General features: G+C 39.0%; 94 protein-coding genes and 3 tRNA genes (2 of these 97 cut by a window edge). 47 read left to right on the top strand and 50 right to left on the bottom strand.

Going from position 1 to position 115343, the window contains the following annotated elements:
- Positions 1 to 438, bottom strand: partial view of a 6-phosphofructokinase gene (gene pfkA / locus HJC33_RS09500; RefSeq protein ID WP_171658582.1) — the 5' end (the start) only. Its footprint begins 549 nt before the window's first position; only the first 438 of its 987 coding nucleotides appear in the window; the start codon lies at positions 436 to 438; its stop codon lies beyond the left edge, outside the window.
- 132 nt (positions 439 to 570) lie between these two features.
- A complete protein-coding gene (locus HJC33_RS09495; protein ID WP_171658633.1) occupies positions 571 to 4992 on the bottom strand; it encodes a translocation/assembly module TamB domain-containing protein in 4422 nt (1473 codons plus the stop codon).
- A gap of 101 nt (positions 4993 to 5093) precedes the next feature.
- Between HJC33_RS09495 and tsaD the strand changes: the two genes are divergently transcribed.
- The 3 genes from tsaD to HJC33_RS09480 are packed head-to-tail and all read left to right on the top strand — an operon-like array spanning position 5094 to position 7211.
- Entirely contained in the window at positions 5094 to 6122 is a 1029-nt protein-coding gene (gene tsaD / locus HJC33_RS09490) for a tRNA (adenosine(37)-N6)-threonylcarbamoyltransferase complex transferase subunit TsaD (RefSeq protein WP_171658581.1), read from the top strand.
- Positions 6123 to 6176: 54 nt separating this feature from the next.
- Positions 6177 to 6503, top strand: a complete 327-nt coding sequence (locus HJC33_RS09485; protein WP_171658580.1) for a TfoX/Sxy family protein — start codon at positions 6177 to 6179, stop codon at positions 6501 to 6503.
- A 3-nt stretch (positions 6504 to 6506) separates the two neighbouring features.
- The gene (locus HJC33_RS09480; protein WP_171658579.1) at positions 6507 to 7211 is read left to right on the top strand and encodes a 16S rRNA (uracil(1498)-N(3))-methyltransferase; all 705 of its coding nucleotides are present in this window, start codon (positions 6507 to 6509) and stop codon (positions 7209 to 7211) included.
- Here the strand turns inward: HJC33_RS09480 and HJC33_RS09475 are convergent.
- Positions 7208 to 8014: a DUF1223 domain-containing protein gene (locus HJC33_RS09475; RefSeq protein WP_171658578.1), complete on the bottom strand. Its 807-nt coding sequence runs from the start codon at positions 8012 to 8014 to the stop codon at positions 7208 to 7210. The two genes, HJC33_RS09480 and HJC33_RS09475, sit on opposite strands and share 4 nt — an antisense overlap.
- A gap of 81 nt (positions 8015 to 8095) precedes the next feature.
- Here HJC33_RS09475 and HJC33_RS09470 point away from each other — a divergent pair, with 81 nt between their 5' ends.
- The 3 genes from HJC33_RS09470 (at position 8096) to HJC33_RS09460 (ending at position 10994) form a co-directional block, all read left to right on the top strand.
- Positions 8096 to 8704 (top strand): DUF4159 domain-containing protein, encoded by a 609-nt coding sequence (locus tag HJC33_RS09470; protein WP_246245519.1) that lies wholly within the window; start codon positions 8096 to 8098, stop codon positions 8702 to 8704.
- A gap of 3 nt (positions 8705 to 8707) precedes the next feature.
- Entirely contained in the window at positions 8708 to 9808 is a 1101-nt protein-coding gene (locus HJC33_RS09465; RefSeq protein WP_171658576.1) for an AI-2E family transporter, read from the top strand.
- Positions 9809 to 9881: 73 nt separating this feature from the next.
- Positions 9882 to 10994: a THUMP-like domain-containing protein gene (locus HJC33_RS09460; RefSeq protein WP_313777732.1), complete on the top strand. Its 1113-nt coding sequence runs from the start codon at positions 9882 to 9884 to the stop codon at positions 10992 to 10994.
- Between the two features lie 3 nt (positions 10995 to 10997).
- On the opposite strand, the gene HJC33_RS09455 is transcribed toward HJC33_RS09460, so the two are convergent.
- The 4 genes from HJC33_RS09455 to HJC33_RS09440 are packed head-to-tail and all read right to left on the bottom strand — an operon-like array spanning position 10998 to position 13914.
- Positions 10998 to 11915: an alpha/beta hydrolase gene (locus HJC33_RS09455; RefSeq protein ID WP_171658574.1), complete on the bottom strand. Its 918-nt coding sequence runs from the start codon at positions 11913 to 11915 to the stop codon at positions 10998 to 11000.
- 26 nt (positions 11916 to 11941) lie between these two features.
- Positions 11942 to 12652, bottom strand: coding sequence for a M15 family metallopeptidase (locus HJC33_RS09450; protein ID WP_171658573.1), 711 nt, complete (start codon positions 12650 to 12652; stop codon positions 11942 to 11944).
- A 9-nt stretch (positions 12653 to 12661) separates the two neighbouring features.
- Positions 12662 to 13384, bottom strand: coding sequence for a carboxylesterase family protein (locus tag HJC33_RS09445; protein WP_171658572.1), 723 nt, complete (start codon positions 13382 to 13384; stop codon positions 12662 to 12664).
- An 8-nt stretch (positions 13385 to 13392) separates the two neighbouring features.
- Positions 13393 to 13914 carry a 5' nucleotidase, NT5C type gene (locus tag HJC33_RS09440; RefSeq protein ID WP_171658571.1) on the bottom strand — a complete coding sequence of 174 codons (522 nt, stop codon included), beginning with the start codon at positions 13912 to 13914 and terminating at the stop codon, positions 13393 to 13395.
- Between the two features lie 287 nt (positions 13915 to 14201).
- Between HJC33_RS09440 and HJC33_RS09435 the strand changes: the two genes are divergently transcribed.
- From HJC33_RS09435 to HJC33_RS09380, 12 genes are all read left to right on the top strand, one after another.
- Positions 14202 to 18326 (top strand): FG-GAP-like repeat-containing protein, encoded by a 4125-nt coding sequence (locus HJC33_RS09435; RefSeq protein WP_171658570.1) that lies wholly within the window; start codon positions 14202 to 14204, stop codon positions 18324 to 18326.
- Between the two features lie 111 nt (positions 18327 to 18437).
- A complete protein-coding gene (locus tag HJC33_RS09430) occupies positions 18438 to 19316 on the top strand; it encodes an AraC family transcriptional regulator (RefSeq protein ID WP_171658569.1) in 879 nt (292 codons plus the stop codon).
- A 92-nt stretch (positions 19317 to 19408) separates the two neighbouring features.
- Positions 19409 to 20710, top strand: coding sequence for an L-fuconate dehydratase (locus HJC33_RS09425; protein ID WP_171658568.1), 1302 nt, complete (start codon positions 19409 to 19411; stop codon positions 20708 to 20710).
- 63 nt (positions 20711 to 20773) lie between these two features.
- Entirely contained in the window at positions 20774 to 22102 is a 1329-nt protein-coding gene (locus HJC33_RS09420) for an alpha-L-fucosidase (protein WP_171658567.1), read from the top strand.
- Between the two features lie 4 nt (positions 22103 to 22106).
- A complete protein-coding gene (locus HJC33_RS09415) occupies positions 22107 to 22886 on the top strand; it encodes an SDR family NAD(P)-dependent oxidoreductase (protein WP_171658566.1) in 780 nt (259 codons plus the stop codon).
- 32 nt (positions 22887 to 22918) lie between these two features.
- Positions 22919 to 23773, top strand: a complete 855-nt coding sequence (locus HJC33_RS09410; RefSeq protein WP_171658565.1) for a fumarylacetoacetate hydrolase family protein — start codon at positions 22919 to 22921, stop codon at positions 23771 to 23773.
- On the top strand, positions 23754 to 24608 hold the full coding sequence (locus HJC33_RS09405; RefSeq protein ID WP_246245518.1) for an amidohydrolase family protein: 855 nt from the start codon (positions 23754 to 23756) through the stop codon (positions 24606 to 24608). Before HJC33_RS09410 ends, HJC33_RS09405 begins: the two co-directional genes overlap by 20 nt.
- A 1-nt stretch (position 24609) precedes the next feature.
- On the top strand, positions 24610 to 26715 hold the full coding sequence (locus HJC33_RS09400; RefSeq protein ID WP_171658564.1) for an alpha-L-fucosidase: 2106 nt from the start codon (positions 24610 to 24612) through the stop codon (positions 26713 to 26715).
- A gap of 2 nt (positions 26716 to 26717) precedes the next feature.
- The gene (locus HJC33_RS09395; RefSeq protein ID WP_171658563.1) at positions 26718 to 27497 is read left to right on the top strand and encodes an L-fucose dehydrogenase; all 780 of its coding nucleotides are present in this window, start codon (positions 26718 to 26720) and stop codon (positions 27495 to 27497) included.
- A 9-nt stretch (positions 27498 to 27506) separates the two neighbouring features.
- Entirely contained in the window at positions 27507 to 28823 is a 1317-nt protein-coding gene (fucP, locus tag HJC33_RS09390; protein ID WP_171658562.1) for an L-fucose:H+ symporter permease, read from the top strand.
- Complete coding sequence (locus HJC33_RS09385; protein ID WP_171658561.1) at positions 28811 to 29149, top strand: L-rhamnose mutarotase; 339 nt, start codon at positions 28811 to 28813, stop codon at positions 29147 to 29149. Before fucP ends, HJC33_RS09385 begins: the two co-directional genes overlap by 13 nt.
- 5 nt (positions 29150 to 29154) lie before the next feature.
- On the top strand, positions 29155 to 30315 hold the full coding sequence (locus HJC33_RS09380) for an alpha-hydroxy acid oxidase (protein ID WP_171658560.1): 1161 nt from the start codon (positions 29155 to 29157) through the stop codon (positions 30313 to 30315).
- Positions 30316 to 30331: 16 nt separating this feature from the next.
- On the opposite strand, the gene HJC33_RS09375 is transcribed toward HJC33_RS09380, so the two are convergent.
- Genes HJC33_RS09375 through HJC33_RS09365 form a run of 3 tightly spaced genes read right to left on the bottom strand, consistent with a single transcriptional unit; the run spans position 30332 to position 33994 of the window.
- Positions 30332 to 31192, bottom strand: coding sequence for an MORN repeat-containing protein (locus tag HJC33_RS09375; RefSeq protein WP_171658559.1), 861 nt, complete (start codon positions 31190 to 31192; stop codon positions 30332 to 30334).
- A gap of 35 nt (positions 31193 to 31227) precedes the next feature.
- Complete coding sequence (locus tag HJC33_RS09370) at positions 31228 to 32049, bottom strand: DUF2490 domain-containing protein (protein WP_171658558.1); 822 nt, start codon at positions 32047 to 32049, stop codon at positions 31228 to 31230.
- Positions 32050 to 32056: 7 nt separating this feature from the next.
- Positions 32057 to 33994: a hypothetical protein gene (locus tag HJC33_RS09365; RefSeq protein WP_171658557.1), complete on the bottom strand. Its 1938-nt coding sequence runs from the start codon at positions 33992 to 33994 to the stop codon at positions 32057 to 32059.
- A gap of 176 nt (positions 33995 to 34170) precedes the next feature.
- On the opposite strand from HJC33_RS09365, the gene HJC33_RS09360 reads away from it, so the two are divergent.
- The 11 genes from HJC33_RS09360 to HJC33_RS09310 all read left to right on the top strand — a co-directional run bounded on the left by HJC33_RS09360 (position 34171) and on the right by HJC33_RS09310 (position 40198).
- Positions 34171 to 34371, top strand: a complete 201-nt coding sequence (locus HJC33_RS09360) for a hypothetical protein (RefSeq protein ID WP_171658556.1) — start codon at positions 34171 to 34173, stop codon at positions 34369 to 34371.
- A 28-nt stretch (positions 34372 to 34399) separates the two neighbouring features.
- Positions 34400 to 34672 carry a hypothetical protein gene (locus tag HJC33_RS09355; protein WP_171658555.1) on the top strand — a complete coding sequence of 91 codons (273 nt, stop codon included), beginning with the start codon at positions 34400 to 34402 and terminating at the stop codon, positions 34670 to 34672.
- Positions 34673 to 34936: 264 nt separating this feature from the next.
- A complete protein-coding gene (locus HJC33_RS17445) occupies positions 34937 to 36169 on the top strand; it encodes a site-specific integrase (protein WP_171658554.1) in 1233 nt (410 codons plus the stop codon).
- Positions 36162 to 37010 carry a hypothetical protein gene (locus HJC33_RS09345; RefSeq protein ID WP_171658553.1) on the top strand — a complete coding sequence of 283 codons (849 nt, stop codon included), beginning with the start codon at positions 36162 to 36164 and terminating at the stop codon, positions 37008 to 37010. Before HJC33_RS17445 ends, HJC33_RS09345 begins: the two co-directional genes overlap by 8 nt.
- 108 nt (positions 37011 to 37118) lie before the next feature.
- A complete protein-coding gene (locus tag HJC33_RS09340) occupies positions 37119 to 37457 on the top strand; it encodes a helix-turn-helix transcriptional regulator (protein WP_171658552.1) in 339 nt (112 codons plus the stop codon).
- A gap of 3 nt (positions 37458 to 37460) precedes the next feature.
- Entirely contained in the window at positions 37461 to 38318 is an 858-nt protein-coding gene (locus HJC33_RS09335) for a hypothetical protein (RefSeq protein ID WP_171658551.1), read from the top strand.
- 24 nt (positions 38319 to 38342) lie between these two features.
- Positions 38343 to 38624: a hypothetical protein gene (locus HJC33_RS09330; protein WP_171658550.1), complete on the top strand. Its 282-nt coding sequence runs from the start codon at positions 38343 to 38345 to the stop codon at positions 38622 to 38624.
- Positions 38614 to 38964, top strand: a complete 351-nt coding sequence (locus HJC33_RS09325) for a hypothetical protein (protein WP_171658549.1) — start codon at positions 38614 to 38616, stop codon at positions 38962 to 38964. Before HJC33_RS09330 ends, HJC33_RS09325 begins: the two co-directional genes overlap by 11 nt.
- A 16-nt stretch (positions 38965 to 38980) precedes the next feature.
- A complete protein-coding gene (locus HJC33_RS09320) occupies positions 38981 to 39268 on the top strand; it encodes a hypothetical protein (RefSeq protein WP_171658548.1) in 288 nt (95 codons plus the stop codon).
- Between the two features lie 16 nt (positions 39269 to 39284).
- On the top strand, positions 39285 to 39593 hold the full coding sequence (locus HJC33_RS09315) for a hypothetical protein (protein WP_171658547.1): 309 nt from the start codon (positions 39285 to 39287) through the stop codon (positions 39591 to 39593).
- Positions 39590 to 40198 (top strand): hypothetical protein, encoded by a 609-nt coding sequence (locus HJC33_RS09310; RefSeq protein WP_171658546.1) that lies wholly within the window; start codon positions 39590 to 39592, stop codon positions 40196 to 40198. Before HJC33_RS09315 ends, HJC33_RS09310 begins: the two co-directional genes overlap by 4 nt.
- Before the next feature lie 647 nt (positions 40199 to 40845).
- Here the strand turns inward: HJC33_RS09310 and HJC33_RS09305 are convergent.
- The 10 genes from HJC33_RS09305 to HJC33_RS09260 form a co-directional block, all read right to left on the bottom strand.
- Positions 40846 to 41706 carry a S1 family peptidase gene (locus HJC33_RS09305; protein ID WP_171658545.1) on the bottom strand — a complete coding sequence of 287 codons (861 nt, stop codon included), beginning with the start codon at positions 41704 to 41706 and terminating at the stop codon, positions 40846 to 40848.
- 225 nt (positions 41707 to 41931) lie between these two features.
- A tRNA-Arg gene (locus tag HJC33_RS09300) sits at positions 41932 to 42005 on the bottom strand.
- Positions 42006 to 42074: 69 nt separating this feature from the next.
- On the bottom strand, positions 42075 to 42737 hold the full coding sequence (locus tag HJC33_RS09295; protein ID WP_171658544.1) for an ABC transporter ATP-binding protein: 663 nt from the start codon (positions 42735 to 42737) through the stop codon (positions 42075 to 42077).
- 59 nt (positions 42738 to 42796) lie between these two features.
- Positions 42797 to 45211, bottom strand: coding sequence for an ABC transporter permease (locus HJC33_RS09290; RefSeq protein ID WP_171658543.1), 2415 nt, complete (start codon positions 45209 to 45211; stop codon positions 42797 to 42799).
- 237 nt (positions 45212 to 45448) lie between these two features.
- On the bottom strand, positions 45449 to 47848 hold the full coding sequence (locus tag HJC33_RS09285; RefSeq protein WP_171658542.1) for an ABC transporter permease: 2400 nt from the start codon (positions 47846 to 47848) through the stop codon (positions 45449 to 45451).
- A gap of 186 nt (positions 47849 to 48034) precedes the next feature.
- On the bottom strand, positions 48035 to 50464 hold the full coding sequence (locus HJC33_RS09280) for an ABC transporter permease (protein WP_171658541.1): 2430 nt from the start codon (positions 50462 to 50464) through the stop codon (positions 48035 to 48037).
- A gap of 135 nt (positions 50465 to 50599) precedes the next feature.
- Positions 50600 to 52984: an ABC transporter permease gene (locus tag HJC33_RS09275; protein WP_171658540.1), complete on the bottom strand. Its 2385-nt coding sequence runs from the start codon at positions 52982 to 52984 to the stop codon at positions 50600 to 50602.
- Between the two features lie 36 nt (positions 52985 to 53020).
- Positions 53021 to 53716: an ABC transporter ATP-binding protein gene (locus HJC33_RS09270; RefSeq protein WP_171658539.1), complete on the bottom strand. Its 696-nt coding sequence runs from the start codon at positions 53714 to 53716 to the stop codon at positions 53021 to 53023.
- A 66-nt stretch (positions 53717 to 53782) separates the two neighbouring features.
- Positions 53783 to 55033 carry an efflux RND transporter periplasmic adaptor subunit gene (locus tag HJC33_RS09265; protein WP_171658538.1) on the bottom strand — a complete coding sequence of 417 codons (1251 nt, stop codon included), beginning with the start codon at positions 55031 to 55033 and terminating at the stop codon, positions 53783 to 53785.
- 17 nt (positions 55034 to 55050) lie between these two features.
- Positions 55051 to 56394: a TolC family protein gene (locus tag HJC33_RS09260; protein ID WP_171658537.1), complete on the bottom strand. Its 1344-nt coding sequence runs from the start codon at positions 56392 to 56394 to the stop codon at positions 55051 to 55053.
- Positions 56395 to 56592: 198 nt separating this feature from the next.
- Between HJC33_RS09260 and HJC33_RS09255 the strand changes: the two genes are divergently transcribed.
- From HJC33_RS09255 to HJC33_RS09210, 10 genes are all read left to right on the top strand, one after another.
- On the top strand, positions 56593 to 57957 hold the full coding sequence (locus tag HJC33_RS09255; protein ID WP_171658536.1) for a sigma-54-dependent transcriptional regulator: 1365 nt from the start codon (positions 56593 to 56595) through the stop codon (positions 57955 to 57957).
- 146 nt (positions 57958 to 58103) lie between these two features.
- Positions 58104 to 59306: a sensor histidine kinase gene (locus HJC33_RS09250; RefSeq protein WP_313777731.1), complete on the top strand. Its 1203-nt coding sequence runs from the start codon at positions 58104 to 58106 to the stop codon at positions 59304 to 59306.
- Between the two features lie 91 nt (positions 59307 to 59397).
- Entirely contained in the window at positions 59398 to 59802 is a 405-nt protein-coding gene (locus HJC33_RS09245) for a hypothetical protein (RefSeq protein ID WP_171658534.1), read from the top strand.
- A 4-nt stretch (positions 59803 to 59806) separates the two neighbouring features.
- Entirely contained in the window at positions 59807 to 60445 is a 639-nt protein-coding gene (deoC, locus tag HJC33_RS09240; RefSeq protein WP_171658533.1) for a deoxyribose-phosphate aldolase, read from the top strand.
- Between the two features lie 9 nt (positions 60446 to 60454).
- On the top strand, positions 60455 to 61159 hold the full coding sequence (deoD, locus tag HJC33_RS09235) for a purine-nucleoside phosphorylase (protein ID WP_171658532.1): 705 nt from the start codon (positions 60455 to 60457) through the stop codon (positions 61157 to 61159).
- Between the two features lie 130 nt (positions 61160 to 61289).
- Positions 61290 to 61943, top strand: a complete 654-nt coding sequence (gene upp / locus HJC33_RS09230; RefSeq protein ID WP_171658531.1) for a uracil phosphoribosyltransferase — start codon at positions 61290 to 61292, stop codon at positions 61941 to 61943.
- Between the two features lie 155 nt (positions 61944 to 62098).
- On the top strand, positions 62099 to 63160 hold the full coding sequence (locus HJC33_RS09225; protein ID WP_171658530.1) for a sensor histidine kinase: 1062 nt from the start codon (positions 62099 to 62101) through the stop codon (positions 63158 to 63160).
- Entirely contained in the window at positions 63157 to 63837 is a 681-nt protein-coding gene (locus HJC33_RS09220) for a LytR/AlgR family response regulator transcription factor (RefSeq protein ID WP_171658529.1), read from the top strand. The genes HJC33_RS09225 and HJC33_RS09220 overlap by 4 nt, the downstream gene beginning before the upstream one ends.
- A gap of 101 nt (positions 63838 to 63938) precedes the next feature.
- Positions 63939 to 64727 (top strand): dioxygenase family protein, encoded by a 789-nt coding sequence (locus tag HJC33_RS09215; RefSeq protein ID WP_171658528.1) that lies wholly within the window; start codon positions 63939 to 63941, stop codon positions 64725 to 64727.
- On the top strand, positions 64714 to 65406 hold the full coding sequence (locus HJC33_RS09210) for a pirin family protein (RefSeq protein ID WP_171658527.1): 693 nt from the start codon (positions 64714 to 64716) through the stop codon (positions 65404 to 65406). The genes HJC33_RS09215 and HJC33_RS09210 overlap by 14 nt, the downstream gene beginning before the upstream one ends.
- A 107-nt stretch (positions 65407 to 65513) precedes the next feature.
- On the opposite strand, the gene HJC33_RS09205 is transcribed toward HJC33_RS09210, so the two are convergent.
- From HJC33_RS09205 to HJC33_RS09190, 4 genes are all read right to left on the bottom strand, one after another.
- Positions 65514 to 66242: a LytR/AlgR family response regulator transcription factor gene (locus HJC33_RS09205; protein ID WP_171658526.1), complete on the bottom strand. Its 729-nt coding sequence runs from the start codon at positions 66240 to 66242 to the stop codon at positions 65514 to 65516.
- Positions 66243 to 66270: 28 nt separating this feature from the next.
- Positions 66271 to 67158 carry a sensor histidine kinase gene (locus tag HJC33_RS09200; protein ID WP_246245517.1) on the bottom strand — a complete coding sequence of 296 codons (888 nt, stop codon included), beginning with the start codon at positions 67156 to 67158 and terminating at the stop codon, positions 66271 to 66273.
- Positions 67159 to 67304: 146 nt separating this feature from the next.
- Positions 67305 to 67688 carry a DUF4907 domain-containing protein gene (locus HJC33_RS09195; RefSeq protein WP_171658524.1) on the bottom strand — a complete coding sequence of 128 codons (384 nt, stop codon included), beginning with the start codon at positions 67686 to 67688 and terminating at the stop codon, positions 67305 to 67307.
- Positions 67689 to 67747: 59 nt separating this feature from the next.
- A complete protein-coding gene (locus HJC33_RS09190) occupies positions 67748 to 68743 on the bottom strand; it encodes a Kelch repeat-containing protein (RefSeq protein WP_171658523.1) in 996 nt (331 codons plus the stop codon).
- A gap of 221 nt (positions 68744 to 68964) precedes the next feature.
- Between HJC33_RS09190 and HJC33_RS09185 the strand changes: the two genes are divergently transcribed.
- Entirely contained in the window at positions 68965 to 70296 is a 1332-nt protein-coding gene (locus HJC33_RS09185) for a DUF4270 family protein (RefSeq protein ID WP_171658522.1), read from the top strand.
- Complete coding sequence (locus HJC33_RS09180; protein ID WP_246245516.1) at positions 70289 to 71530, top strand: BamG family beta-barrel-assembly machinery protein; 1242 nt, start codon at positions 70289 to 70291, stop codon at positions 71528 to 71530. The genes HJC33_RS09185 and HJC33_RS09180 overlap by 8 nt, the downstream gene beginning before the upstream one ends.
- Positions 71531 to 71685: 155 nt before the next feature.
- Here the strand turns inward: HJC33_RS09180 and HJC33_RS09175 are convergent, their stop codons facing one another.
- From HJC33_RS09175 to HJC33_RS09075, 21 genes are all read right to left on the bottom strand, one after another.
- A complete protein-coding gene (locus HJC33_RS09175) occupies positions 71686 to 71988 on the bottom strand; it encodes an STAS domain-containing protein (protein WP_171658520.1) in 303 nt (100 codons plus the stop codon).
- 491 nt (positions 71989 to 72479) lie between these two features.
- Complete coding sequence (locus tag HJC33_RS09170) at positions 72480 to 73190, bottom strand: LytR/AlgR family response regulator transcription factor (RefSeq protein WP_171658519.1); 711 nt, start codon at positions 73188 to 73190, stop codon at positions 72480 to 72482.
- A gap of 2 nt (positions 73191 to 73192) precedes the next feature.
- Positions 73193 to 73495, bottom strand: coding sequence for an Hpt domain-containing protein (locus HJC33_RS09165; RefSeq protein ID WP_171658518.1), 303 nt, complete (start codon positions 73493 to 73495; stop codon positions 73193 to 73195).
- Between the two features lie 14 nt (positions 73496 to 73509).
- Positions 73510 to 75144, bottom strand: a complete 1635-nt coding sequence (locus HJC33_RS09160) for a sensor histidine kinase (RefSeq protein ID WP_246245515.1) — start codon at positions 75142 to 75144, stop codon at positions 73510 to 73512.
- Positions 75104 to 75646, bottom strand: coding sequence for a heme NO-binding domain-containing protein (locus HJC33_RS09155; RefSeq protein WP_171658517.1), 543 nt, complete (start codon positions 75644 to 75646; stop codon positions 75104 to 75106). Before HJC33_RS09155 ends, HJC33_RS09160 begins: the two co-directional genes overlap by 41 nt.
- A 77-nt stretch (positions 75647 to 75723) precedes the next feature.
- The gene (locus HJC33_RS09150) at positions 75724 to 76125 is read right to left on the bottom strand and encodes a response regulator (protein WP_171658516.1); all 402 of its coding nucleotides are present in this window, start codon (positions 76123 to 76125) and stop codon (positions 75724 to 75726) included.
- A 142-nt stretch (positions 76126 to 76267) separates the two neighbouring features.
- Entirely contained in the window at positions 76268 to 76900 is a 633-nt protein-coding gene (locus HJC33_RS09145; protein ID WP_171658515.1) for a response regulator, read from the bottom strand.
- Positions 76890 to 78770 carry a tetratricopeptide repeat-containing sensor histidine kinase gene (locus HJC33_RS09140; protein ID WP_171658514.1) on the bottom strand — a complete coding sequence of 627 codons (1881 nt, stop codon included), beginning with the start codon at positions 78768 to 78770 and terminating at the stop codon, positions 76890 to 76892. The genes HJC33_RS09145 and HJC33_RS09140 overlap by 11 nt, the downstream gene beginning before the upstream one ends.
- A gap of 116 nt (positions 78771 to 78886) precedes the next feature.
- Positions 78887 to 79750, bottom strand: a complete 864-nt coding sequence (locus HJC33_RS09135) for a hypothetical protein (protein WP_171658513.1) — start codon at positions 79748 to 79750, stop codon at positions 78887 to 78889.
- An 18-nt stretch (positions 79751 to 79768) separates the two neighbouring features.
- A complete protein-coding gene (locus tag HJC33_RS09130) occupies positions 79769 to 81172 on the bottom strand; it encodes a DUF5011/hyalin repeat domain-containing protein (protein WP_171658512.1) in 1404 nt (467 codons plus the stop codon).
- A gap of 202 nt (positions 81173 to 81374) precedes the next feature.
- Positions 81375 to 93752, bottom strand: coding sequence for a T9SS type B sorting domain-containing protein (locus HJC33_RS09125; protein ID WP_171658511.1), 12378 nt, complete (start codon positions 93750 to 93752; stop codon positions 81375 to 81377).
- 527 nt (positions 93753 to 94279) lie between these two features.
- The gene (locus HJC33_RS09120) at positions 94280 to 95116 is read right to left on the bottom strand and encodes a LytTR family DNA-binding domain-containing protein (RefSeq protein WP_171658510.1); all 837 of its coding nucleotides are present in this window, start codon (positions 95114 to 95116) and stop codon (positions 94280 to 94282) included.
- A gap of 5 nt (positions 95117 to 95121) precedes the next feature.
- On the bottom strand, positions 95122 to 96855 hold the full coding sequence (locus HJC33_RS09115; RefSeq protein WP_171658509.1) for a serine hydrolase domain-containing protein: 1734 nt from the start codon (positions 96853 to 96855) through the stop codon (positions 95122 to 95124).
- Positions 96856 to 96866: 11 nt separating this feature from the next.
- Positions 96867 to 98063, bottom strand: coding sequence for a serine hydrolase domain-containing protein (locus tag HJC33_RS09110; RefSeq protein ID WP_171658508.1), 1197 nt, complete (start codon positions 98061 to 98063; stop codon positions 96867 to 96869).
- Between the two features lie 29 nt (positions 98064 to 98092).
- On the bottom strand, positions 98093 to 98677 hold the full coding sequence (locus HJC33_RS09105; RefSeq protein WP_171658507.1) for a hypothetical protein: 585 nt from the start codon (positions 98675 to 98677) through the stop codon (positions 98093 to 98095).
- Between the two features lie 139 nt (positions 98678 to 98816).
- On the bottom strand, positions 98817 to 99281 hold the full coding sequence (locus HJC33_RS09100; protein ID WP_171658506.1) for a YybH family protein: 465 nt from the start codon (positions 99279 to 99281) through the stop codon (positions 98817 to 98819).
- Positions 99282 to 99435: 154 nt separating this feature from the next.
- On the bottom strand, positions 99436 to 99846 hold the full coding sequence (locus HJC33_RS09095; RefSeq protein WP_272621391.1) for a ClbS/DfsB family four-helix bundle protein: 411 nt from the start codon (positions 99844 to 99846) through the stop codon (positions 99436 to 99438).
- A 141-nt stretch (positions 99847 to 99987) separates the two neighbouring features.
- On the bottom strand, positions 99988 to 101832 hold the full coding sequence (locus HJC33_RS09090; RefSeq protein WP_171658505.1) for a serine hydrolase domain-containing protein: 1845 nt from the start codon (positions 101830 to 101832) through the stop codon (positions 99988 to 99990).
- 87 nt (positions 101833 to 101919) lie between these two features.
- Complete coding sequence (locus tag HJC33_RS09085; protein WP_171658504.1) at positions 101920 to 103452, bottom strand: serine hydrolase domain-containing protein; 1533 nt, start codon at positions 103450 to 103452, stop codon at positions 101920 to 101922.
- A 10-nt stretch (positions 103453 to 103462) separates the two neighbouring features.
- Positions 103463 to 104902: an amidohydrolase family protein gene (locus HJC33_RS09080; RefSeq protein ID WP_171658503.1), complete on the bottom strand. Its 1440-nt coding sequence runs from the start codon at positions 104900 to 104902 to the stop codon at positions 103463 to 103465.
- A gap of 102 nt (positions 104903 to 105004) precedes the next feature.
- The gene (locus HJC33_RS09075; protein WP_171658502.1) at positions 105005 to 106414 is read right to left on the bottom strand and encodes a S41 family peptidase; all 1410 of its coding nucleotides are present in this window, start codon (positions 106412 to 106414) and stop codon (positions 105005 to 105007) included.
- 267 nt (positions 106415 to 106681) lie between these two features.
- Between HJC33_RS09075 and HJC33_RS09070 the strand changes: the two genes are divergently transcribed.
- On the top strand, positions 106682 to 107761 hold the full coding sequence (locus HJC33_RS09070; protein ID WP_171658501.1) for a sensor histidine kinase: 1080 nt from the start codon (positions 106682 to 106684) through the stop codon (positions 107759 to 107761).
- Positions 107761 to 108492, top strand: coding sequence for a LytR/AlgR family response regulator transcription factor (locus tag HJC33_RS09065; RefSeq protein WP_171658500.1), 732 nt, complete (start codon positions 107761 to 107763; stop codon positions 108490 to 108492). The genes HJC33_RS09070 and HJC33_RS09065 overlap by 1 nt, the downstream gene beginning before the upstream one ends.
- Here the strand turns inward: HJC33_RS09065 and HJC33_RS09060 are convergent.
- Positions 108482 to 109507 carry an AraC family transcriptional regulator gene (locus HJC33_RS09060; RefSeq protein WP_171658499.1) on the bottom strand — a complete coding sequence of 342 codons (1026 nt, stop codon included), beginning with the start codon at positions 109505 to 109507 and terminating at the stop codon, positions 108482 to 108484. The genes HJC33_RS09065 and HJC33_RS09060 overlap by 11 nt on opposite strands.
- A 77-nt stretch (positions 109508 to 109584) precedes the next feature.
- Between HJC33_RS09060 and HJC33_RS09055 the strand changes: the two genes are divergently transcribed.
- Positions 109585 to 109998 carry a hypothetical protein gene (locus HJC33_RS09055; protein WP_171658498.1) on the top strand — a complete coding sequence of 138 codons (414 nt, stop codon included), beginning with the start codon at positions 109585 to 109587 and terminating at the stop codon, positions 109996 to 109998.
- Positions 109985 to 110338 carry a DUF1801 domain-containing protein gene (locus HJC33_RS09050; protein ID WP_171658497.1) on the top strand — a complete coding sequence of 118 codons (354 nt, stop codon included), beginning with the start codon at positions 109985 to 109987 and terminating at the stop codon, positions 110336 to 110338. Before HJC33_RS09055 ends, HJC33_RS09050 begins: the two co-directional genes overlap by 14 nt.
- A 301-nt stretch (positions 110339 to 110639) precedes the next feature.
- Here HJC33_RS09050 and HJC33_RS09045 read toward each other — a convergent pair.
- From HJC33_RS09045 to HJC33_RS09035, 3 genes are all read right to left on the bottom strand, one after another.
- Positions 110640 to 110714 (bottom strand) — tRNA-Pro (locus HJC33_RS09045).
- A 23-nt stretch (positions 110715 to 110737) separates the two neighbouring features.
- Positions 110738 to 110821 (bottom strand) — tRNA-Ser (locus HJC33_RS09040).
- A 112-nt stretch (positions 110822 to 110933) separates the two neighbouring features.
- On the bottom strand, positions 110934 to 112970 hold the full coding sequence (locus HJC33_RS09035) for an HD family phosphohydrolase (RefSeq protein WP_171658496.1): 2037 nt from the start codon (positions 112968 to 112970) through the stop codon (positions 110934 to 110936).
- 112 nt (positions 112971 to 113082) lie between these two features.
- On the opposite strand from HJC33_RS09035, the gene HJC33_RS09030 reads away from it, so the two are divergent.
- Positions 113083 to 114258 carry an acetyl-CoA C-acyltransferase gene (locus HJC33_RS09030; RefSeq protein ID WP_171658495.1) on the top strand — a complete coding sequence of 392 codons (1176 nt, stop codon included), beginning with the start codon at positions 113083 to 113085 and terminating at the stop codon, positions 114256 to 114258.
- 20 nt (positions 114259 to 114278) lie between these two features.
- Positions 114279 to 115028: a C40 family peptidase gene (locus HJC33_RS09025; protein ID WP_171658494.1), complete on the top strand. Its 750-nt coding sequence runs from the start codon at positions 114279 to 114281 to the stop codon at positions 115026 to 115028.
- Positions 115029 to 115077: 49 nt separating this feature from the next.
- Here HJC33_RS09025 and HJC33_RS09020 read toward each other — a convergent pair whose 3' ends face one another.
- Positions 115078 to 115343, bottom strand: partial view of a tetratricopeptide repeat protein gene (locus HJC33_RS09020; RefSeq protein ID WP_171658493.1) — the final stretch only. It continues 997 nt past the right edge of the window; the window shows 266 of its 1263 coding nt (coding positions 998-1263); the start codon falls outside the window, past its right edge; the stop codon is at positions 115078 to 115080.

The following is a 115343-nucleotide window of genomic DNA, read 5'->3' as shown; positions in this document are numbered from 1 at the left end:
AGTATCAAAACCAATGGTATAGGAAGAACCAAGAATATCATTGTCAATGGTGCCAGGTATTCCCATAATAGGAAAATCATACTCCTCATTGAACAATTGAGCACCTGCGAAACTTCCATTTCCTCCTATGACCACAAAAGCTTGAATTCCTTCCTTTTGTAATTGATTATAAGCTTTTTTTCGTCCTTCTTTGGTTCGGAATTCTTCACAACGGGCAGATTTTAGAATAGTTCCCCCTTTGTTGATGATGTTGTTAACACTACGGGCGTCCAATGTCTTAAAATCACCCTCAATCATCCCTTGGTATCCTCTGTAAATGCCCACACACTCCAACTTCAAATAAGCACAGGTACGGACAACAGAGCGTATAGCCGCATTCATTCCTGGTGAATCTCCTCCGGAGGTAAATACTGCTATTTTTTTGATATCTGAAGCCATCCAAAAATTTTAAGAGACCAAAACTAGGAAACTTTATTTAAATTATGAATGCCTTATTAACTTATTTGTTTTCAGGGAATTTCGCAAACGTTTTCGTAAAATTTTTAGTGAAAATCTTTAAAAAACCCAACTTTATTTAGAGCTTTTTTTTACTGTGCTATTTTTAGGTTGAAAACGTATCAGACTATCCTTACCCATAATTTCGGTAGATTCTTCAGGGGGTGCTGGCGCTATCTTTTTTTCCTTCTTTTTAAAGACCTTCTGCATCAACTCTTTAAAGCTATTAAAATCGACCTGATATGATAGACCCACACCCTGAGTATATCCTTGTCTTTCTGCCAAAAACTGTTGAATTTGATTTTCTCTATTGAATATTTTGGCACTTAAAGTACCTTCTTCATTTAAAAGTACCTGTACCTCTACATCACCTGCCACTACAGTTTCTGAAACTCCACCAACGGGAACCCCCACCCTTCCGTTTACCAAAACCCGGTCAGATATTTGTGTGGAGACCGTTACACCAATCCTATTTTCTGTTTGAATATCTGCATTGGGGTCCAAAAGTCCCTGCTCATAAGAAACTCCCAGATTGAATTTGTCGTTATTACTTGCTAAAATTTGATTGAGCAGACCAGATGCCGTCTGAATAAGATTTCCAGTAACCGCTTGTTGATTGATTCCGGTTTGATCATTGACAAAAGTACCTTGCGCCAAAAGGAAAAATGCATTACGCTCCAACACGGTAGGATCTTGTAATCTATATTCTAATTCAGATTGAACAACAGAATTGGTTCCCGGAAAATCAATGCCAAAATTGATATTGGGGCTTTCCAATTCACCATCCAACCGAACTACCACCTCCGTAGGTATTCTTCCCGTGTAGCCAGGATTATCTAAAAGTGGAGCCGGATTGGCATTGAGGGAGTACACTGCTTCTAGATTAAGCTGGGCTGCCAGTGGGTCGCGCTCCCAAAGTATGGTTCCCCCTGGACGCACCTTGAATTTTTTATCAATAACTCCACCATATTTAAAATTATATTCCCCGGTTACCGCAACAAATTCCCCATACATATTAAACTTTCCATTGGTATTGATCTCTATCAAAAGAATACCTTCCCCTGTTCCCTTTAGCGAACTGCCCGTATTTCTGTCCACCACTATCTCCACTTCGGCATCAGGTGTAACCGCAAGATCAAATGCCATTTCCAAACCTTGGTAGTCCTGTAACACACGTTCTTCTTTAAAAGATTCCGAACCACCTTTTTCAATGAAATTGATAAAAGAATAATCCCCCACACTGGTTACATCACTCAAAGGAATTTTTAATGAGGTACCTCTGGCCGTTGACGCATCCACAGCAATGGTAAGGGCATCAGTGGGGCCATAGATGCTTCCCGTACCATTGATGAATCCTGTTCCGTAGTACAAAGCTTCCTCTTCAAATTCAGTGTTCAGAATCAAAAATCTGTCATTATTGGTGTCCACGTCCAAATCCAACGACCAATCGCCAAAAGCAGTATGGTTTATGGTTCCATCCAAAGTTGCTGTAGTATTCTCAGCTACATCGGAGAGGCCAACATTTTCAAAATAAAAGGTCTGGTCGAACAACCGTACCCGTGAGAAAGGAGCAAAATCATAGTCCACATTTAAATATGGAATACCCATTCCGGCATCATTCAAACTGAGTGTACCGTTAATAGAGGGATTACTTGCATCTCCTACAATCTTGGCATTTCCGTTTACTCGACCTCTTATATTTGAAATTACGCCTTCTCCCAAAGGGCTGAAAGGTTCTAAATTCATATTGGTGAAGTTGGCCACTAAATCGAGCTCTTGTTTGTTATTTCGATTGATGACCTTTCCATTGACACTCAATTTTTCAATACCATTGTCATTTAACCATGTACTGACTCCAAATTGGGTAAGGTCATTGTTCCCAAAAATCCCCACTTCCAAATCTCCCAATCGAAGGTCATTCACACTAAAATCCTTCACATTTAAGCTGGATGTCGGCAGATATTTACCATCTTTTTGAAGGATATTCAGAAAGCCGTCCACTTGACCATCTAATTTAAGACTGTCTATCGCCGGAGTTATTTTTCCCAAGGAAACTATTTTAAATTGAAGGTCTAAGTCTTTATACGTTGAATCCGCCAATTCCCCCCTCAATCTTATTTGTTCCCTATTGTTGTTGTCCATCACAACATCCTCTATTCTGATACTATCCAAAGTCCTATTGAGAATAACCTTGTTCTTTTCATTGCCTTCTTTATTAAGAATCCACTTGTTCCCTTTAAAATTGACATCTGATTTTTTAAGACCTATTACTGACTTATTCTCTTTATTGAAGGTGTGGTAAAAGTTCAGATTATAGCTATCATCAAACCCACTCCCCCCTTTAAATTCTGTCCTAAAGAAAAGTGTATCCTTTAAGGTGGTATTGATCATATTGAAGTCTTTGATGTCGTAGTAGATTGTGGACATATCTTCTACAGACACAAAGGTGTTAAAAAGCGGGTTTTTATTATCGATTTTCAATTCTATATTATCCAAATTGTTTCCGTATGCACTTATGCTAGGCGATTTAAATGTGAGCTTGAAATCTCCTTCATCTGCAATAATATCTCCCCTAATGAATGTATTCGGGTCAAAAGTCACCTCTGGAAAAAAGATGTCTACAATTTTATTGTAAATCTTAAAATTGAAGCTAAGTTCCTGCCCATCCGAAATTTCATGTGGTTTGTAATTGGTATAAATGCTCCCTACAGAGTTTTGGACCAATCTGCCAAGTTCTCTTACCTTGAACTTTCCTCTTGCATAACCTGTAATAATATCAGGAGAATTGATTTCTATGGTTCTAACCGTGTCCTGATCAAAGGTGGAGGACACAGCAAAATCTTCAAAATAATAGGTGTGGTTCTTGTTTTGATAGGTAGTATTGGAAAAACGTATTTGCCCCAATATATTGTCCAAAGTATTTCCTTCAATATCCATATTCAAGTCACCCTTAAAAATGGAAACACTATCATTGATAAAATTGAGACGTTTTAAATCTGCATGGTCCACCGAAGCAATAAAATTGAACTTGTTCTGATCATCTCCAAAATCAGCTAGCCCCTTAAAATTAAATTTTATGTTTTCGTCATTGCTTACCAATGAACCATCAAAAAGTTGCTCCTTGAGCACCCCTGAAACCCTAAGGTTGTTGTACTCATAATCGTTATACTCCAATTTGTAGATCTCTCCTATTACCTCAGTATTGAGATATTCGGCAATGAATCCCTTTCCTTCAACATTCACATCCAAGGAAGTTAGTCCCAAATTCTCATCATCAACAAAATTGCCAAGGTCAAAATCAATCAATGAGATAAAACCAATGTAGGAAGCATCATCTATTGTTTGTATGTTGGTCATCTGCAGATCTGTATAACTGCTTCCAATGGCCGTATTCAAATTGATTTTTACATCAAATGCAGTTTCGGTCACCTCTGCATCACCACGAATAGTGAATTGACCTAATTTTTGAAATGAAGATGGTATGTTTTTTCCTAAAATGTTGGGCAGCAAGGATCTTAGTTGATAATAACTCGATGTCAGGTTATCAATATCAGCACGCATTACAAAGGGCGCTTCTTCACTGAACAGATTATCAAAATCAAAATCACCATGGATTCCGGTATTTTCAGTTTGCACGAAAAGATCCTGTGTCTTTAGTTGATTAAGCACTCCACTTACAGTACTGGAAAAGGATACTACCTTATCTTGACCAAACTCATCGTAAAATGTATTGATTTCATTCAAGGCCACTGTAGATTCCTCAAAATTTGCATCAATTTGCACTCTGTCTATAAATTCTGAAAAATCTTCTCGATTATAATTGAAAACCAAATTGCCTTTTATCCGCGATTCGTTGGTTTGGATTTCCAAAGCATCAAACCGCATTTGCTGTTTGGTGTATTTAAAATCCGTAGAAAGCTTTTGTAAATGGATACCCCGTTTGGCCTGCAGAGCCAATTCGTCAATCTTTAGCGTCACATCAGGTCCCAAAATTTGAAAATCCTTGGTCATAATTTCCAGTTGGGTAAAATGAAGTGTCTCGGGAGTTTCAAGATTTTCATCCGTAAGTATAAACTTTCCATCTGCAACCTCTATTTCATCAGAAGCCATAAAAAATGGTGGAGTACCCGGAGCCCTAGGTTGTCCATCATCTAATTTGGCCACAAACACATCCAGATTGGTATCATTCTCGCCTTCATATGTTTTTAAATTGAAAAACAACCCATCTATTGCGATATCCCCGAATTCCATTTTTCCATTGGACATGTTTCGGAGGTTTAAAATGGATGTGGTCAACTTTTCAATGTAAACCAAAGTATCCTTCCTATAATCCTCTACATAGATACCCTTTATCCCTGTGTTTAAATTGAAAAGGGAAAGACTTACCCGATCTATGGAAATATTGGTTCCAAATTCTTCATTGATGGAATCCGTGGCATATTTGGCCATTCTGGTCTGGACGGCAGGGATAGATAAAATCAAAGAACCCAATACCATGATCAATAAAATGACCAGTAAGGACCGAAGCAATATTTTCTTGAGTTTTTTGATAGGGCTTTATGTTTTACCTTTGATGTCCAATTTTTGTTCCAAAGCCAGTGACAACCCAAAAAAAATACATTCTAGCAATTGAATCTTCATGCGATGATACTTCGGCAGCCGTTCTCTGCAATACAAAAGTATTGAGTAACGTGGTGGCCACACAGGAAATTCATAAGCAATATGGAGGTGTTGTCCCTGAGCTCGCCTCAAGAGCGCATCAACAAAATATTGTTCCCGTGGTACACCAAGCCTTGGCCAAGGCAAATATCGATAAAAAACAGCTATCCGCCATAGCATTTACTAGAGGGCCTGGACTCATGGGTTCTTTATTGGTCGGGACTTCTTTTGCCAAATCCCTGGCGCTTGGCCTAGACATTCCATTGATAGAAGTAAACCATATGGAAGCCCATATTTTAGCGCATTTTATTGATGATGAAACTAGGGACAAACCAAAATTTCCCTTTATTGGAATGACCATAAGCGGTGGGCATACCCAAATTGTGAGGGTCAATGACTATTTTGATATGGAAGTGCTGGGCGAAACATTGGATGACGCCGTTGGCGAAGCTTTTGATAAAAGTGCCAAACTTATGGGACTGCCCTACCCCGGTGGTCCTTTGGTAGACAAAAAAGCCCAACTCGGTAATCCTAAACGCTTTATGTTTCCCAAACCCAAAGTTGAAGGACTCAATTTTAGTTTCAGCGGACTCAAGACCAGCATTCTATATTTTTTACAGCGGGAAACCAAAAAGAATCCAGATTTTGTGGAACAAAACATCAATGACATCTGTGCCTCTGTTCAAGAGACGATACTAAACATCTTGATGGACAAATTAAACATAGCGGTAAGCCAAACCCACATTCAACAAATTGCTATTGGTGGGGGAGTTGCCGCCAACTCTGGCATTCGCGCAAGACTCAAAGAAGCCGAAGAACTAAAGGGATGGAAAACCTATATTCCAAAATTTGAATATTGTACCGATAATGCCGCCATGATCGGTATTGTTGGGTATCTCAAATACCAAAATGACCTATTTACCGATCAGAAGGTTACTGCCAAAGCACGGTATACCATTGGAAGCTGATATGCTTCTCTTTTTCATTTAATTCTGCTACCTTTCACTTCAATTCAATTAGAAATGGCTTATAACGAAGAAACGGTTAAAAGAATCAGAGAGACCATTAATTTGTTTCCAGAAACCTTTACTGAAAAGAAAATGTTCGGGGGTGTGGCCTTTTTGTTTCATGGAAAAATGACCGTGGGCCCGGTCAAAGATGATTTGGCGGTTAGGATTGTTCCGGAAAAAATGGAACAAGTGATGCAACAGGAATTTGTAAGGCCCATGGATTTTACAGGCAAACCCATGAAAGAATTCGTTTTCGTATCTCCCGAAGGTTTCAGGACAGAGGAACAATTGCAGTATTGGGTGGAACTGGGTCTGGAACATGCCAAAAGTAAACTTTAATTCATGCAACTTTTTTTCAATCCTTCATTAGACAATAGTTACAAACAGTTTTTCTTTTCTTCCGAAGAAAGCAAACACATCACTAAAGTTTTACGGAAAAAAGAAGGTGACCTATTGCATATTACCAATGGTAAAGGATTTCTTTTTGAGGCCAAAATCTTAGTCGCTGACATAAGAAAATGTAAAGCACAGATTGTTTCAGAAAGTAAGACGGTACCGAAAAAATACAAACTGCACCTTGCCGTGGCTCCAACCAAAATGAATGATCGGTACGAATGGTTTTTGGAAAAAGCAACTGAGATTGGTGTGGATGAAATTACCCCTATTATTTGCGAACATTCCGAGAGAAAAGTACTGAAAATTGAGCGGATGGAACGTATTGTGCAATCGGCCATGAAACAATCACTCCGCACTTTTTTACCCAAACTGAATCCCATCACTTCCTATAATGACTTTTTAGCACAACAAAATGAAGGGCTAAAGTTCATTGCTCATTGTGAAGAGGGCGAAAAAATGGAATTGAAAAGAAGAGTAGCTGCTGATAAAGATGTTACCATTCTTATTGGACCTGAAGGGGATTTTTCAAAAGATGAAATCGATTTGGCCTACCAAAAAGGCTATGTACCTGTATCTCTGGGGAAAAATCGGTTACGTACAGAAACCGCCGCAATTGTAGCCTGTACAACGGTGGGCATCATCAACAATTAGGGTAGTTGCACCGAAGTTTTGACAGCAGCGATTATATCCAGATTGCCTGCTTCAACCAACAACATCAAAGTCAATCCTTCATTCTTTGCAACAATGCTTGGGATATGTATTGCATTTTTCCCTTTGGCGGATTGAAGCGGGATATATTTTTCCGCGATAACAATATTGCTGTTTTTTAAAACTCTATTTCGATTTTCGCCACGCTTTACCGATGTAATCCGTTCATCCAAAACCACAACAGCCCTTAATTGCTTTCCATCAAGATTTCCCTTTACATTAAAATCAAATTCCAATGTTTTACCTGATAAAGTATGATGGGACAACTCAACTTCATTTTCCGCCTTTTTGGTTTTATAGATTGATATTTTGGAAGTCATTTGTGAACGGTTCGACCCGACAAAGTGTTCTTTTCCATTTACTACCAATTGTGGTGTATAATTGCTTCCATATCGAAACTTCCTATTATACTGCTGTTGTTTTTTTGTATAAATAGATTTGCTAAAAGGGTCTTCCCAACCAATATAATTCCAATAATCCACATGGTATGATAGTGCAAAAACTTCTTTGGGGAATTGCTTCTTCGCCTTTTCCAACAAAATATCAGCAGGTGGGCAACTTGAACAACCCTGAGAGGTAAACAGTTCCAATACCACTACAGGTTTGTATATTCCTTCTTCAACTGTCTTTACTTCCTTTTTTAAAATGCTCATTTCATCTCCTTTGCCCTCAACTTTGGTGGCATAAAGGGCGATCAATGATATTCCAAAGAACACAAAAGAGGGGAATAATATCTTTTTAGGCATGAATACTGTACTTTTGATTATTAAGTTATTCGCATGTTTATGAGACAACTTACCTACATAGCCTGTTTTTTAACTTTTTTTATGATTGGCATTGGTCAAGCACAAGACATTGCCATATTAAAATATGGCGGCGGCGGAGATTGGTATTCCAATCCAACAGCATTGCCCAATCTAATTCAATTCTGCAATGCGCAAATAGGTACCAAGATAAAACCACAACCTGAAACTGTGGAAACTGGGAGTGTCTCCATTTTTAAATATCCATTTTTGCACATGACCGGACACGGAAACGTTTTTTTTACTGATGAAGAGGCTGAAAACCTAAGGACGTATCTGCTTTCGGGTGGTTTTTTGCACATTGATGATAATTATGGAATGGAGCCTTATATTAAAAGAGAATTGCAAAAAGTATTTCCAGATAAACAGTTGGAAGAATTAGGTGCCGACCATCCAATATTTGATCAAAAGTTTTCCTTTCCCCAAGGTCTCCCCAAGATTCACGAACATGATGGGAAAAGACCACAGGCATTTGGTATTTTTGACCAAGGTCGATTGTTGCTGTTATTCACCTTTGAAAGTGATCTAGGAGATGGTTGGGAAGACCCGTCCGTGCACAACGACCCTGAAGATGTTAGACAGAAAGCCCTGCAAATGGGCTCTAATATTATCGAATATGTTTTTAAAAGTTAATCCATGAGCTCACGTACAATTGCCAATGGAATCTTAAGAGCGGTAGCCATAATTGTAGGCCTAGCAATCTTGGTATATTTTATATATAAAATACAATCTGTTTTGGCCTATTTGGCCATTGCCACAGTTATTGCTCTATTGGGAAGACCGATTGTACTTTTTTTGAGAAGAAAATTAAAATTCCCCAATACTTTGGCTGTAATTGTTACCATGATTTTTATGCTGGCCATTTTCCTTGGGATTTTAGCTCTCTTTATTCCTTTGATTTCTGAACAAAGTAAAAACCTTTCCTTGCTGGATATTGATGCGCTAAAAGCTGATGTCAATACACTCTATTTGCAAATCTTGGATTATTTTGGGGCCACCTCTAACAACGTAAGTGATCTTATTGAAGAATCCCATATTGAAGAAAGCGTATTAAAAGGTTTGGACTTGGGCTTTATACCCAATTTTCTCAATTCCTTCGTGAACATTTTGGGCGACTTTAGCATAGGTTTGTTCTCTGTGCTGTTTATTTCGTTTTTCTTTTTAAAGGACAGTAATTTATTTCAAAATGGTTTGTTGACATTTGTTCCCGACAACAAGGAAAGTAACTTGGTAAAATCCATTGACAAGATAAACGGATTACTCTCCAGGTATTTTGCCGGAATCTTGTTACAGCTTTTTATTTTGTTCGTTATCTATTTTATTTCCTTGCTGATTGTTGGGGTGGAAAATGCCATCGTCATAGCATTTCTTTGTGCCCTTTTTAATATCATTCCCTACATCGGTCCGATCATTGGCGGAATCATTATGGTGACCCTCACCATGACCAGCTTTTTAGGTGCAGATTTTAGCACCGTAATTCTACCAAAAGCCCTCTATGTTTTAATCGGTTTGGTTATAGGACAGCTTATTGATAACTTCTTCTCACAACCGTTTATTTTCTCCACAAGTGTAAAGTCACATCCTCTGGAAATCTTCTTGGTCATTATAATTGCCGGTCTACTTTTCGGAGTTGTTGGAATGGTAGTTGCCGTCCCTGGATACACCGCAATCAAGGTGGTTTTAAAAGAATTTTTGGCCGAATACTCCTTCGTGAAGAAATTAACCAAAAACCTATAGTATCAGTTTGAATAAATTGATATTAAATACTGGTGTACAGGATTTTATATCTAAAAATATAAATACTGACATCGTGTCAGTTTTATTAAAAAAACCACTTTTTGAAGGTATCTCTCAAAAAGAACTGGCGGAACAACTGGAAGCGAAAAAAAAAAGCAAGGACAAATTACCAACTTGGTTCTCCGCTCCCAAAATCTACTACCCCAATAAACTGAATATTGAGCAAACCAGCTCGGAGCTTACCGCCCAATATAAAGCCAATCTCATCAATGGAAAATCATTGGTGGATGTTACTGGTGGACTTGGTGTCGACACCTATTTTTTTTCTAAAAAAATTGATATTGTTTTTCATTGTGAAATCAATACTGAATTAAGTAAAATTGCGGCACATAATTTTGATATTCTTGGTCAGAAAAACATAAAATGTATTCCTGAAGATGGCATAGCATATTTGAAAAAAATCCCTGAAGAATTTGATTGGATCTATATAGATCCTTCACGAAGGAATGATGTCAAGGGCAAAGTGTTTTTGTTGCAAGATTGTCTTCCTAATCTTCCCGAGCAACTTGACAATCTTTTCGAAAAGTCAAAAAATATTTTGGTCAAAACCTCTCCCCTTTTGGATATCAAACAAGGTTTACAAGAATTGGATTTTGTAAAAGAAATTCATGTTGTGTCCGTTAAAAATGAGGTGAAGGAATTGCTGTTTATTTTGGAGCATGACTTTTCTGGAGATGTGCTTTTGAAAACCATAAATTTGCTCCCCAACTCCCAAGAAGTTTTCAATTTTGAACTTGAAAAGGAAAAAGAGGCCATTGTTGAACTTGATACTCCAAAAGAGTATTTGTACGAACCCAATGCAGCTATTCTAAAATCTGGTGGATTTAAATCGGTGGGCAACTATTTTGGTTTGAAAAAACTTCACCTTCACTCCCATTTATATACCGCTTCAACTTTTGTTGATTTTCCGGGAAGGGTATTTTCAGTTCTGGAAATAATACCCTACTCCAAAACCAATCTCAAGAAATTTGCCCGTAACAAGGCTAATATCACCACCAGAAACTTTCCAATACCTGTAACTGAACTTCGAAAAAAACACAACATTAAAGATGGCGGCGAAGTGTACCTTTTTTTCACTACATCAGAAAAGGACACCTTAGTTGTATTAGACTGTAGAAAGGTTTAATCTTCAATCCAAATTTTCAAGCCAGTTGAAGCACAGGTCCATCCATCCTTTCAATTTCGCATCTTGCAAGGCCAAAGAAAATCCATGACCTCCTGAGGGATAAATGTGCATCGTTACCGGTACTTTTTTATTCCTTAAGGATTGAAACAATAAAATACTATTCTCCACTGGCACGGCATTATCATCCACTGCATGGAGCAAAAATGTTGGCGGAGTATTCTCGGTTACATTTTTTTCGGCAGAAAAACGGCTGATTAAGTCCTGGGTGGGATTTTCTCCTAAAAGCGCGCTCCTTGAGCCAATATGGGTAGTATCGAATTCCAAAGAAATAACAGGATAAATCAACGCCATAAAATCTGGTCGGGCACTCAAATCATCTGCCCCATCTTGTCTAGGATAGACCTTCTCATCATACATTGCTCCGAGCGTGGACGCCAAATGTCCTCCAGCCGAAAATCCCATAATTCCAATTTTGTCCACTGAAATATTCCACTCACTAGCCTTACTCCGAACCAACCTGATGGCCCTTTGCGCATCTTGAAGGGGTACTATCTCTTTCTGGTCTGTGATTGATTTGGATATGGGCAATCTGTACTTCACAACGATTCCTGCAACTCCTTTGGCGTTAAAAGCTTTTGCAATATTGGAACCTTCCCAATCGTAGGCCAGCCCGTGATAGCCACCACCCGGGAAAATCAAAACAGCTTTCCCATTGGCAATTCTTTTTCCGGGCAAATACACCTCAATAAGCGGTTGTTGTACATTTCGTATCCACCTAATATCCTCTTCCACATCCTCTTCCTTTTCATTGGATTCGGTTTGGTTCGGAATCTTATGGGGCCATAAAGGGATAATGGTATCTTGGGCAGCTATATTTCCAATGGATAAAGCCATAACTACGAAAAATAATGTTCTATACATTGTTGATATTTTTATTGATTTTAAATTCAGTCATCACAGTCCCACTTAAAGTTGGCGATTTTATCATTGGAACCAGCAGAAAGGTTGTAATGCCACCATTCTGTCCGAATGGACCAGAAACCGTGGGACTCCATAGTTTCCTTTAGGAGTTTTCTGTTCTCTAAAATTTCTTTAGGCAGATCCATATTATCGTGATAGGCTCTTTTTCCGAAAAAATCGAAATCAGTGCCCATGTCCAGTTCGTTTCCTTCTAAATCAACCAAAGTAATATCAACAGCCCCTCCTTTGTTATGAATGGAGCCTTTTACCGGGTTTGCCACATATTGCGGATTGGGAACAATCTTCCACATTTTATATTGGACAGAGTTAGGTCGATAACAATCGAAGAACTTAATTTTCACCCCTTTTTTGAGGAAATCCTTATTGGCGGCTATCAACGCCTTTGCTGTTTTTACACGAGTATAGCATTCGGCGCAATCATAAACTTTGGCCTTTAAAAAGTTATTCTCCGTAGCATAACGCATGTCATATGCAAAATCCTCACTAAAATCGGCTATACGCACAAAAGTAGTATCGGCAAGGTCATCAAATGTCCTAAGCACTTTCTTCTGAGCTACATTGGTATCAGGAACATTGGATATTTCTTCCACTACAATTTTTGCTTCGGGTTGTGGTTCAACCTTCTTTTTACAATTGACTGATACTATAAAAATGAAAATAAGTACACTATATCTCATGAAATCAATTTATAGTTTTTGTTGAGCAAACCAAGTGTACAGAGAATCCGTGGTATAGGCTCTTTCCCAAGAATTATGTCCAACACCTGAATATCTGGTATAATTCACCTGATACCCCATTTGTTTCAGTTTGGCCACCATTTGGTCTGATTCTTTTACATCAATAACATCATCTTGGTCCCCGTGAAATACCCAAATGGGCATTTTTTTGTTTATCCAATGGGCATACGGTAATGGGGCCATCCCGCAGACAACGGCCATGGCCGCGAATTTGTTCGGATATTGTGTTGCCATTTCCCAAGCAGCACTTCCTCCCCTACTCAAGCCTGTCAAATAAATCCGGTTTTTATCCACCCTGTTTGTAGCAACAATTGAATCCAACAATTGTACTACAGCGGAGGTATTCCACCATTTTTTTTGATGCGGATGACTTGGAGCCAATACCAAAAATGGAAATTTATACCCCTCTGCCAAAAGTTTGGGCGGACCGCTCTTTTGAATATGATTTAATTGTTTCCCGGCATCCCCTCCCCCATGAAGGAACAATAGTAAACCAAACTCTTCATCTGGATTGGATTCATATGCTGCTGGATAGTACAAGTAGTATTTATAGTTCTCCTTGGTTACGGTCTGTAACTCATCCTCTATCAATTGGGATTGGGCCAAACAACCCTGCAACAAAGTGACACAACCAAAGAAAAATAGTTTGAACAATGATTTTGGATAACCCATGCCACAATTTACAAAAGTTTATTGGCGATTTCCTCCCAGGTATTGGCACGTTCAAAATCTGTAGTATTTACATTATGGGGTGACGTAAACATGATTGACCTTCCATCAAAATTTTTAAGATTACGGCTACGGTCATCAATGAGCACATCCCCTTTTAATATGAATTTGTATCCGCAAAGAATTCTTTTCTGCCAGGGAATAAAGGGAAAGAAATCATCTAACCAATCTGACTTTTCCTTTAAGGAATTAGGGTATTCCATGGCTGCAGAAGCAATATACACTTCATGTTTTTTACTCAATTCAGCCAATACTTCCTGACTTTGGGATATAATTTTCAAATCCTTGAAAAAACCTATTCGGGTTGCATGCTCACGGACAGATTTCTGGTGTTCTTCAGGCACACATTGCCATACTTCTTTGCCCATGCATTCCTCGGCTGTTAAGTTGGCGTCAAACTCGCTATTGTAAAGTTCTATGTGAGCATTGAAGGAATCGGCAATCACCTCATCCATGTCTACAAATATGGTCATGGTAGTTATTTTTTGTGAAGTACGCCAAAATCCATAACAAACTGAAAAAATTCACAAAAAGTTAATTAACAACCTAGTCCAAAAAAATGAGAATTACTCTGCCAGATGTTTTGATTACTGTTCAACATTCAAATTGTATTACAATTATTTCAAAAACATAAAACCTTTATTTACAAAAAACAACAATTTCCTGACTTAATAATTAATTTATAAGGCTCTTTAGCCCAGATAGTTTCAATATTGAATCCTAATTGTTATTATTGCGTAATCAAATTGTTATGTTTTAAATGGCGGTCCGTTTTCATCGTCTTCTTTTCGTTTTTATTTTATTTCAATTATCCCTGACTTATAGTCAAACATATTTTGAAAGAAATACTGATTTGCATCTTAATGACAGTGTCAGTTATGGAGACATTGGAGTGTTCTTAGGGCCTGGTATTTCATTCATGGATTTTGATAATGATGGTTGGGATGATATCACTATTCCATCTTCCGAGGAAAACGACTTTCAGTTTTTAAGAAACATAGGTGGTTCTTTCGAAATACTCGATTTGCCCATTACAAGTAATGGATTACAGTCCCGCCAGGTTATTTGGGTAGATTTTGACAATGATGGGGACAATGATTTTTTTGCTGCTAGTACAGATGGCAAATGTTGGTTCTACAGAAATGATGGAAATAATAGCTTCACAGATATCCTAGAATTATCGCAGATTGCTCAACTATCCTATGAATATCTTGGCTCTATTTGGGGTGATTATGATAATGATGGACTTTTAGATCCATTTGTCATAGTAAGAGCTCCTACAGAAAGTAGTAATCATAGCCTTCTATATCATAATAATGGTGATGGAACTTTTACAGATGTTACCGCATCGGCAGGATTACATATAACTGGTAAAATGACATTGAGTGCCTCTTATCTTGATTTTGATCGTGATGGATTTCAAGATATTCTATTGGCAAATGATAAAGATTTCATTGCAAACACTTTATATAGAAACAACGGAGACGGAACCTTTGCTGATGTGAGTATACTTTCCAATATGGACCTTCTAGTGGATGGAATGTCCACAACCATAGAAGACTATGACAACGATGGTTTTCTTGATGTTTACATCACCAATATTTACCCTCACTACAACGAGACCAGCGTCCTTGGAAATGCATTCATGCGAAACAATAGGGATGGCACCTTCACCAATATTGCATTGGATAATGGAACCCGTTTTGATGGTTACGCCTGGGGTGCAATTTTTCTGGATGGAGATAATGACACCAATCTGGACCTCTATACAAATAGTCACTTGGATGGTAGTGATGGAAGACCACCTTCCGCATATTTTGAAAATGATGGAACCGGAAATTACTTTATCCCAAATGCAACTGGATTTGAAAATGATATTGCCCGAAGTTATGGTAATGCCATGGGCGATATTCAAAACGATGGACTTCCAGATATGGTTGTGGTGAATACCAACAATGAACCTATTGATCTTTGGGAAAACAAAACAGAAACCTCCAATAATTGGTTAAAAATCAAATTGAGAGGAACAGAAAGTAACGCTATGGGTATTGGGTCTTTCATTAAAATAAGCATTGACAATCAAGTTTACTATAGATACACTATTTGTGGCGAAGGTTACCTCTCCCAAAATAGTAGTTATGAATTTTTTGGCATGGGGCCGGCTACTGTGGTTGATTATATTGAGGTAACTTGGTTAAGTGGTATTGTTGACCGTATTGAAAATATTGATGCCAATCAGTCTTTGACTATTGAAGAGGGAGTAAATCCTATAGAAATAGGAGGTGGCAATAACGAAGACCCTGAATCAACTTCTTCTGACAAGACCGTTGCCAGACAATGGAATGAAGCTCTTTTGAATGCAATTCGATGGGATTATGCCAGACCAACAGTTCATGCTAGAAATCTATTTCATAGCTCGGTGGCTATGTATGATGCATGGGCCATCTTAAATGATGAAGCTGAGACAGTCTTTCTTGGTAAAACATTTGCTGGATATTCTTGTGGTTTCAATGGAATTAACATTCCAGAAAACACAAATGAAGCAGCAGAAGAAATCATGAGTTACGCCATGTATCGACTTATCCTACATAGATTTGCCAATTCACCTGGTTCTACAGCAACCCTTCAGGTTGTAAATAATCTTTTCAGCACTTTGGGCCATGACCCTTACTATGCCAATACAGATTATAGTGAAGGGTCTTATGCAGCTTTGGGCAATTATCTGGCCGAACAGCTGATTGCTTTTGGTTTGCAAGATGGATCTAACGAATCCAATGAATATGGAAATCAGTTCTATACACCTACCAATGACCCACTAGAATTGGAAGTTTATGAGGAAAATTTCGACCTTAATGACCCAAATAGATGGCAGCCCCTAAAATTTGAAAACTTTATAGATCAAAGTGGCAACCTAATTGTAGGAAGCACTCCCGATTTTCTAAGTCCAGAATGGGGTAAGGTTATTCCCTTTGCACTCAATGAAGCTGATCTAACGGTTCAAAATAATAGCTTCGATAGCTATATCTATAATAATCCCGGAGCCCCTCCAATGATTCAAGATGGCAATGGAATAGATGATCCCTACAAATGGAATTTTGCCTTGGTCGCCTCGTGGTCTTCCCATTTGGATCCAGATGACCCAACACTGATTGATATTTCTCCAGGGGCCATTGGTAATATCGATATAAACAACTATCCAAACACCTTCTCAGAATATATAGCTTTTTATGATTTTATGGAAGGAGGCGATATTGGTACTGGGCACGTTATGAATCCGTTTACCCAGCAACCGTATGAGCCGCAATTTGTTAAACGAGCTGACTATGCCCGTGTTTTAGCTGAATTCTGGGCTGATGGTCCAGATTCTGAAACTCCGCCCGGACATTGGTTCACCATTTTAAATTATGTTTCGGATCATCCAGAAACTATAAAACAGTTTGGAGGGGAAGGCAATATTTTAGATGATTTGGAATGGGACGTAAAGGCCTATCTAGCTTTGGGTGGCGCCATGCACGATGCGGCTGTGAATACATGGGGAATTAAAGGGTATTATGACTATGTAAGACCCATATCTGCAATTAGGTATATGTCAGCCAAGGGACAAAGTTCAGACATCGCATTACCCAATTATCACCCTCATGGAATACCACTAATGCCAGACAGAATTGAACTTATTGAAGAAGGTGATGCCCTAGCCGGCACATTCAACGAAAATGTTGGTCAGATAAAAATTTGGGGCTGGAGAGGTCCTGATTTCATCAATGACCCAACACAAGATGTTGCTGGGGTAGGCTGGATTCTAGGTACACAATGGTGGCCTTACCAAAGACCATCATTTGTAACGCCACCCTTTGCAGGTTATGTTTCTGGTCACTCCACATTTTCAAGAGCTGCCGCACAAGTGCTTACACAAATCACAGGGGACTCATTTTTTCCCGGAGGAATGGGAGTTTTCGATATTGAACAGAATAAATTCCTTGTATTTGAAAGAGGGCCCAGTGAAAATTTAACGCTACAATGGGCCACTTATCAAGATGCATCTGAACAAACCAGTCTTTCAAGAATATGGGGAGGTATTCACCCACCTATAGACGATATCCCTGGAAGGATCATGGGTGAGAAAATTGGAGAAGATGCATTTCAATTGGCTAATTCATACTATAATGGTTATGCAAATTTCAGTTATGATAATTTCTTGGTAGAAGTGACCGGGGAGAGCTGTGTAGACCAAAATGATGGAAAAATTACCATTAATGCCAAGGATTATTATAATTATCAAGCCCTATTAAACGGAAACATTTATGAGTTTACCCAAGATATCACTATTTCAGATCTATCCCCAGGACAATATTCCCTCTGTATTGGTGTAACTGGAAATAGTTCTGAACAACAGTGTTTTGAACTTGATGTAAAGGAAAAAACACACAATATTATACAAACATCAATCGATGAGCTGGGTTCCGTATTAAAGTTACAAGTAGATGTTAGTGGTGGTACTCCTCCATACAAAATTGAAATTAATGACATTGTACAAACTGAGTTTCAAACCAATACTGTTGAAGTTTCAGTAAAAAAGGGAGATGTTCTCAAAATATCATCGCAGCTACCTTGTGAAGGTATTTATTCCGAAGTAATAGGAGAAAGCAATGAACCCTTGGTTTATTATTCAAATCCCAATACGACGGAAGCACGAATAATTCTAAATGATGCTGTCAACAATATTCCAGTTTTGGTTTACACAATAAATGGTCAACTTGTCAACTCCTACGAGCTGGAGGTAAATAATCGGGAAATTAAATTACCTGTACAGAATTTGGCGTCTGGTATATACGTGGTTGTGCTTAAAACTTCACCCCCAACCTCGTTTAAACTGGTAAAACAATAACCTTACTTTTCCGAAGTTTAAGCCAATTATAATTTTGCTACTTTTTACCTAAAAAAATCCACTTGCAGTAATAACCTGTATATTTAAGCCTATTTTCAGCCGCCTGTTAAAATGAAACTTCATTTATTAAATCGTAGTAGTGATGCAGAATCCTCTTTTACCATTGCATATAATAGTTATCCAAACTTTCTAAAGGTTTGGCACTACCATAAAGAGCTTGAGCTCGTTTTTATCGAGAAAAGTACAGGGACGAGATTTATAGGGGATAGTATCCAAAAATTTAAGCCTGGGGAAATTATTCTTCTTGGGAAGAATTTACCCCATATGTGGCAAAATGATGATATGTATTTTGAGTCTGAAGTCCCGAATTCTGCAGAAGCTATTGCAATACATTTTACTGAAGATTTTTTAGGAAAAGAATTTTTCGCATCAGCCGAATTTGCCCACATTGGACAAATGCTCAAGCTGGCTCAACAAGGTATAAAATTTGAAAACCTGGAAGAATCCATCTATCAATCCATGCGCAACATACTCCATTTGGACTCTTTTGCCAAAACCATTGCATTTCTAGAATTGCTCAACAAACTTTCACACTGCAAAACGTATAATTTACTGTCCAGTATGGGCTACATGGACGATTTCGGTCAAAACAAAACCAATAGACTTCGGAAAGTATATGCCTACACTTTTGACAATTTCAAAAATGATATCGGCTCAAATACTGTAGCCCAACAAATCGGTATGAATACCTCTGCATTTTGCCGTTTCTTTAGAAAAACCCACAGAAAACCTTATACACGATATCTTAATGAAGTAAGAGTTGGCTACGCCTGTAAATTGTTATTGGAGAATCAAAATAATATTACTGGGGCGGCTTATGAATCTGGTTTCAAGAGCATTTCAAACTTCAATAGACAGTTCAAAATTATTAAAAACATGTCTCCAAAAGATTATATTAAATTTCACAAAAATTCTCAATATATAAATTAAGAGCAAAAAAAGTACCAGTTTTGGCATGTTTTAAGGTGGTTCGTGGTCTCTCTTCCTTATAAATTTGTTAGGATTTGATTAAAATCAATACCATGACCATTATTACTGAAATTGAAGTAAAGGACGTTCGTTTTCCCACAAGTAAAACTCTGGATGGTTCAGACGCCATGAATCCAGACCCAGACTATTCAGCAGCTTACGTAATCCTTAAAACTGACCACCTAGATGGTTTGGAAGGTCATGGACTAACTTTCACTATCGGGCGTGGCAATGAGTTGTGTGCCAAATCTATAGAAGCCATGTCTCATTTGATTGTTGGCAAAAGCCTGGAAAGTTTCACCTCCAATATGGGGGCTTTCTGGAAAATGATAACCGGTGACAGTCAATTACGTTGGTTGGGGCCAGAAAAGGGTGTAATCCATTTGGCTACTGGCGCAGTTGTTAATGCAGTTTGGGATCTTTATGCAAAAAAAGAGGCGAAACCGCTTTGGTTGCTTTTGGCAGAAATGACCCCAGAACAATTGGTGTCCTGTGTTGATTTCACCTATATCACAGATGCCATCACCCCCGATGAAGCCCTTCAAATTTTAAAGAAACAGGAAGGTACCAAACAAGAACGCATAGATTATCTTTTGGAACATGGCTATCCAGCTTATACCACTTCTGCAGGTTGGTTGGGCTATTCCGATGAAAAGATTAAACGTTTGAGTCAGGAAGCCAAAGAAGAGGGATTCAAGCATCTTAAAATGAAAGTGGGTGCCGATTTGCAAGATGATATGAGACGTGCCGAAATAATTAGAAGCGTTATTGGAAATGACCTCAAGCTAATGATGGATGCCAACCAGCGATGGGATGTTGGGGAAGCTATTGATAACATGGCCCAATTAAAAAAGTTTGACCCTTGGTGGATCGAAGAACCTACCAGTCCTGACGATATTTTGGGACATGCCCAAATAGCAGAGGCTGTTGCCCCCATAAAAGTAGCTACTGGAGAACATTGCCAAAACCGTGTTATCTTCAAGCAACTGATGCAGGCCAACGCATTTCAGGTCTGTCAAATTGATAGTTGCCGTGTAGGTGGCGTTAACGAAAACTTGGCCATATTACTTATGGCGGCCAAGTTCGGCATTCCTGTATGTCCACATGCTGGTGGAGTTGGGCTATGCGAATATGTGCAACATCTATCCATGGTGGATTATATTTGTATCAGTGGAAGCTTGGAGGATAGAATCATTGAATATGTAGATCATCTACATGAACACTTTCTTGACCCTGTGAAAATCAAAAATGGAGCTTACATGCCTCCTGCTATGCCAGGATACAGTATACAGATGAAAGAAGATACTCTTGTGGATTATGCTTTTCCCGACGGAAAAGTGTGGAACAAATCGTAAATCACGGATAATCAACTAGCCATAGCCTGAAAATAGACACAACTGAAAACAAACTAAATAATCATGAAATCAAAATTAACTGTCCTATTACTTCTTTTGGGGTTGATGGCCTTTGGTCAAGGACAAAAAAATTACACCCCAGCCCCTGAAAATTTGGAAGCCAGAGCATGGTTTCAAGATGCCAAATTTGGACTTTTTGTCCATTGGGGAGTATACAGCACCTTAGGTGATGGCGAATGGGTAATGAACAATCAAAACATTCCGATAGATGCCTACGAAAAATTACCGACATTTTTCAACCCCATAGATTTCAACGCTGAAGAATGGGTGAAAATGGTCAAGGATGCAGGTATGAAATATATTACCATCACCAGTAGGCATCATGACGGTTTTTCCATGTTCGATACAAAGGCCACCGACTACAACATCGTTGACGCTACCCCTTATGGCAAAGATGTACTCAAACAATTGGCCGAAGCCTGTAGAAAAGAAGACATCAAGTTATTTTTCTATTATTCTTTATTGGATTGGCACCATGATGATTATTTCCCAAGGGGGAGAACAGGCAACGGAATACCTGGAAGAGGTGAAGGTGATTGGAACACCTACATTGATTTTATGAAGCAACAGCTTACTGAACTCTTAACCAATTATGGTGAAATAGGTGGTATTTGGTTTGATGGCCATTGGGATCAATTGGAATGGGATGGTAAACGCTTTGGTAAATTAAAGGTAGATTGGCATTACGATGAAATCTACAAACTAATTCACGATTTACAGCCCCAATGCCTTATCGGTAACAATCATCATTTGGCAACTATTGAAGGTGAAGATTTTCAAATGTTTGAAAAAGATTTACCAGGTAAAAACACCACCGGTTTTGGTTCATCCGAAGAAGATATAGGCAAACTACCTTTTGAAGTTTGCGAGACCATAAATGGCTCATGGGGATTCAATCTACAGGACCGCAGGCACAAATCTAAAAAAGAATTGGTGCAGTATATTGTAAAAGCTGCTGGCTACGGAAGCAATTTGTTATTGAATGTTGGTCCAATGCCAAACGGAAAAATTCAAGATGAGCACAAAAAATCCCTAAAGGAAATGGGAGAATGGCTTCGAACTTATGGAGCAACTATCTACGGAACCAAGGCGGGTCCTGTACCACCTTCAGAAGAAATGGCCTCTACCCAAAAAGGAAAAAAAATCTACTTGCATTTGCTTTTAGGTGAGGATAAAGTTTTTGTGAAAGATTTTAGTGGAAAAATCAAAAGTGTAAAGCTTTTTGATGGCACCCCCATTAAATATGTAAAGAATGGATATGGTCTCTTATTGGATATTCCGAAGGAAAAAATAGACCCTATAGATACTATTGTTGAAATAACTATAAAGTAAAAAAATGGCATCGTTTGATTACAATGGAAAAACTGTACTTATTACAGGAGGTGGAAGTGGTATTGGTGAAGCTATATGTGAACAATTTGCGGCCAATGGGGCAAATGTCCACATTTTAGATTATGATTTTGAAAAAGCGAAAGAGGTAGCTTCTTCCATTATCGAAAAAGGGCACAAAGCAAAACCCCATCAGTGTGATGTTTCTGATCAAACTCAAGTAAAAAATATAATTGCTGGTATTGCGGCATATGATTCCATTGATGTTCTTATCAATAATGCTGGCATAGCCCATGTAGGTAATGTGGAAGGTACCACCGAAGCAGATATGGATCGTTTATACCAGGTTAACATCAAAGGGGTATACAACTGCATGCATGTGGCGGTAAGTGTCATGAAAGAACAGCAAAAAGGTGTTATGCTGAATATGGCATCCATAGCTTCTTCAGTGGGGATTTCGGACCGTTTTGCCTATTCCATGACCAAGGGGGCGGTGCTGACCATGACCTATTCGGTCGCCAAGGACTATGTGGATCAGGGCATTCGGTGCAATAGCATATCGCCTGCACGGGTACATACCCCTTTTGTGGATGGTTTTTTGGCCGATAACTACCCCGGGAAGGAGGCTGAAATGTTTGAAAAATTATCAAACACGCAGCCTATTGGTCGTATGGGCAAGCCCATTGAAATAGCCAACTTGGCCCTGTATCTCTGTTCTGATGAGGCATCGTTCATAACCGGAACTGATTTTCCTATAGACGGCGGTTTCATCAAACTCAACGGATAACAAAACACTACTTTAAACCAATATTATAAATAATGAAATTAATTCGATTTGGATTGATAGGAAACGAAAAACCAGGCGTGCAATTAGAAGATGGCACCCGCATAGATGTTAGTGCCTCTGGTTTGGACTACGATGAATCCTTTTTTGGAGGAAATGGTATGGAGTCTCTTGCAGCCTGGTTGGAAGAAAATGCTAAAAATTGCCCAATCATTGATAAGGACGTAAGATTGGGAGCACCCTTGTGCAGACCCTCAAAAATTGTTTGCGTTGGACTTAATTACGCCAAACATGCTCAAGAAAGTGGTATGGATATTCCCAATGAACCCGTTTTGTTCTTTAAGGCCACTTCTGCAATTGTTGGTTCAAATGACGATGTCATCATTCCAAAAGAAAGTACAAAGACCGACTGGGAAGTGGAATTGGCCTTTGTGATTGGAAAAAAAGCATCCTATGTGGATGAAGCATCTGCAATGGACCATTTGGCAGGTTATGTTTTGCACAACGATTATAGCGAAAGAGAGTTTCAATTGGAACGCGACGGACAATGGGTAAAAGGAAAAAGCTGTGATACTTTTGCTCCTTTAGGTCCATTTATAGCTACCAAGGATGAAATAGCTGACCCACATAATCTGAACCTATGGCTTAAGCTGAATGGAAAGACAATGCAGGACAGCAATACTTCTGATTTTGTCTTCGGTATACCAAAATTGATAAGCTACATTAGTCAATTTATGACCTTGTTGCCAGGAGACATTATTTCCACTGGAACACCTTTTGGGGTTGGATTGGGATTAAAACCAACTCAATACCTAAAACCTGGCGATATTGTAGAATTGGGCATTGACGGATTAGGGAGTTCAAAACAACATGCCAAGGCATTCGAATGATATGACCATTGACAGCCATCAACATTTTTGGAAGTATCATCCACGTAAACACGCATGGATCAATGACTCCATGAAAATCCTTAAAAAGGATTTTATGCCTTCGGATTTAGCTCCTCTGCTCCAAGCCAACCAAATTGATGGCTGTATTGCTGTTCAAGCAGATCAATCCGAGACCGAAACGAACCTTCTTTTAAAATGTGCCCAAAAATATCCTTTCATAAAAGGTGTGGTGGGTTGGTTGGATCTTTGTTCTGCAAACATTGATGAAAAGCTTGAAAAATATTCAAAATATGCTTTATTAAAGGGGTTGAGGCATATTGTACAAGATGAACCGGATGAGTATTTTATGCTTCGTCCAGAATTCCAAAAAGGAATAGCTCTTTTGGAAAAATATGGTCTCACCTATGATATTCTTATTTATCCGAAACACTTGTCATCTGCCTTAGAACTTGTAAAAACCTTCCCGGGCCAACAATTTGTAGTTGATCATATTGCCAAACCAAAAATAGATGGAACAATAGACCCATGTTGGGCACATTACATGGAAAAATTAGGTGAACAAAGCAATGTGTACTGTAAAGTTTCAGGAATGGTAACCGAAACAAGTTGGGGCAACTGGCACAGAAAAGACTTTCCCTCTTACCTTGATGTTGTTTTTGATGCTTTTGGTCCCAACAGAATTATGTATGGTTCAGATTGGCCTGTTTGCTTGTTATCAGCAGAGTACAACGATGTCGTTGATATTGTTCAAAGATATATATCAAAATTCAGTAAAGAGATTTATAACAAAGTGATGGGGCTCAATGCAATTTCTTTCTATCAAATTAAAGCATAACATGAGTAAAATAAACTATCCGCTTTTGTATTTGTTCATCATCATTCAGTTTATGGTGCTGATTTCGTGTAATACAATTGCCCCACCAAAACCTTTGGGCCCAGTACCCACAAAACGTCAATTGGCATGGCAAGACATGCAGTACTATGCCTTCGTACACTTCAACATGAATACATTTACGGATATGGAATGGGGAACAGGTGGTGAATCCCCAGAACTCTTCAACCCTTCACAACTAGATTGTAGACAATGGGCAAGAATTGCCAAAGAAGCTGGTATGAAAGGGATTATTCTAACAGCCAAACACCATGATGGTTTCTGTCTATGGCCAACAAAAACTACAGCACATTCGGTAAAAAATTCGCCATGGAAAAATGGAAAAGGAGATGTAGTCCGAGAACTTAGGGAGGCCTGTGATGCGTATGGATTAAAAATGGGACTTTACCTCTCCCCATGGGATCGTAACAATGCTGAGTATGGTACAGATGCGTATGTGGACTTATACCATGAGCAATTGTTAGAACTGGTCACCAATTATGGGGAACTCTTCGAAGTATGGTTTGATGGGGCCAATGGAGGTTCAGGGTATTACGGTGGTGCCAATGAAACCCGAAAAATTGACAACAAAACCTATTATAAATGGAATGAAATCACCGAAATCATTCGTAAACATCAGCCCAATGCGGTTATTTTTAGTGATTCTGGACCAGATATTCGTTGGGTTGGTAATGAAGAAGGTTGGGCCAATGAAACCAACTGGAGCATTATGCGTCGTGATGAAATGCATCCTGGTTGGCCGCGTTATGTAGAATCTAGATCTGGTCATGAAGATGGAACCCATTGGCTACCGGCAGAGGTAAACACCTCTATTCGACCTGGGTGGTACTATCATCCCGGTGAAGACCATCAAGTAAAATCCTTACCCAGATTAGTTCAGACATATTACGAATCCATAGGTAGGAATGGTACTTTTTTATTGAATATTCCTGTTGATGATAGAGGTCTGGTTCATGAAACCGACAGTCTACAATTGATGGCGCTGAAGCATCAAATTGACAAGGATTTTGCTCTTGAATTGGCTAAAGGCCATGAAACATCAGCAAGTAACATACGTGGAAATAATTCAACCTATAATTCAGAAAAGGCCATTGATAACAATCCAGAGACGTATTGGGCCACTGACGATCAAATTACTGAAGCTTCCATCACAGTAAAGTTTGATCAACCTACATTGATCAATCGTGTTTTGCTACAAGAATATATTCCCTTGGGACAGAGGGTGCAAAAGTTCTCCGTTGTAGCAGAAGTTAATGGTGCATGGAAAACGCTTGATGAACAAACCACAATCGGTTATAAACGCATTTTACAATTTGATGACGTTGAGGCCACTCAAGTACAAGTGAATATTTCAAAAGCAAAAGGAGCTATTACACTTTCAAATTTAGAATTGTACCACGCTCCCAAACTATTGGTAGAACCCAAAATCACAAGAAACCATGAAGGCATGGTGTCCCTCACGGTCCCAGATACCAATGTTGATATGTACTATACGCTGGATGGTACAGTTCCCACTATTGCATCCACAAAGTATCTAGACCCTTTCTTAGTAGATTCTCCAACTACGGTAAAGGCTATTTCTGTTGATGCATTAAACAGACAACAAACGGAAGTCGGCACCACTTATTTTGACATATCATCAAAAGATTGGCAACTTATCAGTGGGCCTGCAAAGACCCTAAAAGATGCTGAAAAGCTGATGGACGGCAATCCTTACACCTATTGGTCAGGTGATAAAGAATACAAAGGGCCACAAGAAATTGTAATAGATTTGGGACAGTCTTATTGGGTCAATGGTTTTACTTATTGGCCTAATCAAGACCGGTATTACTTTGGTTTGATCAAGGAATACTCGTTTTACACAAGCACCGATGGTAAGCAATGGCAATTGGCTAACAAAGGGGAATTCAGCAACATTAAAAACAACCGGATTGAACAAACTATAAATTTCCAACCGCAACGGGCACGATACATCAAATTAAGAGCTGATGAACTTATTGGGGAAGATGTCCGAGCTTCTTTTGCAGAAGTGGGCATTCTAACACACTGAAAATGGATTTACAACTGAAGGATAAAGTTATTCTGGTGACAGGTGGTGACAAGGGCATCGGCTTTGGCATTGCCCAAGTTTTGGCCCAAGAAGGAGCCATACCGGTAATTATTGGCAGAAAAGAACATGATGTGCTTTCCGCTGTTGAAACAATAACAAAAGAGGAAGGGAAGGCATTTTATGCACTTGCAGAATTGACCGACCCTGAACAATGCAAAAAAGCCATTGAACTAACCATAGAAAAATATGGAAAAATAGATGGATTGGTCAATAATGCCGGAGTAAATGACGACGTAGGATTGGAACACGGTAATTATGAAGATTTTAAACGTTCTTTAGAACGCAATATTGGGCATTATTATGTAATGGCCCATTATGCTTTGCCCCATCTCAAATTAAACAAAGGAAGTATTGTTAACATTGGTTCCAAAACATCTGTAACCGGACAAGGTGGTACATCTGGGTATGCTGCGGCCAATGGGGCCAGAAATTCATTAACTCGTGAATGGGCAGTTGAGCTTCTCCCCTATTCCATTCGAGTAAATGCTGTCATCGTTGCGGAATGTTTTACTCCTTTATACAAAAGATGGATCAATACATTTGATAATCCCGAAGAAAAACTCAAGGGAATTACAGACAATATTCCATTGGAAAACAGAATGACTACCGCCGAAGAAATTGCCAACACTGTGGCTTTTTTACTCTCTGAAAGATCAAGTCATACCACAGGTCAACTTATTTTTGTTGATGGGGGTTATACCCATTTAGATCGCTCACTTTAAAATTAACAAATGAACAAACCAAAAATTGTAACCAAAGAAGTTCTCCTGCCCTTTATTTTAATTACATCCCTTTTTGCACTATGGGGATTTGCAAATGCTGTTACCGATCCCATGGTACAGGCCTTCAAAAAAGTATTGGAGCTTTCCAATTCACAAGCTGCCTGGGTGCAAATGGCCTTTTATGGGGGGTATTTTTGCATGGCTCTACCTGCTGCGCTTTTTGTCAGAAAATATTCGTACAAAACGGGAATCTTAATAGGATTGGCCTTGTACGCGGTAGGTGCCTTAATGTTTTATCCTGCTGCCATTACTGAAAAATTCTGGTTCTTTTGTCTAGGATTATACGTGCTTACTTTTGGTCTTGCCTTTCTGGAAACCACGGCAAACCCATACATATTGGCCATGGGAGATCCAAAAACAGCTACGCAGCGATTAAATTTGGCCCAGGTCTTCAACCCAATAGGGTTGTTGTTAGGGTTACTCATTGCCCAACAATTTGTACTCAAAAATTTACAATCTGATGATATCGCAGATTATGCTTCTCTGGATGTGGCGAAAAAAACTTTAATAAAAACATCCGATCTAATGGTCATTAGAGACCCATATGTAATACTGGGATTGGTAATTATAGGGGTTTTCGTTTTAATTCTGGTCAATAAAATGCCACAGACAAAAGGAGATGGTCAGATTCCTTCCTTAAAACAAACCGGTAAGGCACTTTTTCATAAACATAAATATATTTTGGGTGTATTGGCCCAAGTACTTTATGTAGGAGCTCAAATCATGTGTTGGACCTATATTTATCAATATGCTGAAGCTATTCAAATATCAAGTGAAATAGCAGCTAACTATCAATTTATTGCTTTTGTAGTTTTTCTAGTAGGAAGAGCCGTAGGCACCTATATGCTAAGATTTTTAAGTCCTGGGAAATTACTGATGTGGTTTTCCATTCTTGCTGGATTTTGTGCCTTGGGAACCATTTTTATTGAAGGAATTTTGGGCCTTTATTGTTTAGTTGGTGTTTCATTTTTTATGTCCCTAATGTTCCCTACCATTTATGGTATTGCACTCGAAGGGCTTACCGAAGAAGAATCTAAGCTTGGTGCGGCAGGATTGGTCATGGCCATTGTAGGAGGTGCCTTAATGCCCAAGCTTCAGGGCATGATCATTGATCTTGAAGGCAATGGGGTTGCAGACACCCAACTTTTGGGGGTTCCAGAGGTGAACTTTTCATTCTTTTTGCCTTTAATATGCTTCATTTACATTGCTTGGTTTGGATTTAAAACCTACAGGAAATTTGAAACAGAACAGGTATGGGAAATCTAAAAAGATACTGCTTGGCCTTAGATTTGGTTGATGACGCTGAAAGCATTGCAACGTATGAATCCTATCATCAAAATGTATGGCCCGAGATCATACAAAGCATAAAAACATCTGGTATTGAACAGATGGAAATCTATAGAACCGGGAATAGACTGTTTATGATCATGGAAGCGAACGATTCCTTCTCTTTCGACAAAAAACAAAAGGCAGATACACAGAATCCGAAAGTTATGGAATGGGAGGATTTAATGTGGCGATACCAGCAAGCTATCCCTTCTGCAAAGCCGGGACAAAAATGGGTGGTCATGGATAACATTTTCAAGCTGTAAAAAGTATGCGCAACCAAAAACAAATCATATTCAATCCAAAATATCCTTCCATTGAGGATTTAAGGGAAAAAGCACGTAAACGTATTCCAAGATTTGCCTTTGAATATTTGGATGGTGGTTGCAACCAAGAAATCAGTTTAAGAAAAAACACCACTGAAATTAGAGCGGTAGAGTTATTACCGAACTATTTGGATAGTTTCACCAATACCGATATGACCACGGAACTATTCGGTAAAACCTATGACGCTCCTTTTGGCGTGGCCCCTGTTGGTCTTCAAGGATTGATGTGGCCCAATTCGCCAGAAATATTGGCAAAAGCAGCCTTTAAGCACAATCTGCCCTTTATTCTGAGCACCGTTTCTACAGCCAGTATTGAACGAATCAGTGAAGTAACTGAAGGCAATGCATGGTTTCAATTGTATCATCCCTCCGAAGAATCCGTCAGAAATGATTTGATTCAACGTGCGGAAGCTGCTGGTTGTCCTGTATTGGTATTGTTATGCGATACTCCAGTTTTTGGATTTCGTCCTAAAGAGATTAAGAACGGACTTTCCATGCCTCCAAAAATGAGCATGTCCAATATCTTTCAAATATTAGGAAAACCTGGATGGGCAATGGCCACACTCAAACACGGACAACCCAACTTTGAAGTGTTGAAACCTTATATGCCAAAAGGATTGAACCTAAAACAGTTGGGGCAATTTATGGACCAAACTTTCAGCAAGCGGATGGATATGGACAAAATAGCGCCTATTCGTGATTTGTGGAAAGGCAAATTGGTTTTGAAGGGTGTAGCTACAGAGGCGGATACCGAAAAGGCTATATCTCTCGGACTGGATGGAATTATTGTTTCTAACCATGGTGGACGACAATTGGACGCTGGAGAATCTACCATAAGACCTTTGACCAGAATTGCAGCAAAATACGGAGATCAAATCACGGTAATGATGGACAGTGGAATTCGGTCAGGTCCCGATATCGCAAGATGTTTGGCCAGTGGTGCCCGTTTTACTTTTATGGGACGTTCTTTCATGTATGGTACAGCTGCATTGGGTCCAGAAGGCGGCAATCATACTATTTCACTACTCAAAACACAGCTAAAACAGGTGATGGAACAGGTTGGTTGTTCAACAGTTGCAGATTTACCCAACTTTTTGAACAAGTAGCAGTATATAAAAAGGATTATGGTTTGTTAGCGGCAATTAACTTGTCATTTTCCCAGAAACCGCTGGCAACTATTTTACCATCTTTTCCATAAAAAGTTCCTTCTCCAGTTCTCTGGTCGTCTTCCCACAGGCCAACAAACTTTTCACCATTGGACCAATGATAGGTTCCCATACCGTGGCGTTTGTCGTTTAGGTATTCCCCTTCATAATATTGTCCATCATGCCAATAAAAAGTACCCTCGCCATGTCTTAGATTGTTTTGCCACTCGCCTTCATACCGACTTCCTGTACTCAAAATAGCAACGCCATGCCCCTGTGCCTTACCATGCTTTACCTGACCAACATAATGCACTTGACTGCCTTTGCTACTGGTGAAGGTTAGATACTCTCCAAAAGATTTTTGCTTTACCATTCGCTTTAAACGGGACAATTGTACTTTGGTCTTCTCCAAAACAAAGTTCAAGGAATCCAACTGTTTGAGTTCATTTGCGGTCACAACAGGCCCAATTTGAGTACTGTCAATCTCTTGCAATTCTACATTCTGGGAAGCATCCAAGGTAGGCTGTTTTCCCAAATCAGTCATTTTTTTGGCCAAGGCAATACGTAACTCAATCAATGCATTGCTATCTTCTCCTAACTGTTGACTTTGTTCGTTGTAGGCCAACATAGCTTCTCCATAGTTACCATCTACCAAAAGTGAGTCAATACCTATCAATTGTTCTTGAAGGGTCATTTGTTTAGAAAGTTCTATACGTTCCACTTTTTCTTGTTGGAGGTACTCTTTCAAATTATTGTTCTTGACCAACAAATTAGCAATAGTACCCATTGCCAATACCAACAAAAAAGAAAGTAGATAAATGGTACTTCTAGTTCCCATGATGACTGTTCTAGGTTTACAGATAGATGTACGTATTAATCATCAAAATGGATTGCGGGAAGCTTATTTTTAACTTTTCTAATATCTGGGGAGAAGTAAACATGGAATCGCATGGTCCAATTCTGTTTGAAATTTCCTGGGTTTTCAAGTGTCTGCCCTTGGGCATACATCAAACCTGCAGCAACAGTTAAACGAGGGGTCAAAATATACCCTACTGTGCTGGTCAATCGAAGATCTTCCATTACACTACCCACTACAGCTTTTCCACTTTGCATGATCAATTCCGCCTCCGGCGAAACATAAAGTGTATTTGGCTCCAGTTTATGATTATTCAAAGGTACCTTGGCCCGAAACATATAACGCCATCGATTTCTAAAGATGTAATCGCTGTTTTCTTCAAAACCTTGGGTCCAACGATGTTCTATTCGTATTCGATGATAGATCATAGCACTGTACAGCGGCTGGGCAAATTGATACTGGTGCCAAATCCGCCATTCGGGCACTACTTTTCTATCTGTGGAAGATTCATCGGTATTGAAGTTAATCCGTACCACCCCTCCAAGACTGAAATTTACTTTTTTGGAATAAATATATCCGATAGCATGTCGGTTATAGATTTGCCCTATTTGCCCAATAAAGGGTGTATCTTCAGTTTCTTCAAACCTAAAATGAGTCTGGGCATCCCAAAATAATCGCTTGGATATTCTGATATTACCATAGGTATTGAACCATATTTTGGTCTTGGGGTCCTTGAATTTTGATTCCGTAGGCAACACTTCCTGAGCTTCTATGCTGGGTACCACAAAAAGAAAAAGTAAAACCGGTATGTACCTATACGTTTTGAAACCTGATTTCATGAGACACCTAGTGGTTTTCTGAAGATTTCAGGTTGAACAATTGCAAAACCACCTGAGGGTCTTGCTCTTTTCTTAGTTTCCGTTCGAGTTTTGAAGTGTTCTCATCCCGCATCTCCAGCATACGTTCATATGAGCCATTTAAAAGTTCCTGTAAATCGCCTGCATTCTCGCAACTTAAGTCTGATTCTACTTGACTCAACACATGAGGAACCAATACATTTTTGTAGGCCATTGTGATGCGTTTTTTCACTTCTTCACTCATTATCGTTGCCATAAAAGGGTTCCAGACGTCATCCTTATACTTCTCTGCCAAGGTTTTCCGTTGTTCTGGCAACATTGATACGGTATTGGCAAGTCCGTCCAATTGTTCAAGGCATTGCAATACCTGCTGACCAAAATCGATTTTGGATTTAGTATCCTTTATTGATGCATATGCTTCCAATTGAGCATCTGTCAATTCCTGTATGCGCTGTAATGCTGCTTTTTCTGCTCTGGGCAGTCCCTGTTTTACCGAGTCAATCACTTGACCAATGTGATTTGTATGTGCAATCATCTGTTCTTCCAGAGCAATCAATTCTTGCTGCTTACTTTCTTTCAATAATTTTTCCTCTAGCTTTCTTGCTATACTTTCCAAGCTTGAAGTTGCATATTCGCTCAACTGTTGAAGCTTTTCAATATTATTTCCAGAAAAGTCAACTTTGTTGGCACCAGATTCCTCAAAGGCACGCGTTCTATTTTCTATAACCACAGAGATGGTTTTAGAGGGAATTCCCTCCGGGAAAATATTCCTGAACAATGTTTCTTCAGAAATAAATTCCAAAATACCTTGGTTTTGATAATCCACTGTTTTTCCAATAGGATGTAAAAAATCTTGAGAAATCTTGGATACAAGGGCATATAAAAATTGAGCCTCCTCATCTGAACGTCTAAGGATATTCAACTGCGTATTTTCTAGAAGTGATTGACTTGTTTTGATTGCCACTTCGTACTGGGCAGCAATGGACTGTAATTGCTTCTTTTGAACAGAATCTAAGGGAAAGTGGGCTACCCTTACTTTGAACCCTGGCATGAATTCTGAATTACCCAAGTGAGATAGAATCGTGTCCAATTCTTTATAATAACCCAAATTTTGAGTGAGCAATTGGCCTATGCCCCTATTGAATATAGCCGTAGTGTCAGTTACTTGTTGATTTATTCGAAGCAATTGGATATACCTTTCCTCCAAATCAATTGTTTTTACCAGACCTGAACTAGGAGCATAATCTATGCTGATGACATCATCTGCCAAATGGATTTCTATTTTTTGAAGAAATCCATCATTGAAGTACCAACTTTCCAATTCACTGGAAGATTCATCAGAGTAGAGTGTCCAAACATCATGGGCGAGTCCACTCCTGAGAAATCTTCCCACCAAGCTATTGTGCTCATTTTCTATGCGAAAGCTTTTCTGGGGAACCCCTTTTTCAAATTCCAGCATACTGGAAAACAAAGTGCTACTTACTTCTGAATTTTCTATCTTCTTAACAACATAGGTCCAAATACCATTGGGTTTGCCCTTAGCAATATTTCCCATAGCTTCATGTTGGGTACCACTTACTTTTACCCTATATTGATATCCAACTACTTCTGTTTCGCTCTCGGACTGAAACTCTCCAAATTGAAACTTCCAATTGCCCTCTGGGTATCCATTTTCAAAACGGCCTGCAAAAGAGAAAAAATCATCGGAATTGGAAAGCAAGGCGTTCAAATTTGAACGTTGCATAGCAAAAGCGCCTTCAAGAATAGTATCAGTATCCTTTATGATATAGGTGTACTCAGCCTGACCTTCAAATCTTCCTAATTTGAGCGGACCAGAAAAATTCTGTTCCTCTTGGGAATGTACCAATGGCCCAATTATAAAGAGAAGAACCGTAAATAACTTGATAAAAGAATTGATATGCCCCATTTAAAAACATTATGTATACGTATTTGTTCAAGAGATGGATGTTGAGCATTAAAAAAGTTATACACTTCATCCCAAAATAGTCAATATACACAAGTGAAATTTTAAACAAATTGGAAGAAATATGTATTCTAATATTTGAGTAAATAAAGAATAGCATTAATTTCAACAGCTTAATTATGTTGAAAATGGCCTACGCTCCAGAAGATGGTTTTCCCTACTATTATAATCTTGTAAAAGATAAAGATTGTTCATCGCTCTTTAATTCGTTATCAACTTTTACATTCTTGGATGCTATTGATGAAGAAAAAGCGTCCTTCCGTTATGCAGCTGATAAATGGAGCATTAAGCAAATAGTTAGGTCATATTACAGACCATGAAAGGATTAAAATATACCGTGCTTTTCTTTTGAGTAGAAATGAGGCAGTAGAGCTTTGGGGCTATGACCAAAATTCTTTGGTTGCAAACAGTAGATTTGATGAAATGACTTTCCATCAATTGAAAACAGATTTAAAAAATGTAAGGCAAGCCAGTAAAAGTTTTGTGGACGGGTTATCAAAAACCCAACTGCGAATTAAGGGGAAAACCTACCAGCACGAAATAACCTTGGAAGACTTCTTAAAATCCATTATTGGACATGAAGCGCATCACATTGGAATTATCAAAGAGCGTTATTTTTAAATCTAGAAGTTTCAATTCATCCATTTAAGAAATAACAAACCCCAGCATTGCTGGGGTTTGTTATTTCTTGTGATCGCGGAAGGATTCGAACCTTCGACCGTCTGCTTAGAAGTCATAAATCCGTAACAAAACATAAACATCCAAAAACAAACAAATCAATTCAAACCCCCTGTTATCAATAGACTTATGTTAATAACTACTTTGTACTCGTATCGTTTTACTTTGTGATGCTGTGTTACATTTGTGTTACAAACGTGTAACAAGGTGAAAAAAATCGATGCATACGCAGATATTTATTTAGATCCCCGAAAAAAGGCTGACGGTAAATGCTCTGTCAAAATCAAAGTTACCCACAAACGTAACCGCAAATACTTCTCTACCGGAATAGATTTGCTTCCAGAGGAGTTTGATAAGATAATGTATGCCCAAAGGCGGACAAGGGAAGAAAAGGACGTGCTAAAAAGTCTTAATTATCAAAAGACCAAAGCAACATCAATAATCGAAAACTTAAATGTTTTCACCTTTGCCAAGTTCAAAGAAGGTTACTTTGAAAGCAGGGACATTCACCAGGATGTTTCTTATGCATTTGATGAACGGATAAAGGAGCTTAGGGAAAATGGGAAAATCGGCACGGCTGTAACCTATGAATGTGCGCAAAGAAGTTTATCCGATTTCAGTCCTAAATTGACCTTTGCCGAAATAACACCTACATGGCTGCGAAAATATGAAAAGCACATGCTCGACAATGATCGCAGCATTACCACCATCAGCATTTATCTAAGGGCTTTAAGGGCCATATTCAACAATCAGAACATTGATAAAGCCAATTATCCTTTTGGTAAGGGGAATGGTAAATATACCATTACAACAGGGCGGAATGTAAAGAAAGCTTTAACCTTAGAAGAAGTAGCCAAAATCTACAACTACGTACCTGAAAATGATGCCCAGGCCAGGGCTAGGGATTACTGGATGTTTCTATACCTATGCAACGGAATGAACGTAAAGGATTTGTGTTTGCTGAAATGGGAGGATTTAAAGGGCGATATACTGACTTATGAACGTTCTAAGACCTCATCTACCAAAAAAGACAAAAAGGCTATCAGAGTAGCCCTAAAACCTGAAAGCAAAGAGGTTATTCGTAAGTGGGGCCAGCCCTCATTAAATCAAAAGGATTTCATCTTCCCGCACTTGGATAAAACCATGTCCCCAGACCGGCAAAGAAAGGTTTATCAGCAACTAACCAAGATTATCAACAAATACATTCAAATCATTGCCAAGAAACTTGAAATACCGCAACATGTTACTACGTATAGCGCACGTCACAGCTTTGCAACCGTTTTAAAGCGTTCTGGGGCCAATGTCTCAATGATAAGTGATTTACTAGGGCATTCTAACATTAGTGTCACTCAAAGCTACTTAGACAGCTTTGAAGACGATCAGATAAAAGAGCAGACCAATGTTCTTACCACAGGATTTAAAGCCGTTTCCAATGAGTAAGATTGACAAGAAACGGGAATATGATAAATTCCTTCAGGAAAGAATGGCGGTATTACCAGATGAAAACTCTAGGGAGAGGGAAATACATCAAAATCAAATTGGGCAGAAAAACGATCAAAAAAGTGCGTTTGAACATTTTCAAGATATTGGTTTTGAACATTTTGGTAGAAGTGTTTTCAAAAAGGTATGGGGTAAATCGGATTGGGCAGAGTTTGAATCATACTACCAAAATCTGGAAAGGGCTTATCATGAAATCTCAAATCAATTGGAGAATCAAGAAAAAGAGAACTTTCAATTCGACTTTTTTGATAGGCTTCGGGAGCAGCACGGTTACCAAGACCGAACCAAGTACAAAGTTTACTTGGATAGACTAATTCAGAAGTTAAAGGCGGGGTCTAATGCGATTGTTGGAGAAGACAGGAAGGAAGAAAAAACCTCTACTTCGGAACCGGGACTTACAACTAAAGAATATCTCTGTAAGCAAGAAAACAAGCTCATCCCAAAGGTCAGTATTGCCGATGTTTTCAATCACTTTGAAATATTGACCAAAGAGACTAACAAAAAAGGATTTCATTATTTAACCGAAAAACAGCTATCGATATTCATCGAAAGTACCTTTATAAAAAAAGAACCCGTAAAACAACACTTTAATGGTACACCTAACCACAAAAAGGATGTCAGAAGCGTTTTTTTTAGGTTTTACGAAAACTGTGCTCCAAAGGAGTATAATAAAACGCATTTGAAGCCGAAGTATTTTGACATTTTAGACAAATCCTTCTATGGATTTAACCAAACAGATTACAATGATTTTCATAAGATAAATGAAAATATAAAGGCCTAAAACAAACCTGCCTAACCTTAAATCAAGCCTACGAAGCCTATTTGGTTTTTGCCTCACAAACTATAACACACATTTGTAGCAGTTAATCATAATTAAAAGCTGTTACAAATGAATAATCCTTTTGAGTTAATTGAAGACAGGTTTAATGCCCGATTTGATAAGTTAGAAAAATTAATTCTTGACAACAATCGGCCAGCAATAACACTTGAACCCCGGGACAAACCACGACCATTTTTTACCACTGATGGATTAGCTGAGTTTCTTGGTGTAGTTAAGCCGACGATTTATACAAAACACTCAAAAGGTGAACTTCCAGGTGGCTTTAAAAGAGGTAAGCGACTCTACTTCGATCGTGAAACAATCCTCAATTGGATAAAGGAAGGTCACCAAAAATCAAAGGTCGAAATCGAGGCAGAAGCAGAAGCTTTCCTGAACTCAAAAAAGTAGGAAATGCAACCAAAACCATTAGGCTTCACGCTATTAACAAATCTTGAATATGATTTCCTATTCAATGAAGGTGGCGATAATCTAATTTCATTCTTTGCAACTCTAAGATTTCATAAAAATGGAATAGTTTTTAAGCGAACTGGAAAGCAGGGAACGGTTGCTATACTTAAGACTGCCACCGGTCTTTCAAGAACGTCAATAGAAAAGTATTTAAGCCCTCTTTTAAGCCTTGACTTAGTCGTTGTCCAAAGCAATGGAAACATCGCTGTAAGAAGCCGTAAATGGACTTATAAACATCTACCAAAACAAAAGAAATTAAAGCTTATCCCTATTTCCATTTATGGAAAGTTCACTGATACGAAAGTGAGTTCGAGGTTCATAAGAATTCATAGTAACATTAGAAGTCAATTACCCCAGATTGAGAAAAGGTCTGAACGGATCAAACTATTAGAGGAGCTTACCTCAGGCAGCATCAAGAACCTGTCTGACCTTAAGCGTGCGAAGCGATTGGAACAAGACGGTTTGACTGTGGCTGACCTGGCGGAAAGTCGTTTAAACAGTACCCTATCCAATCTGGGTTTTGACAAAATACTTAGACCGTCTGAAAACAAAAATACCAAAAGTGCAGGTAAGTACCACAAACATAAAATGCTCAACGGCAATTTAATCAAACAAAGGAGAATCATAGAACTAAAATTCCCAGGTGTTCAAGATAAAAGGTTTGCTAGGGAATTATCTGAAGATGAAGATTTCAAAGGTGGTGCTTTTGTTACTTCTAAAGGCATTTTCATTGAAAAGAGTCCAGAGATTTCTATCTCCTCTATAACTCCTCTTAGTAGGTGCAAAAAAAAAGCAAGTTGAAAACAATCCAAAATTGAACGAAAAATGTCAAGTAAAAACGAACGACCCTTAACAACTTCCCTCTTGAAGTTGCTAAAGAGCAAAGGTCAACTAAGAATTGATGCTGCGGATGTAGTTAAAAAACATCCGGACGGAAGTGTTACCGTAAAAATGAGCAATGATGAAATTTTAGCAATGCGCCTTCTTGAATACACAAACAGCAAAGATCAAAAACAAGCAAAGGAGGCTGCTAAGTTGGTTGCATCCTATGTTTTGGCCTATCCAAATAGAAAAGTTAAAGTAACATCAAGTAACAATGCCATTTGATAGTAAAACAGCATCCGAAGCAGGGGCAAAATCTTCAAGGAAAGGAAGCCCAAATAAGTCCACGGCATCAATACGTAGTAGAATACAAAAGCTAGTAGATGCTGAATATGAAGCTGTGTTGAGCGACTTAAAAGAGCTCTCGCCCAAGGACCGGGTGAATGCCTTCATTTCGATGTTGGAGTTTGTTTTGCCCAAGCTGAATAGAAGTGAGATTGAGGACGTAAGCTTTGATGTCCAAGGTTTTCTTAGCCTAAGTAAAGAAGAACGGTTACAACAGATTGCGGCCCTTGAAAAAAAGGAGATAAACAAAGAACTTAAAAAGTACCCCAATGGACGATGAACAAAAGCTTGAATTGATGAAAAGTCTGGTAGACGTACCGGAACGCCCTGGGTACCTTCCAACGCCCACGGTTTATACCAATGACCCTTTTGTTGAGGTACCAACCCAGGTCACGAAATACGTTGAGGGATTTGGGGGAGCAATCGAACTGGAAGCTGATGGACGCATGAGAATTGATCACTACCTGAACCTATTGAAGAAATATAGTCTGGACCATCTTATGATATCAAAGCCAACGGTGTTCCAAACCTATTCAGAAGAACAAATTGAGGCCGTCCGAGACGGTATAAACGATAGTCATTAATAATTAAATCAAAACAATGAAAGCAACTAAAAAGCATGCCACTAGGCGATTGTGGAAACCGAGGGCCGAACAAACGTTTCAGGATATCCTTGGACAAGAATTGGTATTCCCGGACTTGATAGCCGGGGAAGATGCCGCTGTGGGCGATACTGTTTATCTGGACGGCCAATTTGCAACGGGTACATTCATAATGCCGGGTGGTGAAACCATTATTGCCGAAGATGGGAAAGTAATCGAGGTAATCGAAGCTTCTGATGAAGTCCTAGCAAAAATCAAAAGAGTAATCAACAAAAGAAAAAACAACAAAAAAAGACGAAGTTCATGAATGCGACAATTGAAAAAAAAGGTGAATTACTTTGGGTTGACCAAGAAGCAATCGATAAAACAATGATTAGTTATGAGGCATGGGCCAAAGAAGCCGAATACGCCTTAGATGAAGCCCAAAAACTCCTGCCAAAAGAACTTGAACAAGAACAAAAGGAATTGTTGCTTAATCAAGGATGGAGTGCGTTAGAGGGACTTATTCGCAATGCTTATGGATTCCCAAAAGCCACTGTTGAATTCGCTCTTTCAAGTCAAGGGCTAGATGGCAGTACTGCAAAAGCAGCTTTTGACCTTGTACCGGCTAGACATGCAGCCGTGGGCTTTAAAGTGACCGGTGAAAGTGTTATAGTAAGCCCTGAAACAGAGCAAAAGGTGAAAGACAGGCATTATCATTATGTGAACAATAATATGCAGTCCAAGGCTCTTAAAACGGCCAAAGAATTGTGCAATACGCTGAACCAAGCCTTTAGTGAGGGTATTATTGCTACCGTAGACCGGACACGATTAAGAAATGCCCTGCCCAAACTGATTAAATTGACCTCAGCACCACAGGCCAAACAAGTTTTTGAACCTGCCGCTAGAAAGATTGGACAGATTAAAAATTAGACTTTTTTGATTTAGATTTTGATTTGGTCTGGAACCGTCATCATTAATTTGGTGGCGGTTTCTTGTTTTTATCGTTGCTCCGCCAGATAAAACTGTTTGAGTTATATTGCGATTGCAGCAGGGGATTGTTCAATTAAAAACTATAATTTATGGTTTTAAAAATCACCTTGCGGTTACCTCTGCCGTCAAATAAGACACTGAACCAACTGCTAAAGTTGGTCAGATTGATTTTAGAGGTAAGTTTGTTGTATCTGATGATACGATAACAGACTTGTCGGGAAGGTTTAAGCTAAAGCCCAATGGGAAATAAGCCAAGGCCACTTCCCGATAAGGGAAAGGTTCCCAACCCTGCTGTATTTTCAAAATAGCACTGCATTGTGTTAATTAACGCTGCCATTGGTCTATTTCACATGCATTTGATGGAAAAACACAACATTTCTTTGTATTTTAAGTGGCTTGGCAATTATATTAGCACTGAATTGTTGTAAACATTCAAAGGGTATTGATTATGAGATACTTACTAATTATTTGTGTTTTCGTTTTTATTGTAGGTTGTGCTTCTACAAATATTCAGGATAAAGACTTGGGAACAGTTCAATTAAGGGAGAGATTCGATTCTTCTAAAGTTTCTCAAAATTCACACTTAACTATTGTTCCTGATTCAGTTGCTGTAGTTTCAAATAAATCCCGTCGCTAGGCACCGCCCCGCTTATACCTAAAGAATTTTTTGATATCGCTTCGAACATGTAGGCTAGAAGCTTATTTACATTAAGGTTCGGATTTTGTCTTTCGATTTCATTCAACTTTTGAGATAGCTTAAAAGAGTTATTGGCGTATGGATTCCATAAAAATGTTGCTAATCCAACAACCTTGTCTTTTTTAGCTGTCTTTCCCATTAAGATTATTGGACCCCCTGAATTTCCTTTATTTAATGTGAGATCTACCCATGCTTCCTTTCTTGGGTATGAGGTTTGTTTGCCATTACCATTAATAAGGTTTTGTTGACCTTCATACTTAGTAGAAAACACGCCTTTGGAAATAATTCTTTGTTTTATCTGAAGAGGGAAGCCTGCGGTATAAATCTCATCGCCTTCTTTAACATCTTCCCATCTTCCTATGGTTAAAAAATCATACTCCTTCGAACTAACCTCTCTAGGGGCTAGTATAATGAAATCTTTGATAAGACTATTTAGGTATTCATCTCCATAATATTCGGGAAGGACTACATATTCCTTTTCATTCCCACTTCTAAATGTAGCATGGATTACCCTAATTGAATCGATATTTTTGGTTTTCGCGTTCCTGTAAAAAGCAGGCTGAATTACATGATTACAAGTAGCGATGTGGCCCATTTTACTTACAACGAACCCAGTACCAGAAGCACCTAATGAATCTATTGTGATTCTTGCAATAGTATTATTGAGTTTCCTAATACGTTCTTCACCTAGTGATTGTGAATTTGCATTAATAAAGAAAATCATGAATAAGGCAAGTAGCAATCTATACATAAAGGTAAAAGTAGATAAGAGTAACACTTAGTTCCAAAGCTGGTTTTAAACAGTTTTCAACATGATATGTTAAGAATCCCCGGAAAATGGGCAAAATTTATATGTTCAGACTAGGTAGTGAAATGGCGAAGTTAGATACCGCTAATATCAATTTTGTGTAACAAATGTGTTACATCTCTAAAATAAAAAACCACCTACAGATATGTAAGTGGTTGATAATTAAAGTGATCGCGATAGGATTCGAACCTATGACCGTCTGCTTAGAAGGCAGATGCTCTATCCAGCTGAGCTACGCGACCCGACTTTGCGGGTGCAAAGATACTAATGTAAGTGATTGTAAAAAATATTTTTTTTGATTGTCTTCAAATTTATACCATCCTACCATCCAAAAGGTTGATAATTCTGGAACCGTAGGCTGCATTTTTTTCGGAGTGGGTCACTTGAATAATAGTAATTCCCTCTTCATTTAACTGCTTAAAAAGCCCCATGATCTCCTCTCCTTGTGAAGAGTTCAAATTTCCGGTGGGTTCATCCGCTAGTATTAGTTTAGGGTTGGAAATCAATGCTCTGGCAATACCTACCAATTGTTGCTGACCACCACTTAATTGGGCAGGAAATAAATCTTTTTTTCCAACAATATTGAATCGGTCCAACATGTCGGCAACCTTGGCCTTACGTTCTGGAGTTTTTATTTTTTTATACAGTAAGGGCATTTCTAAATTTTCCTGTACCGTAAGATCATCCAAAAGATGGTATGACTGAAAAACGAAACCAATATATTCCTTGTACAAATTAGCTCGATGCTTCTCCTTTAAGCTGTGTACCGATTCATCCAAGAAGTGGTATTCCCCTTCATCAAAGCCATCGAGCATACCGATAACGTTCAACAAGGTCGATTTTCCAGAGCCCGAAGGCCCCATCACGGATATAAATTCGCCTTCCTCGACTTGAAGGTTGATATCCTTCAACAGAAAGACACGTTGGCCGCCCTGCTGTACCCATTTAAAGATGTTCTTTAGTTCTAGTAGCATTCTTTATAGTATTTAGTAATCTGTATTAAAAAAAAAAATTCTTAAAATTAAACTGAAGCTTACTCCGTCCGCAAACTTTTTACAGGGTTTACGCTGGCCGCCCAAATCGACTGATAGCTTACCGTAAGCAATGTGACTAACAAGGCCCCGATCACGGCCAAGGCAAAGACCCACCACGGAATTTCCATTCGGTATTCGTAGTTCTGCAACCATCTCGACATAAAGTGGTAGACAATCGGGATCGCAACGAAACCCGAAATCAATACCAACAACACAAAATCCTTGGATAGCATTTTCCATAAGTTCAGTACCGAGGCACCCAATACTTTTCGCACCCCTATCTCCTTGGTACGCTGTTCGGCTACGAACGATGCAAGGCCGAAAAGGCCCAGGCAACTGATAAGAATGGCCAAAAGGGTAAAAACGCCGGCCAGGTTGCCCAGTCGTTGTTCGGATTGGAACTTTCGGTCGAACTCCTGGTCGATAAATTTGTAGTCGAAGCTAGCCGAGGGTACCACTTTGTCAAACACATCCTCGATTTTGGAAATGGCATTTCCCGCGCTCGCGTCGGGCCTGATCTTGATATTGATGTAACCCACATTTTCGTAATCGATAAAGAAGAGTGCCTGCTTGACCGGCTCGTAGGGCGATTGCATGACCATATCCTTGGTCACCCCGATGATTTTGGCCCGTTGCGGGCCGCCAAAGGAAATAAAGGTGCCTACGGGGTTTTCCAACCCCATATATTTTACGGCGGTCTCGTTGATGATGATGGCCAAGGAATCGGAGGCATGATCCCTGGAAAAATCCCTTCCTTCCAAAAATTGCCATCCTACCGTTTTTCCATAATCGTGGGTGACCCTAAGGATACCGAAATCGGGCCTGAACTCAGGGTTCTTTCCCTGCCAACTAAGTCCACCGCCACCATTGCTGTAAACGCCGATCAATGGGGAGGACGATTGCGCCATGTCTTCCACGACCCCTGTTTTTTTCAGCTCGTTGCGCAACAGGTCGTATTTGCCGTCATACACGGGATTGTTCATCTGTATGGAAATCAGGTTGTCCTGATCATAGCCCAAAGGCCTATCTTTTGTAAATTCAATCTGATTAAAAACGATGACCGTTCCCACGGCCAGCATGATGGAAACCGCGAACTGGAAGACGACCAGCACTTTTCTGGGAATCGCGGAGTACGGCCCTGCCTTAAAGGTACCCTTTAGGACTTTGACAGGACTGAACGAGGACAGGTACAAGGCGGGATAACTGCCCGCCAATATGCCGGTCAATACTGTAAAAGATAGTAGGGAGGCCCAGAAAACGGGGTTGCCCCAAGGAATGTTCATTTCCTTCCCTGCCAGTTCGTTGAACCACGGAAGGGAAAGTAATACCAGTAGCAAAGCGAGAAGAAGGGCGATACCGGAGATCAGTAGCGATTCGGTCAAAAATTGGATGACCAGTTGTTTCTTTTTCGACCCCACGGTCTTGCGGATGCCCACTTCCTTCGACCGTTTTTCGGAACGGGCCGTGCTCAGGTTCATAAAATTGATACAGGCCAGGAACAGTACGAATATGCCGATGGCGATAAACAACCACACAAAAGTGATACGGCCCTTGGTAGGGTTTCCCTGTGCGTCGAACTCGGAATACAAGCGCCATTTGTCCATCGGATAGGCAAACGGATGCAGGTTTCTCCTCCCAAAAACTTCGAGCTCTTGCGAAGGACCGTATTGCGTATAAAGATTTCGTAATGCGGCATCGGCCGTTGCGAAGTCGATTCCTGGTTTCAATTGTACATAGAGCTGAAAAGACCAGTCGTCCCAAACGGTTTTGATCCGTTCGAAACGTTCAGGTTCATTGGCCTCTACCAACTTCCAATTGGCGAAGAACTTTACGAACCCGAAACTATTGTTTTGGGGCAGGTCTTCGTAAACCCCTTTGACGACGGCATCCATTTCATTGTTGATCTTTATGGGTTTACCGATGGGGTTTTCCTCACCAAAAATGGCCAAAGCAGTGGATTGGGACAGTACTATGGCATTCAATTCCTCCAGACTGGCACGGGAACCTTGCAGCATGTTCAAGGAAAGCATATCCAACGCCCCACTTTCGATAAATTGTCCGGTCCGGGTATGGTTTTCCCCTGAATCGGTCAGCACATAATCGCCCGTCCAAGTGGCCCTTAAGACGTGCTCGAAATAATCTTTGTAATTTTCCTTGATAACGCTCCCCATAGTATATAGGGTGGAATTGAACGTGCCGATTTCGCCTGTATCCAGATTCTCGCCCCTGTTATAGATCTGTGCGATCCTATCGTGGTTCTTGTGATAGGTATTGAAGGTAAATTCGTCCAAGACCCATAGCCCGATCATGATGACAACGGCCATGCCCAAGGCCAATCCACCGATATTGATGGCTGAGTAGCCTTTGTTTCTTTTAAGGTTCCGCCAAGCGGTCTTTAGGTAGTTTCGTATCATGGTTCTCGTTTTTTGTTGATGGTTTACAGACCTGACAGGTCTTTAGTTTCTATTGTTTCAAGTGACAGTCCAAATTCAAATCGAAACTTTTTATAGAAATTAGACCGCTTCACTCATAGAATATGGACAGTTTATCCTGTTTGGTTCTTTTTCATTGATTCTACATTCGTAATTCGCATTTCCCACTTCATACTTTGTACTTTTTACTTCGTACTTTGAAATCTCGCATCTAGAAAATCATTCCATTCTCAAACTTTTTACAGGATTTTGCCTAGCCGCTTTAATAGCTTGAAAGCTTACTGTAAGCACCGTTACTGCGAGGGCACCAAGCATGGCAAGGCCAAAAACCCACCATTTTAATAGGATGCGGTACGGATATTCCTGAATCCACCCATTCATTACATAATAGGCAATGGGCATAGCAATAAAGCATGAAATGATCACCAGCTTTAAAAAGTCTTTCGAGAGCATATTCCAAACATTGAAAACCGTGGCTCCCAGTACTTTGCGTACCCCAATTTCCTTTGTACGCTGTTCTGCCACAAAAGAGGTGAGCCCAAACAATCCCAAACAACTGATGAGGATGGCTAAAGCTGTAAAAATGCCCGAAAGCGTACCAATGCGTTGTTCAGCAGCGAATTTTTTACCATATTCCTCATCCACAAAATCATATTGAAAGGGTATGATTGGGAAATGCTCCTTGAACACCCGTTCGATAACAGCCAAATTCTGTGCGGCACTTTGGTTAGGGTTGAGCCTAAGGTTATAATAACTAATGTTCCCATAACGATCATAAACATACCAGGCCTGTTTTACAGGTTCATAAGGTGACTGAGAAACAACATCTTTTACCACTCCAATGATTTTGTGATCAGGACCTGGGTCTTCCTCGTTACTATCTCGGATAATTAGTCCTACCGGATTTTCCAATCCCATATATTTTACAGCGGTTTCATTGATCAATATGCCCATGGAATCCGTAGGCATGTCCCTCGAAAAATCACGCCCCTGAACAATTTTCAAACCCATCGTAGTTGTATACTCTGGTGAAACCTCGGTCCAAGCAAAATCCTCTTGAAATCCATCAGGCTTGCCCTCCCAGGTATAACCGCTGCGGTTGGACCAAATATTGGTAATCGGACTGCTGGAAGTCGCCATACTGACCACAGCACCAGACTTGATGAATTCTTCGCGCATTAAATCAGCTTTGCCGTTAAAGTCATTGCTGAAGGTGGGTATTTGCACCAAACCATCTTTGGTGTAGCCAACGGGTCGATTTTTGGCATGGTTGATCTGCTGCATCACGATGACCGTTCCTATGATAAAGGCCACCGAAACCGTAAATTGTACCACGACCAAAATTTTTCTGGGCAAGCTAGCATAACGTCCGGCCTTGAACGTTCCCTTTAATACGGTTACCGGGTTGAAAGAAGAAAGATAAAGTGCCGGGTAACTTCCTGCCAATAAGGCTGTAAATAAGACAAAGGCCAATGATGCCAACCAAAATATGCCATTGCCCCAAGGGAAGCTAATTTCTTTTCGAGCCAGTTCATTAAAGCCGTTCAACGAAATGTTCACGATGATGATGGCCACCAAAAAGGCGAAAAGGGTCACCAAAAAAGATTCACTTAAAAACTGATTGATCAATTGCGAGCGTTGCGACCCAATTGATTTTCGAATACCAACTTCCTTGGCACGCTTTTCAGAACGGGCCGTACTCAAATTCATAAAATTGATACAGGCCAATAGCAATACAAACACCCCGATGATGCCAAACAACCATACATATTTGATACGCCCCCCCACTTGTTTACCTTCTTCAAAATTGCTACGCAGGTGCCAATCATCCATGGGCAGCAAAAAGATTCTTGGGTTAAATTCGGCCACTTCTTCATCAGCATTTTTTTTAATATCGATAATGGCATCGGTCACATTTTGCATGGTGGAGTTCTCGGCAATCTCCACAAAAAGTTGAAAGGAATTGTTCTGCCAATTGTCCTTGGAATTCTTGATCCATTCTTGACTATTGACATAGAGTTCCCATGGCAGTAAAAAGGACATGTCCCTAAAATTGGTGTTATAAGGCAAATCTTCATAAACGGCCGTAACCGTCATGGTGTGTTCGTTGTTTACTTTTATGGCCTTGCCAATAGGGTCTTCTTCGCCAAAAAGGGCATTGGCAGTGGATGCGTTCAACATTACAGAATTTACATCACGTAGCCCATCTTTAGTTCCCTTGAGGATGTTTAGATTAAAAAGGAAGGGAGCATCGGGCTGCATAAAATTGCCCTGACGGGGAATATTGGTCTCATCATATTCCAAATATTGTTGGTTTTCCCATGATGACATGACCAAATATTTGAACAGGTCATTATGTTGATTTAGCAAAGCTGGTTCCAAAGGTTGGGGAATAGCTGGCCCAGTACCCGTTTGCCCATTAAAGGTCTGGGACTGGAATATTTGGGCAATCTTATCTTTCTTGGTAAAATAACCGTTGAACGAAAGTTCGTCGTTCATCCATAGGCCAATAATCAGGGCCACAGCCATCCCCAAGGCCAATCCCCCTACATTAATAACGGTATATGCCTTGTTTTTGGTTAGGTTTCGCCAAGCGATTTTTAAATAGTTCTTTAACATGATTGTTCGTTTTTCTTGATTGATTATAAGTCATTCCGACAGAGGCCTTGCCGACGAGGAATCTAAAAAAACAGATTTCCCACGCTCACTTTATTCGGTTCGAAATGACATTTTTCATATATGTTTTTTCCCAGCTTTTCATATCTATTATCCATTCTCCCCTTTTGGGGGAGACAGAGGGAGCTTTTATTCCGTTCTCAAACTTTTTACAGGATTGGCAATTGCTGCTTTTATGCTTTGGTAACTCACCGTGAGCAAAGCAATTAATACTGCTAAAAACGCGGCAATGAAAAACTCACCAACACCTATATTGATTCGGAATGTAAAATCTTCCAACCAGCGGTTCATTGCAAACCACCCAATTGGTAAGGCAATAATGATTGCAACGAAAACCAACTTTAAAAAGTCAAATGACAATGTATATGTGATTTGGCTGACAGATGCACCCAATACCTTTCGAACCCCTATTTCCTTTATTCGTTTTTGAGCGTTGAAAGCAGCAAGACCAAATAATCCCAAACAGGCAATGAATATGGAGAGTGAGGTGAAAATGATAAAAATATTGCCCAATCGCTTTTCGTTCTGATAAACTTCATTGAACGAATCATCCATAAACTGATAATCAAATGGTAGCGTAGGGGATCTTGCGTCCCAAAGTTGTTGTATTTGGGCTATGGAGTTTCTAAAATTACCCGATTTGAGCTTTACGATTAGATTACCGGAGCTTCTTCCAATTTGTAACGACAATGGACGAACCTCATGGCGCATGCTTTCAAAATGAAAATCCTTAACGACACCAATAACAGTGAAAATAGATTGGTCTTCTTCACCAATACCATTGAAAATACGTTTTCCCAAAACCGACTCTGGATCAAGCCCAATGACATCCAAGGCTGATTCATTGATGATAATGGCAGTAGAGTCAGTTGTTATATTAGGGTCAAAAGGCCTTCCTGAAACCAAATTCAAATCAAGGGTGTTCATGTAATCAAAATCCACACGCCACCCCTGCATGTTAATGGCCGATTCCTGTTCCAACTTATCTTCCAAAAAATATGAAGAATCACTTCTATAAGATGGTGTAGGGACATAACCACTAAGCGACGCATTTGAAACTTGGGCCAATTGTTTCACCTCTTCTTTAAAAGACTCGGCCTGCTCGCTTAATCTCTCAATGTTATTGACCAACAATACTTGGTCCTTGGTGTAGCCTAGATCCTTATTTTGGATAAAATTCAATTGTTTGGATACGACTAGGGTACCAATGATTAAAAAAACCGATATGGCGAATTGGAATATTACCAAGCTTTTGCGCAATTTTGACCCCCCAGTACTGTTTTCGCCCCCGCCCTTCAATACTTTGACTGGTTTAAATTTTGACATAAAAAACGCTGGATAGCTGCCAGATAAAAGTGCCAGAATGCCAGTTGCAAATATCAAAATAGCCCAAAAATAAGAGTTCAACAGTGGTAGTTCAATGGATTTATTACCCAACTCATTAAAGAATGGCAGTGCCACAAGAGCCAATAATACAGCTACCAGCATGGCTCCAAATGTTATTAATCCCGATTCAGTCAAAAACTGTCTGATCAAGGATTTTTTATTTGACCCCAAGGTTTTTCGAATACCCACTTCCTTTGCACGTTTCAATGAATATGCAGTTGACAGGTTCATGTAATTGATACTGGCCAATAGAATTAAGAAAAGGGCAATAAATGAAAGGATATAAACATTGTTGATGTCCCCGTTTACCCCCATATCTTGTTCCCGATGCGAGTTTAAGTGAATATCGGTCAAAGGAATAGTTGAATAATGAACATAGTTGCCCGAAGCCTCAAATTCTTTAAGTGTTATACCTGGAAAAAATTGTTGGGCGTAAGGCATTAAATAACGTTCCATCATCCCCTGTAAAGGTTCAGCAATATCTTCTGATGAGCTATTCGGCTTTAGTTTTATAAAGGTGTTATAATTATGGCTTCCCCAATTCAAATATTGGTCTTCATAACCCTCCATTGACATGAATACCGAATAATCCGCCAAAAACGAATTGTTGGGCAAATCTTCAATAATGCCGGTAACCGTATAGGTTTCCCCTTCGTTTAAAATGAGTTTCTGACCTATAGCATTTGATACAGGAAAGTGTTTCTCTGCGGCAGACTTCGTTAAAATCATAGTGTTCGGGTTGTTCAAAGCCTTGTCAGGATTGCCGTAAAGCATGTTCAATCCGAACATTGACACCAATGTGGTGTCAGCATATGCCGTTCTTTCTTCCATTACCAGATCCCTGTCTGTTGTTTTGTTTAAGGAAGATGCCCCCCATGGCCTAAAACGAACGACACTCTCAACTTGCGGAATGTCGTTTAAAACAGCTTCTGCCATAGGGCCGGAAACTTGAGACATTTGTCTGTCAGGCCCGCCAAATTTCATATCCACATTAATACGGTGAATGCGTTCAGCATCAGCAAACATTTTATCATAGCTAAGCTCATCATAAATGTATAGGCAGATTAAAAGGGTCCCTGCAATACCAATGGCTAGCCCCAACATATTGAGGCCATTCAAAAAAGGTTGTTTTTTAATACTTCTCCATGCTACTTTTAATTGATTTTTAAACATGACTCTTTTATTTAGTTGTTCGTTGACTGATTCTGGTCATTGGATGCTACTTTTAAGTCCGAATTCAATAATTACATCCTTTTAACTCTTTATCTGGTATTTTACACTTTTTTAGATTCTTCATTCATCCCTAAGCTATTCTGTTCTTAGGCTTTTCACCGGACTAGACAGGGCAACCTTTAAGGTTTGATAACTAATGGTTGCAAATGTGATGATCATTATAGAGACAATGGCAAATGCGAACACCCACCAATGAATTTCAGTTCTATATGTATAACCTTGAAGCCATTGCTCCATCAAATACCAAGCTATGGGCGTGGCTACAATACCTGCAATGAGGATTAATTTGAAAAAGTCAGCAGAGAAGAGCCCCAAAATATTGGCAACATTGCTCCCCAAAACCTTTCGTATGCCAATTTCCTTGGTTCGTAGCCCCACAAAGAAAAGTATGAGTCCATATAACCCAAGGCAACCAATAAAAATGGCCAAAGCGGAAAAAACTTTAGACAATGTCAGATAACGTTGTTCTGTTTCATATTGCTCCATAACCCTATCATCCAAGAAACGAGGTTCATAGGTATATCCAGCGAAAGTATCTGACCAATAATCATCTATTTGATCTAATATGTGCTTGGTATTGTGCATATCCATTTTAATGGCAATCTCATCAAACCACCCAGGTTCATAAGCCATTAGCACTGGACTGATCTCCTCTGTAAAATCAGTATCATGAAAATTGCTTACCACTCCTACAATGGTAGCCTTTATATATCCACCATTTGCAGTAACTTGTTTACCAATCAATTCTTCAACAGGGTATACGCCTAGCTTCTCCCCTACCTTTTCATTGACAATGACCTCTGTGATGGAATCTCTTTCAAAAAAGTTTCTCCCAGCAACCAGAGGAATATCAAAAGTTTTCAAATAATCTTTATCCATAGACTTGAATTGAATACTGAATTCTTCATACTCTGGTCTGTTGCTATATTTAAAACTAGTTCCCAAACTATTGATGGAGCCCCCAGGACTTGTTAAGCATATAGATACTTCACTAACTCCTGGAATACCACTAATTCTATCTTTTAAACTTTTAATTTGTACTACATCCTTATCTTCCGGAATACTTACCATAACAATGGAATCAGAATTGAATCCAAGGTCACCATTTACCGCATAATCAATCTGTTTGGAAATTATAATTGTAGCAACAATGAGTATTATAGAAATTGTAAATTGTGCCACCACAAGTACTTTTCTCGTAGTGCTTCCTCCGGTATTGTTGTGCTTAAGTTTTCCTTTCAATGCCAAGACCGGAACAATGCGGGACATTAAGATTCCTGGATAACTTCCTGATAAAAAAGAAACCAAGGCGAGAACCACTATTACAAATGCAAAAAACTTGTAATCCAATAAACTCTTAGCAGTAAGTTCCAATTCAAACAAGGTATTAAAAGAAGGTAAGAACAATATTGCCATCAAGAGTCCCAAAGCAATGGCAAAAAAACTAATGACAAACGTCTCGGACAAAAACTGCCAAAAAAGATGATATCTAAAACTGCCCAATACTTTTCGTATTCCTATTTCCTTAGATCGATAAAAGGCCTGGGCGGTTGATATGTTGATGAAGTTGATACAGGCTATTACAATTAAAAACATCCCTATTATGGCAAAAATCCATAGCAATCCAGAATTCATTCCTCCATAGTTTGCATTGAAATGAATATCCGATAACGGTTGTAACTTGTATTCATGCCTGTTTTTACTATTGGGGCGGTGTTGCTTAGGAAGTTCCAATAATACCTCCTCAATAGATGCTATATCTTGATTGGGGTGCAATAGTGCAAAACATTGCATGCTTGAAGAAATTCCGCCCCAAGTTTCCTCTCCCACAAAATCGTTGAACTTTTTAATTGTGTTGAAAGAAATAAAGATTTCTTCTGTAATCAACGAAGTCTTGGGCCTATTTTTTAGGACTCCTATGATCTCAATGGTTTCCTTGTTATCAAAAAGAAATGTTTTTCCCAAGACCTCTTTGCTTCCAAATAATTTCTGGGCCATTCCCTCACTGATATAGGCCGTATTGGGTTCCTCTAAAGAACGGTCTCCCAATACATTCAGCAATGGAAAAGTCATAATGTCAAAAAAATCAGCTTCTGCAAAAACCGCATCTTCCTTAAACGCCTTTTGATTGTGTTCTTCCCCTACATTAAGTTGATAATCCTCCCAATTCGCAATTTTGGCTACTTTCTCCGCATATTGATAGTTTTCTCGAAATACTTTGGCGAATGCAGGAGGAACACTAGCCTCATAATCTATAATATCCCGATGCTCCTCTGTAACTACTCTATAAATTCTGTCTGAGTTTTCATGGAAATTATCAAATGATAAATGATAGGACAAGAACAGAAAAATTAGAATGCTACTGCCAAAACCAATAGCGAGACCCAGAATGTTTATGACCGTAAAAACCTTTCTTTTAAAAAGGCTTCTCCAAGCAATTTTTAAATGGTTTTTGAACATGATGATGATTTTTGATTTTGATTGATGAATAAACTCCTACACCATTGCTCCCATGGGTTTGTTTTGACTTTCAGTTACTATTTGGCCGTCAAAAAGGTTAATAACCCGGTGGGCATAATGTGAATCACGATCAGAGTGCGTTACCATAACAATGGTTGTCCCCTCTTGGTTCAGCTCAGTCAACAAGTTCATGACCTCTATCCCGTTTTTGGAATCCAAATTACCTGTAGGCTCATCCGCCAAGATCAGTTTGGGGTTGGTAACTACTGCACGGGCTATGGCCACACGTTGTTGTTGCCCTCCAGAGAGTTGTTGTGGAAAATGTTTTTCACGATGTGCGATTTTCATGCGTTCCAGTACTTTTTGTACTTTTTCCCTTCTTTCAGATTTGTTCATTTTAAGGTAAATCAAGGGGAGTTCCACGTTTTCGTATACCGTTAACTCATCGATTAGGTTGAAACTCTGGAATACAAAACCAAGGTTTCCTTTTCTTAATTGAGTACGCTGGCTCTCCTTAAGCCCTCCAACCTCATGACCCGCAAATTGATAGGTTCCTTCGGAAGGGTTGTCCAACATTCCAATAATGTTCAGGAGTGTTGATTTGCCACATCCTGATGGCCCCATAATGGCCACAAATTCACCTTCGGCAACACTGAAGTTTACCCCGTTCAGGGCCAAGGTTTCCACTTCCTCTGTTCTGAAGCTTTTTTTTAGGTTATTGATCTGTATCATTTTTAATTGATTTCAAGGTTTGTTTATATATAGACTTCACAATTATAGTGTTGTAACACTTTGCAGTTATTTTAATACTATCCGTTCAGCATCACCAAAACTATCATAGTTGCTGGTAATGATTTGCTCCCCTGCTTCCAGCCCTTCAAGTACTTCATAGTATCTTGAGTTTTGTTTCCCCAATCGGATGTTTCTCTTTATGGCTTCATTGCCATTAGCATTGACCACAAATACCCATTGACCACCTGTACTTTGGAAAAAACCTCCTTTAGGTAATAAAAGCGCCTCGCTTGATGCACCCAATTGCAGTTTGATGTTGTAGCTCTGTCCAGCCCTGATGGTTTCAGGTTTTTGGTCCGTAAAGACCAAATCCACTTTAAACCTTCCATTTCTCACTTCAGGATAAACTTTTCTTACCCGCAAAGGATATTCTTGTCCATTGCGCTCAAAAGATGCAACCAAATCCCTCCTTACCCGGTCAATGTAATGCTCATCGATTTCAGCTTCTATTTTAAAATCAGTCAACACGTTGATCTGGCCAATTCTCTGCCCTTGGGTGATGTTCTGACCGATTTCGGCATCTAAAAATCCTAATTGTCCGTCGGCAGGGGCTCTTACATTCAAATGATCTAAACGCTCATACACCATTCCCAAGGTTTTTTTCATTCTGGCCAAATCTTCATCCAGTCCTGTAAGTGATGTTTTGCGCAATTGATCATCGTTTTCGGTTTGCAGCTTTACAATCTCATACTGTTTTTTGGAAAGCTCATAGTTTTCCTTTGACAGCAAATACGCTTCCTGTGAAATCAATTCCTCATCGTAAAGCGCTTGGTTTTGCTCAAAATTTCTTTTGGTTCTTTGCAAATCTGTACTGGCTGTGGCCAACGATCTGCGGCCCTCTACTTGTCTGGAATCGAATGTGAGTTTTGTAGATCTAAGATCGTTCTGCTTAAGCGCTAGGTTACTTTCACTTGCCAAAATTTGTTCGTAGAGGTTCGTATTTTCCAATTTTAGGATAATGTCACCTTTCTTTACCATGGCTCCCTCTTCAATGAGTTTTTCGGTAACCCTTCCACCTTCATAAGCATCCATATAAATAGTGGCAATGGGAGCAACATTACCATTTATAGTAATATAATCATCAAACTTGCCTTGTGCTACTTGAGCTATGGTAAGCTTTTCTTTTTCTGTTCTATAGGTTGATAAAGAACTACCAAACGCCATTTTCCATCCAACGAACAGCAACAAAATGCCCAAAGCTATATATCCGTAGTGTTTGGGTTTAAGTCCTTTTTTCTTTTCGAGTTGTATATCCATTGTTCTTTTGTTCTTTGTTAGTTGATATTAAATATTGGTAGGCCGCGATAAAAATCCAGGGTGCTGTTGTTTACCCGTAACCGCAATCTTGCCTGTAAATTTTGGTTTTGTGCCGTAGCGTAGAGCGTTTTTGCTTGACCTAATTCTATGGCATTGATCATGCCTTTTTCATACCTTTTTTGGGCAATATTAAAAGCCAGTCCCTGGGAAGCCGCCCTTTTTTCGGTTTGAGCCATCTCTGCCATCAAAGCTTCGTGCTCCTGCACCAATTGCTGTATAGTTTGGTAGAGCTCTTGCTCGGTAACTTTTGCAGTATTCTTAGCACGTTCAAATGCAATCTTTTGCTGTTTGACCCTAGACCGGTTAGCCCATCCGTTAAAGAGAGGTACATTTAAGGTAGCGCCAACATACTCGAACCTGTTCTCACTAAATTGATCTCTAAAAGGAACAGTTACCCCTAAGGAGTCGGTTATGGTTTCAAAATATCCAGTACCTATACCTCCACTCAATGAAAGTGAAGGATATAAACTGCCTCGAGTGGCAGCTAATTGCTTTTTTGCCGCCTTGACCCTAAAATCCTGCGCCTTGATTGACGGCATAAAACTCTTTGCTTTGTTGAAAATTGAATCTGAAAGTACAGTCTCTTCTGCATATTTGATGGGTACAGCGCCAAATTCAGGCTCAATGGTAATTTCACTTTCCCCTTCAACGTTCATAGCTTGTAACAAGGTCAATTTTGCAGCTTTTAAACGGTTTTCGTTTTGGGTCAGAGTCAACTTATCTGTCAAAAGTAGAGACTCAGCCTCATAAAGGTCAGCGCCAGCCATAAGCCCAAGTTCCACTTGTTTCTCAACAAGGTCATAATTGGTTTGAGAGATTTCAACCTGCTCTTTGGATATGGTTATGAGCCCTTCAATAAATTGAATGTCGTAATAGGCGGACATGACCGTGAAAGCCAACAAATATTTCTGTTGTAAATGCTCCTCTTTCGTCGCTTTGTATAAGAATTTGGAAGCTTTTAGATTATTTATTTTTTGAAACCCTTGAAACAAATCGAAGGCACCATCCAAAGAATAATTGTTAGAGAATATATCGGTATTAACGATACTGTTATCCTCCGGATTTGTTTGACGACCATATCTAATAAAATAGTTGGCAAAACCACTTACCGTAGGAAATAAATCCCGTATGGATTGCCGATAGGTTTCTTTATTGGATTGGGTATTTAAATTGAAGTCGTTCAATTGTAGGTTATGCTCTAGAGCATAGGAAACACAGTCATCCAGGGTCCACATTTTTTGTGAATGCAGCGAAAGACTCGCTAAAAAGATGATTGCTATGATGCCTTTTTTAAATTTCATATATGCTAACTATGCCAAAAGGTAAGCGAATGCTGTGCCATAAACATAAATCTTTAATTATCAGTTATTTAAAATTTAAAATTTATCCCACGCGATTTTATTGTGTCAAATTTTTATACCAATTGTGTAAAATATTTATACACTTTGCAAAAAGCATTCATATCATATTGTAGTTTTATGCTGTCTAACAGTTGAGCCATGACAGACGCAAAGATTTTATTGGTAGATGACAATAAAAGCATATTGAGTGCTTTGGAAATCCTACTGCAGTTTGAATACAAGATGGTAAAATCCATCTCAAATCCAAATCAGTTGTCCTCTTTCCCAGATCTGAACAGCTTTGATATTATTCTACTGGACATGAATTTTTCTGCCGGGGTCAATTCTGGTAACGAAGGTTTGTATTGGCTTAAGGAAATCAGAAAAAAAACTCCACATACTTCTGTAATTATGATGACCGCATATGGTGCTGTGGATTTAGCTGTGAAAGCCCTAAAGGAAGGTGCGGCAGATTTCATTCTTAAACCATGGAACAACGAAAAGTTATTGGCCACCGTCAAATCTGCATATCAACTTAGAAAAACAAAGAAGGAGGTACATCAATTAAAACAAAAGGAAAGTAGTCTTAAGCAGGTCATCAATCAAAATAAAAATTTCATTATCGGGAATAGCAGGGCATTAAATACTGTATTGAACTTAGTGAACAAAGTTGCCAAGACAGATGTAAATGTTCTGATTACCGGGGAAAATGGAACTGGCAAGGAATTAATTGCCCGAGAAATCCATCAAAAATCTAAGCGAAAAAACGAGGTTTTCATCAATGTGGACATGGGATCTATTTCCGAGAATCTTTTTGAAAGTGAACTTTTTGGGCATACTAAGGGTTCTTTTACAGATGCCAAAGAAGACAGAACGGGTAAATTTGAAGCTGCCAATGGAGGTACCCTTTTTCTAGATGAAATTGGAAATCTTTCCTTGCAAATGCAGGCCAAATTGCTATCTGCCATTCAAAATAAAACTATCGTAAGAGTTGGTTCCAACAAACCAATCCCTGTTGATATTCGCTTGGTATGTGCCACCAATTGCAATTTGGAGCAAATGGTTGCAGAAGGCATTTTTCGTGAGGATTTATTGTACCGAATCAATACCATTCACATTCAGGTTCCTGCACTCAGAAATAGAGATAATGATATATTGTTGCTTACAGATTTTTTCCTGAAGAAATTCAGTGCTAAATATGGCAAACCGGGATTGCGCATTAACAATGCCGCAGAAGAAAAATTAATGGGCTACAATTGGCCGGGCAATATCCGGGAATTACAACATACTGTAGAAAGAGCAATAATTTTAAGCGACGGTCCAGTCCTAAAAGCCAATGATTTTCCCTTTCAAACCAAGTTCCACACATCCTCCGCAGATACTCCATTGACCTTGGATGAAATGGAGCACCAAATGATCTTACAAGCTCTGGAACGCCACGAAGGCAACCATAGTGCCGCTGCAGAACAGCTGGGCATTACAAGACAGACTCTCTACAATAAACTCAAAAAACAAAGTAGATAATGGCAAGTCGCAATTTTTATTTACAGTTAATTTTCAGGGTTATTTTGATAACCCTAACGGCTTTCCTTTTTGCATTTTCTTGGTCAAATAAATGGTGGGGCATTTTGGTTTTCTCCCTTATTTTTCTGTGTTTTCAGGTTTATTTTTTGATTCGTTATATCAACAGTACCAATAGAAAGATCGCATATTTCTTTGATGCCATTAAGAATGAAGACTTTACCCTTCGCTTTCCTGAAAAAGTGACAATTGAATCTTTCAAGGAACTCAACATCAGTCTTAACAGGGTAAATAAATTGATTCAAGAAGTTCATCTGCAATTGCAGATTAGGGAAAGATACTATCAAGAAATATTAAAACAGGCCAATATTGGAATCCTAACTTATAATGAAAGGGGGCACATTCTTTTTTCCAACCCAACCGTGGAAAAATTGCTCAATCATAAACCTTTGAACCACATTAAGCAACTGCAACAAGTTAATATGCAATTGTATCGATTGTTCTCAGAGCTGAAACCCTTTGATAGGAAACTTTTTCAATTGACCAACGAACGTGAAAAAACACAGCTGGCCATTAAAAGTAAATCCATAGCACTCAATGACCAAGCTATGCTTTTGGTCGTTGTACAAGATATTCACAAAGAATTGGATGAAAAAGAAACAGACTCTTGGGTAAAATTGATTAGGGTACTTACCCACGAAATCATGAATACCATTACCCCTATCACCTCCATTTCAGATTCAATACTAAAATATTTTGTGGGTACTGATGGACAAATTATTGAAGACCATTTGAATAAAGAACAAGTTACCATCACAGCAAAGGGACTCGAGGTCATCAAAGAGCAGGGAAGTAATTTAATGGATTTTGTAAAGTCTTATCGAACTTTCCTTAATGTTCCTGAACCGGACAAAACAATTGTTTCTGCAGAAAAACTACTGGAAAAAGTCAAACTTTTGCTTCCTAAGGTTGAAACTTCAAACTCTCCTAAAATAGAAATCCATATAGAACCGAAAGGATTGGAGCTTTTTATTGATGAAAAGCAAATTACCCAAGTATTGGTCAATCTTGGCAAAAATGCCCTGCAGTCAATTGGAAATCAAGAACAGGGAAAAATTGTTCTTGCTGCAGGAATCAATTCAGAAAATAAGAAGTACATCACTGTAAATGATAACGGACCAGGTATTCCGGAAGATTTGATCAATGAAATTTTCGTTCCCTTTTTCACCACCAAAAATTCTGGAACCGGGATTGGATTAAGCCTTTCCAAACAAATATTGCAATTGCACGGGGGAAGTTTGAATGTGCAATCCTTACCTCATAAAAAAACTGTATTTACATTGCAGTTTTAACCAAAACGTTTCCAGCTTCTTCAAAAACTGACCAAAGTCATATGCAACGCTAAGAGATGGTTCTATTTTTAATTGAACAAAACTCTTTGTCATGCTTAATTCAGAAAAAATAGGAAATGCGTTTTACCAAAACCTTGGCAAACTTTTCTATGCGGTTGCCATGGCAGATAATAAGGTAAGACCTGTTGAAGTAACTAGATTGCGAAAGTATGTGAGGCAACATTGGTTGGATGTTGATGATTTTGTGGATGAGTACCATACAGACTCAGCCTACCAAATAGAAATTGTTTTTGATTGGTTGGAAAATGAAGAAAAAAATGATGAGCAGTATTTTGATGAATTCAAGACATTCTACAAAGAACACCCAAAAAAGTTCACCCCTGTCCTAAAAACCTTGATTCTTGAGACTGCGGAGGCCATTGCAGATTCGTTTGCTGGGAAAAATAAATCAGAGATGTTGATTATCTTTAAGTTGAAACAACTCTTGGCTAGATAAAAACATGACGATATCACAATATATAGACCATACCAATTTAAAACCTACCGCAAGTGTTACTGACATTCATCAGCTATGTGAAGAAGCCAAAAAACATCAATTTAAGGCAGTCTGCGTAAATGGTTGCCATGTAAAACTGGCCAAGAAATTACTTGAACATACTCAAGTAAAAGTAGCCGCAGTTATTGGTTTTCCACTAGGAGCAATGTCCACCAAAACCAAAATCTTTGAAGCAGAAGATTGTATAGTACAAGGAGCAGATGAAATTGATATGGTCATAAACATGGGCTGGCTAAAATCCAAGTTAGATACTGAAGTACTCAATGAGATTAAAGCAATAAAGCAAGTAATTGGAGAAAAGGTCTTGAAAGTGATTTTGGAAATGTGTTACCTGACCACAGAAGAAAAAGAAAGGGCGTGTAACTTAGCTGTCCTCGCAGGTGCGGATTTTGTAAAAACCTCTACCGGATTTGGTAGCGGTGGCGCCACCTTTGAAGATGTAATCCTTATGAAAAAAGTGGTAGGCACCAAAGCTTTGATAAAGGCATCCGGCGGTATAAAAGACAAGGAAACCGCTTTAAAATATATTGAACTGGGAGTTTCGCGCATCGGAACTTCTTCCGGTCCATCATTACTAAAATAATCCAATCCTATGAGTATCCATATTGAAGCCAAACCAGGTGAAATTGCAGAAACTGTGCTTATGCCGGGAGACCCGCTTCGCGCCAAATGGATTGCAGAAACGTTCTTGGACAATCCTTTTTGTTACAATCAGGTCAGGGGTATGTTGGGGTATACAGGGATGTATAATGGCAAAAGAATATCTGTTCAAGGGAGCGGTATGGGTATGCCCTCTTCCATGATTTATTTTCATGAGCTCATTAAGGACTATGGCGTTAAAAATATCATCCGCGTGGGTTCAGCAGGCTCATACCAAGCTGATGTAAAACTTAATGATGTGGTGTTGGCCATGGCAGCTTCAACAACTTCAGGCATCAACAATTCAAGGTTCATCAATTCTGATTATTCGCCAACAGCAAATTTTGACCTTTTTCTAAAGGCTGTCAACTATGCCCAAAACAATAACATCCCTATAAAAGCTGGCAATGTTCTTTCTTCCGATGAGTTTTATGAAGATGATCCCAATGAATACAAACTTTGGGCACAATATGGTATTCTCTGTGTAGAAATGGAGACAGCTGGACTTTATACTATTGCCGCAAAGTACAATGTAAGAGCATTAACCATACTAACCATTTCCGATTCTCTGGTCACGGGCAAACATCTTTCTGCAAAAGAAAGGGAGACGTCTTTCAATTCGATGGTGGAAATTGCATTGGCAGCAGCTATTTCTTAAGTTACCAAGTTTTCATTATACTATTTTTCATTTTTTGAAGGGACAACGTCTTTACGATGACAAAAACTAGCATTGGCTCTGGTCTATCTACATTTTGAAATTCTAACTATTTTTAACAAAACCAAACCGAATGACAGTACATCGTTTTGACACTTCAAATTCTCTTTTGAACACTTTTATTGCCGAGATACGGGATACGCAAATACAAAAAGATGCCATGCGGTTTAGACGCAATATTGAACGTATTGGTGAAGTATTGGCATATGAAATGAGTAAGACATTGGGTTGCAAATTCACTGCTGTAAAAACTCCTTTAGGCTCCAAAGAAACTTCTCTTTATGCAGACAATTTGGTGCTTTGTTCAGTGTTAAGGGCAGGCCTCCCGTTACATCAAGGGCTATTAAATTATTTTGATGGTGCTGAAAATGCCTTCATTTCAGCTTTTAGGCATCATCCCAATGGAGATGATGATTTTGATGTGATCGTGAAATATTTGGCAGCTCCAAAGCTAACGGGCAAAACGTTGGTACTTACAGATCCTATGTTGGCCACTGGCAAAACACTGGAAAATGTATTGAAAGCTCTCAGTGCCCATGGCAAACCCGAAAAAATCCATATCATTTCTGTAATAGGATCACAAGCTGGTATTGCTCACGTACAAAAAATATTTCCTTCAGAAACACAGCTTTGGATAGCCGCTATTGATGATGAACTTAACAGTAAGGGATACATTGTCCCGGGCTTGGGAGACGCCGGGGATTTGGCCTATGGTGAAAAGCTTTGATGTAACCTTCCCATTAATCAAAAAAAATTAACACCTACTGAATTGTCCCATTTTATAATACCAAAAATAACTCTAGCCTCAGAATTCCATACATTGACCTCATTTTTTGATGGCTTTCCTAAAATTTGCATAGCTTTAAGTTTTCCTATACCCACATGTTGAAAAACAAAGATTTCTGGATTAATCTTCTTATAGGAATGGGGCTTTTGAGCGTTCCCATTTTAACGTCACCAGATTCTGGTTCCTTTAAGGAAATGTGGTATATCACAGGTTTTCAGAGAGATTTTTTGGGATATTCTTTATTATTACTGTTCTTCTATTTGAACTACCATTGGCTGGTGCCCAAGTTCTACTCAGAGAAAAAATACCTGCTATATATATCCATATTATTGGTTTGTTTGGCTATAATCTCATTTATCCCCGACCTATTGGTCAATCAAAATTATGTAGACAGAACACCTATGCCTCCTTCCATGCCAGGTCAAGGACAAATGCCCCCACCTGGCATGCCTCCCAGAAAACCACCCCTGTTCAATATTTTTGTTTTCAGGGATTCATTTATTCTCCAGTTCATTATGGTTATTATCCTTTCATTTTTATTACGATTGGACAACCGCCTGAAAGAAATGCAGCATGAAAAACTAAAAGCAGAAGTAAGTTATCTCAAGGCACAAATCAATCCCCATTTTTTATTCAATACCCTTAATAGCATTTATGCACTTACGTTAAAAAAGTCGGATGATGCTCCCAGAGCTTTATTAAAACTTTCGGAAATGATGCGCTATGTCGTAACAGAAAGTAATGTTGAAGCAGTTCCCTTACAACAAGAGATACAATATATTTCAGATTATATCGAACTACAGAAACTCCGCATTGGCAAAGGAGCCAACTTTACATATGAAGTGTCCGGTGATCCCTTTGGAAAGAAAATCGCACCAATTATTTTGGTCAATTACGTTGAAAATGCTTTTAAATATGGGGTTAATCCAGACAAACCTTCCAAAATAAGTATCTTTATTACAGTAGATGTTGATGGTGTTGAATTGTTGGTCGAGAATAGTATAACGGTAAATCGAAAAAACTTGCCGGAACATACAGAAGAAGGCAATAGAAACACTCTAAAACGATTGGATTATTTCTATCCTGGAAAATACCAGCTCAATGTGAACCATCAGAAAGACTATTACATTGTAAAACTATATATCAATCTTAAATGATCCGAGCGGTTGCATTGGATGATGAAGAACTCGCACTAGAAGTGCTTCAAGCTTACTGTGGGCAAATTGAATATGTAGATTTGATCCATGTATTCACGGAACAACGAAAAGCCATTCGCTATCTCAATAAATTTGATGTTGACCTGCTTTTTCTTGACATCCGAATGCCAGAACTTAATGGATTGGACCTGTACAAATCCCTCAAGCAAGATACCAAAGTAATTTTCACTACAGCATACGACCACTATGCCGTGGAAGGTTTTAATGTAAGTGCCATTGATTATCTCTTGAAACCTTTTTCCTTTGAACGTTTTCTATCGGCCATAGAAAAAACCAAAAAACAACTGGATCTGGAACTTGCCGATGCTTCGGACGGTTATTTATCCATTAGGGCTAATTTCAAATTACATAGAATTGCGTTTGATGATATTGTACTCATCGAGGCCTTGGATGATTACATTCAAATACATCTTACCAATAATTCCAAAATAGTGGCACGTTCAACCATGAAATCCATTTTGGAAAAATTGCCAACTTTGAGCTTCATAAGGGCACATCGCTCCTATATTGTTCCACTAAAAAAAGTGAAAAGTGTATACAAAGACACTTTAAAAATTGGAGATTTTATTATACCGCTTGGCAAGTCTTATAAAGATTCTTTTTTAAAAAACCTTTAACTTTTTACTCGTTTTCACCTCACAGAAAAGTGCATTAACCGCAAAAATTACTGATAACATATTCGTCCTCATAGTTTTACTCTGAAACTAAAAACAATACTATGAAACGAAAAGAATTTTTAAAGGGAATGGGATTGGCCGGTTTATCCGTGGCCAGTCTTGCAGTTTTATCTTGCTCAACGGATAGTGAGGATTCACTTTATATTGATGATGACACCACTTCGGGCAGCGACTCTTCATCTGATAGTTCAAGTAGTGATACTGATTCTGGTTCTGGAACCAGTTCATCTGGCGATTGTGAAGAAACCCCAAGTGAAACAGAAGGGCCTTTTCCAACCAAGGATCCTGCAGATTTAGAAAGAGTCGATATTATTGGAGACCGAACAGGTATTGACTTGGACATTAATATCACCATTCGTAATATAAATGACTCCTGTAACATATTGGAGGGAGCCATGGTAGATATTTGGCACTGCGATAAAGATGGATACTATTCTGAATACGGAGGCACTCAAATGCAATCTGTAGATTATACGGACAATCACTTTTTAAGAGGCCGTCAAATTACAGACTCTGATGGACTGGCCAAGTTCGCCTCAATCTTTCCAGGGTGGTACCAAAGTCGCTCCACACACATTCATGTACATATCTATGATGAAGATGGGAATTCTCTTTTGGTCACCCAAATTGCCTTTCCAGAAGGAGACAACAGTGCCGTAGTACGAGTAAACGCCGCAAGTGAATATGGATATACCAAAGGTATGAGTGGTTATACGTACCATGCAGAAGACAATGTTTTTGGAGATAGTGTTGAAGAAGAATTGGCCAGTGTAAGTGGTAGTGTAAGTGAAGGTTTTACACTAACACATGATATTTATGTCGATGCTTAATGTAATATCAGAAGAAGTGATACTAAAGGAAACTGCGCAAATATTCTTAGCTGGAAAAAGACATCGCCATGAAACTCCAAACTATCGATGTCTTACTTCCCAAATGTTAGCTCAGGGAGGTTTAACCAGTATGCCTAGGTTTTCTGATGAAACTTTGGCTCCGGTCAAGAGCAAGACCTTTACCATGGATGAAGATGCCCTTCTTATGGTGCTGCCCCTAGTAGGTAGTATTGTATGTGGAATTTATGATGGACAGCATTCCACTAAAATTTTTCCAGAAGAATTACAAGTGTTCTCCTTGGAAAAAGGAGCATCTTTTTCCCTAAGCAATCCTGACAAAAATGAACTGGCCAACTACTTACAATTATGGATTAAACGAGATGCTTCGTCCAAGAAAGTTAGATTTGGTAATTATGTCCACAATGCATTAAATACCATTTTTGAAGCAGCTGACTTCAAAATACACTTTGGGGTGTTTGATGGTAGAATGGAAACTGATTATGTTCCTTTTTCTAAGCAAAATAATATTACGGTTTTTGTCATTAATGGTGCTTTTGAGGTACAGAACCGTTTGTTGGAATCCAGGGATAGTCTCCTTCTTCGAAATTTTGACCAGTTGGAAATGGAAGCACTTTCCGAAAATGCTATAATTTTTATTGTTGAGGATGACAATTCATGATGATTAGGTTTTAAATTCATCCTACTCCCGGGTTAATTAAGTTTAATCCGGGTTTTTCTTTTCCAAAAAGATCAAGACAATCGGGAATGAATAAATTCTTAGACTATTTAAAGTCCAAGTACTGAAAAAAAGTTTGCCTTGTAACTCTCCCCTATCGGAATGCGGACATCATTAATTACAATTCGGTTTCGCTGTACAGTTTTTATACAGGCAATGTTTACCACAAAGGATTTGTGCACCCTCAAAAACTGATTGGAAGGCAATCTATCCAAAATTTCCTTAAAACTCATAAGGGTAAGAATGGTCTTATTGGTGCCGGCAACATGTATCTTCAGATAGTCTTTTAATCCTTGGATGTATTCTATATCATCCAAATTGATTTTTACACTTTCATATTCCGCTTTCACAAAAATATAGTTCGGGGAATTTCCTTTTTCCCCATGGGAAGGAAATACATTGTCCTCAGTGGGCGATCCCTTTTTATAGCCCAAAACCTCTTTTGCCCTAGAAATAGCTTTGATAAATCTGTTATAGGGAATTGGTTTAACCAAATAATCAATGGCGTTCATTTCAAAACCTTCCACGGCATATTGGGAATATGCGGTAGTAAAAATGAACATAGGACTGTTATCCAAAGAAGTGATGAAGTCTATCCCGCTAATTTGCGGCATTTCAATATCACAGAAAATAAGGTCAATTTTTTTCTCTTTGAGCAGTGTAATAGCCTTCAAGGGATTGGTAAAAGTACCTTCCAACTCAATAAAATCTACCTTCTGACAATAATCTACCAACAGTTCAATTGCCAAAGGCTCATCGTCGATTATGATACATTTCATCTTTTTTGGTTTTAAATGGTTACGGGCACTATAAATTAAGTACCAGCTGCACAACATAAGTTCCCCCCTCTTCCTTTATTCGCAGGTCATGGGAATCTGCATACAATAACTTTAAGCGGTTCTTGATATTTTCAAGTCCTACCCCTGAATTTTTGTCATTTTTTCTGTGAACACCAATTTTGTTCTCTACTTTAAAGAAAATAGACCCATTCTGAATAAAAAAGCTAATGTCCACATAGGTCTTTCCTTCATAATCTGTTCCGTATTTGAATGCATTTTCAATAAAAGATATAAAAAGTAACGGAGGAATTTCCTTGTTCCGCTCTTCTCCAGATATTCTAAGCTTGACATTGGAACTATCTGATAACCTTAATCTTTGTAGTTGCACATAATTTTTAATGTACTCCAACTCCTTGCCTAAGGGCACTTTATCTTTATCTGCCTCATACAGCATATAACGCATTAACTCCGAAAGGGCGATAATAGCCTCAGAAGTATCTCCAGATTTTTTTACCGATAGTGTATAAATCGCATTCAAAGAATTAAAAAGAAAATGAGGGTTGAGTTGGGTCTTCAAAAATTGAAGCTCGGAATTTACCTTTTCATTTTCTACCAGTTGACGTAAGTCCTCATTCTTTTTCCATTCTTGGTAAAGCCTCAAAAAAGCACTCAAAAAAAAGGGTACGCTTAAATTCAATACGGTAATAAATTCCCTTAAATATCGGTTCCCAAAAGGTCTTTCCCGGGAAAAATTAGGTGGAGGCCCCTTCGGACCTGGAATTAAACCTGAATTGATAATAAACACCATCATAATAATCAGCAATAAGCATATGATAATGTAATACGTTGTTTTTTTCTTCAATAAAATCTTGGGCACCAAGATGAAGTAATTGGTATAAAAAAGAACAATCACCATCAATAACCTCAAGGGTAGATCTGGTGGAACCTGTCTAAGTTGAAAAAAGAAAGGAAAAAGAAAAAAACCGTAGAACAATGCCCAAATGAATAAATGGATGAAAAAAATCCTAAAACGTTTTTTACTTTGGGTCATTATGGGCTCTACTATTGTTCCAAAATTACAATATCCAAATCATTAAGCTCTTCGAGGGATATTCTTGGGCTCTCTCCTTTCAAGATTTTGCGCATTACCATGTCCGCTACCTGTTTTGCATCTTCTTTGGTTTCAAATTGCTTTTCTCCTTCTACTGCAGGGATAAATTCCTGTTGAATCAATAGTTTGTCACCACTAAAAATTTGATAACCATAACCGTTATCCAAAGTTATGACCTTGGTCCTCAAGGCTGGCTCTTCACGTTCGGGCCACTGCTCCATCCCCCACTTAGAAGCTTCAAAACAAAAAACTCCTACCAGTAGAATAAGAACCGCTGTTTTTATGATTCTTGGAAAATTCATACCCACTAACCCAGTAATAGTAATGGGGACCAAGAAACAAGGAGTTTCATTGGCCCCACTACATCAACAAACGTATCAATTATCATGAAAAATTAATCTTCATCATCATATTCTTGAAAAGGAAAGAACTCATCCAAATCATCTAAATACAATGTTCCTGTTCTTCCCATCCCTACAAAAGCTCTGTTTGAATTGGAAAATGCTACACCATCCTGTCTTGTAGAACCTTCAAAGCCTGTTTTGGCCTCCCAGCTATCTGAGGAAGGATCATACTCCCAAACCGAGTTGGTAGCTCCACTTCTCTCACCACAGGCAATGTAACCATACCCATTCAATGCGAATCCCAAAGCATTACTTCTGGTTATCTCATATTCATCCTCTTCATCCAAATCTGTCTTTTTTGTCCATGTTTCTGTTGATGGGTCAAAAGCCCAAAAATCGTCCAAATACACCCCATTGGAAACCCCAGTTCCCATGTAGACCAAACTGTTCAGGGTAAAGGTTGTGGCCGCCCTTCTTTTATCTCCACCAAAACCTACTAATTCTGTCCAAGTATCAGAAGACGGGTCATACTTCCAAAAATCCTTACGGTCATTTTCTCCGTCATACCCGGTTCCAAAATACCCAAAACCATTGGCTCCAAAAGCCACTGCGCTCCTTCTCTTTGTTTCGGTCAAAGAAGCAATCTGCGACCAACTATTGCTAGAGGGATCATACGAATAAAAATCACTAAGCTCATCCACACCATCATATCCAGAACCTATATATCCTTTACCATTAATTTTAAAACCAACAGCTGCATTCCTGGGCGTACCTGGAAAATCTGCTTTTTGTGACCAATAATCTCCCTCGATATCATATGCCCAAAAAGAATTCAAGTAATCATCTCCATCATAACCAACACCCATATAGCCCATATCATCAATGGTAAAACCAGCTACTCCACTTCGCGGGCTTCCGTCAAAAACGGAACGATCTATCCAGTTACCCAAATCATCATCATCCGAGTCATTGGAGCAACTTATAAAGGATAATAGCAATGGAGCTATAATGAATACTTTTTTGAAATACTGTAACGTTTGTGTCATGTCTCTGCGTAATTTTTTCCAAATGTAGTTCTGGGGTCAAACGCACTAAAAGAGAATATATCAACGCTTAATTTTAACCTATAAAACTACAAAATCAATCTACCAACCGGCAGTATGGTTTTGTAGTAAAATATGGTCATTTGGTCTTAAAAGAACAAGGGTTGGTCTATTGACATTTTAGAGCCTAAAGACACCTTTTACATTTGAACCAAACTTAGCTTATGAGACGACTTTTGGTGCTAATGTACGGAGCACTTTTTTTCATGGCTTCCTGCTCTACAGAAAATTACAACAATTCTGATTTTTTAGCTGGCGAAGCTTTTACGGACAGTAATATGAGGGTTGTCTTGATAGACACCATGACAGTGGAAACCTCAACAATGAAATTTGATAGCATAATTACCAGTCAAGCCTCCAGAATGTTGGTAGGCAAGTATACTGATTCTATTTTTGGAACAATCCAAGCCTCCAGTTATGTAGGTTTAACACCTGCCAGCTATACTATTGATTCGGAAGCTGAATACGACAGTATTGTGCTACACCTTAAGTTGGACAAATATTATTACAACGATACCCTCCAAACCAATACTATATATATAAAACGTCTTACCAAGACCTTAAGACCTGTGGAAGGCGATGCGCTTTACAATACTGCTGTTGCCGAGTATTCGGATGCCAACCTTGGCGCAATTTCGTTTAATCCACGCCCTCAAGATTCGGATACCTTGGAAATAAAGATTGATGATGAGCTGGGAATGGACTTTTTTAAGAAATTTCAGGAAAAGGAAATCACAGGTTCAGACGAGTTCAAGGATTATTTTAGGGGTATTGCCCTATTACCTGATGAAAATGACGATGGATCCATCATTGGTTTCTCCAAAGAGACAGAGGCTAGTTTCATGAGATTGTACTTTAGTACTTCGGAAGAAAGTGAACGGGTTCAAAGTTATATTGATATCGATTTTGATCTCTCCTCTTCACCAGTACCTTTCTTCAATCAGATTAGATCGGAAGATCCCATAGAACCTTTGCAAAGATTGGTTGATAAGGAATTTAATCTGAGCAGTTCTGAATCCGATGATTTCAGTTTTATACAATCTGGTGTTGGAATAGCTACACGAATTCAATTCCCCTACGTGAAAAAAATCTATGACCTACAGGGACAAGGAACCATTATGGATGCCATATTGAAGATAAAACCTGCAAATAACACCTTTGATGACAAACTACAACTACGGGATACGCTTTCTGTTTACGTAGTGGACCAAAACAACGATTTGACCGAGCAGTTGCTTTATGGGGATGTAGTACCCGTAACCGGTATTCTAAACCGTGATAACCAAGAATTCAACGATATCTATTACGAAATATCCCTGGGCAGCTATATAGAAACATTATTGTTGGCAGAAAGGGAAACCGACGAGGCTTTGATCCTATTGCCTGATGATTATGCTTCAACCGTGGACCGATTTATCTTAAATGGAATGGATAATACGGATTTCAGTGTAAAACTTGAACTCACTTACGCAATTTATGATGAGGATAATGACTAAGATTCTACCTATTGTTTGTACTGTACTATTTTACAATCTGGCGCTATCCCAATCCGAAGGATTGACCAGTTCCCCCTACTCCCTGTATGGCCTAGGCACTATCAACCAGACAAGTATTGGAAAATCGAACGGGTTGGGTTATTCAGGTATTGGTATGAAATCCAGTACTGGGATCAATAACTTAAACCCAGCCAATTATGCACTTGTCCCTAAAAATTCCTTCTTTTATGATATTGGGGTAATTGGGGAGTATAATGACTACAGTAATAGAGGTGACAGTGAATCTAAAAGCACCCTAAATTTTTCCAATTTGGCATTTTCATTTCGGATTGCCAATCGTTTGGGTGCAGGAGTTACTCTAATTCCTTATACAGATGTAGGGTATTCTATTCTGGGATTGGTATCCAACATTGAAGGAACCAATGAAACTTTTGAAAGCAATGTATCCGGTTTGGGTGGATTGAACAACCTTGGACTGAATATTGGCTATGGGCTTACAGATAATCTAAGATTTGGGGCGCGGGCCTCTTTTCTTTTTGGCAACATTGAAGAAATCGAATCATTCGTCATCAGTAGTAGTTATTTTGAACTCAATGAAACCACCAACTACAGTGGATTACGTATTGGTGCCGGTTTTCAGTATGATATTAATGAAAACATTACCGTGGGAAGTGCTGTGGAACTTCCTGTAAGTTTAACTGGAAACTTAACCCGGTCCGTATACAAAACTTTGGATGCCGTGGATGTTGTTGTAGAAGATGAGGAAGCAGATGATGCATCTGATTTCAAACTGCCTCTTGAACTAGGTTTTGGTATGAGCCTAAAACTTAAAAAGCACTTTACTTTAACCGCAGATTATAAAAAAAACTTTTGGGATGCTACCAATCAGTCCGAAAACGTAGGTACGTATAGAGATCAAGATATTTTTGCCTTTGGGTTGGAATATTTGAATGATCCAAAAGCCTACAAATATTTAAATAGAATCAGATATAGGGCCGGTTTTAACTACGATAACGGTTATTTAGCCATCAACGACAACAAAATAGATGGTTATAACATAACCTTAGGTTTTGGTATTCCAGTAGGTATAGCGTCAAACTCATTGATCAATCTATCCTACAGTTATGGTACAAAAGGACAAATACAGAACATTTTGGTCAAGGAAAATTACCATACCCTTACCCTCAATCTGAGCTTAGAAGATTTATGGTTCAGAAAATTAAAAATCAATTAGAGAACTTGATTCTAGTTCTAACTTATTGGTTCGGTTAGTATAAATATTTTAAAGCAACATATAAAATAGAAAGGGGGCAATCTATAATTGCCCCCTTTCTGCACTTCATCTAAAAATACTACATGGGTTATATTTTATATATGACAGCTCATCCTCTAAATACGGTCACTACTTAGAATAAAAGAGGTATTGGTTTCCTCCATTACAGAAAATAGATTCATGTTTTGCCTTCCTATGATGGAAAGGACACAATTGGAGCGAACAGCTTCGGCATATAAATTCTTTAAAGCATGTGCGGCAGAACGGTCTAACTGCTGTACTCTTTCAAGGTTTAGCACAACAGGTTTCTTAGGGTTTAGAAATCTTGCTAAATGTCTTTTTAAAATGTTTACATTCCCACTATTCAGTGTTCCATGGATGGAAAAAGTGCCCCTTACTTCGGTTATCTGCAGCGCCATATCTGTTAAATTATTATTAAAAAATAGTTATTTGTAGTAAATAACCTACATTTTAAAATTTTATTGTACAACTCGAATACATTAAATAGAAAGGAGGGCAGTCTTTTGCCCTCCTTTCTGCACTTAACCTAAAAAACCTACCCTATGGGTTTCATCAATATTTTTAAATGTAAATTGTTGTATCATCTTGAAGCAAATATCCTACAGAATAACTTTCTTTTAGCTTGGGTGTAGATGGATGGTAGATTGCTGTAGACGAGTAATCACCTATACACTACAAACCAATCAATACTGAACACAGTAAACTGGTATGCAATAGGGAACTCCACAAAAAACTCCCCTGGGCCGGGGAGTTTCAAACAACAAAATGAACCAATAAGGATTGTCTAACGCTTTCCAAATTCCCCTTATTTCATTTCGTCACATGAGCATCAAAAAGTTTTAAAAAGTAGAGAAAAACACCCCGAAGGGTTTTTGACCCGTTTAACGGTTTATAGCAGGTTTAACCGCCTCATAAGTTCTGGTCTGTTAGAACGGCTTATAGGTATAACATTCTTTTCAATAAGCACGCTATTATCCTCAATATCAATGATTCGCTTAAAATTGATGATATAAGACCTGTGTATTTGCAAGAACATTTCATCAGGAAGTTTGTTGTGTATTTTTTTGAGCGTTGTATGCACCAAGTAGTCCTTCCGCTCTGTTTTTATATTGATGTAATCCCCTTTGGCCTCAATAAGCAATATTTCCCTGTATTTCAATTTAATCAGTCTTCTATCAATATTGATGTAGAGGTCCTCCCCTATTGTAGTGTCAGATTCTGGGTCCTCTTTTTCCTGCGGTTGGAAGGCTAAACTGTTTTTTACCTTTTGTATGCATTTTTCAAAACGATCAAAAGTGATGGGTTTTACAAGGTAGTCCACAATAGCCTCATATTCATAGGAAGCAATGGCAAAATCTGTATCTGAGGTTGTCATCACTATTTTAGGAGGGGCGCTCAAAGTCTGTATAAAATCTATCCCAGTAAATCCGGGCATGTGGATATCCAAAAAAATAACATCAACTGTATGTTGGTTTAAGAATTTGATGGCCTCTATGGCACTTTCAAACTCTTCCACCACATCCAAATCTGGAATTTTGGAACAAACTTGGGTCATTATTGCCCTTGCGGCAGCTTCATCATCTATTATGATGCAATTCATGATTAAATGGTCTTTAGATACGTTGCTATTTCCTGAAGTGCATTCAAAAACTCCAAGTGCAGTGTATCCTCGCCATTTCTAAGTTCATTTTCATGTTGTACTGCCAACGTATAGGTGTTATGTAGCCCCAATACATTGATCTTGTGCTTTATCTTGTGCACGTTTTCTGAAGCGGCCCTTAACAGTCCTTCTTCAATATTCTTTAAATACTCACTTTGTTCTTCAGGAAATTCCTGTTTTAAGATACTAATAAATTTTTGACGGAATTCTAAATCTCCTCCGGCGATTCCGTCTAAATACTTCATGTTAGGCTTTTCTTTCATACTAATTCCTTTCTTAGGGTGAAATGAAAGGTCGTGCCCTTACCTTTCTCAGAATCCAACCAAATCTCACCTTGGTATAGATCCACTATTTTTTTAACAATAGAAAGTCCAATCCCTGTAGAACGCTCTTTTGTTCCCAGTGATTGGAATACTTTAAAAATCTTCTCGTGGTATTCCTTTGGAATACCAATACCGTTATCACTTATGTTAAATTGCCAGTGCGTTTTTGTTTCTTCACAACATATCTTCACCAGACCTTCCTTTTTCTCAATATGTACCACCGCATTGGAAATCAGGTTTTGAAAGAGTTGGTGAATCTTCGTCTTATGTGCCATCATTATTGGCAACGTATTCATAATAACCACATTTACATGCTCTGGTATAAATATGATTTCACGTATTTCTGAAATGACTTCGTTTATATCTACTTCGGAAACATCATCGGTTTTTTTATCAATGCCAGAATACGTCAAAATCCCATCTATGAGCTTGTCCATACCCTCAATCTTTTCCTGAATCATCTGTAACTGATTCACTCCATTCTCATCCAATTTTTTGGCATAATCCTCCACCAACCATGTAGCCAAAGCGCTTATACTACGTAAAGGTGATTTTAAATCATGGGAAACAATATGGGCATATTCCTGCAGTTCCTTATTACTGGACTTTAATTGCTTTAAAAGTTGTTCTTTTTGCAATTCCAACCGTTTATGCTCCGTAATATCCTCAACAATACCTACTTGATATTCTATTCCGCCACCTGTAGCTCGAACAGCACTTACTGAAGTTTTGGCCATAAATGTTGAGCCATCTTTGCGCACATAACTTTTGTTGAATGTAAAGTGGTCTATTTTTCCTTTCATCATATCATTCAGATATGTGATTGACTTGGCCATGTCATCTTTGACAGTAATATCCTTAATACTGATCTGTTTTAATTCATCATGAGTATATCCCAGCATTTGTTGCATGGCGGTATTGCTCTTCAGTATTTTACCTTGGACCATAAGAACAATTCCCAAAGGGGAATTCTCAACTATTATATCCAATTGTTTTCGCTGCTCGGACAATAACCCTTCTACTTCCTTTTCTTGGGTAATATCCCTAATAATACCTTGTGCCGCAATTGGTTTTCCTTCTCGATTGTAGATGAGACTGGCATTTATCTGCACAAACTTCTCTGTGCCGTCCCTTAAAAGAATTTTGGCCCGGTAATTTTTGAGCGTTCCTACTTCCAATAAAGATTGTATAGATTCTGCGGTATACTGATAAAATTCAGGGTGGACAAAATCATTAAGGTTTATGGCCTCTTTGGTGTAATCAAATCTTAGAAACTCTTTTGCTGAATGGTTGGTACGGAGTACATTAAAATTGAGGTCCATGACCACATATGGGTCAATGATATTTAAAAAAGCAGCATCCATATCATCCGCTTTTTTATCCAAAAGGTTTTCCAACCGGGTATTGGCCTGTTTCAGGTGCTTTGCTAAATCATAGAGTTCTTTGGACTTAGCCTCTAAGATTTTTTCTGCCTGAAACCGTGCTTTTCGCTGTCGTTCCAGCGCACGCTTCAATATTTCAATTTGGTTGTCAGCCATTCTGGACAATGTCAAATCTGACTTCGGTACCATCTTCTTTTAAGAGTTCGAAGCTAACTTGTGATGTAGCGTTAAAATGTTCAAAGCATTTTTCAATAAGACCTAGGGCCAATCGGTATAACCCTCTTGAAGAAGCATACACCATTGATATTGAAGTATCTGTTTTTTCTAAAATTTTAAAGGACGGTAGTTCTGCATCTGGATACAATTTTTGTACGTGCACATGAATGTGATCCTCAATGGAGTACAGCAAACCGATGGGTGATGTATAACTTTGGATGACTTCAGGGTGCGCTTTGCCCAAACTGCTGAACAAATAATGTCCAAAAGCCTGTAGAAGATCATCAACAGGTATATTAACTTTGGTATGCAAACTTGTCAACAATGCAACCATTTCGTTAAACTCGTAAGTTCCCACTGAGGTATAAATCCCTTCGGACGGTAAATTTGAAGCTTCAATGATTTCATCAACAGTATCCAATCCAAATTGACCTTCAACCATATCCAGAAATTCGGTAAAAACAATTCCCTTCATGCTATTAGTACTAGTTATTCAAAAGTAGGAAAATGTTTACCCTTTAAGTAAGTTTTGTTGTGAAACGCTATTTTTCGTTAGGCTTTCACCAATTCGTTGATGCTCCAGTATTGCAGAACCGACTTCAATTTATCCTCATAATCCTCATATTTCAAAGGTTTTATGATGTATCCCGCTATTCCAATTTTATAACATTCCAATAAATCTTGTCTGTTTTCTGAAGTTGTCAAAATGACTGTTGGAAGATATTTTATCTTATCGTGTTGTTTCAGAATGTTTAAAAACTCGATCCCATTCATGCGCGGCATGTTAAGGTCAAGAAGAATTAAATCCGGAAGTGGTTTTTCTGACTGAAGAAAGTCAAGGGCTTCTTCTCCATTCTTTGCCTCAACTAAATTGTATTTTGATGGCAACTTGGAAAGTGTCCGTTGAAACTTCATCGTCTCTATAACATCGTCCTCTATGAATAAAATATTCATTTTGCTGTTTTATGGAAGGTACAAATTACTCATATTTTCAGAATAGTTTGGGCAATAGGTGATGGATCAACATTAAGTGTAGACGAATGGAAAAAAAGTGTCGGTGAATGGAATTAATTCCCATAAACACCTTATTTAGAAGCTATAACAGCTCCTTTTCAATGGCTATTTTAATAATTCCCACGCTGTTTTTGGCCCCTAATTTGCTCATAATGTTCATACGGTGTGTTTCTACAGTTTTGGGACTAATAAACAGTTTTTCCGAGATTTCCTGAGTAGTCAGTTCCTCTGAAATGGCCACCAATACATCATGTTCCCTTCTGGTTAAATTAGGTTTTAAACCATTATCACTTGTCGTTTTAGTCTGAGTCACCAATTTTTTATGTAAATCCTCTTGTACAAACATTTCTCCTGATAGTACCGTAGTTATAGCAGTCAACAATTCTAACTTATCGGTATTCTTGAGCAAATAACCGTGAACGCCGTTTTTGAGCATGCGTTTCACAAAGGATATATCTTCAAAATTAGTAAGGGCAATTATTCTCAACTGTGGATATTTTTTCAGCAGCTGCTTACTTAGGTCAATACCATTGATATCTGGTAAATTAATATCCAACAACAATACATCGGGTTGACTTTTAAGCATCCCCTCCAAAGTTTCCGATGCATTTTTGTAAGTAGCCATAATGACAATCTCTGGGGTGTTCTCCAGCATTGTGGCTATGCCTTGCAATACCATTTCATGGTCATCCGTTATGGCTATTTTAGTCTCCATTCAACAGTTCTTTGTTAATGTCAATAGTATAGGAGGTTCCTTTATCATTGGAAATGAAATCTGTGGTGGCATTTAAATAATCTGTTCTGGATTGCACATTACTCAAACCAATACCATCACTTTCAATCTTATCACTATCGAAGCCTTTTCCGTCATCTTCAACCGTAATCTGTACGGTATTTTCCCTAGCACTGATCTGTACATTAATGTTAGAGGCCTCTGCATGGCGCACAGCATTGTTCACCAACTCTTGAATGATCCGAAACGCATTCACTTCTGCTTTTTTGGGCATAGTTACAGTTTCTCCCAGATGTTGAAAATAAATGGTAATATCTGTAGTAACGTCATTTAAATTGGCACAATAAATCTGAGTGGCTTCCAATAAATCAAAATTTTCCAATGAGGGTGGAATCAAATTATGGGAAATCGCCCTTACTTGTTTGCAGGAATCGTCAATCATGGTAATCGCTTCCTTTATTACTGTATTGTTTAGCTCCAAAAGTGATGATAATTTGTATTTGATGGCTGCCAGATCACCGTTTACTCCATCATGCAGCTCTTTGGCAACCCGCAAACGTTCTTTTTCCTCTCCTTCTATCAATGACTCCAATGTTTTTATTTGAAACTCTCGCTTTAAGGTCAATAATTCTTGATTTTTCCGTTTCTGACGTTGTTTCAATAAAAACACTAGTAAAGTTGTGGTAGCAACCAAGAACAAAATGGCACCCAACATATAGTTATTCTGGGCTTTTTTTGCTTGAATTTCTGCCTCTTGTTCTTGAAGTGCCAGCTGTTGCGTTGCTATTTCTTTGTCTTTTTTTTCTGTTTGGTATTTGGCTTCGGCATTAGCCACAGCCTCCTTGCTCTCCGCAGAAAATATTGAATCTCTGAGCTTGGTATACTTCTGAAATAATTCATTTGAGCGTTTGTAATTTCCTTTTTTTTGCTCGGCCATACTCCATATGGAATATGCTTCAACGCCCAGTTTAGGTTCTATATTATTTTTGTATACATTATCAAATTTCTTTAGATATAATATCGCTTTGTCATAGTTCTCTTTTAAAAACTCATGGTTTCCCAAAAAGATATAACTAGCCATTGTTTCATACTTATGATCTCTTTCCAAAGCATATCGGTTTGCTTTGACCAAAGCATCTTCAGCTTTATCAAACAACTTCAGTTCATCGTAAAGTTTCCCTAATTCGCTGTAAATATGATAATTTGTTTCAGGGGATTGTAGTATGTCACAAAGCTCCAAACCTTGTTCCAAATATACTCTGGCACTATCCAGCTGGCCATTTTTCATACTATAATGTGCCAACCTTTTCAGTGCTGCAGCCTTTACTCTATAGTCATTGGAAATGTCACTGGTCTCAAGTGCCTTTTTCAAATATTCAACAGCTTTTTTTTCGTCTCCCAACTCACCTAAAATCAATGAGTGGTTGATATACAATAGGCAAACCTCTTTTGGGTCATCTTCTACTAAATCAATTGCCTTTTGATTATATTCAATTCGTTTTTCGTGCTCACTTGAATTTTGGTACGACAACGAATAGTTAGCGTAAATTGTTGACCTTTCAAGTTTGTTGTCTTTTTTATCCAAAAACTTTAAAGCCTTATCATAATAATGTCTAGCAGAATCGGAGTTAGATTTGTAAAAATGAATTAATCCTAAATTACCGTAGGCTTTTACAATTTTATAGTTGTTTGTCTTCAAAGACTTTTCCACTCCTTTTCTTATGTAAACTGCCCCACTATCTATGTTTACGGAAGCAAAATTCCCCCCTATCAACAAATAATCGGTTACTACGGTTGTGTCTGGAACATTAGGTCGCAACAGGTCATTTTTCAAACTATCAATAACAGACATTATTTGGCCATTGATTGACGCCGAGCACAACAAACTGATTAACACGCTAAAAAGGGCTTTCTTTTTCAAAAGAACCATGATTTAATATTCAACTAAAAATAAGTAGTTTTTTTAGCTTAATTGCATATATCGCTTCCACCTATCACCCATTTATCCCCGTTAATATAGTAGGCACCATCTTCTGTATAGCGTTCTATGGGCATGTAATTCACTTCTCCTGCATTGGACACCAATCGTATCACCATATAATTATTGATCATCATTAAGCTCCATAATCCCACTCCAGCGCTATTGTTTGACGATACCTCACCATCAAAAGCACCTCCGCCAGCACTAAAGTCCGAATACCCATCGAAAGCAAATTGCCCATTGGAACAGAAGTTAATGGTCGTTTTACTACTAGACCCAACACTAATGGTATTATCATAATCAGAAGTATAGTAAGAACTGAACCTCATGAGTTTTCGACCTTTGAACATATTGGCTTTTTGCTGCGCCAATCGATTCATAAATGGTCTATACTTTATTGATTTGGAGATTTCGACTGCCATATCTTGGTATTCATCTTTAAAATTCTCTTGTAATGCCATAATTATGGTCATTACGCCGCCAACTTGCCACAATGTGCTTTTAGAGACCACTGCTACCAGTATAACCTGTTGCTGGTCTGCATAGCCTTGGTACAAAGCAATATAATCTCCATTTTCCAATTGCATCACATCACTGGCCAGTGCAGCTTCAATACCTTCTTCTTGAATGTTCTGCTGCATATTTTGCAAAATAACCTGTTCAGTGGCCCACCCATGCTCCATTAATATGATGGCGGCTGGTTCATTTGCGTTGCTCACGGAGATTTGCCCGTAGTTTTCTTCTTGAACCTGCCAACCACTGGGTAAAGAAGCATCAATGGCAATACCGCTAAACTTTGTTTGTGCAACCGTGGTCATTGTAACGAATAATAGTATTAAAAGTGTTTTCATTAGTCTATAAATTCATTATTAATTGGTGCTTGGTGCTATTATCGCTCCGGTATTTATCTGGTAATCTTCAATGCGTATTTCTTCCGTCTCTCCGTCACACAAACAGGTGCTGGTTTCCCATAAGGTCTGCACGGCCGTATCATTAAAGCTTGCACGTTTTAAGATGGATTTTTGGCGGTCCTCACTTTGGGTAAACCAATAGATGTGCTGGTTCTCCACATCCACTTTCATCCTATGGGGAAGGTTGTCAGCAGCAGCTGGATGATTTTCGGGTATATGTACGAGACTTGTATTGGTATCGGCGCCCTCGATGGTTGTTGTGCCCACATTGTAGTAATTGCCATATTTCAAAATCATATAAACCGTTTTGTTATCAGCACCCATCTCAATATCGTATATCTCTATCCCATCTTGTGAATAAACTTTGCTATCTTCCCATGCAACCTCACCTTCAGGATTATAGACATACAATGCAGTCCTATCATGCATGATCAAGATAGGAGAACCGTTATTGTCATACATCAGTATTTTTTTGATGGCATTTTCCCGAGTTGCATTGTCAATTTGTGCAACCATTGTTTGATTGCTTCCATCGGCATCCATTCTGTACAATGCATGGCGAGGAACCTTGGTTAAGTCAGCACCTTCCAAAAAGTAATAGATTTCTTCTCGATTATAGTCTTTTGCCAAGGTACTGAACAGGTAATTGGCATTGGAAACCACAGTACTATTAAGGTTCTTGCCATCCATTCCCGAGGAAAAGATTTCGACATTCAATCCTTCTTGAGTGGAACCAAAAAGTAACTCTTCTTGATTAGGGTAAAGCGAAATTCCTTTTGCATCGATTACCTGATTGGTTATCAAATTGGCACTATGGCCATCTTCGTAAATATCAATCCGTAATACGGTTTCATTCTTCTTATCAGATGCGAAAAATTGAAAAGTAATTGGATTGGTTGGATTTTCCGGTTCTTCTTCCTCTTCCTCCGCTTGTTCGTCGGTTCCACCCCCTGCAAGACACTCAACTGTTCTCGTAACCGAGGCATTATTATCATTGGCATCCCTAAACAGGAATTTAAGGGTGTAGGTTCCTGGTGTATCTGTTGAAAAATTCCCAGTTAGTTCCATTACGTTATTATTCTCACTCAAATTGGTATCAAAATCGGCATCAACCAAATCGCCATTTTCATCTGCAATGGTCAATATGCCAAAAACCACTGCGTTATTATCGGTAGCTTTAGCTCTTATTTGTATGGAGTTTGGGGAAGAAGCACTATTGGATGCATAAAAACTAGCATTATCCTCTGGTGAAAGGATTTCAATGATTGGAGCATCCTCATCACCTTCAAGTGGTTCAGCCTTACAGCCAAATATCAATATGCTCAAAAAAGCGGGTATTACAATTAATCTTAAGGTTTTCATTGGACTAAATTTTATTGATTACTAACTGATTGCAAGTTAATTTTAGGCCTATAAAAAAAGTTAAGGGCATTCCCTGACTTATAAAAAATCAGGGAATGCCCTTAGGTATCAATCTTAAACCAATGGTGAATCTAATCTAATTGGAAATTACACCATGGATGTATAATGTAGTGTTAGTTTACTCCTAACAAAATACTCTTCTTTAATAGCGATACATCGTAAAGTTGCCAATGAACTCTCGCTGGTCTGCCTCACCATTCAATCGGATAATATACCAGTAATCTCCTGTTGGCAAATCGGAAAGTTGATATTGTCCATCCCAACTGTCCTCATTTCCATTGAAGAAGAATAAAATCCTTCCGTATCTATCAAATATTTTGATGAAGATGTTAGGGTACTGCTCAATATTTCTTGGCGCCCATGTATCATTTAACCCATCACCATCAGGTGTGAAGAATTTAGGAATTTCGATATCTATAAACTCCATGAAAATCTCTTGGGTGATACTACATCCGTTTTCATCAGTTACTGTAACAGCATATGTAGCTGTTTCAGTTATGTAGAAGTTATCTTCAATACCTGCTAAACCATCATTAATGCTAAAAGTATACTCTCCGGATCCCCCAGCTGCCGAAGCATCAATTTGATTGATTTCCCCTTGACGCAATTCCAAAGTTAAAGGTTCAAAAATTGTTACTTCAAAAGTGAAGGTATTGATACAACCATTGTTGTGCACCACAGTAATAAAATGCTCCCCTCCGGACAGGTTTTCGAATATTGGCTCCAATTGCATCACAGAGGTGTCATCAGTATCCAATCCGTACAGCACATTTCCATCAATACTGGAATCCTCAAATACCACTTGGACTAGATTGGAAGTAAATCCATTGGGGTCGCATTCATAATATACTTCCACATCCCCATTCAAGTTTACTCCACTTTGTATTTCAAACACTTCTGAATATTCACAACCATTCGCATCACGAATAAAGACTACATGTGTTCCGCTCGGCAAATCTTCATATGTTGTAATATCCTGTACAAAATCAGTATCAAGATTACTATTCAAAGCTGTTTCATAAGGTGCCGTTCCTCCTGTTATTTCAAGGGAAACAGTACCATCACTGCTTTCAAAACAAATTTCATCCGTAGTTGTTGAAACTACACTCAATGCTTCCGGTTCCGTAATATCAAATTCTATCAACTCAAAACAGCCGTTTTCATCTTGTACAATCAGTTGATAACTTCCAGGTGACAAGTCAGCAAAGGAATTGTCCGAATCAAATTGGTTCAGGTTAGGCGAAATGGCATATTGATAGTTGCCGGTTCCACCCTGAACATTCAAAACAATACTTCCGTCATCTGCACCAGAACAGCTGATGTCAGATATTGTGGAATCCACAGTAAGTGGTGTTGGTTCATTTACTTGTATCTCCTCTGAAGTTACTTCACAATCCTCACTCTGTACCCTTACATAATATGTGCCAGCTGGTAAATCTATAAACGTACCATTATTTTGATTTGGTCGTACTTCATCTGTCAATGCAAGATCGGTAAACAATGCATATTGATAATTACCAAGACCCCCTGAAGCTTGGACATCTATCAATGCATTGCTTTCCCCATTACAATTTATAATTGCTGCGGATGTATCTACAAATAGAGATAAAGGTGCAATTGGTTCTACTGTAATTTCATTGGAAACCACAGAAACACAATTGAAGCTATCCCTTACGTAATACTGATAACTACCAGCAATAATATTGGTGAACAAATGCGTATCCGCAGCAATTGTTTCGTTCATTGGTGTGAAAGAAACTCCATCTACACTCCAACTGTACGGGGCCGTTCCTCCAGAAGCAACAAGCAATAACTCTGCATCAGATTGACAACTTAAACTTTGATTGGTCACCAATAGACCATTGACATCTGTTGGGCTAACAATTTCAACAATACTGGTCTCAAACGTACAACCCATTTCATCCAGCACGCTAATACTATAGAAACCAGCTCCCAGATTATCAAAAATCTGACTGGTTTGTGATGAGGATGCACCAAGGAAGGTGGTTCCCAAGGCATCATTATAGGTGTTCAAAACGTATCTGTAGGTAGTGGTAACGTTTCTAGGATCAACACTTACTGTTACAGATGCATCTGTATCTCCTTGACAAACCAAGGTAGTGTTTGAAATAGTTCCTGTAATTGGGTCAGGCAACAATAGTTCAAATGCATTGACAAAAGGCACTGTACATCCTAGTGCATCGGTTACACTAACAGAATATTGCCCTGCTGTTAAATTTTGGAACAACTGACTGCTTACACTATTTACCGTGGTTGTAACAGTAGTGCCATTATGTGTTAAATCAATAGTATAAGGAGACTGACCTCCTGCGGGTGCAATTAAAGCACTTCCTTGGTTATTGCTACACCCTACATCTATTAAATCAATTGAATTCAGCGTTATAGGGGCTGTAGGTGTAGTGATATTGAATGCCCTTACCTGAGCACATTCTGGGAAGGCATCTTGTACTACCTCGACCAAATAATCGCCAGCAGGAACATTAATGGCTCCCGTTGGACCCACATTAGCCGATGTTCCTGTTAGTACGGCAGGGCCGTCATCACTTCGGTCCGTAGGTGTACCATTGGTTTCAAAGATACTCCAGGTAAATCCAGAGGCATAGGTGGCATCAAGTAGGGTCAATCGAATACTTCCCGTATCTCCAAAACACACCACATCGCCCAGTTTTTCAACAGTTACATCAAAAGTATTGGGCTCTTCCACCAAGTGATTCATGGTGATTTCACATCCGGTATTAACATTACGAACACCAAAGGTGTGATTGCCCGCTGGAAGATCCACAAATTGATTTGAAGCTTGATAAACCAAAGATGGCAACCTTCTGAATTCGTAGTTCGCAGGATTTGCCCCATAATTGGACAAGCTTCCTGTTACATCAATGGAAATATCTTCCCCGCCATTGGAACAGCTAATCTCATCGTCTACTGTAATAGAGGCATTGAGCAATTCATCGAACGCTGGAATAGTAACCACTGATTCCCCTGTACAACCATTATCATCCACTACGCGTACCAATACATCAACACTCGCATAATCTGTATGATTGTATATGGCATTGGTCCCTGATTGCAAGGTTGCACTTGTTGTGTTATTGATAAACTCGTATCGAACATAAGTGCCACTTCCCCCTGTAATACTGGAAACATCCAATGTAACGGTAGCGTTATCTACTGCATTGCCCGAAGAACATCCAAATTGTGCCACTGCTGGAGAGTTGAAAGTAATGGTATTGGGTTCGTCAATTAGAATATTGCTTATGGTCATGGGGCAACCATTTTGACCAGTGGCAGTAACTTCATAAGTCCCCTGCGGCAAATTCTCAAAACTATTGGTAGTTGCATTGAACGTGGCAACATTAGGGTTCAATGCGTAGGTCAATGGACTAATGCCATTGTTGTTTTCAGTAATGGCAATTACTCCATCACTAGCTCCCGAACAACTAATGTCCGTAGGTGATACCGTAAAACTAGGTGTTATGGCTGCTGGTACTTCAACAGTAAAAGTTCTGGAACATTCAGGCCCAGAAGTACCATTATCATAAACGGTTACCGTGTAGGTGTCTGCAACTGTTGCAAGAGCCGTTAAAGGATTAGATGTTAACGGATGCCTTGCTACCAAAGTACCTAAGTTTCCTACTATTTCGTAGTCATAATTCCCTGATCCAGAAGTAGCCTCTATTAAGATTTCGGCCTCATTTCCTGCTCCACAACCCAAAAGTTGATCTAGGGAAGCCGATGCTTGAAGTGTTGGGTGTACATCAATCGCCTGTGAAGCGGTACAACCATTTCCATCTTTTATGAAGACCGTATAGCTCCCAGAGGAAACGTTGGTGAACACCCCTCCATTATCTTCGTATGTTGTACCACCATCCAAGGAATACAATATTAAAGCTGAAGAACTGCTTGCAGATATGGTAACATCTGCCTGAACATCACAATTGTCGATAACAATATTATCAATTGTTGGGTTTGCAGATAGTGTAAGGTTAACACTTGAAAGACCTTGTGAGCAACCATATTGGTCTGTAATTGAAATATTGTAGACACCCGAGAGTGAATTTGCTGGTATTTCAATGGGGTTGTCTGTAGTGTCCTCGACTATTGGATTCAGAGAATAATCTGCCATAACAGTATAAAAATACGTTCCACCCCCACCGGAAGGATTTTGTACTTGGATTAATCCAGGTGAATCACAGGTTATATTCTGTAAAACAACAGGTGTTCCGCCCAGTGGATCCAATTCTTCCACGATAAGGTTTTCAGAACCGCTGGTACATTGCACAACACCAGCACCATCAGCCTGTTCCACAACAATGTAATATTCATTTGGCACCAATCCGGAAATTGTAATGGAAGCTGCATAAGGAATAAGACCTCCACTAGTCGTAATCACCGTATCGGTAGTATCATACAAAGTCCATTGCATTTGTGGTTCAGTGGAACCATCCGTGTCTACAATTGAATATGTAATTTCACCGTCGTTCGCACCATTACATGAAGGCTCATAGGATGCCGTAATATCCATTGGATTGGTAACCTCATCATTTACATTTACACTACTTTGACGAATACATCCAACATTATCCCTAACATAGAATGCATATGTCTTCCCTGGGATAAGACCTAGAAAAGTATGTGTAACTCCGGCTGCAATCTGTGCGGTCCATCCATTAGCTGGTGCAACAGGATTAAAATTCGCAGGGTCATCCGAATAGGTATACTCGTAAGGAGCTGTTCCATTTTGACCTCTTACCGTTACTTGTAATTCATTACAGTTGACTATTATAGGTAAAATGGTGATATCCAAATCATCCAAAGGATACGGAATGATAAAGGGAGGTAAATCCGTTTGACATATGGTATTTCCAAGACCATCCACGGTACGCATCGAAGGATTTACCGTTGATCCAGAAAGATATCCTGTTAACTGATCCGAAGTTCCCGGAGCACTATTGTCTGAAATCCATGTGGCACCACCATCAGCACTAAACTCTATGGTACCCAAAGTGGTTGGGTAGTTACTGAATGCAAAACCAAAATCTGAAGCACTACCTGTACAAGTAGCCGGAGTGATCCCCGTGATATCCGCGGTCAATTCGTCCGGTTCAGCAATGGTAATTCCATTTATGGAATCAGAGCAACCATTAGCATCGGTGATGATAACATTATACTGCCCTGGGATTAGGTTAAAATAGGTTCTAGAAGTGGTTACTACCCCATTTTGGGTATCACTGGAAGTTCCATGATCAACATCAACCAGTTCAAATGTATATGGGGCAATTCCTGAAGTAATGCTCACCGCTATACTTCCCATACCTCCGTAACATTCAGCATCCGTAGGAGTTGCCGTAAACGCAAGTGTAGGGGCAGTTGAAACAGTAACTGTTTCGGTGTATTGGCAATAAGGACTGGCACCATTATTATCCCTAACATACACATCGAAGTCACCGGCGGTTGCCGCCGTTACCACATAGGAATTGGATGCTCCAAAATCTGAATCTGATACTGTTGAACCTGTAGCTAAAAAGGCATATGCGTAATTAGTGTCTCCCCCTGTTGGTGTTACGGTGATACTTCCGTTCGCACAACTGGTAACATCCACAACATCTACTTGAGCGGACAGAACAGGTGCTATGACAACGGTTTCTACAGCAGAAACACAACCAAAAACATCGGAAACCTCAATGTCATATGAACCATTGGCCAGATTTGTAAATGTATGATTGGTTGCCGTCGATGGCGAGGGGGTTATCCAAGCACCTCCATTAATTCTAAATGTGTAATCCCCGTTTCCTGTAGCGACACTAGCCGTTATGGTTGCATTGTTCAATCCGTCGTAACAAGCAGTGGCCGAAGTGGTAAAGGTTACTGCTTCGGGTGCTGTCACCGTAACAGGTGTAGTTGATATTTCTGAACATCCATTTGCATCACGAACTCGAACAAGGTAATCTCCTGCAGCAATATTCGTAAAGGTTGTATTGGTTTGATAAGCTGCAATAATTCCACCTAAAGTATCTTCCAATTGATATTCATAAGCTGGGCTGCCACCAGTAGCTGATGCTTCCAAAGTGCCACCAGTATTAAAACAGGTATATTCTGCCGTTTGTGTTAATGATGGAACTATTGCGGAAGGTTCGGTCAAAGTAACCGTAAAACTGGCCGTACAACTGGTATCGTTTGGTTTTTGTACCACAATGGTGTGGAGACCATTATCTAGGGAAGCAGCTGTAGTTATGGACGATGTGGTTTCGGCTATCCATGTGCCATTGCCATCTATTTCATATTCGAAGCCATTGGCCGTATCAAAATTCAATACTTCAAATTGAACGGTGCCATCGGAGTCTCCGTTACAAGTTGGATTGGTTGTACTGATTGCATTGGCGGAAAATTCTTTATTGTCCTCGACTACTACGGTGATGTCTTGTGATTTTTCGCAAACCTCTGGTAATTGGTAGGCTTCAATATCATCTAAAATTAAATCGTTACCATCATTACTGTTTACATTGGACCTAAAGACAATATCTATGTCAGTATTTACGCCTGGATCAAATGTAATTGTGCGATTATACCAGTCTGTATCTCCGGTGTTTTTTGGAATTTCCGGAGCTACTTCACTATGAATTACAGCACCTGTATTGTCCAAAACTTCTACAAGAACTTCAGGATTATTTCCAGAGCCGGTAACATTCATCAGGTTATAAGCCCAAAAACTTAATGTAACTTCTTCATTTGGCAATACTTCAATATTCTCTTTACGCCATAGTACTGAGTTCAATACTGTTGAACCTGTATCAGAAAACGTACTAACATCAATGGCCAAAAATCTTCCATCTGTAAGACCGGTATGATCTTGCGGATTGGTCAAAGTGGTGAGGTTTAATGCATTTGTTACTAAGTTGGTCACCGTGTACTCTCCGTTCACCAAAATTCCCGCAGGTCCTCTATTACAGGCTACAATTGAACCATCTTGTGGTTCGTAGCAGTAGTCCGGTCCAACTTCTGCGATTTGGGTAGTTGGGCCAGCACCAAAACTTTCAGAGAACAATGTACTTTGATTAGGCGCAACGCTGCCTGAGTAACCCACAGTAACCGTATACGTGCCGTCCGTCACATTAGTGAAAATATTATTGTCTTCCGGAGTGTTGGCAGTACCATTTAGGCTATAGGTATACGTAAAGTCAGTGGTATTGGAGGTATCAACAGTAATTGATGCTGTACCATCACAAGCATAATCGACCGCAGCAGTCAAGTTTGGGTCGGCCACTACATTCGGAACAGATAAATCCATTTCATAGGTACAGCCCAAAGCATCTCTTACCATTAGCTGGTAATTCCCTGGCATTAAGTTTCTTTCATTGTTGGTGTCGAAATTACTTCCACCATCAAAACTATATTCATAAGGTGCTTGTCCTCCACTTGCGTTCAATATTTTTACTCTTGCCCCGCTTGGGCTACAAGAAGCATCCTCTACAATTGCTGCAGAAGCTGTTAACCTAAAAGGTTGTACGATTTCATAATCCAAGGTCTCCACACAACCTGTTCCTCCGTTGCCGCTTGAATCCATTACTGTAATGGTATAGAAACCTGCAGCAAGATTCACAAAAGTGTCGCCAGTTTGATAATTGGTTCCACCATCCAAACTATATTGATAAGGAGCTGTACCTCCCGTAACAGATACGGTTAATGAAGCTGTAGCAGAGTCAGCACAGACAATTCCTCCATCGGAAGCGGACACATTTAAACCTCCCAGTTCATCTATACTTACACTATTGGAAATGTTGTGACATCCATTATCATCAAAAACTATGAATTCATAATCACCTGCTTCGTTTGGAAAATAGGTTGTTGGTGTACCTCTATATCCAAACAAGAAATTTGGATTGGTCTGAAGTGCCGTTACAGGCACATTTGATGGATCGGTATATAAGTCAACCCCATCCTTGCTCCAGATAGCCATTTGGTAATCTGGATTGGGAGTACCGCCACTTGGAGTTAAGGTTACAATTCCGGCAGTACAGGTAATATTTTCTGTGGTCAATGCCACTAGGGACAACTCTGGAATTTCATCAACTGTAATTTGTTGGGTATCGCTACAACCATCATCTGTGGTTGTAATCACGATATAATCTCCTGGGTTCACATTGGAGAAGGTATGGGTATTATCGGTTGTGGCCACATTACTGTCCACGAATGTCCCTTGACCTCCATTACTACCGTCATCCAATCTAAGTTCGTAGCTATAGTTCGGGAGCACGTTTAAGGCCTGGACTGATATGGAACCTAATTGGTTACAATCAGCTTCCGTGGTGCTCAAATCCACTTGGAAGTTTCGCTCCAAGATTCCTATATCTTCTGTTTCAAAAATACAGCTGCCCGCTATTGGGTCATTGGTTGATGGATTCAGCTGTGTAACTTGAACTTTATATGTTCCGCTTGTGGTGATATCGAAATTAGGACCGTTGTTATCTGAAAATGGCACAACAATATTATCGTTGGATGCATCAACCAACTGAAACCCATAATTAGTTCCAATATTGGTAATTCTGATGTTCCCTGGAGTGCTACATAGAATATCAGAAGCAGTATGTAGAATATCCAATGTATTTTGGAATACATTAAAGTAGAAACGACTGAAACATCCATTTTGATAATTGATGACCACACGATATTTTCCGCTCTCTGTTACCGTATAATTATCTTGAGTAACGATATCATTCCAAGTACAGGCATTGTTTTTGTTTGCACAGTCGTCCCCAGCATCGGAACAGCTAGCTTCATCGAGTCTTTGCCATACGATACTCAGTGCATCTGTTATACCAAGTTGAATTGTAGCCTCATCATTGTCACCACATAAAAATATCTTTGGTAAAAGGTCACCATCAATGGAACAGGTCACAATTTCTCCTTGCAAATCATTATCTGGATTTGTATCTGCATTAACTTGATTAAAATAATCGATTATTGGATTTGTCTGTGTTGTCCCAAATCGTTCTACTGTAATCAATTCTGTTAAATCCGGACAGCTTCCACCCCCAATTTTCTCAACAATGTAATTTCCAATTTCTGTAACCAATAACGTACTTGGGTCTCCATCAGGATCCCCATCATTTAGAACAGTATCTGCTCCATCTATTTCGCCATTACCGTTGTTATCCAAGGCCCAATTATAGGTAGTGAATCCAGCTCCCGCCGTTAAAACAACATCATCACCACAAAGCTGAACTGTTCTTGCTTGACCGCAATTTGCCAAATCATCTAAAATGTTATTGTTGGCAACTTCCGGGGTAGTATTACAGGCGAAGTTGGACGAACCAGGCTCATCGGTAAATACGGTTGGATTGTTTTGTCCTTGAAAGGTGGAATATGCAACATTTTCCAGTTGTGATGAGCATGCATCCACAAAATCAGAACAATTTCCTGAAATCGTCACTATAATGCGAATACTATATTCAGGATCACCTATTTCCACCAAGTTGTTAGGAACTTGGAATGTAATTGTATTGGTATTTAAATCATAGGAATGTGTTGTACCCAATGCGTTGGATACATCCACATTGTCCAAGGTCACATTGTTAGGTAAAATATCCGTTATGGTATAATTTATAGCATTGTCATCCCCGGTGTTCTGGAAACGCAGCACATATTGGAAAGTTTCGCCTAGACTTACTCCTTGACCATTAATATCTGTGCCTCCAAGATTTTCTGAAGTATTTCCCAAAACGATTTCTGGAGCAAGAGCCTCAGTATAGGAAGCTGCGTTTACGGTACCATCCGAGCTGTCCACAACAGGAACTCCTGTACCATATTCACCGCCATCACCACCGTCCGCACTATTATCTTTATAATACTCATTGGCATCACTACATCCATCACCGTCGCTATCCAAATCCAAAGAATCAGGATAGCCATCGGAATCCGTATCACAACCAGCAGTCAACAATGTGCCTTGCATATTTGTTGGGCCCACTACAGCCTGACCAATTGTTATTGTATTTGTTCCAGCTCCATTCCAAATTACTGCATTAGCTGGAGTATTTAATACCATGGGCTCTAATGGCCCATTATTGGTTCTTGTACCGAACAGTTCAAATTCTCCTGCTTGGTTTATAACCACGCGAAGCAAAGGACTGCCATGCGAGCCGCTAATTGTCCATATATTTGGATTACCGTTTTGTCCATAACCCGTTCCATCTAAAAATAATGCCGTGTTTCCGGGTTCACCATTCTGAAATTGAATCTCACCGGCAATATCACTTCCATTGATTTGTACATTGAATGAGTTGTCCAAACTGAAAACATCAAATACCAAATAGTTGTCCAATGTAATCAGATTACTATTATGAGAATCCCCATTGGCAATATTGAACAATAAAGTATCGCATTCATCATCATCATAAATACCATCATTGTCATCATCTAAATCGGTAATGTCATTGACACCATCGTTATCAAAATCGTTGTGAACGATTATTTGTGCTGAGGGTTGATCTTCTGTAATATTGGTATCAACTTGATCCTGTGAATTAGTTGCCGTATTGGTTAAACTGAGTAAAGGTAGGGTATCTATTTCATCTGCCTGAACCTCAAGTTCTAAAAAAGCCGTGTCACCACCATCAAGTGTTCCAATATTCCAAGTATTTCCACTCCAGCTTCCTGTAATGGTAAATGCAGAAGTTAAGGTCAGACCAGTTGGAATATTATCGGTAATCTGAAGATTGGTCAATGGCCCAAGACCATTATTGGTTACTTTAATGGTAAAGGTGGCTGTTTCACCTTCCATTATTTCAGATTTGTCCACCGTTTTTTCTACTAAAACATCGGGGTCACAATATAACGCGATCAAAGGATTACTATCATAGGTACATGGTCCTTTGGTACCCCTTAAAAAATACTCACCAGCTCCCGGAGGAGAATAACTTGGGCCATTGGCGCCAGGGATGGCCACGCCATTTTCGTACCATTGAAAGGCATCAAAATTACTGTTGGTAGCTTCATAAATCTCTGATCCAACAAAGCAACCACTACCTCCTCTAATTGCCAATGTCACTTCTGGTAGTGTATCAAAACCTGAAAAATAGCCTGCTACCCCCCTAGCACCATTGTATCCGAAGAAACCAACAGCCATGGGGCCGGTAGATCGTACACTAACATCACCATTAAGGTTAGGGATAAATGCAGTTTTCCAATCAACGCTACCCGCTACAGCTGTAAAATTAAAATCGGTTCCACCGACAAGGGTGCCACTTGAATAATTGACCACAACATTTGCATCAGGGGTATTAACCGCCGCAATGATGGTCATTCCTCCAGTTACGTCCAATCCTGCCATGTCTCGGATATCGGGAATGTTATCCATAGAATCAGGAAGTAAACAGTTTACAGGAGCAACAAAGTTCAGTCCTTGCGTATACACTTGGCTTGCCCCGGCCATACACTGATAAGCATAAACATCTTTTGAGGTCTCCACCAACATGTTTGCCCCTACCGAATTGGCAGAATAATTGCTATTGGGAATTTCAAAATACTCCCCATTGTCTATTGTAGCTATAGGAGTAGCACTTCCATTTACAAAAATTTGGGTATCATCCGAAGTAGCTATAATTAATGGAAACTCCGTCCACCCGTTGGTGTTACCATTACCCCTTATAAAAACATATTCTTTACCCAAGCGGTTTACCGGTACAGGTTGGTCAATACCAGCATCACGATTGCTAGCGCCTGCTTGTCTTCCAAAGTTAATAGAACCATTACTGATTACGATATCCTTGTCAGATTCTATCGAAGCTCCAATCCATCCATCAATATGTGATGAAAAATTTCTTGTTCCCACATAGTTCTCAAATACAAAGGATTCATAAGCATCTAAAGTAATGGTGTAGGTATTGTCGGTTATAGCATCTGGATTATTACCTTGTCTAAAGGTACAATCTGGATCATAACCTGAAAGGGTTACCGTGGTATTGTCTTCGGTAGCCATAATACCCAAAGTATTAGATTTTGAGTTGTGTGCCCCCAAGTTTGGTACCCCTCCCCATTTAAATTCGGTACCTAGAGCCTGTCTACCTTTTGCAGTCAATGATGCTGCTTGAGCACTGGAATTACCCCTGTAGTTTACATAGAATTTATTGCCACTGGGCGATTCAAAACGTAATCCACTATTGGTTAGGACAACTCCAGTATTTGCGTTATTCACCAAAGTTATATTGTTGTCACCATCAGCTAAAGTCCAAACTGCAGGAGCAGTATTGGATATGTTAAAAGATTGATATATCGAAGGATCTGTTCCTCGATACACATTTACCGTAAATGTTGTTGGTTCAGGTGTAGATAGATAAATTGCTTGGTCTCTGATACCTGCATTATTCTGACCCTGTTTTAAGGGTGGTAAATAGTGGAGATCACTCAGCTGCGCATTGACGAAACAAGAGACAAAAATAAGTATAAACAATAAACCTGACTTCAGTGAAATATTGCCAAATCGGGGAGTTATGGGGTCCATTAGAGTTTGGTTATAGTAATTGTTTTTAACAAAAAAAACAGCTTTAACCGTGATTTCCAGAAAATTGTTGTTAGATGCAAAAGATGCTTGGTAAGAGAGATGATATTTGTGGTCAAGCCTAGCAAAAACTGGTATTTAAAGCGTCAATCCATCGTTCTTCTGTATTCCTTCTTTGATGAAATAACTTTTTGTAGCAGACTGACTATTAAAAAATATAACTTAGACCAAGATATTGTGACAAGCCTTCTTTAAAAACCAAATCGTTATAAAACAAAAAAGCACCGCCAAATGACAGTGCTTTTATTACTAAAGTATGGTTGGGGTGGCAGAACCAACCCTTATGTTATAAAAAGCTATTTATCAGTATTTTAAGCGCTGTTAATTCACTGTATTCCCGATAAGAACACGATATATAAAAAACAACTTTTTAAAGCAAAAGCCATATATTTCAGCTAAGGTATAAATAGTTTTAATTTTTCAAGCAATAATGTCAATAGCTTTTTGAAGGCTTATCTATTTTTCCTACATCATCCCTTCTTTAACCATGCCCTAAAAGAAGAAGCCTTGCTCCGGCTTACATAGATGCTTTCAGAAAAATCAGGGATCTTATTTGCATTTAAATAAATTTCCACTTTACCGTTTTCTACACTTTTATAGGAGTCTATAATGGCCATGGTGAGCAAAAACTGCCGATTGGCCCTAAAAAAGCGATGGGAAACCAGTTCTTCGAACGCTCCCAAGTTTTTTTCGGATACAAACCTATTGTAATTGCCATCCACTACATAGGTGTTCCCCAAGGCCGTATAGATACAAATAACATCGTTCAGGTCAATCAGCTTATGGGCCATGCCTTGAATCACTTTGATTTTCCGAGGTTTTTCTTCTAAAGGGGATTTTTTGGCCGACAGCAAATACAGACCGAAATACAGACAATGAAAAAGTAATATGAATACCAGTGCCACTACCGTATCCTGGGTATAAAAATCAAAGGAAAGCGAAAGTCGTTCTCCTTTAAAAAAAATGTTATCCAAAAGTTCATTGATCAGAATGCTAAAAATAACCACACTTAAGGTATGTACCGTGAACTGATAGGTAACTCTTTTTACAAAATCACCGTTCAAGGGGGCCCTTTTGTTCAACACATGGATACCAAAGGCGTAGAATTCAGTGATCAAATAGGTGGTCACCAAATCAATGCTATAGAAATACAGATAATAGATGGTTGCATGCCGAAGATTATAGGTAATCAAAAAATTGAGGGTGGTAATGGAAATGGTAATCAACCCGATATAAGGCCACTTAAAAAGTAGTTCTTGCGCGCCTAACCCATCACTTTTTTTATATCTTAAAAATGACAACCCCATTGCTGCTATTCCTGTATTCTTTGCAGTTTATAACCCGATAATTTCAATTCATAATCATTCTTTCCTTTAATCAATTCAATGGTTTCCCCACCAAAAAAATCAAAGTTGTAGCCTGGTATAATGGCCAACGTTTTGGAAACGGGGGCGAGTCCCAATTGAAATTCGGTTTCAGCTGGATATAAAAGATGTACCCTTAATTCCAATATCCCATATTGATTGATGAACAACTTGGCCCTGTCAATCGTTTGATAATCAACATCATCATAATTGACCACCTTAAAGGTGCCAACCGCCTGTTTCCATGACTCGGGAATTGGGGCATTGCTTATTTTTGACCCACCTATATTTCGCCTTCCGCTTTCGTATTGTTCCCCTACAATAAGTTCATCCCCAATCTTATCCCAAAACATGTCCATTGCATGAATCTTGATGCCCATCATCTTTACCGATAATTTAAGCAAATTATCGGCATAGGGCGTAGCAATTCCTCTTTGCTCATCAATACCAAGCGTTACATTGAATTTTTTGCCAGCAGGTTCCAAGTTCAAGATTCCTAGATCAGTGCCATAAGTACCGCCCAATTCTTTCATTTGATTGGAAGTCAAGATCACTTTTCCGGACTTCCTCTTTATTGAAGGCAAACTCCCTTTTAAACCATACTTTTTGGATAAAAAATCAAATGCCTTGGACCAAACCTCCCAGTGCAGTCGGCTGGAAGCATTGGAATTACTGCAAACGATTACCGAGGCTCCATACTCTGGAATATAAAATATATAAGTGTAGAATGGTTCATGGATTCCAGCTTTTTTAACTCTTTTAAATCCTTTGAACTGTTGTATCTCCCACATTAGGCCAATTTGGGTATTATAGGCCATGGGAGCATCCACAAATTGAAGGGAAAGGGCTTCCTTTACAACTTCAGGTTTGAGAAAATAATCGTGATCACTTCCTTTTTTGTCAAAATACACTTGGCACAATTTGCCCAAATCGGAAGCCGTGGAATATACCCCATCGGACCCTGGCCAACTGTATTCGTAGGTTGGAGTTTCCTTTCCATTTATGTACCCCTTTGTGGCTACCGGACCAAAGCCCGAATGTTTCATTCCCAAGGGGTCAAACACATTGGAAACCACAAACTCCCCATAAGGCATTTTTGTCACTCGTTGCACCAATAGGGCCAATAGATCCACGCCCCAATCCGAATACTGATAGACCTTGCCCGCAGGTGCTATGAGATATTCATTGCGGCTATTCGATAAAAGGCTGTCCAAAGGCAAGGGCTTCTTCTTTAAAAATCCTTTGGCCCGTAAACGGGGCAGTCCAGCGTAATGAGACAATATATGGCGTACCGTAAAATCGATGGGGCCTGAAAAGTGTTTCTTCATTTCAAAATCGGGCACATAATCGGTGTATGGCCTATCGATATCGATACGTCCATCGGAATAGAGTTTTAAAACCGCCGTGGATGCAACTACCTTGGACACCGACCCTATAGGATATTTCGTATCAAGAGTTGTTTTCGACCCACTTTTTACATCCGAAAAACCAAAGGCTTCATCCACGACCACTTTATTATCAATAACAACTGCTACGTTGGCCCCGACCACATGGTGTTTTTTCATTTTCTTTGAAACGAAATCGGAAAATGATTTTTGGAAATTGGCAAGTTCTTTGTTTTCACTCTGTGCCCAAATGCCAGTACATAGCATAAATAAGGCGATTCTAATATATAATTTCATGTGTTTGTGTTTTATTCCATAACTACTTTAAGGATGGCATCAAGAAAATCATCATTGTACAAAATGGATAATTTAGTGTCCGACAATACAGTGCCAAGGTTTGTCGCTACAATGATATATGTATCCTTTTCAGGGAAATACCACATATCGGCCCCAGCCCCGATAGCATCACCGTCGTGGCCATAAGCTATACCATAATCTGTCTTTATTTGCCAAAGTCCAAGCCCATAACCTATGTAGGTACTACCACCAGTAGTTACAAAATCCAGCATTTCCGTTTTAATACTTTCCGAAAGAAAACCTTCGTTGCCAATAGCCTTTAAAAAAGTGTATAGGTCTTGTGGTGTGGTAATCAATCCGTCAGAGCCTGTAAAGATGGAGGTAAGATGGTTATTGACATCTGAGATATTCTCCAATTGTTCCGTATCAAAACGATCCCAATAGCCATTGACCAAACTTGTTGGTGTTGGGTATGAAGCTTCATTTTTATAATAAGTTTCCGTAAGTCCCAAGGGTTTAAATATGCGTTCGGTATAGAAAGCGGCATGGTTTCCTGTTTTTGCTTCCACCAAGGCTGCCAACAATTCATATCCTGTGGAAGAATAGTTAAAATCCGTACCTGGTTCAAATAGACTGCCCTCTCCTCTCTCATATTCCAACAAGTCATCCGTGGTGATTTCAAAAGGGTCATTGAAAACATCCGAAATGAATTTTGTATTCCAATCTAGATTGGTCAGTCCAGAAGTATGGTTCAACAACTGACGTACCGTAATGATATCTGTATGCGTAAATCCCTGCAGTATTTCCTCTGGAATATGTTGTGATATGGCATCATCCAAATCCACCAGTCCATCTTGCGCCAATAGAAGTACTGAAACTGCACAAAATGTTTTTCCGATACTTGCCGTATATATTTTATTACAGGGTGTCATAGGAAGGTTATCCTCAATTCGGGAATACCCTGATGCACCAGTCCATACTTGGCCATCTGCGGTTTGCACAAAGACAGAAAGCCCGGGTATTCCCTTAGCCGTATACTCGTCCAAGGTTTCTTGTAACGTTATTGCTTTTGGATGTGATGCATCGGTAGTTGAGACCTGATCACAGCCTTCGGTATCATCTATGGACATAAATTGATATTCTGGTTCGCAAGCTATTGAACCCAATAAAATCAGGAATATTAAAATGTTGACTGTTCGTAATTTCATGATAATCTGTTTTTTGAATGAAGATTTAATTATAAAGTGAATCGTGTTCCTATACTGACGAATTCTTGCGGAAGCACATCGATATCGGGATAAGGAAGTAATACAGTTTGCCTATACGCAACAAAAAGATCCAATTGGTGTTCACTAGAGCCAATGTTATAGCCCACAGATACATTTCCACCGGCAAGTCCGAACAAAGTTCCCTTGTCCCGAACTTGGGCAAACCCTGTTTCATTACGTTCAAAGATGGCCCTTTTGTGAAAGCTTTGTTGAATCCCCAGTTCAATCGCTGCATCCATAAAAAGTCCAAATCCCAATCGGTACCGATAACCAAAAAAAGTGGACAAATGTGCCCCCTGATGACTGAACTTTGAAGTAAACCAGCCCAAATTTATTGTTTGAAAGAGTTTTCCATGACTCCCCTCACTGTGACTAAACTCAACGCTAGCGGCTATTGCTGGTTGATATGGTCCTGTAAATGTGTTATAAAAAGGAATGGAGGTACTTTCTTTCCCCATACTTATTGACAGGGGGTGGCTTTCAAACCATCCCTGTGACCTTGCCCATGTGCTGCACAACAGGCAAAATAGCAAAAACTTGATTGTTCTCTTCATGATTGATGTTTTTGCCAAAACAACAAACAATTAAAGCCTGAAAAGGTGAAATTGTATTAAAATGAAGTGAGGCGATATGTTTTTACATGTGAAATGTACATAGACCTTATTACGATTTAATGTACTTGGTATTGGAAATCTATTTCTTAAATGGATACTCTTCTTGATGTGCCAGTATCATGGAATAGTTGACCGAAGTGATTTTCCATTGCCCGTTTTGCTTAATGAGCATCCAAGATTCCTTTCCCCAATTCGAAAGTTTGTCATTCCCAAAAAAACCATAATCAAAAGTGACCACAGCTATGTATTCATCATTCCAAATGGCGATGTTGTGGAAGTCTTCCCTATAAGTTTTATCAGTCATTTTGAGCATATTGATAAAACTGGAAGGCGAGCCAAATTGAATACCGTAAGAACCATTGCCTACCCAGGAGACTTTTTGACCCTCTACAAAAAGTGATAAAAACCCTTCAAGGTCCTTGGCCTCGATTCCTTTTTGAAAATTGGCAATTACCGCTTCAATCTGGGTTTTGTCATCCTGGGCGAAAATGGAATTCATAGCGGACACAACAAGTAAGACAAAATAGAATAGTGTTTTTTTCATGGGAATATGTTTTTATTCCTAAAAATAGAGGCAATGTATTCGGCACAAAAAAGCGTAATTTATCTTATGGGGATTATGATGTGAAACGCTCTATTTCTTATGCGAATGATTTCGGTGATATCATTTGAGATACCTGTCAGATTTGGTCAACAATTTATCTTGCCCATTTCCTTATCCTGTTTCTAGCATTTTTATACGGGGAAACTGTATTCAATTGAATCATTTTGCCCATGGTCCATTTTCCGTACCATGGTTTTTCGTATAGTTCACTATTGTCAGAAATATCGATTACATCCAATATTTGCACTACTGTTGCATCCAACCTTTGCAATAGTTCATCATAGGTTAGATGATCATAGTCTGAGTAAAATTTCTGGGCCAATTTTCCCAGTTCATTCCACTTAAAACCCGTTTCGGGAAAATCGACATCATGTCCCTTCTCTTTTTTTAGATTCCATTTTAAAACAAGTTCTCCCCAACCAATCAAATAAGCCACTAAATTGGAAACGCTCATAAAAGCTCCCTTTGCGTGCCCTTCCAACTCCTTTTTTAAAATCCATTCCATAGGAACGGATTTTAAATCCTATTTCAATTTTCCATATGAATCCTTAATTGAAAAAATCAGTTCTTCTTTGTTATTGGGTACTGCCATCGTCAAAAAACAAATCGTTTATTTCATTCTTTAGGACATTGCTCTATTAAACATTTACCAAAGCCTAACACCCACATAGCCATTGGTTATCATGAAAAGAGTAATCATACAACTTGATAAGGTCGTGAAAACGATTAAAGCTTTTTTTGCCCTACTTGAGTCGTTATATATTGATTTTCCCAAAAACCAACCATATAATGAAAGGAGTGGATAACATAATGTCAAGCAAAAAAAGGTGAGGGTCCTGAAGTTCAAACTTCCAAGTTTATCACTATCCTGAAGGTTTACAGTCGTCGGTATAAACATGATGCACACCAATATCAACGGGAGTATAAGATGCACAAAATCGAACTTCTTGATGTTAAAACCCTTTCCCCTAAGCTTGCCAATAAGCCATTTCATCGGAAAAAGAACAAGTGAAATAATCGATATAACCAGACCAAACATAACGCATAATCGTTTTGTCCAGAACCATGCCTTACTGCCCTTAACGTAATACTGTCCACCACTGTTAGTGTCCACAAACACCGTTTCACCACCAATGTCCTTAATCAATATATGAGAGGTGGCACTTCCTTTGTAAAAGTACTTGTTTTCATTACCCAAATATAATTCTTTGGATTTACCTCCAACTTCTTTGGCCAGAAATCTATTGTCCTCAAAACTCAATTCCATGCCCGAAATCAAATCATCTACTCCCTTAAAAAGACTTATTCTATTTGTTTTCAATTTATAAAAGCCCAATAGAGGTTCTACTTCTATCTTACTCGGATTTACCTCCTCTAGAAATGATTTCTTCGTATTATTGGTTATAAACTTAAACAACAACCTATCAATCTCCCTACCACAGGCACCATGGGAGGCATTTAGTGCAAAAAAATACCCTCTTTTAATGGAATTTATATAAAAATATCTTGCATGTAGATTATACCCACCTCCCCGGTTTCCTTGGACAAGGTGGCCATCATATGTGTTTTTCATGTTGCCCAGTCCATATCCTGTTACTATGTTGTGCCTCGCCGCCAAAGATGTTTTGGACGTTTCCATTTCAATCAATGATGTCCCGTTCAAAATACTGGATGAGTCCTTTTTGATTAAATAACTGAGGAAATGGGCCATATCCGAAGATGTAGTTACTAAACTGCCAGCCCATTTATTTATTTGTTGCTTGTTTTTACTGGCAACTGGCCTATTACCCTGAAATACATGCCCAATTGGTTGTTCGCCTTTCGGAAGGCTTTTTTCTTTAAATGTTGAATTGAACATATTTAGGGAATCCAGTAGTTCCTTTTTCAAAAAGATGTCATAATCCTCTTCCGTGTATTTCTCCAATATATATCCTGCCAGCAAATATCCCGGATTTGAATAGGAGAAATACAATCCAGGTTTGTGCTCTACTTTTAATGCTGACGGAGTTAACGCTATAGCCTTTATGACAGAAAGTTCGGGTTCATCCGTAAAAATCTCGCTGAACTCCATATCATTCAATCCGGCCGTATGTTCTAGTAGGTGCCGAATCGTTATAGGTGCCTCTTTGGCCCATGGATTATCTATTTTTATTTCTGGAATCACATCGACCAGATTAGCATCCAGATTTAGCTTTTTTTCCTCCTGTAGTTTCAGCAACCCTAAAGCAATGAAGCTTTTAGCTATCGAACCCACCCTAAATCTGGTATCTGCATTTACAGGTTTATCAATCTCATTGGACACTTTGCCTACACCAGAAGAATACGTCGTAGAATCGTTAAGTACTATAGCGTAACTGGCACCAGGTACATTATACTTATTGATTATGACAGCTACGGATTCTTCCAATTGATCAAAATCCTGTCCAAAGACTCTATTATTGCTACCCATGAGCAACAGTATAAAAATTATATTGACGATTTTATTTGACATTTTTCTTTTCTATCAAGTTGTGATTTGACCGTCTTTGCACCACATCCCAAATATTCTATGTACTCTTCATAGGTCTTATTTGGAGGGTTATTCTCTAGGCAAACTATTTTTAAAGAAGTTGTAAGCATTTTTAGCACCATTTCTATTATTGGCGAGTACTATAAGTAGATAATCAGATTCCGGAAAATACCTTAATTCACTGCAACTACCATTTCTAACTCCTGCATGTCCAATATTCAATTGTGCATCATATGAAATAATAGTCCCTAATCCATAGCTATTTTTTGCTTTAAGCTCACTACTATCTATAGAGATAAAATCATTATTCATAAAAACATTAGAGGCTGTAGATTCATATACTGTAGGAGTAAACAGAATATTTCGATGGGTATAATCCAAAAGTTTGTTCGTTTTTATAAGCGTGTTGAAAAACAATCTTAAATCTTCTGTCGTACCCACAAGTCCCCCTGCTGCAGAAATCCATCCCGATGGGTAAAATTGGGACACTTCTTTTAATCCTTTGTCAGACAAATAGTAACGATATGACTTTGCCACACCACCTCTTTCGAACGATGTATATGTCATTTTGGCAATATCAAAAATGTATTTCTTCAAATAATCTTCGAACCTCATATTGGTCACCTTCTCAATAATGACCGCAGCCAAATCAAAGGAATCATTGGTGTAATCATATTTTCCTGTGGGTGTAAAACTTTGATAGTGTTCCCATTTTGGTAAATATTTCAGCTGTAATGCATACATTTCCTGTATGGAAGTCGCCTTGTCCTGTGCTTCCCTAAATCCCTCAATACCATCTAATTCATATCCAGAGGTATGGTTCAATAGTGTTTCAATGGTGATTTGCGAAGCAATATGTTCAGGAAGTTCGGGCAGATACTTGTCAATTGTGGCATTTAGATCCAATACGCCCTGTTGTACCAATTGCAAACACGCCACCGCAGTGAACATCTTGGTTATGGACATAAAGTCGATACGAGTGTTTTTGGTATTTTTTATCTTTTGGTCAATATTTTTATAGCCATAGCCCTCGTCAATCAACACTTCATTTCCTTTTTGTAAAAGCACCGTACCCTGAAAAAGGTTCTTTTCTTCATTTGCCTTTAGATAGGTTTTAAACTTCTTTAGCAATGCGTCATCATCCGTACTTCCTAAATTGAGCCCATCAGGTAAAGCTCCTTGCAATACGGCGGTACCTTTTATTTTATGACGCTCTTTGTCCAGCACAAACTCAACGGCAAACCAGGCTTCTGATGTTTTGCCCTGCAGCCAAACTTCCAAATCATTGGGTTGGTTGATGGATATGGAATGGGGTGCTACTTCGCCAAAACGATAGAAATAATCCATCCACGTATCAACCTTATTATACACATATTCGGTATCGGTTTTTTGGTAGTGTTTTTTTACAAAATTTTCTACTTTTTTTTCCTTTCCAGAATTGTAGGCTTTAATAAAGTCCTGAAACACCTCGGAGGCTGGCGTATTGGGCCACTTTAACCCTTCTTGACCGTAATGAAGCGACAATGAGAATACTATCAATAACATTGTCATAAAACCTGTTTTTTTCAACAATATGGTTTTTTCTTTTTTATTTGAATTCATCTCTTTTGTCTTATTTCTTGATAATATGATCTAAAAACCTACCAATGGTCATATAGGTATTGGACTTATCGACACCGAGCCCCCTAAGCTGTTTTACATCGTCTTTAGTGTAAAAAACACCATCCTTAACAATACTCACTGGCTCCTTCAAGGTCGATAGGGCATCCAATGGATTTTCTTCCAATAACAATAGATCCGCTTTTTTTCCTATTGCTATAGAGCCTATCTCATTATTCAATCCCAGAGCCTTGGAGGCATTTATTGTTCCCGACCTCAAAATATCAATTGGAGCAATTCCATTTTTATGAAGCAAAGCGATTTCATCATGCAAGGTTATTCCCGGAATGGTGAGGCTAGGCCCAGTATCAGTTCCTAACAATAGTTCCACTCCTTCTTCATTCAATATTCCCACCAAGGCTTCCATACAATGATATTTTTCAGTATTCCATTTATAAGCTCCTTCATTGGTTCCCACCCATTGTGAAAGTTGCCTATGCCCAATAAAACGGACAAATGGATTTATTTTCTCCTTGGGGATACTATCCAAAAAGGGTGTGCCATCAACGGTTGCCTTGTATATGGCATGAAATGGAGATAATGTTACGGTCACCCTTGAGTTATGCGCTTTTATCTTTCGAACTATTTTCCGTCCCAAAACAGTATCGAGTTCGTAGGCCATTGGTCCTTGGATCAATTCTTCAACATGTTCAAGTGAATTAAGCCCGGCACCCAGAATAATATCGAAATCAACTTCGTGCGGTGGATGTCCTGCTACATAAAGATTATTTCTTTCAGCTTCATCCACAATAGCCGAAAACTCCTCTTTGTTCAAACCGTCGTATATTTTGATAAAATCATAGCCTTCCATTTTGTACTTTTTTACCGCTTCGGCTGCCTCTTTTGTCCCTTTGATATTCTTATGAAATGGACTTGTGTTATTTCCGCTATTTAGGGTAGGCGAAGCCGTAAACAATGTAGCACCGGGATATTCACCATTCTTAATTTGTTCCCTCCATCGCAAATGCATGGGAAAGCCCATCATGTTTCTGACGTTAGTAACGCCATACCCTAAATACATAGCTAAATCGGAACGGTCGAATACATGGGTATGCATATCTACCAGTCCAGGAACAACATACTTCCCTTTGCCATCAATTGTTTCATGTTCCAAGCTCAAAATCACTGAATCAGGAACAATATTCTTTATAAGTCCATTTTCAACGACAATGGCCCTATTGGGAAGTATATAATCCCCCATCCCTAATTCAACATCGATAATGTTGACATTTTTAATAGTGTATGTGTCCTTATGTGTTCCAACTTGGTAAGGAATTTTTCCATCCTTCTTGGAAACAGGAATCGATACTAAAAGAACAATTAGAACAAGGCTCAATAGCATTCCTAAATAGACCAAGACTTTTTTTATTATTCGTAGGATTTTCTTTACCATATCAATACTGTTTTTTTAAAGTTTCAATGAGTCGATTTGCCACATCTGATGCCGTAGGCGGATCGTAATTGGAAAGCACAATGACTGCTGCTCAGAAGTTGATTACTTCCTTGGAAAATAGTCCCATATTATATTCACTATTTTCCACTCATTGTCCAGCTTACACAAATGGATATATTCTATCCATTCCATTTTGTCTGGATATCCTGTTTTTAATCTTACACTGGCCGTGTTATAAAATGTGTCCAGAATTTCGACAACATTTTGCTGTTTGTCCGTAGATAGCGGTTTTTTCTTGCCCAACATGCTCTTTAATTCTTCATTGGTCATATTCTGAAAGAAGAGCTGGTCTTCACCACGCTTTTTGGAGATGCCCCGCTTGGCCAATTGGGGGTGCAAATAGCCGAACATTTCATCCGTTTTATTCTCAAAGAAGTTTTCAATGTATCCCATGACCACTTTTTCTATTTCCTTTATTTCCGAAGGAGGCAACTTCATCTTAGGTTGTCCCACTTCTGAAATCAATTGGTCATACTCCTTTTTTTGGGTAGGATTTTTTTCTCTCAATCTTAAAAGTGCTTCAATCCTAGCTTGATTCAATGCATTTTTTGTCGGAGTCACAATATTTGGGGTTACTCCAACCCCTTGAAACTGTTTACCATTCGGCGTAATAGACGTTCTGATTGAAACCGATAGGCTAAAATCCTTACCAATAGGAAAAAATTGATTGCTTCTGCCTGCACCGGCACTTTGCATACCCACGACCGTGACCCTGCCCAATTGCTGCAGGTAAAACGCAAAACCTTCGGCAGCAGAACCCGTTCTTTCGCTGGTAAGCACATAAACATGCTTATTCTGATTAATTGCACCATAATCCGTCTTTGCGGAATGCGATTCCATAGCACCATCTTTACTATGATAGGTAGTTAAGAGTGTGGGCTCCGCAACAAATCCACCAGCTAAATAAGCTGTTGTCTCTCCTGAACCACCAGGACATTTACGAACATCAATAATAAGTGCATCGGCAGACTTTGAAAGTTCTAAATAGGCATTCAAATCTTCTTTTAAATATTCCAACGGGCCAAACATCGGCACATCTAAATAGGCAATATTGTCATCGAGCATTTTATAGGTAAGTAAATCCTTAAAAGCACTCGGGTCTGGCATGCTACGCATCATTTGTCGCCTTGGATTCTTTTTGGAAGCAGCGGTTTCTTCATTGGTGACCAGATACAAATGACCATCGTTGCTAATGGCCTTTAAATCTTTGGTCATCTTTTCCTCAAATTCACTTTTTAAGGTAATGTTATCGTATTTGCCGCTTTCCAGATTGGATTGAATGGTTTTTACGATCTTTTCTTTCAAACCGGGAATAATATAATTCTCATCTATGGTTTGAATAATGTCCTGGGTGATCGACCTTATTTCATTTCTGGTTAACTCTTGCGCCTCAAGCTTTGTCAGCATAAGGGCAATAAATAATAGGGCCAGAACTTTTATTTTATATCTCATTTTACGTCAGTTTTAAATTCATCTCAAATAACACTGAAATGAAGTCCCGTTAAAAAAGAATCATGCAAAGCTTTGGTTTCCTTGTTTGAAAACCACAGGAAATGGTCTATGCTGTTTTTAAACAATATATTGGGGAATTCACATAAGAAATGGGCCATCTTGTCAAATACGAATAAAGTCAGAACACAATTGTTACGATATTGTTCGAATTATCGGTATCTTAATAATAACGAGCTTTTAACCTAAACAAAGTTACCTTGAGTGATTATGAATTTCAGGTCCAATAAACACCTATCCTTATTTGAACCCATTGTACATCTTTGCCTGTGGGCGGTGTTACTTTATATCACCTACTCCAATTTTGGGGTAAAGGTTCGAATAGTAAAATCTGCTGACGGTGCTATTGAACAATCGGTAGAATCCAACACTGTTTTTCTCATAGCTATTTTCATAGACCTTTTCCTTAAATCGATTATGTTCTATGGCAATGCCTTCATGCTGCTGCCCAAGTTTTTCCGATCCCCCATAAAGTCCCCAAGTATTGTAAAAATGTTTTTCCTTTTTGCGCTTACCCTGGGACTATCACTGCTCATCAACTTTTATATCCTCAATAACGGATTACCCTATGGCCTTAGAAAAGGAGAGGCCCTAATCGGATATACCGCCCTTATCCACCTACTTTTCTTGTTGTTGTCTATTGGGTACCGCTTGGCAAAGGATTGGTATAGGAACGAAAAATTAAAACGACGTATCACACAAGAAAAACTAAAGACAGAGCTTGATTTTCTTAAAGCCCAGATCAATCCACATTTTTTGTTCAACACCTTGAACAATCTGTATGGCGAAGCCAGAAAAATAGAGGACAAGACGGTAGCGAGCGGTATCGCCAAATTAGCGCATATGATGCGGTATATGATCTATGACAGTAATGTGGAACGGGTTACCCTGGACAAGGAAATACAATACCTGGAAAGTTTTATCCAACTTCAAAAATTACGCCTTTCTGAAAACGACCCTTTGGATTTGCAGTTTGATTGGAAAAATGCGGATTTGAACATCAAAGTGGCCCCCATATTATTCATCCCTTTTATTGAAAATGCCTTTAAACACGGATTGGACATCAATCAACAGAGCTTTATCCATATTGCCCTTGAAACATCTGAAAACCAACTGTTTTTTGAAGTGGAAAACTCGAAATTCGATGTACAGACCATACATGAACATTCAGGTGTGGGGCTGATCAATGTAAAAAGGCGATTGGCCCTTTTATATCCCGAAAAACATACCTTAAAAATTTCGGACCAAGGGGATATATATCGGATACGTCTTGAATTAATCGTAATTTGATGCCTATGACACTGAACTGTATCATTATAGACGACGAGCCACGGGCCATAGCCATCCTTAGGGAATACGTTGAAAAAGTTCCGGGCCTGCATTTGTCCGGAACCTTTCGGGATTCCGTTAAAGCCTTGACGTATCTTAATTCAAATAAAGTCCACTTGGTCTTTTTGGACATTAACATGCCCAATTTATCAGGGATACAATTTGTAAAATCCCTTGTGGAAAAACCATTCATTATTCTTACCACGGCCTATTCGGAATATGCCGTGGAGAGTTACCAACTGGACGTTGATGACTACTTATTGAAACCCATCGAATTTGACAGGTTTATGAGATCCATCAATAAAATATGGGCGAAAGTCAATACTTCGTCCTTGGACAGATTGGAACAAAGTATGGATGCAACCGTGCCGCCCAGTGAGAACAAAGCCTATATTTTTGTTAAGAACGGGATCAAAATAGAACGGGTAGATATTGATGACATACAGTATATAGCAGGTTCCGGGAATTATATTGTTTACCAATTGGCACATAAAAAAGTAATGGCTCTCGGAAAAATGAGCGAGGTATTGGACCAATTGCCGGAAGATAAGTTTGTACGTATACATAAATCGCATATTGTACAACTTAGTAGGATAAAATCCATTGAGGACAACCATGTCCTTGTTGGAGATGCAAAGCTCTCCATCAGCAATACCTATAGAACCGGATTCTACAATAAAATCAACCCCTAGCGTTGCTAACCGATGGATTTTCTAAAACCCGCTTGTTCACATAGGCCGTGGGCGTCATTTTTGTATGGGTCTTAAAAAACCGTATGAAAGCACTGCTTTCGGAAAAGCCGAGTAAAAAACTGATCTCATCAATGGATTTACGTTGTTCATGGAGATACGTTTTTGACAGCTTTAATTGAAGTTCATGTTCCACTTCCTTAAAATTGGTGTTCAAATCCTTCAATTTTCTTTGCAATGTCCTTTTTGACATGCCCATTGCACTTGAGGCATGCCATAGGGAAATACGATCGGGCTTACCATTCAATATGGCTTTCTTGAGCTGATAAACAACCTCGTTTTCAGTTTTCAGATTTTGGATTTCCTCATTTACCTTTTCCTTTAAACTCTCCAACAATCCAAATTCGATCTGCTTGGAATACCTATCAAAAATTTGCCTTTCAAAACATATTTCCGTCTTTGGTTGGTTGAATTTTAAACTACAGTTAAACAGTCTATAATATTCATTCATACTTTTGGGCCTTGTAGTATGAAAATTGACCTTGGAGGGAAAATAGGTCTTGCCCGTATAGGCAACCAACGACTTTAAACAACATAACAGGGTCAGGTCCAAAATCTGTCTTTTGGCCCATACGGGATACACCTGCCAATTGGGGTTTTCCTCAAAAACTACAACATAGCTCCCCTCGTTTTTAACCAGGTTACACTCCAAGGCATCACTGATCAATCGGGAATAGTACACGGCATTGTCAAATGCGTCCTCCAAGGTCTTGCTATGCTGCATAATGCTATCTACATAGGCGGTAACCTTTAATGACATTTGCTCGCCAACGTGCAGGCCTATGTAATTATCGTCCAATTCTTGCCCCAGGTAATTGAGCATGGCCACAACGGTGTCGTAGGAAACATGCTTCTGGCCCGTATCGATAGGGAAAGTTTTCCGCAATGCATCAATGTCCGCACCCTGTATAGCGGCGAATGCCATAAAATCTGAAATAATGGTGGAGGAGAAGTACATACCACAAATTTGGCGCAAAATGTCAATTTAAAAAATAGTAAGCCCATTAATTTCACATCGTATTTAAAATAGTGAACATGAACACAAAGAAAACCATCTTAGCAACCCTGACCCTGTTTATTGTAAGCAACGTACTCACAACAATTTGGTACATGCTTACGGATGAAGCCAATTTTCTACCTTTTAGAAGGAGCGAGACCAACTATGTTGGATTGTTATTGAACCATCTCATTTTTGCGATTGGATTTGTATACTTATTTCCCAGTTACATTAAGGGCAACGGCAACTATTCCACAGGCAGCGCTTTACGGTACGGTGTACTCTTGGCCGCCATAATGTTCCTACCGACCGGATTTGTTGTACGAAGTATTTGGCAAGTCGATTTCAATCTAATTTTCCTGTGGAACACCATGGCCCATCTGGCAATAGGAGGCCTTATGGGAATACTACTTTTATTAATCTATAACTACAAAAGAAATGCGACCAATTAAGAACAAGGAAATTGAAACGTATGTCAATGGATTGACGGATTTTCAGAAAGGACTGATTTTGGCCATACGGGATATCGTCCTTTCTGCCGATGAAAGGGTAAAAGAAGATATCAAATGGAGCAGTATCGCTTTTTTCAACAAAAAGAACATTTGCGGGTTTAGAGTGGCAAAAGCACACATCACCCTTTTGTTCATGGAAGGAGCTTCCTTAAATGACAACCACAGTATTCTAAATGGTAATGGGGCAAAGGCCAGAACGTACAAAGTAACCAATGCTTCAGAAATAAATGCCGTTGCCCTTACGGAATTGGTCAAGGAATCGTTGGATTCAGGGATGTAAAACATGGTTGAACTTAATTCTAAAGTTCATTTTTGTACTGAGTCCTCATCCACTAAAAGAAGAAAAGTTATCCTGATTTTTCCGGGCCCTTAAGAGCTCTGGGAAAATTGGGATGACTTTTATTTTATCATGGAATAACTGGATAGAACAGCCTGTGGGAACCACTGAAAACGCTAAAATTGAACCATCAAATATTTCGCTATGATAGGCTTTTTTTGGAATCAAGGAAAATGTCCAAAAACAAAAAACACTGAAAATCATACGATTAACAGTGTTTTTTTAATTACTTAAAATAGTTAAGTCGGGGTGGCAGGATTCGAACCTGCGACCTCCTGCTCCCAAAGCAGGCGCGATAACCGGGCTACGCTACACCCCGAAGTGTATGTTGTTGGAAAAAAGCGGAGAGACTGGGACTCGAACCCAGGCGACAGTTACCCGCCGACAGATTAGCAATCTGCTCCGTTACCACTCCGGCACCTCTCCTAATATTCTGTTATGAACGTGCACTTCAAAAATGCGGATGCAAATGTACCTTTTCATCTCTAAGATCGCAACTATTTTTTCTATTTTTTTAAAGAGTATTTCCTATCCTACACTATTCAGGGTATTCTACCCTTAAATGATAAATATTGGTAAGCTTATGTTTTAGTACTTTTTTAACCATCTCTATTTCCTTAAGAGTAATGTTGGCATTCAAAAATTGATTGGCCTGCATTTGACCCTTCACAATTTTTTCAACAAACTCATCAATAATTGAAAAAGTTGGATTTTTGAGGCTTTTTGAAGCCGCCTCAACAGCATCGGACATCATTAAAATAGCAGTCTCTCTGGAAAATGGAATTGGCCCAGGATATCGAAAATCTTTTTCCTCCAAATCTGATTCTATTTCTTGTTGCTTTTTGTAGAAATAATAGACCATTGTTGTGCCGTGATGAGTGCGGATAAAATCTATTACCCTATCAGGAATATTATTTTTTCTTGCCTTTTCAATGCCTTTAATAACATGATCCACAATAATTTTTGCACTTTCTCTAGGCGGAAGGTCATCATGTGGGTTTACATTTGTTATTTGATTTTCAGTGAAATATGTAGGTCTTTCCATTTTACCTATATCATGGTACAACGCCCCTACCCTCACCAACATGGCATTTGCGCCAATTTCATTGGCTGCAGCTTCTGCCAAATTAGCTACTTGGAGCGAATGATGAAATGTGCCCGGAGCTTTATCGGAAAGTTCTTTGAGCAATTTGGAATTGGTGTCTGACAGCTCCAACAGGGAAACATCAGAAATCAATCCAAACATTTTTTCATAAATATAGATGAGCGGTTGTGCGAACAAGGTCAATAGTCCATTCAGTACAAATACTCCAAACAATATCCACTCTATGTTTTCGAGATTGCCTTCATGGATGGCGTGAAAAGCAAAATATCCAACAATATAAATCAATGTTATTTGCCCAACAGATATAAATAGGTTGGCTCTTTTATACAATTCTGATGCTGTAAGTATGGTAACAATCCCCGCTATGGTCTGTAAAAAGATATATTCAAAGCTATTGGGCACAACAAACCCCAAAATAAGTATGGTCAAAACATGTACAAATAGCCCCAATCTCGCATCAAAAAAGTTTTTCAGCACCAATGGAAGTATACAAAGTGGTACGACGTAGACATAACTCTCATTATTTTTCACCATTAGCGTAGTGGCCAATACCATCAACAAAATGTTGAAAAAGATAAAAGTTACCTTATTATTGTTGTTGAAAATTTCATTCCGATATCTTTTTAGGAACAAAAACAGCATAATGAGTACTAAAGCCACCAAAATGGTGTATCCCAAAATGATGTAATAGTAGTTGTTTCCTCTCCAGAGTTCTGATTCGTATTCCTCCTTAAGCGAATTCAGCATCTTGAAGTTTTCCGCTTCAACCACCTCCCCTTTAGTGATGATCAATCGACCTTCAGAAACTTCCCCACGGGTAAATGAAATTTTGGAAAGTTCATCTTCCAAAGCTCTTTCCGTCAAAGTTTCGTCATAAAATACATTCGTCCTAAGTGCGTCTTGAACAATGCTTTTGAGACGTTCTTTTTGAACCAAACTTTTGTCTGCTATAATTGATATGACCCGCTCCTTGGCCCTCGTTAAATCCAAAAAATTATTTGGAGCTACTGGAATAGCTTCATTATTTTTCACCAAAACTATCCGATCAGACCTAGGAGAATCAGCCATCACTCCAAGAAGGTATATGCTATCCAATACACTGGTTCCAACATTCAATAATTGCTGTTGTTGAGAAGTGGACAAACCATTGGCCTCACTTAAAACTTTCAGTTTTTCAGAGAGTTGGTTTTGCACTAGGGCAACTATAGCAGCATCAAAAGTGTAGTAAGACGTACCATTTTGCCGGAGCACCTGCTGCTCCTCCGCTATTTCCTCCTCGGTTTTTTTTATGGAAAAATCAATGGGAGCATACAAATTCTCATACTGCCATGGCTTTCCTTTCTGAAACTCATATTTGAACTTGCCTCCCTTCGGAAAAAAGAATACAATAAGAGCCACCGAGACCAAATAAAGAAAATACTTGTAGGCAAGTGATTGATACTTATATACGTTGTCCAAAGTTTTTCCCATTCTGTCTACTGTTGAAATCAAAAATAGAAAATATAAATAAGACGTGGGTCTTTAGGCCTAGAGCTTCCTTTGCATTTAAATTTAGTATTTTCGCAACAGTAAAAATGCATGTATGAACAAAGTTGTCATTGTATCGACCGCAAGGACCCCCATTGGAAGTTTTATGGGTGGCTTATCCAGTATACCAGCCCCAAAATTAGGCTCAATAGCCATAAAAGGAGCATTGGAAAAAATAGGTTTGAAACCTGAAATGGTAGAGGAAGTGCTCATGGGTCATGTAGTACAGGCAGGGGCAGGACAAGCCCCCGCAAGACAAGCAGCAATTTATGCTGGGATTCCAGATACAGTACCCTGTACAACGGTAAATAAAGTTTGTGCTTCTGGGATGAAAGCCATCATGCAAGGAGCTCAGTCCATCACCTTGGGAGAAAACTCCATTGTTGTTGCCGGTGGTATGGAAAATATGAGTCTTATTCCACACTATGCGTATATGAGAAATGGCCACAAGTTTGGGCCAGCTACTTTATTGGATGGTATGCAAAAAGATGGACTGGTTGATGCTTATGACCAAAATGCCATGGGCGTTTGTGCCGATGCTTGTGCTATAAAACATGAATTTAGCCGAGAGGATCAAGATGCATTTGCAATTCAATCCTACGAGAGGTCTGCTGCTGCTTGGAAAGCTGGAAAATTTAAGGATGAAGTGGTTCCTGTTGAAGTGCCACAGAGGAGAGGTGAACCAATTCTTGTTGATGAGGATGAAGAATACAAGAATGTGAAAATGGAAAAGATTCCTGCATTACGACCTGCTTTTACCAAAGAAGGTACGGTAACAGCTGCGAACGCTTCCACTATTAACGATGGAGCGGCTGCTGTTGTATTGATGAGTGAAGAAAAGGCAAAAGAATTAAACCTAACCCCTCTGGCCACCATCAAAAGCTATGCTGATGCCGCACAGGAACCAGAATGGTTTACCACAGCTCCCGCAAAAGCTTTGCCCAAAGCGTTGGATAGAGCTGGTGTTTCTATAAATGATATTGATTATTTTGAATTTAACGAGGCTTTTTCAGTAGTTGGACTCGCCAATATGAAGTTGTTGGGATTGACCGATTCAAACGTTAATGTAAACGGAGGGGCTGTTTCACTAGGTCATCCTTTAGGGTGCTCTGGAGCCAGAATTACCATAACCTTGCTTAGCGTATTGCTGCAAAATGATGCCAAGCTAGGTGCCGCAGCTATTTGTAATGGTGGCGGTGGAGCTTCTGCAATCGTTCTTGAAAGAAATTAGTCAAACAATTCTGCCAATAGATGCAATATGGAATCTGCCCTTTGAGCATTGTTCCCATAAGAACACATCCGGACAACCATACCGAAATGGTTTCGCAAATTTTATATGGCGACTTTTTCAAAGTATTGGAGCGAAGAAAAAAATGGAGCCGCATTCGGGTAACCCATGATGGCTATGAGGGCTGGGTCAATAACGGCCAAATTATCTTAATTACTGAGGAAGAATACAACTTGTTAGATTATTCAGCACCAAAATATTCGTCTGATATTATTTCCCATGTCTGTACACAAGATGGCATGTTACTTCCTATTCTAATAGGTTCTGTAGTCTCCTCGGCAACCATTTTAGGCCACACTTTTGAAGAAAGTACTATTGAAGGAGTCCATCCGAAAGAGAATTTGGTGGATATTGCCCTCCTATATTTGAAAGCTCCTTTTCAGTGGGGTGGAAAATCGCCTTTTGGTGTTGACTGTTCTGGTTTTACCCAAATGGTCTATAAAATCAATGGATATAATTTAAAAAGAGACGCTGAAGGTCAATCGGGTCAAGGTGAAGCTCTCAGTTTTATTGAAGAAAGTGAGCCAGGTGATTTAGCTTTTTTTGACAATAACGAAGGTGTTATTGATCATGTTGGCATCATTTTAAAGGACAATTATATCATTCATGCACACGGACATGTCCGTATTGATAGGCTAGACCACACAGGAATCTTTAATACCGAAGAAAAGTTATATTCACACAAGTTGAGGGTCATTAAAAAGATTGTATAAAAAAGCCCCGATGATATCGGGGCTTTTATATTTGGATAAACCTTATTTCTTACTCTCCCAACAGCTTCTTTATTTTCATAAAGTTTTCTGTATCTCCTAAAGCACCATAAATGTTTTTCAATTGTGTCAATACACTTTGGTTATCAGGATTGGATTTAAGGGCATCTTCTAAAATTTTAGCACCTTCAAGGAAAAAATTGTCTTTCTTCTCTTTCAATTCATCATAACGGGCAATATCAGCTCTAGAACTTCCAAGACTGTTCATTTCATCAATAAGACCATTTCCTTCATCAACATAAGTAGTTGAAAGATTCA

Origin of the sequence: Flagellimonas amphidinii (assembly GCF_013090115.1) — a bacterium.
Classification (GTDB): domain Bacteria; phylum Bacteroidota; class Bacteroidia; order Flavobacteriales; family Flavobacteriaceae; genus Flagellimonas; species Flagellimonas amphidinii.
Note: the sequence above shows the minus strand (reverse complement) of the source record. Positions and strands in the feature narration are given on the sequence as shown.

Excerpts from the sequence above, each read along its gene's own strand:
- HJC33_RS09495 (WP_171658633.1), bottom strand. The coding sequence starts at position 4,992 with ATGGTATTGGGTTCTTTGATTTTATCTATCCCTGCCGTCCAGACCAGA.
- HJC33_RS09485 (WP_171658580.1), top strand. The coding sequence starts at position 6,177 with ATGGCTTATAACGAAGAAACGGTTAAAAGAATCAGAGAGACCATTAAT.
- HJC33_RS09480 (WP_171658579.1), top strand. The coding sequence starts at position 6,507 with ATGCAACTTTTTTTCAATCCTTCATTAGACAATAGTTACAAACAGTTT.
- HJC33_RS09475 (WP_171658578.1), bottom strand. The coding sequence starts at position 8,014 with ATGCCTAAAAAGATATTATTCCCCTCTTTTGTGTTCTTTGGAATATCA.
- HJC33_RS09470 (WP_246245519.1), top strand. The coding sequence starts at position 8,096 with ATGATTGGCATTGGTCAAGCACAAGACATTGCCATATTAAAATATGGC.
- HJC33_RS09465 (WP_171658576.1), top strand. The coding sequence starts at position 8,708 with ATGAGCTCACGTACAATTGCCAATGGAATCTTAAGAGCGGTAGCCATA.
- HJC33_RS09455 (WP_171658574.1), bottom strand. The coding sequence starts at position 11,915 with ATGTATAGAACATTATTTTTCGTAGTTATGGCTTTATCCATTGGAAAT.
- HJC33_RS09450 (WP_171658573.1), bottom strand. The coding sequence starts at position 12,652 with ATGAGATATAGTGTACTTATTTTCATTTTTATAGTATCAGTCAATTGT.
- HJC33_RS09445 (WP_171658572.1), bottom strand. The coding sequence starts at position 13,384 with ATGGGTTATCCAAAATCATTGTTCAAACTATTTTTCTTTGGTTGTGTC.
- HJC33_RS09440 (WP_171658571.1), bottom strand. The coding sequence starts at position 13,914 with ATGACCATATTTGTAGACATGGATGAGGTGATTGCCGATTCCTTCAAT.
- HJC33_RS09435 (WP_171658570.1), top strand. The coding sequence starts at position 14,202 with ATGGCGGTCCGTTTTCATCGTCTTCTTTTCGTTTTTATTTTATTTCAA.
- HJC33_RS09430 (WP_171658569.1), top strand. The coding sequence starts at position 18,438 with ATGAAACTTCATTTATTAAATCGTAGTAGTGATGCAGAATCCTCTTTT.
- HJC33_RS09425 (WP_171658568.1), top strand. The coding sequence starts at position 19,409 with ATGACCATTATTACTGAAATTGAAGTAAAGGACGTTCGTTTTCCCACA.
- HJC33_RS09420 (WP_171658567.1), top strand. The coding sequence starts at position 20,774 with ATGAAATCAAAATTAACTGTCCTATTACTTCTTTTGGGGTTGATGGCC.
- HJC33_RS09415 (WP_171658566.1), top strand. The coding sequence starts at position 22,107 with ATGGCATCGTTTGATTACAATGGAAAAACTGTACTTATTACAGGAGGT.
- HJC33_RS09410 (WP_171658565.1), top strand. The coding sequence starts at position 22,919 with ATGAAATTAATTCGATTTGGATTGATAGGAAACGAAAAACCAGGCGTG.
- HJC33_RS09405 (WP_246245518.1), top strand. The coding sequence starts at position 23,754 with ATGCCAAGGCATTCGAATGATATGACCATTGACAGCCATCAACATTTT.
- HJC33_RS09400 (WP_171658564.1), top strand. The coding sequence starts at position 24,610 with ATGAGTAAAATAAACTATCCGCTTTTGTATTTGTTCATCATCATTCAG.
- HJC33_RS09395 (WP_171658563.1), top strand. The coding sequence starts at position 26,718 with ATGGATTTACAACTGAAGGATAAAGTTATTCTGGTGACAGGTGGTGAC.
- fucP (WP_171658562.1), top strand. The coding sequence starts at position 27,507 with ATGAACAAACCAAAAATTGTAACCAAAGAAGTTCTCCTGCCCTTTATT.
- HJC33_RS09385 (WP_171658561.1), top strand. The coding sequence starts at position 28,811 with ATGGGAAATCTAAAAAGATACTGCTTGGCCTTAGATTTGGTTGATGAC.
- HJC33_RS09380 (WP_171658560.1), top strand. The coding sequence starts at position 29,155 with ATGCGCAACCAAAAACAAATCATATTCAATCCAAAATATCCTTCCATT.
- HJC33_RS09375 (WP_171658559.1), bottom strand. The coding sequence starts at position 31,192 with ATGGGAACTAGAAGTACCATTTATCTACTTTCTTTTTTGTTGGTATTG.
- HJC33_RS09370 (WP_171658558.1), bottom strand. The coding sequence starts at position 32,049 with ATGAAATCAGGTTTCAAAACGTATAGGTACATACCGGTTTTACTTTTT.
- HJC33_RS09365 (WP_171658557.1), bottom strand. The coding sequence starts at position 33,994 with ATGGGGCATATCAATTCTTTTATCAAGTTATTTACGGTTCTTCTCTTT.
- HJC33_RS09360 (WP_171658556.1), top strand. The coding sequence starts at position 34,171 with ATGTTGAAAATGGCCTACGCTCCAGAAGATGGTTTTCCCTACTATTAT.
- HJC33_RS09345 (WP_171658553.1), top strand. The coding sequence starts at position 36,162 with ATGAGTAAGATTGACAAGAAACGGGAATATGATAAATTCCTTCAGGAA.
- HJC33_RS09340 (WP_171658552.1), top strand. The coding sequence starts at position 37,119 with ATGAATAATCCTTTTGAGTTAATTGAAGACAGGTTTAATGCCCGATTT.
- HJC33_RS09335 (WP_171658551.1), top strand. The coding sequence starts at position 37,461 with ATGCAACCAAAACCATTAGGCTTCACGCTATTAACAAATCTTGAATAT.
- HJC33_RS09330 (WP_171658550.1), top strand. The coding sequence starts at position 38,343 with ATGTCAAGTAAAAACGAACGACCCTTAACAACTTCCCTCTTGAAGTTG.
- HJC33_RS09325 (WP_171658549.1), top strand. The coding sequence starts at position 38,614 with ATGCCATTTGATAGTAAAACAGCATCCGAAGCAGGGGCAAAATCTTCA.
- HJC33_RS09320 (WP_171658548.1), top strand. The coding sequence starts at position 38,981 with ATGAAAAGTCTGGTAGACGTACCGGAACGCCCTGGGTACCTTCCAACG.
- HJC33_RS09315 (WP_171658547.1), top strand. The coding sequence starts at position 39,285 with ATGAAAGCAACTAAAAAGCATGCCACTAGGCGATTGTGGAAACCGAGG.
- HJC33_RS09310 (WP_171658546.1), top strand. The coding sequence starts at position 39,590 with ATGAATGCGACAATTGAAAAAAAAGGTGAATTACTTTGGGTTGACCAA.
- HJC33_RS09305 (WP_171658545.1), bottom strand. The coding sequence starts at position 41,706 with ATGTATAGATTGCTACTTGCCTTATTCATGATTTTCTTTATTAATGCA.
- HJC33_RS09295 (WP_171658544.1), bottom strand. The coding sequence starts at position 42,737 with ATGCTACTAGAACTAAAGAACATCTTTAAATGGGTACAGCAGGGCGGC.
- HJC33_RS09290 (WP_171658543.1), bottom strand. The coding sequence starts at position 45,211 with ATGATACGAAACTACCTAAAGACCGCTTGGCGGAACCTTAAAAGAAAC.
- HJC33_RS09285 (WP_171658542.1), bottom strand. The coding sequence starts at position 47,848 with ATGTTAAAGAACTATTTAAAAATCGCTTGGCGAAACCTAACCAAAAAC.
- HJC33_RS09280 (WP_171658541.1), bottom strand. The coding sequence starts at position 50,464 with ATGTTTAAAAATCAATTAAAAGTAGCATGGAGAAGTATTAAAAAACAA.
- HJC33_RS09275 (WP_171658540.1), bottom strand. The coding sequence starts at position 52,984 with ATGTTCAAAAACCATTTAAAAATTGCTTGGAGAAGCCTTTTTAAAAGA.
- HJC33_RS09270 (WP_171658539.1), bottom strand. The coding sequence starts at position 53,716 with ATGATACAGATCAATAACCTAAAAAAAAGCTTCAGAACAGAGGAAGTG.
- HJC33_RS09265 (WP_171658538.1), bottom strand. The coding sequence starts at position 55,033 with ATGGATATACAACTCGAAAAGAAAAAAGGACTTAAACCCAAACACTAC.
- HJC33_RS09260 (WP_171658537.1), bottom strand. The coding sequence starts at position 56,394 with ATGAAATTTAAAAAAGGCATCATAGCAATCATCTTTTTAGCGAGTCTT.
- HJC33_RS09255 (WP_171658536.1), top strand. The coding sequence starts at position 56,593 with ATGACAGACGCAAAGATTTTATTGGTAGATGACAATAAAAGCATATTG.
- HJC33_RS09245 (WP_171658534.1), top strand. The coding sequence starts at position 59,398 with ATGCTTAATTCAGAAAAAATAGGAAATGCGTTTTACCAAAACCTTGGC.
- deoC (WP_171658533.1), top strand. The coding sequence starts at position 59,807 with ATGACGATATCACAATATATAGACCATACCAATTTAAAACCTACCGCA.
- deoD (WP_171658532.1), top strand. The coding sequence starts at position 60,455 with ATGAGTATCCATATTGAAGCCAAACCAGGTGAAATTGCAGAAACTGTG.
- upp (WP_171658531.1), top strand. The coding sequence starts at position 61,290 with ATGACAGTACATCGTTTTGACACTTCAAATTCTCTTTTGAACACTTTT.
- HJC33_RS09225 (WP_171658530.1), top strand. The coding sequence starts at position 62,099 with ATGTTGAAAAACAAAGATTTCTGGATTAATCTTCTTATAGGAATGGGG.
- HJC33_RS09220 (WP_171658529.1), top strand. The coding sequence starts at position 63,157 with ATGATCCGAGCGGTTGCATTGGATGATGAAGAACTCGCACTAGAAGTG.
- HJC33_RS09215 (WP_171658528.1), top strand. The coding sequence starts at position 63,939 with ATGAAACGAAAAGAATTTTTAAAGGGAATGGGATTGGCCGGTTTATCC.
- HJC33_RS09210 (WP_171658527.1), top strand. The coding sequence starts at position 64,714 with ATGTCGATGCTTAATGTAATATCAGAAGAAGTGATACTAAAGGAAACT.
- HJC33_RS09205 (WP_171658526.1), bottom strand. The coding sequence starts at position 66,242 with ATGAAATGTATCATAATCGACGATGAGCCTTTGGCAATTGAACTGTTG.
- HJC33_RS09200 (WP_246245517.1), bottom strand. The coding sequence starts at position 67,158 with ATGGTGATTGTTCTTTTTTATACCAATTACTTCATCTTGGTGCCCAAG.
- HJC33_RS09190 (WP_171658523.1), bottom strand. The coding sequence starts at position 68,743 with ATGACACAAACGTTACAGTATTTCAAAAAAGTATTCATTATAGCTCCA.
- HJC33_RS09185 (WP_171658522.1), top strand. The coding sequence starts at position 68,965 with ATGAGACGACTTTTGGTGCTAATGTACGGAGCACTTTTTTTCATGGCT.
- HJC33_RS09180 (WP_246245516.1), top strand. The coding sequence starts at position 70,289 with ATGACTAAGATTCTACCTATTGTTTGTACTGTACTATTTTACAATCTG.
- HJC33_RS09175 (WP_171658520.1), bottom strand. The coding sequence starts at position 71,988 with ATGGCGCTGCAGATAACCGAAGTAAGGGGCACTTTTTCCATCCATGGA.
- HJC33_RS09170 (WP_171658519.1), bottom strand. The coding sequence starts at position 73,190 with ATGAATTGCATCATAATAGATGATGAAGCTGCCGCAAGGGCAATAATG.
- HJC33_RS09165 (WP_171658518.1), bottom strand. The coding sequence starts at position 73,495 with ATGAAGTATTTAGACGGAATCGCCGGAGGAGATTTAGAATTCCGTCAA.
- HJC33_RS09160 (WP_246245515.1), bottom strand. The coding sequence starts at position 75,144 with ATGGTACCGAAGTCAGATTTGACATTGTCCAGAATGGCTGACAACCAA.
- HJC33_RS09155 (WP_171658517.1), bottom strand. The coding sequence starts at position 75,646 with ATGAAGGGAATTGTTTTTACCGAATTTCTGGATATGGTTGAAGGTCAA.
- HJC33_RS09150 (WP_171658516.1), bottom strand. The coding sequence starts at position 76,125 with ATGAATATTTTATTCATAGAGGACGATGTTATAGAGACGATGAAGTTT.
- HJC33_RS09145 (WP_171658515.1), bottom strand. The coding sequence starts at position 76,900 with ATGGAGACTAAAATAGCCATAACGGATGACCATGAAATGGTATTGCAA.
- HJC33_RS09140 (WP_171658514.1), bottom strand. The coding sequence starts at position 78,770 with ATGTCTGTTATTGATAGTTTGAAAAATGACCTGTTGCGACCTAATGTT.
- HJC33_RS09135 (WP_171658513.1), bottom strand. The coding sequence starts at position 79,750 with ATGAAAACACTTTTAATACTATTATTCGTTACAATGACCACGGTTGCA.
- HJC33_RS09130 (WP_171658512.1), bottom strand. The coding sequence starts at position 81,172 with ATGAAAACCTTAAGATTAATTGTAATACCCGCTTTTTTGAGCATATTG.
- HJC33_RS09125 (WP_171658511.1), bottom strand. The coding sequence starts at position 93,752 with ATGGACCCCATAACTCCCCGATTTGGCAATATTTCACTGAAGTCAGGT.
- HJC33_RS09120 (WP_171658510.1), bottom strand. The coding sequence starts at position 95,116 with ATGGGGTTGTCATTTTTAAGATATAAAAAAAGTGATGGGTTAGGCGCG.
- HJC33_RS09115 (WP_171658509.1), bottom strand. The coding sequence starts at position 96,855 with ATGAAATTATATATTAGAATCGCCTTATTTATGCTATGTACTGGCATT.
- HJC33_RS09110 (WP_171658508.1), bottom strand. The coding sequence starts at position 98,063 with ATGAAATTACGAACAGTCAACATTTTAATATTCCTGATTTTATTGGGT.
- HJC33_RS09105 (WP_171658507.1), bottom strand. The coding sequence starts at position 98,677 with ATGAAGAGAACAATCAAGTTTTTGCTATTTTGCCTGTTGTGCAGCACA.
- HJC33_RS09100 (WP_171658506.1), bottom strand. The coding sequence starts at position 99,281 with ATGAAAAAAACACTATTCTATTTTGTCTTACTTGTTGTGTCCGCTATG.
- HJC33_RS09095 (WP_272621391.1), bottom strand. The coding sequence starts at position 99,846 with ATGGAATGGATTTTAAAAAAGGAGTTGGAAGGGCACGCAAAGGGAGCT.
- HJC33_RS09090 (WP_171658505.1), bottom strand. The coding sequence starts at position 101,832 with ATGTCAAATAAAATCGTCAATATAATTTTTATACTGTTGCTCATGGGT.
- HJC33_RS09085 (WP_171658504.1), bottom strand. The coding sequence starts at position 103,452 with ATGAATTCAAATAAAAAAGAAAAAACCATATTGTTGAAAAAAACAGGT.
- HJC33_RS09080 (WP_171658503.1), bottom strand. The coding sequence starts at position 104,902 with ATGGTAAAGAAAATCCTACGAATAATAAAAAAAGTCTTGGTCTATTTA.
- HJC33_RS09075 (WP_171658502.1), bottom strand. The coding sequence starts at position 106,414 with ATGAGATATAAAATAAAAGTTCTGGCCCTATTATTTATTGCCCTTATG.
- HJC33_RS09070 (WP_171658501.1), top strand. The coding sequence starts at position 106,682 with ATGAATTTCAGGTCCAATAAACACCTATCCTTATTTGAACCCATTGTA.
- HJC33_RS09065 (WP_171658500.1), top strand. The coding sequence starts at position 107,761 with ATGCCTATGACACTGAACTGTATCATTATAGACGACGAGCCACGGGCC.
- HJC33_RS09060 (WP_171658499.1), bottom strand. The coding sequence starts at position 109,507 with ATGTACTTCTCCTCCACCATTATTTCAGATTTTATGGCATTCGCCGCT.
- HJC33_RS09055 (WP_171658498.1), top strand. The coding sequence starts at position 109,585 with ATGAACACAAAGAAAACCATCTTAGCAACCCTGACCCTGTTTATTGTA.
- HJC33_RS09050 (WP_171658497.1), top strand. The coding sequence starts at position 109,985 with ATGCGACCAATTAAGAACAAGGAAATTGAAACGTATGTCAATGGATTG.
- HJC33_RS09035 (WP_171658496.1), bottom strand. The coding sequence starts at position 112,970 with ATGGGAAAAACTTTGGACAACGTATATAAGTATCAATCACTTGCCTAC.
- HJC33_RS09030 (WP_171658495.1), top strand. The coding sequence starts at position 113,083 with ATGAACAAAGTTGTCATTGTATCGACCGCAAGGACCCCCATTGGAAGT.
- HJC33_RS09025 (WP_171658494.1), top strand. The coding sequence starts at position 114,279 with ATGCAATATGGAATCTGCCCTTTGAGCATTGTTCCCATAAGAACACAT.